We start from the raw sequence: 115343 nt of genomic DNA, 5'->3' as shown, positions 1-115343 counted from the left end.
GGCCGTCTAGGCGGCCCGGACCTGGCTGTTCCCGCCCACCGCCCGGTACCTGTTCCCGCCCACCGCCGGTGGCCGTCCCGGTGGGCTGCCGCGCGGGCACGCCACCCGGAACAATCGCACAGCATTGTCGGAGCACCGACACCGACCCCGCGCCGGCGGGCATGTCCGCCCAAAGACAGCCGGGCGGGGTGCGCTTTCACCACCGCCCCCGCATACAGTGATGCCGACTGCACAGGATTCTCTTCCGATTCGCGGGAATGGCGCTCGGACCCAATTCTGTGGTAGTGATCTACCGATAGTGAACAGACTCCGGTACACGGCGGCGATCCTCACATGAGGCACTCGACCCGCCACGGCAGGTGAGGGTGGGCTCGATGTCATCGGATGCCGGTGTGACGGCGAGGACCGTTCCGCTCGGCGCGGACGATCCCCGTGAACTCGGTTCGTACCAGTTGCTGAGCAAGCTCGGCCAGGGCGGCATGGGCACGGTGTACCTGGGCAAGTCGCAGCAGGGCCGCTATGTCGCGATCAAGGTGATCCGCGCCGACGTGGCCGACGACTCCGAGTTCCGCGCCCGGTTCCGACTCGAGGCCGAGACGGCTCGCCGGGTCGCCCGGGTCTGCACCGCGGAGGTCCTCGACGCCGACCCGGACGCGCCCCAGCCCTACCTGGTCACCGAGTTCATCGAGGGCGAGACCCTCTCGCGTTTCGTCGCCCGCAACGGCCCGCTCGCCGACGCCAATCTCGAGCAGCTCGCCGTCGGGGTGGCGGCGGCGCTGACCGCGATCCACCGGGCCGGCATCGTGCACCGCGACCTCAAGCCGTCGAACGTCGTGCTCTCACCGTTCGGGCCCCGCGTCATCGACTTCGGCATCGCCCGCGCGCTGGACGCCGCCACGAACCTCACCGGTGACCTCCAGCAGCTCGGCACCCCCGCCTTCATGTCCCCCGAGCAGATCGAGGGCGGAACCGTCACCCCGGCCGTCGACATCTGGGCGTGGGGCGGTGTGGTGACCTACGCCGCCACCGGGCGCTACCCGTTCGGGGACGGCAACGCGCAGGTGCTGCTCTACCGGGCGTTGCACGAGGAGCCGCGGCTCGACGGCGTCGACCCGGCGCTGCACCCCATCGTCTGGCACGCGATGCGCAAGAACCCGACCACCCGGCCGACCGCGCAGCAGCTCATGCTCCGCCTGCTCGGTGACTCCGGCGAGGACGCCGACGCCACGATCGACCCGCGTGAGGTCACCAACGTCCTGCAGGGCTGGAACCTGCCCGTGCCCGGCAGCGGCCCGGCGGAGGACGGCCCGACGATGGCCACCGCGGCCGGGACCCAGGGCCCCGCCGGCTACAGCAGCACCGAGGCCCCCACCAGGCTGCCGACCGGCGTCGGCAGCCGACCGGGCGCCCAGGGCGGCTTCCACCCCCAGGCAGGCGGCCCGACGCCCCCTGCGCAGGGCGGCGACACTCCGGGTACGGGCGGCACGGGCGGCGCGTCAGCTAAGAAGCGCCGCACGCCCGTAATCGTCGGCGCCGCGGCGGCGGTCGCGGCGGTGGTCGTCGCCGCGACCCTGATCGCGACCAGCGGCGGCGACGACAGCGACGACAGCTCCACCGCGTCCAGCGGGTCAGCCCCCGCCAGCGGCGGGGCCGCGTCCGGGATTCCGCAGGCGGCAACCCCGCTCGACCTCGACACGATGGTCTTCGCCAGCGACCAGAACGGCAACTACGACCTGTTCACAGGCCGCGTTCCCCCCGCGCAGGGGGAGCTCACGGACATCAAGCCGATCACCACCGCGGCCGAGAACGACATGCTGCCCTCGATCAGCAAGGATCGCCGGACGGTCGTCTTCTTCCGCAAGGGCTCGCCCAACGCCCTCTACGCGGTGGCGGCGGACGGATCGGGGTCCCCGGTGAAGCTGTTCACCAGCGGCCCCGCGGCGAAGCTGACGATCGCCGACGACGCCCGGCCATCGCTGTCTCCGGACGGCAAGTTCCTCGTCGTGCGGTCGACGACCGATGAGTCCGGATTCCCGAACCCGGGTCTGTATGTGGTCTCGCTCGACGGCGCCGGGTTGTTCCGCCTCGGCGCCAAGCCCCAGGCGACCGACCCGGCCTGGTCACCGAGCGGTGAGCTCATCGCCTACTGGTCGTCCGAGACGGAGAGCGACCGCGGCTTCATCGTGACGATCCCGGCGAGGCCCGACTCCCAGCCGACGCCGATCACCAACGGCCAGGGCAACCGGGACGCCGACCCGACCTTCTCCCCGGACGGCAAGCGGATCGCCTTCAGCCGCGAGGTCGACGGTGACCTCGAGATCTACCAGATGAACACCGACGGCTCCCAAGTGGAGCGTGTCACCGCCGAGCCGGGGCGGGACCAGGATCCGGCCTACTCACCCGACGGAAAGCTCCTGAGTTTCACCGGCGAGCGGGGCACGCCGCTCCGCCGGATCTACCTCACGGACCCGGCGGACACGACCGCGGCGGACCGTCTCCTCACCAGCACCGCAGGCTTCCACATCCGCTGGGCGAGCGGCTGACCAAACCTCACCCCTCCCCGCGGGGAGGACCGCCTCCATCCCGAACAGCGTGATCGCCTGACGCGCGATCACGCTGTTCGGGATGGTTCTGGTTTCAGCCCCTCGACAGCGGTACTTGCGGTCCCGATGGCGGACCGACACCGTTTACCCCGGTGTGCCGGGAAGTCTGCTCGGCGAAGCGAGCTGTGTTGCGCCCCGCCGTGTTAGTCGACCTTCCCTGGAGACCTCTGGTCATCCTTGAGCGCGTTGCCGTGTCCGAGCCCGAAGACCGGTCGTAGCCCACTCCGTCCCCTGCCCGGTTCGTCCCCTGCCCGGTTCCTTCCATGAGCTGCCGACGTCTCTGCCGTTGGCAGTGCTGCGGTGAATCGTTTTTCGATTCTCCGAGAAGGACGCCGCGCTCACCGACCTGATATCCGCCGACCTGACGCCACCAACGAAATGAGACATGGAGACGGTCGTGTTGGCCGTCGCGGCCGATCTGAGAGTGAGACGCGACATGGCAGGGTTCTGCTGGGCGGAGTGTTCGGGTTCGGCCAGGGCGGCATGGCCACGGTTCTTCCTGGTTCAGTGCTCATGACGACCGTGGCGCTGACCTGCTGGACGCTTTCCGGCGGGGAGCCCTGAGCGAACAGTGCCACCTGCCCGGGCTGGCCTGGTCAGGAACACCTCACCGGCCGGAGCTGGCGAGGCGGCGCCGGATTCGCGAAGCCAGATGGTTCGGATCGTGCAGGTCGCTCCAGGTGAGCCACAGGGTGCTCATGCCGAGGTCGGCCAGTTGCGCCTGTAGCCGGCTCCGGTGGGCGGTCTGCCGCTCCCGGGCCGGCGGGGCCGCGAGCTCGTAGGTCTGCACCGCCAGCCCGGCCGACGGCCAGGCGAGATGCACCCGCTCACCGGCCCGGCCGGTGGCCGGACCGGGCGGCGCCCACCGGACCGCCTCCGGTTCGAGGCCCGCCTCGGCCAGGGCCAGGCGCACCCGCGACTCCAGCGGGGTGCCCGCGCGCCCGTCCACCAGGTCCCATAACCGGGTGATGCCGGGTGGCCCCTCACCTGCATCGTTGCGACGCAGCACCGCCTCCTTCAGGTCCACGTAGTCGGGCGAGGGACGCACCGCGCCGAGAGCCGCCCCGGATGTACCGCGACCGTTCGGCCAGCCGAGGTGCAGGAGAGCGTCCAGCATCGGTACGGAGATCGCGCGGTCGAGGCGGAGGATGATGTCCTGCAGCGTGCGGTGGGCGGTTGTCGCCTCGATGCCGGCGAGGTCCGTCGTCTCGCCTGGCGTCAGCTCCATGCAGTGACGCCGGCAGCCACGCCGGCCGCGGAACGCGGCCCCGCCCGGGAAGGCGACGTCGACGGGCTCGGTCGTGCCCTGGGGTGGCAGACCGGGGAGCCCGTGCAGCCGGGCCGCGGTCAGTAGGCAGACCGTCCCGCCGGCGGCCGCGAGCGCGGCCCGAGCATGGGCACGCACCCGGTCACGCACCGGAGGGATGACGAGGGTGCCACGGATCGGGGTGTGCCAGCCGTGGGCCCGCCGGCGGGCGGCGATCGCCCCGTCGGACAGGCCGAGCCCGCGGGCCTGGCTACGGGTGATCATGTCGTCCTGCCTCCGGGCCAGGGCGACGACTCGGTCGTGAACGTCCGGCATGCGCCCGAGTCTGCGCCGCCACGCGGCACGCCGGCCGGCCCCGGCCGCCGGTGTGGACGACCAGATCCCGTACGAGCTTGTCCACCGGCCGGCCGGCCGGAACACCGAAGGGGCGGTGCCCACCCTGGTCGAGGGTGGGCACCGCCCCTTCGAGCGTGCCGTGTGTGCGCGACCGCGACCGCGCTGGCGGTGGGGTGGCGGTGGCGCCTAGCGGACGGGAGCGGCCGGGCGGCGCTTCGCCGTCTTCGGGTCCATCCGCCGCACCAGCAGCGAGGTGACGATCACGCAGATGGTGCCCACCGCGAGGGCACCACCGAGGTCGATCAGGAACTGGGTGCTCGTGAAGTCGTACAGCGGGTCGGCCGGGAAGTCCGGGTTGATCGGAGTGCCGAAGCCGGAGATCTTGTTCAGGTCGATCACCGAGGCGAGGGCGGCGAAGCCCCACCGGGCCGGTGCGATCCAGCTGGCCTGCTCGAGGCCGTCCGTCCCCTCCGCGGGAACCAGGCCGCCGGAGAAGACCAGCTGGGCCATGGTGATGAGCACCAGCAGCGGCATGGTCTTGTCCGCGTTGTCGACCAGCGCGGAGATGACCAGGCCGAGCATGGCCGAGGCGAGCGACAGCGCGATCACGGCGACCGCGGCCTCGAGGAAGGGGAAGCCGAACAGCCCTTCACCCATCTTGCGGCCGGCCAGGGCGATCGTCGTGAACACCAGGGCCTGCAGGGTCGTGACCAGGGTCAGAACCAGGACCTTCGAGCCGATATAAGCCGTCCGGGATAGGCCGATCGCCCGTTCTCGGCGATAGATCGGTCTCTCCTTGACGATTTCTCGTACCGAGTTCGACATGCCCATGAAACAGGCACACAGTGTTACGACCAGTAGGACCGTCGGGGCGTCTCTGTTGGGCCCGTCCGCTTGCACCACCAGATCCCCGGGGATTGCTCGTGGGATCGCCCCGAGAAGGAACGGGAAAGCGATGATCAGGCGTAGGTAGGACTTGTCGGAGGCGACGACGGCCATCGTCCGTCGACTCAGCGTGACGAGCTGAGAGATGACCGACTGCTGCCGGATGGACGGCAGGTCCTCGGGCGCCGGCCGCGCCGACGGCGCGGTGATCGACGCCGGGACGTAGTACCGCGACTGCCGGAACCGGGCCGCCGACTCGGCACCCGGAGTCGCCTCGAGGGTGAGGAAGACGTCCGGGTAGTCCTTCGCGCCGAAGAAGGGCAGGGCGTCGCCGGGCGGGCCGAAGTAGGCCACGTAGCCACCGGGCGCGAGGACCAGCACGTAGTCACAGAGGTCGAGCTGGGCGACGCTGTGCGTGACGACGACGACCGTACGGCCGTCGTCCGCCAGCTTGCGCAGCGACTCCATGACGTTCTTGTCCATGCCCGGGTCGAGACCGGACGTCGGCTCGTCCAAGTAGAGCAGGGTCGGCCTGGTCAGCAGCTCCAGGGCGACCGAGGTCCGCTTACGCTGACCACCGGACAGCCGCGACACCTGGGTGTTCGCGTGGGCGGTCAGGCCCAGCTCGGCGAGGACCTCGTCGACCCGCTGCCGACGCTCGGCCTTCGTCGTGTCCGGCGGGAACCGCAGCTCGGCGCCGAACTCGAGCGCCCTGCGGACGGTCAGCGACGTGTGCAGCAGGTCCTCCTGCGGCACGTAGCCGATCCGGCGGCGCAGTTCGTCGTACTCGGAGTACATGTCCCGCCCGGCGTAGCGGACGTTGCCCTTGTCCGCCGGGCGGAACCCGGTCAGCGCGTTGAGCAGGGTCGACTTGCCGGCACCGGACGGGCCGACCACGCCGAGCAGCGCACGCCCGGGAAGCTTGAAGGTCATGTCGTGCATGAGCTGCTTCTCGCCGGCCCAGACGTTCAGGGCATCGGCCTCGAAGCTGACGTCGCCGGAGTCGAGGTACTCGACGAGAAGCTCGCCCTCGAGCTGGAAGACGTGGTGGCCGATGGCGATCACGTCGCCCTGGCTCACGTTCGCCCGGCTGATGCGGCGCCCGTTGACGAAGACGCCGTTGGCCGAGTCGAGGTCGGCGATCTGCAGCCCGTTGCGGTTGATGTAGAGCTCGGCGTGCCGGCGGGAGGCCAACAGGTCGGTGATGACGATGTCGTTGTCGCGGGCCCGGCCCAGCGACATCGTGCCCTGCCGGAGCCGGTAGGTCGTCCGGCGCTCGTGCTCCTGATCCAGGCTCGTCGAGCCGGACGGCGTCCGTGCCGGGTCGTAGCCGCTGCCGCCACGGCCGCCGCCGGCGGCCGGCCCGGTCGGCGACGACGAGCCGCGCCCGCCGCCCTGGCCCCGGGTCGGGGCGGTGGGCCGCGGGGGCTGGTAGCCGCTGGAGCCGGGCAGCATCGTCTGCATGTCGTAGCCGGCCGGGTCGTACTCGGGCTCGTCGTCGAACCCGCCGCGCGCGGCGGGGAACTCGGGCATGACCACGACCTCGGGCCCGCTGGGAGTGCCGAGCCGGAACCGGACCTCGCCCTGTACGCTCACCGACTCGGGCATCCGCTGGCCGTCGACCCAGGTGCCGTTGGAGCTGATGTCGCGGACGGACCAGCCCGATCCGGTCTGCTCGACCAGCAGGTGCCGTCGGGAGACGCGACTGTCGGCGATGACGTAGTCCGCGGTCCGAGCACGTCCGATGATGAACTGCTCACCTGCCGGCACAGTGGCGGCACCGGCCTCGGTGACGACTCTCAGATACGTCGTCTGCACGACTCTCCCCCTTCACGACGGGACGCAGGCCGGGATGCCCCGCCGAAATCCTCTTCTGCACATCGTCCGGATCGGTCTCCGGACGGGACGGGCAACGGTGCCACCACCGGTGGATCCTCACTACCTTGACCGATCTTGCGGGATGCCGCAGATCGTAGCGTCGGGTGTCGACCTTGATCCAGCCCGGGTGACGCGAGCGCCGTCGAACGGGCCGCTTCAGCCGTTTCTGGAGCCGACACCTCTAACCCTCCTCGCGTCGTTCGTTCACTTCCCGGTGCCTTTCATATCTCGCCAGCAGCGGAGCTGTGACCGAGTGTGGCAAGTCCGGCACGAGCACCGGCGACGAGGACGGGATCGGTGCACCACCGACAATGCCCGTCCGGAAGACCCGGGAGCAGCTTCTGTCGCCGATCTGACCCGCTACCGTACGCGCCCGCGGCCCGCGCGGACACCCCTCCGCCGCGATCTCCATGGTGCCCGTGGACGCCACCGCGGGGGGCACTGTGGCCGCCCCCCGCCGCGGGAGCTCCGCGGCCCACCACCGCCCGGCGCCGCCGGGCGGCTCGGCGGCCACGACCCCGCGCCGGGGCCTCTGGCCAGCCCTCGACGCGGCGATACGCCCGAATTATCACGATCTTGCGGGTCACTGCCCGCCAGCCGACTGAGGGGCGGCCGGCAGGATGACGTCCTTGGCCGTCGCGGTGAGTGAGAGGCCCGAGGCGTCCGTCGACGCCGCGACGATGTTGAGGTCGAACGGCAGTCCGGCGATCGGGATGGGGATCGAGTCGAGCCGAAGACCCGCGGGGAGCGGGATGTTGGCGTTGATCGCGCCCTTCAGCGACAGCTCCGACGGCACGAGGGTGAGCGCGTTGTCCTGAACCTCGAAGGTGGTCACGCCACCGATCTCCTGCGATCCGAGAAACCCGGTGTCGATCCGGCTGGAGATCTCGACCCGGTCACCGCCGTCCACCGGGTTGACCTGAACCGGCGGATCCTGCTTCGCGAGGTAGGTGTTCAGGTCGTCATAGCTGATCCGAACCGTCGCCCGGACGTCGTCCACCGGCACCTCGCCGACGTTGTCGGAGAGTGCGTCGCCGAGCGGTACGTGAAGGCCTTTGAGATTCGCGTGGACCTGCGAGATACGCGGGCCGGGGGTTGGTATTCCCTCGATCGTGACGCCGATGTCCTTGAACTTTCCGAACAGCACCTGGGTGAGGAACGGGAAGCCGCCGATGGTGACGTTCTTCACCGTCGGCGGAGTCGCGCCGGGCTCCAGGCTCTCCGCGACGCTGACCTCGATCTGCTTGACCATCTGGTCCTTGGCGATCGCGACCGCCACCCGGTCGCCCACCACGAAGAGCACAAGGAGGACCACAACAACGATCGCGAGGATGCGCCCGCGGCGCCGCCGCCGAGCGGGCGCCGGGCCCGGCTCCGGGCCCGAGCCACCCGGCGGACCACCGGGGCCGCCCGGCAGACCCCCGCTGTCGGACGCGGCCGGGTAGGCCTCCCCGTAGTTACCGTTCCCGGGCACCGGGCGGACATGGCCGCCGCTGTCGGTGTAGGTGCCCGCGGCCTGACCAGGCTGGCCGTACTGGGGGCCGGTCGCACCGGGCCGCGGGGACTGACCGGAGGCCGGCCCCGTCCACAGGTCACCCGGCCCGACGGGCGCCGCCGCGCCAGGGGCCCCGGCACCGCGCCGGACCGCGTCGATGGCCCCGCCGAGCGTGGGCTCCGTCATCGGGGGCACGTGATCGTGCTCCGGCTGCTCGTCGGCAGGGCGCACCGGACGGCCGGGGCGGAACGCGTCCGCGGGTGGTGGAGGACCGGCCGGGCGGAACGCGTCCGCGGGTGGCGGCGGGGCCGCCGGGGCTCCTGGCCGGGAGCGGCGCCGCACGTCCTGGGTCGGCCTGGTGCCGCCCTCGCCCCCGCCGGATCCCCCGGGGGGCATGACATTGGTGGCGTCCGCGGGCTCCTGCCCGTCCCCGCCGCGCCCGTGGTTCACCGGAACATCTCCCGCTCCGCGCCACGTCGGGGCCTCCGGCGTGGCGCCGCCGTGTCACAGTCGGTCATGTCGAGTCGTCCACCGCCCCGATCAACGATCGGCGTGGCCCGGCCGGCGGCACGGCCCCGCACGCATCGCCCCACAGCCCCGGGGCCCCGTGCCTGGCCGGCACGGGCCCGATCGGGCGGCGGAAACGAGGTGACGGTCGGCGGCACGGTGACGGCCGAAGCACTCGACCACGAGCCTTCGACCGGCCGGGCCGCCGTCCGAACCGTCGGCCCATCAAAAGATGGTCGCACGTGGGGCGGCTGGACAGCGGTGTCGGGTCCGATCACCTGTGTTGTGTACGTGTCGGATTACCGACCCGGACATTCGTCGGTGACGCGCTGTTCCATGACTCGCGGCGAAGCGCCCCGTTCGATCCGTTTTCCGTGCGTTGTCCACCCGAGCCGGACGGTGCCGCCAGAACCGGCGATGTCCGGCCGAGCCGGGCGGGGCCGGGCGGGGCCTGCGGGCCGCCGGCGGCATCGTCAGGTCAGACCTCCAGCGGGAGCTGGGCGGCGCCGCGGCGCCGGCGCGGTGGGGCGGCGAGGCGGAACGCCGTCCCGCCCGGAGCCGCGAACGCGTGCCAGAAGTGATCGGCGACGGCTTCCGGCAGCAACGGCCCGGACAGCCCGACCCGGCCGTCGAGCACCACCGTGCGCAGGCGAACGCCCTGGGCGGCGAGCCCGGGAGCCATCGCCCCGCCCATCGCCGCCAGGCCGGCCTTGCCCACCGCGAGCGCGAAACGCCCCGCCGCCGGCTCGCTGCGGGTGCCCGCGACCGTCAGCAGGACGGTGGCGCCCGGCCGGTCCACCAGCAGGGGCACCGCCGCCTGGACAGCGGTCAGCGCCCCGGTCACGTTCACCGCGAGAGTCTGGTTCATGGAGTCCGCCCGCACCGAGAACGCGGTGCCGCGGATGCTCAGCTTGGCGTTGTAGACCAGCACGGTCAGCCCACCGATCGCGGCGGCGAGCCGCTGCGTCGCCGTCCCGAAGGCCGCCTGGTCGGTGACATCGGCGACCGCGCCCGTGACGTCGTGGCCGTCCGCGGCGAGCTCGGCGGTAATCCGGGCCACCGTGTCGGAGGAGCGCGAGAGCACGCCGAGCGCGAACCCCTCCTCTGCGAACCGGCGCAGCAGCGGGCCGCCGAAGGCGGCACCCGGCCCCACCACGATCAGCCCGCGGGTCGGCGGCGCCGGCTCCCGGCCGGTGGCCGTGCCGTTGTTCATGTGCCCATCCTGACGCGCGATGTCCTCCCCCGTGTCGCGATGCGACCGGTTCGGCCAGGTCGCGCCCGAATCATCACCCCCGACGGCCCGGGCCGGCCAGAACTGCCCTCAACGCGAGCTGGACGACGTCCGACTGCCGGCGCGGTCGGTGCGGTTGGCAGTGCCGGTGCGGCTGCCGGTCCCGGCGCGGTTGGCGGTGCTGGTGCGGCGGCGGCGGCGCGACAGCAGTGGACGGCGGGGCCGCTTCGGGCGGCCGCCACGGCGCTCGACCGGCCGGGCGCCGGTGGCTGCCCGGCCGACGCCGGATGCCGCACGGTTGGCAACCACGTCCCCGCCGGCCGGGCGGGCGGCGGGGATCGCGTTCGCGGCTCGGATGGGCGCCGCCCGGCGGTAAACGACCGCGAGCACGGCCGCGACGGCCAGGATGGGAAGCGAGATCAGCACCAGGGCGACGATGACGGCGGCGAGTGTCTGCATCCTGGATCGATACCCAATGTGTCCGCAACGTCACACGGAGCCCCGTTACCCGGCGAGATCCGGTATCGACGACCCCGGTGGGCCGTGGGCGGTATCCGGACGGCGGCGCTACTCGGACGGCGGCGGCACGAGGACACCCGGGTTGAGGATGCCCGCCGGGTCCAGCACGGCCTTCACCGCGCGCAGGACGGCGACGCCCACCTCGCCGACCTCCGCGGGCATCCAGGGACGGTGGTCCGTGCCGACCGCGTGGTGATGGGTGATCGTGCCACCGTTCGCCATGATCGTGTCTCCGGCGGCGCGCTTCGCCCGGTCCCAGCGGGAGATCGGGTCCGGGCCCTCGGCGCAGACGACCGTGAAGTAGAGCGACGCCCCCGCCGGGTAGACGTGCGAGACGTGGCAGAGAACGACGGCCGGCGACCCGTCGGACTCGATCGCGCCGGTCACCGCCGCGCGGACCGCCGCGTACAGCGTCGGGATCGTCGACCAGTACCCGGCCGTCTCCAGGGTCTCGGCGAAGATGCCCTCGTCCAGGAGCGCGTCGCGCAGGTATGGGGCGTGGAAGCGGCCGGCGGCCCAGTCCCGTCCCACGTCCTCGCCGAGCGGGCGGGCGCCGGCGTCCCTCAGGGCCGCGCGGACCTCCGCGGCGCGTCCGGTCACCTCGTCCTCGCTCCCCTCGTACCCGGTGACCAGGTAGCACCCGCCCGAGGCGGTGACATCGGCGGCGGCATCGGCGCCCGCGGGGCCGTCGGCCGCGTTGGCGGCATCGGCACCGGCGGTGACATCGGTGCCCGCACTGACGGCGTTGGCCAGGCCGGCGGCCGTCTCCAGTTCGTCGGAGAGGCGCAGGACGGTGGGCAGCAGGTCCCGCTGGGCCAGCTCGCGCAGCAGGTCCAGGCCGGTGGCCAGGTCCGTGACCCGCCAGCCCTCGTACCGCCGCCGCGCCGGGGCCGGGCGCACCCGCGCGGTGACCTCGGTGATCACCCCGAACGCGCCCTCGGAGCCCAGCGCGAGCTGGCGCAGGTCGGGACCGGCCGCCGACGCCGGCCCCCGCCCCGGCTGCCACGTCCCCACCGGGGTCGCCAGCCGCAGCCCGGTGACGAGCTGGTCGAACCGCCCGTAGCCGGCCGATGCCTGGCCGCTCGACCGGGTCGCCGCGAACCCGCCGATCGTGGCGTACTCCCACGACTGCGGGACGTGCCCGAGGGTCAGGCCGTGCTCGGCGAGCAGCGCCTCCGCGGCGGGCCCGCGCAGGCCGGCGCCCAGCACCGCCGTCCCGGAGAGCTGGTCGACGCGCAGGAGGCCGTCGAGCCGGTGCAGGTCGAGCGCGACGGCGCCGTGCCACCGGGGTGCGCCGTCGGGTGCCTGACCCGGCGGGAGCCGGGGGGTGAGGCCGCCGACGACCGAGGTGCCGCCACCGAACGGGACGACGATCACGCGGTGGCGGGAACAGATCCGCAGCACCGCGAGGACCTGGTCGTGATCGAACGGCGCGACGACGGCGTCGGGCGCGTCGGAGGCGTCCCCGGACCGCAGCCGCAGCAGGTCGACGGTGGAGCGGCCCCGGCAGTGGCGGATCCGCGCCTCGCGGTCATCCCGGACATGGCCGGCGCCGACCACGGCCCGCAGCTCGTCCAGCACCTCACCCGGCAGGCGGACCGGCGGGAGCGTGATGTCGGCGAGCGCGACCGGCGCGCTGGGGCGGGACGGAATGCCCAGCTGGCCGAGCAGGTCGCGGACGGCGCCCGGCAGCGGGTGGTGCGCGGCCGCGGCGCCCCACCCCCACCAGACCGGATCGGCGGGCGCGGTCGGGGTGGTGTCCCCCGGGCCCGGTGCCGGACGGACGCTCTGGTCCCCAGGACTCCCCGCGCCCGGCCTGGGGGAAGCGCCGGGGGGCGGGGTCGTCGCCTCAGTGGTCATCGCCGTCACCTCATCCGTTCGCATCCGTTCCGCCGGGGTCGAGGCGGTATCGTCGATACGCTGTGACAACTCGAGTAACAGTGTCACACGATCCCGTCCCGGGCACAGTCAGGGCTGAGCTGGCGGAGCGCCCCGACGGGTGGGAGCGGCGAGAGCCGCGGGAGGGAGACAGCCGGTGACCGGGCCGACATCACCCCACACCCTGCCGGCGCCCGGCCGCGGCTCCGCGCGGGCCGGCGCCTTACCCCTTGACCGCTCCGGGCCCGCTCCGGGAACCGCTCCCGGTGCGGGCCGGCGCGGCGAGAGCGCCGACGCGGCCGTCCTGGATGCCGCCGCCGCGTCGCTGCTCAGCGTCGGCGTGCGTCGGACGACCGCCACCGACGTGGCCCGGCGCGCCGGCGTCAGCCGGATGACGCTGTACCGGCGCTGGCCCGACCTGCGCTCCCTTGTCGGCGACGTGATGACGCGCGAGTGGGGCCGGATCGTCACGGCCGCGGCGCGGGCGGCCGAGCCGTCCCTGGCCGCCGGCACGCGGGCCGGCCTGGTGCGCTACCTGGTCACCGCGGCGCAGACCTTCCGCGCGAACCCGCTGTTCCGCAAGATCCTTGAGACGGACCCGGAGCTGCTGGTCCCCTACGTCCTGGAGCGTCTCGGCGCGACCCAGCGGCTCGTCCTGGAGCTGCTGTGCGAGCAGCTGCGCGAGGCGCAGGCGGGCGGCGCCGTCCGGGCGGGTGACCCGGCGACCCAGGCACGGATGGTGCTGCTCGTCGTGCAGTCGTACGTTCTCTCCGCGGACACGCTGGGCGACGAGATCACCGAGGAGGCACTGGCGCGTGAGCTCTACCTGACACTGGACGGCTACCTGGCCCCGCGCGCCGGCGAGACAGCCGAGGCCGCCTTCGACGCCACTGACGCAACTGACGCTGTCAGGGCCGTTGACGTCGTTGAGGCCGTCGAGGCTGCTGACGCAGTTGACGAGATCCGGCCGATCGAGCACCCGGGAGCGCCGTCATGAGCACACCGTTCGACCGCTCGTCGCTCACCGCCGACCGCCGTGCCCGCGAGCTCGGCGAGCTCGCGGGCGGCGAGGCCGTCGATCTCCTCGTCGTCGGCGGCGGCGTCACCGGCGCCGGGGTGGCGCTCGACGCGGCCTCGCGCGGGCTGTCCGTCGCGCTGGTCGAGGCGCACGACCTGGCCTTCGGCACCAGCCGGTGGAGCTCGAAGCTCGTCCACGGCGGGTTGCGCTACCTCGCCTCCGGTGACCTCGGGCTGGCCCGGGAGAGCGCGCTCGAACGCGAGATCCTGATGCGCCGTACCGCCCCGCATCTGGTGCACCCGCTGCCGATCGTGCTGCCGCTCACCGAGAACGTCCCCGCCGGCTCGGCGATGCTGGCCCGGGCCGGGATGGGCCTGGCGGACCTGCTGCGGCGGGGCGCCCGGACCCCCGGCACGGTGCTGCCGCCGCCGCGGCGGCTCTCGGCGGTCGAGACGCTCGGGATGGTCCCCGGGCTGCGCGAGGCCGGGCTGCGCGGCGGCCTGCTCCACTGGGACGGCCAGCTCGTCGACGACGCCCGCCTGGTCGTGACGATCGCCCGGACGGCGGCGGCGTTCGGCGCCCGGGTGCTGACCCGGGTCCGCGTGCTGTCGGTGGAGAGCCCGGGGTACGCGCGGCGCGGCGCGGCACGGCACGGCGGCCTGCCGCCGGAGCCGGTCGGCGTCGAGGTGGTCGACACCCTGACGGGCACCCGGTGCACACTGCGGGCCCGCACCGTGGTGAACGCGACCGGGGTCTGGACGCCCGCGCTCGCCCCGGAGGTCAGGCTCCGCCCCAGCCGCGGCACCCACCTGGTGCTGCCCGCGGCGGCGTTCGGCGGCACGCCGACGGCGCTGTCGGTGCCGATTCCCGGCGAGCGGAACCGGTACGCCCTCGTGCTGCCGCAGGGCGACGGGCGAGTGTACGTGGGACTGACCGACATCCCGACGGACGAGGTCGCGGACGTGCCGACGCCGGATCACCAGGAGATCACGCAGCTGCTGAACGTCGTGTCGAGCGTGCTGGCCACCCCGGTCGACCGCGCGGACCTGCTGGGGGCGTTCGCCGGGCTGCGCCCGCTGCTGGACGGCCCGAACGGGCGCACGGCGGACCTGTCCCGGCGGCACGCCGTGCACGTCGGGTCCGACGGCGTGATCACCGTGGTGGGCGGCAAGCTGACGACCTACCGCCGAATGGCGGCGGACGCGGTGGACGCCGCCGTCGCCCAGGCCGACCTGGACGCGGGGCCCTGTCGGACCGACCGGCTCCCCCTCGTCGGGGCGGCCTCGCGCCGCGTGCTCGCCGCGGTGCCGGCGCCGCGCCGGCTGGTGGCGCGCTACGGAACCCAGGCCCCGGCGGTGCTGGCCCTGGCCGAACGCGACCCGGAGCTGCTCGCGCCGATCGCCGAGGGAGTCGCGGTCACCCGCGCCGAGCTGGTGTTCGCCGTGCGCCACGAGGGAGCACTCGACGCCGACGACCTGCTCGACCGGCGGACCCGCGTCGGGCTCGTCCCCGCCGACCGCGCGGCGGCGCTCGGCACGGCACGCGAGGTGCTGGCGGCCTGCGCCGTCCCCGCCGGCTCGCCGGTCGACTGAGCCACCGGCCGACCAGGCCCGACCGACCCCGAGCCGAGCCGGCGATCGAGCGAGCCTGCGAAGCGCCGAGCTGTCAGATCAGGGAGTCGACGGTCAGCGCGGCGACCCGCTCGAGGTGGGCGGGAGGGTCGCCGAAGGCCCCGTACATCCGGCGGGCGCGCTTGTAGAACAGGTGGGCCTCGTGCTCCCAGGTGTACCCGATGCCGCCGTGGTACTGGATCATCGCCGCGGTGGCGTCCCGGGCCGCCTGGCTCGCCTTCGCCTTGGCGACGGCGACGGCGAGCTCCAGGTCGTCGAGGCCCGCGTCGAGCGCGTGCGCGGCGTACATCACGGCGTGCTCGGCCATCGTGACCGCGACGTGCAGGTCGGCGAGCTGGTGCTTGAGCGCCTGGAACGAGCCGACCGGGCGGCCGAACTGGATCCGCTCCCGGTCGTAGTGAACCGTCCTGGTCAGCGCCTCGCGAGCGACCCCGGCCTGGTCCGCCGCCGTGAGCAGCGCGCCGTGGCGGATGAGGTCGGCGAGCGCCGCCGCCGACGAGCCGGGCAGCCGCCTGGCCCGCGCCCCGGCCAGTTCCAGGGCGGCGAGCCGGGTGGTCCCGTCGGGACCGACCAGCGGGCGGACGGCGACGCCGGCCGCGCCGGGGTCGAGCAGGTACAGGCCCACCTCGCCCGCTCCGGGAGCAGCGCCGGCGGGGCCGGGCTCGATCGCCGCGACGACGACGAGGTTGGCGACCCCGAGATACTCGACGGGCGACGCCGTCCCGGACAGCTCACCGACGAGACCACCGGAGCCGCCGAACACACCGGAGCCCGAAGGCTCGTCGGAGCCCCCGGCCCCTTCGGAACCGAACCCGTTGGCCCCCGCGGCAATGCCGGTGACGGTGCCCGGCGCCGGGCGCGCGGTGACCGCCACGCCGGAGGCGTCCCAGGCCCCGCCGGCTCCCCGCAGGGCCACCGTCGCCACGAGGTCGCCGTCGGCGAGGCGGGGCAGCAGCTCGGCCCGCTGCGCGTCCGACCCGGCGAGCCGGACGGCCTCCCCAGCCAGCACCGTCGGCAGCCATGGCCCCGGGACGGCCCCCGCGCCGAGCTCACGGGCGACCACCTGGGCGTCCAGCAGCCCGAGGCCGAGCCCGTCGAACTCCTCCGGGACGCACACGGCCAGCCAGCCCTGCTCCCCCACCGACTTCCACAGCTCCAGCGGGTGCCCGTCACCGGCGGTGTCCTCGAACACCGCCCGCACCGCCGTGAGGTCGAAACGGCCGGAGAGGAAGGCCCGGACGGTCTCGCCCAGGGCACGCTGCTCGTCAGTCAGCGCAAAGAACACTTCGATGGTCCCTTCCGGACTCAGCGCGGCAGGCCGAGCACCCGCTCGGCGACGATGTTGCGCTGCACCTGCGACGAACCGCCCCAGATGGTGACCGACCTTGTCCAGAACCCCTCCGACTGCAGGGCGGAGATGTCGAGGCCCGCGACGGGGGTGCTGACCGCCGCGTCGGCGCCCAGCAGGTCGTCGAAGGTCTCGAACAGGTCCTGGTAGGTCTCGGACCACTGCAGCTTGGTCATCGACGACTCGGCGCCCAGGTCGGCGCCCCGCTCCACCTGGGTGAGCACGTGCATGGCGTGGTAGCGCAGGCACTCGAGCTCGACCATCCGGCGGCCCAGCTCCTGGCGCAGCACCGGGTCGGTGTCCCGCCCCAGCGCGCGGGCCGCCCGGACGATCTCGTCGTAGGACTTCCGGAAGGCGGTGTACTGCGAGATGCCCGACGCGCCGCGTTCGAAGGAGAGCAGCAGCATCGCGGTGGACCAGCCGTTACCCAGGCCGCCGAGGCACTCGCGGGCGGGGACCCGGGCGTCGGTGAAGAACACCTCGCCGAACTCGGTCGCCCCACTCATCTGCCGCAGCGGCCGCACCTCGACGCCGTCCTGGTGCATGTCGAGCAGCAGCATCGACAGGCCGCGGTGGCGCTGGCTGCCCGGCTCGGTGCGGACCATGGTGAAGATCCGGTCACCGTGGCCGGCGTTGGTCGTCCAGACCTTCTGGCCGTTGACGACGATGTCGTCGCCGTCGGCCACGCCGGACGTCCGCAGTGCGGCCAGGTCGGAGCCCGCGTCCGGCTCGGAGAAGCCCTGGCACCAGATCACGTCGCAGCGCAGCAGCGGACGGATGATCTCGCGCTTCTGCTCGTCCGTGCCGATCGCCATGATCGTCGGGGCGAGGAAGGCGAGCCCGAGCGGGTTGACGGTTCCCGGCGCTCGGGCGAGCGCCAGCTCCTCGTCGTAGATCGCCTTCATGCCGGGGGTGCCGCCGCGCCCGCCGTACTCGGTGGGCCAGTCGATGCCGGCGAAGCCCGCGTCGAACTTGCGGCGCTCCCACTCCCGGCGTAGCTCGAAGCCCTCGTCGTCGGGGACGCCCGCCCAGAAGCCCGGCTCCCGCCACGCCGCGGGGACGCTCCCGGCGAGCCAGCTCCGCAGGTCCGCGCGGAACGCCTCCTCCGCGGCGCTGAAGGTCAGGTCCATCTGATCACCACTCCGGGCCAGTTCGTGGATCGGGCGGCCCCCTGGTCGGGCACCCCCGCCCGACGGTGTGCGACGGCAGCAGATCGATTTGCCCGACCAGCATGCCCCATCCGGGCCTCGACGCGCGGCGCCGGGCGCGAACAGGGACACGGGATCCCCGGCCGCGACGACCGCCACTGTCCGGACCGGACCTGTCGGCGGGCCGGCTGGGCATCATGGAGCCCACCTGCGCCCCCGTGCGCCCGATCGACACCCGCCGTTCACCTCAGCGTGAGCGGTGCGCACCAACTGCCGGCACGATGGGATGGAGCCGTCCGCACCGCGGGACGGCAACGCTCGGGACCGCCCGGGACAGGACGCCCAGGACAGGACACGGTCGAAGGGGGATCCACACACCATGACCGGTACCGCCCGCCTCGACCCGGCCAGCCGGGCAGCCGCGCTGCGGCGCATGCGCGCCGAGCCGGTGGACGTCGTCGTGATCGGCGGCGGCGTGACCGGCGCCGGGGTGGCGCTCGACGCGGCCACGCGGGGCCTGTCAGTCGCCCTGCTCGAGGCCCGCGACCTCGCCGCCGGGACGTCCAGCCGGTCGAGCAAGCTGATCCACGGCGGCCTGCGCTATCTGGAGCAGCTCAACGGCGCCCTCGTCCGCGAGGCGCTGCGCGAGCGGTCGCTGCTGCTGGAGACGATCGCCCCGCACCTCGTCCGGGCGATCCCGTTCCTGCTCCCGCTGACCCATCACGGCTGGGAACGCGCCTACATCGGCAGCGGCGTGCTGCTCTACGACACTCTCGGGCAGGGCATCGGGCGCATCGCCCCCCGCACGGGCGGAGACGGCGGTGCCCCCCGCAGCGGGGGTGTCCCGCTGCACCGGCACCTGACCCGCAAGGCGGCGCTGCGCGAGTTCCCGTCGCTGCGCCCCGACGCGCTCGTCGGCGCCATCCAGTACTGGGACGGGCAGGTCGACGACGCCCGGCACACCATGTTCGTCGCCCGCACGGCCGCCCGCTACGGGGCCCTGGTCGCCACGAGCGCCCAGGTCACCGGGCTGGTGCGGGAGGGCGACCGGGTCGCCGGGGTGCGGGTGCGCGACCTGGAGAACGGGGTCGACCTGGAGGTCCGCGCCGCGCAGACGATCAACGCGGCCGGGGTGTGGACGGACGACATCCAGGCGATGGTCGGCGGGCGCGGGCGGCTCTCGGTGCGCGCGTCGAAGGGTGTCCACATCGTGGTCCCGCGCGACCGCATCCACGGCTCGACCGGGTTGATCCTGCGCACCGAGAAAAGTGTCCTGTTCGTGATCCCCTGGGGCAGCCACTGGATCGTCGGGACGACCGACACCGAGTGGAACCTCGACCTCGCGCACCCGGCCGCCAGCAGCGCGGACATCTCCTATCTGCTCGACACCGTCAACCGGGTGCTGCGCACACCGCTGACCACCGAGGACATCACCGGCGTCTACGCCGGCCTGCGGCCGCTGCTGGCCGGCGAGTCGGAGGACACCTCGCAGCTGTCCCGGGAGCACGCCGTGGTCAGCCCGGTCGCCGGGCTCACGATGGTCGCCGGCGGCAAGTACACGACGTACCGGGTGATGGCGGCGGACGCCGTCGACGCGGCGACGGCCGGGATGAGCCGCGCGGTGCCGCCGTCGTGCACTGATCGTGTCCCGCTACTCGGCGCGGACGGCTACCCGGCGCTGTGGAACGCCCGGGAGGGCCTGGCTCGCGCCTCCGGGCTGCACGTCGCCTGGGTGGAGCACCTGCTGCACCGATACGGCACCCTCGCAGAGGAGGTCCTGGCCCTCGTCGCGGACCGGGCCGAGCTGGGCCGTCCGCTGCGCGGCGCGCCGAAGTACCTGGCGGTCGAGGCCGTGTACGCCGCGTCGCACGAGGGCGCGCTGCACCTCGAGGACGTCCTGACCCGGCGGACCCGCATCTCGATCGAGACGGCCGACCGCGGGCTGGAGACCGCCCCCCAGGTCGCCGAGCTGATCGCCCCCGTCCTCGGGTGGAGCCCCGCCACCGTCGAGCGCGAGATCGATCACTACCGGGCCCGGGTCGCCGCCGAACTCGAGTCACAGCGGCAGGCCGACGACCACACCGCCGACGCGGCCAGGCTGGGCGCTCCCGACGTCCGCCCGGTCGTGCCGGAGGGCCGCGGCGCCGCCGCCCCGGCCTGATCCGAAAGTTCCGGGGAGGTTTTGTTGACCTCGGGCAAGGAACGAGACGACCATGGAATTCATTCTCTGGCTGATCGCCGTCATCCTGGTGATCGCGGGCATCGTCTCCCTGGTCCGGGGCGCCATCCTGTACGGGATCGCGCTCATCGTCATCGGCCTGCTCGTCGGCCCCGGCGGAGTCTCGATCTTCACCTGACGGCGGTGAGCCGGCCCGCCGCGGGACCCCCGCCCGCGGTGGGCACACCGCCCCCCCGACGTTCCAGGACGGACGTTCCGCCCCGCGTCGGCGTCGACACCCGGGCTGGTCAAAGACCGTAGGCCTCCAGCAGCCGCAGCCAGACCTCACTGACCGTGGGGAAGGACGGCACCGCGTGCCACAGATCCTCCAGCGGGACGGCCCCGACGATCGCGATGGCCGCGGCGTGCACCATCTCCTGCGTGTCGTGGCCGACGAACGTCGCCCCGACCAGCACCCGGCGGGCGGTGTCCACCACGATCTGGGACGTCCCGACGGCGTCGGTGCCGCGCACCGACGAACCGGCCACCGACGCCGTCGGGACGGTGACGGCGCGGACATCCAGGCCGGCCGCGCGGGCCGCCGCCTCCGTCCGGCCGACGGCGCTCACCTGCGGATCGGTGAACGTCACCCGCGGGACGGCCCCCGGGTCGGCGCGGTCGGCGGCGGGCCGGCCCGCCGGGTCGAGGCGGCCGGTGATGGCGTCCGCCGCCACCCGGGCCTGGTACTTGCCCATGTGGGTGAGCAGCGCACGGCCGTTGACGTCCCCGACGGCGTAGAGCCAGTCCCCGGCCACGCCGGTGGCCCGCATCCGGTCGTCGACCTCGACGAAGCCCCGCGCGGGCAGGCCGACCGCGGGCAGGCCGAGCTCGCCGGTGGCGGGGGTCCGCCCGACGGCGACCAGGATCTCGTCCGCGACGACGTGCTCGGGCCCGCCGTCGCCGTCCAGAGTGACCACCACGGGCCCACGCGGCGTGCCCGGCCCACCCAGCCCCCCCGGCGTGCCCGGTGCCTCCCTGCGGACGGCCACGGCCCGTCGGCCGGTGTGAACCGTGATGCCCTCGGCCTCGAACGCCGCGCGCACCTCGTCGCCGGCGAACGGCTCCTCGCGCGCGAGCAGGCGCGGACCGCTTTCGACGACGGTGACCTCCGCGCTGCCGAGGCGGCGGAACGCCTGCGCGAGCTCGGCGCCGACCGCGCCGCCGCCGAGCACGGCGAGGCGGGCGGGCACCGCGCGGGCACCGGTCGCGGACCGGTTGTCCCACGGATCGGCCTCGGCGAGACCGGGGACGGGCGGAATGGTGGCCCGCGTCCCCGTCGCCAGGACGACCGCGCGGGTCGCGGTGAGGACCTGCTCGCCGCCGTCCGGCGCGAGCACCGCGACCCGGCGCTCGCCGACCAGCCGGCCGGCCCCGCGCCGCACCGACACACCGCGCTCGCGCAGCCACGGGAGCTGGCCCTCGTCGGAGTACCCACCGACCATCTCGTCGCGCCGGGCGAACGCCGCCGCGGCGTCGACCCCGGCGCGGACCCCACCGACGGCCCCCGCCGCCCCGGGGACGGCCCTGGCGGCCGCCACGACCTCACCAGGGCGTAGCAGGGTCTTGCTGGGGATGCAGCCCCAGTAGGAGCACTCCCCGCCGACACGCTCGTGCTCGATCACCGTCACCGACAGCCCCGCCTCGGCGCACCGGCCGGCCACCACCTCGCCCGCCGGCCCCGCTCCGATCACGATCACGTCGACCTCGCTGGCGCCCGTGCCTCCGTCGGCGTCGTCGGACCTACTCATGGGCACACCTCTCCGCGTTGGGACCAGCGTCGCGAGGCACCATCTCACCTGCCGCGTCGCGCCCGAATGCCACCGCACCGGGTCGGCAGCCCACCGGCCGTGACCGAGGACGCGACGAGGTGTCCCGGTACCGACGGCAGGATGGAGCTCGAGGACCTCACCTTCGACCGGTCCGTGCAGGACCATCGGGAGTTCAGATGCAGCTCGGAATGATCGGACTCGGCCGGATGGGCGCGAACCTCGTCCGCCGGCTGATGCGCGACGGGCACGAATGTGTGGTCTACGACGTGAACCCCGAGACGGTGAAGTCACTGGCCGCCGAGGGCGCCGTCGGCGTCAACTCGCTGGCCGACTTCGCGGCCGCGCTGAGCACCCCGCGGGCAGCCTGGGTCATGGTGCCCGCCGGCCTGACCGGCCAGACCGTCTTCGAGCTCGCCGAGCACTTCGAGGCCGGCGACATCATCATCGACGGCGGCAACTCCTACTACCGCGACGACGTCGACCGGGCCGCGAAGCTCGCCGAGCGCGGCCTGCACTATCTGGACGTCGGCACCTCAGGCGGCGTGTTCGGGCTGGAGCGCGGCTACTGCCTGATGATCGGCGGCGAGCCGGAGGTGGCCGCCCGCCTCGAGCCGCTGTTCGAGACGATCGCCCCCGGCGTCGACACCGCGCCGCGCACCCCGGGGCGGACGGGCGAGATCGCCCAGGCCGAGAAGGGCTACCTGTACTGCGGCCCGAACGGGGCAGGCCACTTCGTCAAGATGATCCACAACGGGATCGAGTACGGCATGATGGCGGCCTTCGCCGAGGGCATGGGCATCCTGGAGAAGGCCGGTATCGGGCGCTCCGAGGCTGCCCTGCACGACGCCGAGACGGCGCCGCTGGCCCATCCGGAGTACTACCAGTACGACTTCGACATCGCCTCCGTCGCCGAGGTGTGGCGGCGCGGCAGCGTGGTCAGCTCCTGGCTGCTGGACCTGACCGCCACCGCGCTCGCCGAGGACCCGCGGCTCGCCGAGTTCGGCGGGCGTGTCTCCGACTCCGGCGAGGGCCGGTGGACGGTGCTGGCCGCCGTCGAGGAGGGCGTCCCGGCCCACGTGCTGACCGCGTCGCTCTACGAGCGGTTCAGCTCCCGCGGCGAGTCACTGTTCGCCGACAAGCTGCTGTCGGCGATGCGCAAGCAGTTCGGCGGCCACGCCGAGAAGAAGGCGGACGGCTAGAAAAGGCGGCAGGCTGGAAAAGGCGGCAGGCTGGAAGCGGGGGGCTGGCCAGCCTTCGGCGGGGCCACGGCCGCAGCCGTACGCGCCGGTGCCAGGCGCGCCGGTACCAGCCCCCCGGCCCCCGGCCAACTGATTCCCTCCCCCGTCCCCCCGCGTGATCCTCAAGCGCAGTCCCGGAGAAACCGTGGCGGCTGAGTGCGGTGCATGGACGCACTGACGCGCTCAGCCGCCGCGGTTGTGCTGGTGGGATCGTTGCCTCGAGCCCGGGCTTGCGCGCGCCCGACCCGACCCGGCGCGACCCGGCGCGACCCGGCACGGACCCGCCTGCGCGCCTGCTGGCCGATGTCCCGTCGCGGTCGCGGTCCGGGAACCGGCGGACCAACGTGTTCTCACTGCCCAGTTGTGGAGCCGCCGCCTCGGCCCTCACCGCGGGGCGCGGCATCGCCGGCGCTCCGGCCGGCGGCGAGCCTCGACCTGGCGGTGGAGCCCCGGTGCGTCTCTGGTGCTCGGCTACTCGCCGTTTGGTTTCTTTCTCGCCGTTTCAGTGGGCATTCTCTGCGAAATTCGCCCTGAAAGGGCGAGAAGGACGCCAAACGGCAAGTAGGCCACCTCGGCGTGCGGGGGGGTGTCCGATAGATGGCGGTCTGGTCGTGCCGTGGTGGTGCGTGCGGGCTGTGGCTTCGCTGCTCGTGAGGGCGGGACTGCGTCGGCACCCGGCCTCCTCGCGTTCGACCCGTGATCTCCTACCCCCCGGCGCACAGGACCTCCAAGAGCCGGGCCCCGAAAGCCAAACCAGGCCGCTGCCGGGGCGGGCGGCCTGGCGCCGTGGCCAACAGGCCGTGGCCGACGGGCCGTGGCCGGGGTCACTGCTGACCGGCGGACGCCTCCAGGCTTGCCCGGTCACCCATGATGATCATGGGATGGCTGCTCGGGGCCAGCCAGTGCAGGACGGTCTCCATCGAGGCCTGCGGGAGGCTGACGCAGCCGCGGGTGGGCGTGTTGTGGTCCACGTGCAGCCAGATGTCGCCGCCGGCCGCGGCGCCCAGCGGCCGGGTCGGGTCGGACGGCGGATGCCCCGGCAACCGGTTGTAGTCGATCGCGACCACGTAGTTGAAGGCCTCCCCCATCGGGTCGCCCTCGTAGCCGCCGGCCCGATAGAAGGACGGGCGGTACTCGTAGGGAAGCGCGGTGCCCGGGTCGGCGTAGCGGCCCCCGGCGGCGGTGAGGCTGAACACGCCCACGGGGCTACGCAGATCGCCCTCGACGTGGTCGTGGGTCCAGCCGTTGGCTCCGTTACGGCCGGGGATCTCCGCGCCGACGGCCGTCCAGGGGGCGTCGGCGTCCGCGCGCTGCCAGAGCACGACGCGGTTCACGGTTGAGGACTGGTCTGCGCCGGTCACGACGACGACCTGCCGGGTCGACGACGGGATCCGCGACATCATGAGGTCGCCGATGCCGGGGATCGCGCCGCGGGACTGCTCCGCGCCCGGGGCCGCGGCCGCGCGGCCGTCGGCCGCCGCGGGATCGGGGTTGCCGGTGGAGTCGGTGATGCGGTGCGGCGTGGCCACGTCGGGCCGCGCCGAAGTGGTGGGAACGGCCCCGTCGCCTGCCTGCGCCGTCGTCGACATGTCCGGATCCTCCGCCGAGCCGGTCACGTGCAGTGCTCCGGCGGCGCCGACCACCAGTGTCGCGCCGACCGCGGCCATCCCGATCGCGACGGTCTGCGCGGTGGCGCGGTCGCCGCGTGCGCCCCTGAGTCGGCGGCCCTCGGACCGCCCGGACCTACGGTGTGTCGCCATTCCTCCGACTTCCAGGCCGAAGCCGCGCCTCTCCAGCCACCTCCGCGCCTCCCGCGTCGCTTACCACCATCACATGCGCAAGGGCAGTGCTGTGCGGCAACACACCCGCAACATCGCGGACGTGCCGGTCGCACACGATACGGGCTCGCCGCGTGGAGGCCGCGAACCACTCCGCCCGCCGCGTGGCCCTCGACCGACGCAGGCCCGGCCACCGAGCACGCCGGTGCCCACCGGCGAGCAGCGTCGGCGCCGGCCCGCGAACCACACAGGCGCCGGTCGACATGCACGTTATCCACAACCCCGCCATCCCTCATGGACACAATGGATAAACAACAAGCATGGTCTGTCCATGGCCCCTAGCCCAGGCCGATTCTCCTGGCGGGAGATCGCCGACCTGCAGTCCGGTGTCATCAGCGAGCACGACGCGATGGCCGCCGGCCTCACCCGCGCCGACATCCGCGCGCGGGTCGCCGACGGCACCTGGCGGCAGCCCGCGCGTGGCGTCCTCGTCACCGCCACCGCCACGCCGCCGCTGGCGCAGCAGGCCTGGGCGGCGCTGCTCGCCGGCGGGCCGAACGCGGTGCTCGGCGGGTCCACGGCCGCCGCCCTCGACGGCCTCGTCGGCCACGGTGACGAGGTCGTGACGGTGCTGGTCCCGCCCGGGCGCCGCGGCACGCCCGTGGCAGGCGTCGTCTTCCGCCGCACCGCACGCCTGGCTCCGGCGGACGTCCACCGTGCCCGGCTGCCACCGCGGACGGCGCCGGCCCGCTCGGTGGTCGACATGGCCGAGTGGTGCAGCGGGCGCGACGGCGCCCGTGCCGTGATCAGCGACGCTCTCCTGCAGGGCTTCGTCACCATCGAGGCGATGCGCCGGGCGCTGGCGCGCCGCGGCCCGATCAGCCGCCGCACTCTGATCGCCGACACCCTCGACGAGCTGAACCGCCGGACTCCCCGGATGCTGAGCCTCCGGTACAAGCAGCTCGAGGCGGCGTTCGGGCTGCCTCCCTGTCGAGCGCTGGCCACCCCCTCCCCCGACGTTCCGACCGGCCGACTGGACGTCTGGTACGGGCCGTGGCGGCTGCTCGTGCGGGTCGGGCAGCCCGGTCCACGGCGGCCGCGGCCCGCCGGCCGGCGGATCCTCACCGTCAGGGTGGAGCAACTCTGGCAGGCGCCGGCGGAGACGGCCGCGCTGGTCGCCGCGGCTCTGCGGGAGCAGGTTCCGACAGAGGCCGCCGACCGGCCGGCCGTGCCGCCCGGGCCGGACGAACCGGCGACGGAATGGCACGAAACGGTACGTGACGAACATGGCGAAGCTGACCAAGGGGGTGGCGGAGGCCAGTCACCTGCCGTAGCGTCGTCCCAGATGCGGGAGCTTCCACCCTGGGAGGCTGAGAGGGCGGCCGGGCAACTGCCGGTGCCGCCGACCGCCTGAACCTGTCCGGGTAATTCCGGCGTAGGGAGTGATCAAGGTGGTGCGTCAGATCCGCCCGACGGATTCCGACAACACGGCGGCCGCGGCCTCCGGCACGGACGACGGCGCGGAGGGCATCCTGGCCCGACCGTTCCCCGGGAGCAGGAAGACCTACCTGGTCGGGTCCCGGCCCGACCTGCGGGTGCCGATGCGCGAGGTCGCGCTGAGCACGGGCGACAGCCTGGTCCTCTACGACACCTCCGGGCCGTACACCGACCCGGGCGCCGGCGTCGACGTGCGGCGCGGCCTGCCCGCGCTGCGGGCCGGCTGGATCGCCGCCCGCGGCGACACCGAGGAGATCGAGGGGCGTGCCGTCCAGCCCGCCGACGACGGACGGCACGGGCCTGACGGGCAGGCCGGTGACACCTTTCTCGGCTCGGGGCAGGCTCCGCGGCGGGCTACCGCCGGCCGCGCGGTGACCCAGCTCGCCTACGCCCGGCGGGGCGAGATCACCGCCGAGATGGAGTTCGTCGCGCTGCGCGAGGGCCTCTCTCCCGAGCTGGTGCGCGACGAGATCGCCACGGGCCGGGCGGTGCTGCCGGCGAACGTGAACCACCCCGAGAGCGAGCCGATGGCCATCGGCCGCAACCTGCTGGTGAAGATCAACGCGAACATCGGCAACTCCGCCGTCGCCTCCTCCATCGAGGAGGAGGTCGAGAAGATGGTGTGGTCGACCCGCTGGGGCGCCGACACCGTCATGGACCTCTCGACCGGGCGGAACATCCACACCACCCGCGAGTGGATCATCCGGAACTCCCCCGTCCCGATCGGGACGGTGCCGATCTACCAGGCGCTGGAGAAGGTCGGCGGCAAGGCCGAGGAGCTGACCTGGGAGGTCTACCGGGACACGGTGATCGAGCAGGCCGAGCAGGGTGTGGACTACATGACCGTCCACGCCGGGGTGCTGCTGCGCTACGTGCCGATGACCGCGCGGCGCAAGACCGGCATCGTCTCGCGCGGCGGCTCGATCCTGGCGGCATGGTGCCTCGCCCATCATGAGGAGAACTTCCTCTACACGAACTTCGCCGAGCTCTGCGAGATCCTGCGGGCCTATGACGTCACCTTCTCCCTCGGCGACGGCCTGCGCCCCGGCTCCATCGCCGACGCGAACGACGCCGCGCAGCTCGCCGAGCTCGCGACACTGGGCGAGCTGACCTCGGTGGCCTGGGAGCACGACGTCCAGGTGATGATCGAGGGGCCGGGCCACGTGCCCATGCACAAGATCAAGGAGAACGTGGACCTGCAGCGCGAGCTGTGCCACGACGCGCCGTTCTACACCCTCGGCCCGCTCACCACCGACATCGCGCCCGGCTACGACCACATCACCTCGGCCATCGGCGCCGCGATGATCGGCTGGTACGGGACGGCGATGCTCTGCTACGTCACGCCCAAGGAGCACCTGGGCCTGCCGGACCGCGAGGACGTCAAGGCCGGGGTCATCGCCTACAAGATCGCGGCGCACGCCGCCGACCTGGCGAAGGGGCACCCGGGCGCCCAGGCCTGGGACGACGCCCTCTCCGACGCGCGGTTCGACTTCCGCTGGGACGACCAGTTCAACCTCTCGCTCGACCCGGAGACCGCCCGGGAGTACCACGACGAGACACTGCCCGCGGCGCCCGCCAAGTCCGCGCACTTCTGCTCGATGTGCGGTCCGCACTTCTGCTCGATGCGGATCACGCAGGACGTCCGCAAGTACGCGGCCGACCACGGCCTCGACACCGACGAGGCCGTCCAGGCCGGATTGGCGGAGAAGTCCCGGGAGTTCGCCGAGCAGGGTGCCCGGATCTACCTGCCGCTCGCCGACCGGCAGACCCCCTGACCCGGCGGCCGCGGGCCTCCCCGACCGCCATGGCCGGGAGAGTCCCGCGGCCGGCTTCAGCTCTCCTTGCGGGCCAGCACGCGGTAGGTGTTGGAACGTTCCCCCTTGGCCTGCCAGGACCTGCTGGCCCGGTCCAGTAGGGCGGCCAGCAGGAACGGGCCGATCGAGGCCAGCAGCAACGGCACGCGCAGCAGCCGCGGGCCCGGCCCGCTCCGGGCCGGGTCCAGCCACGGCCGGCGCCGCGGCGCCACCCGCTGGATGAGCAGGCCCAGCGCCCGGGTGAGGTCACCGGGGCGCAGCGCCGGCCCGAACTGGACGGCGATGGGGCGCAGCCCGCGGTCCTCCAGCGCGGCGAGCAGGTTGTCTGCCGGAATGAAGTGCAGCCGGCGCGGCACGTCCCAGCCGGCCCAGTACGCCCGCAGCCGCCGCGCCGCCGGGCAGTCCGCGTTCGGCAGCTCGATCATCAGGTATCCGCCGGGGGCGAGCGCCTTGACTGCGCCGTCCAGCTCCTCCGACGGGTAGCGGGTCCGCTCGAGATAGCCGAACATGCTGATCACGTCGTAGCGGCCCGCGAGGTCGTCCGCGATCTGACTCAGCTCGCCCCGGTGGGCGGTGTCCACCCAGCGCCGCCGGTGGGCGTCGTCGACCGCGTCGGAGAGGTCGAGGCCGCCGAACACCGTGGCCGGCCAGTGGGCCCGGGCGACGTTGCAGAAGTGCCCGTGGCCGGTTCCGACGTCCAGCCAGGCCCGCGGGGTGGTGTACGGACGCAGCAGCTCGGCCCGGGCCTGGTCGGCCGCGGCCTCACGGGCCCGGGCGTGTTCCGCGGTCTCGGCGGCGAAGCCGTCCCGCCAGTCGCGCTCGTAGTAGTCCTGCCCGTCCGGGGTGATCATCGGGTTGAGGAAGACGTGGCCGCAGGCCTCGCAGCCGTCGAGGCGGAAGCGCCCCGGCTTGCCCATCTCCAGGTCCCGCGAGCGCACCCGGACGCTGAGCTCGGCCGACCCGCACCAGGGGCACTCGGCGCTGGTGGCCTCGCGCAGCCGCGCGACGTGGCGGGCGCGGGCGGCGTACCAGGCGGCTGTCTCCTGCCGGCGGCGGCGCGCCTCCGCCTTCGCCGGGTCCGCGGGCAGCCCGGCGGCCTTCGCCCGGCGCCCGGCCCGCGCGGAGTGCACAACGAAGATCACAAGGCCGAGGATGCGGACGATCGGGCTGCGGATCAGGTCGCGGGGGGCGAGCGGGACCCGTCCCGCGCAGACGAAGAACGGCTGGAACCAGAACAGCGCCGTCGCGACGAGCGCGACCGGCTGGCTGATCTGGGCGCCGATGAAGGTTCCGATGTGCGGCGCGTACGGCATGTACAGGCTCGCCGGGGTGCACGCGTAGGCCCGCTGCTGGACGCGCACCCGCATCGCGGCGTCGTCACGCGCGGCCTGCAACCCGGGAACGACGGCCAGGTCGGTGGCGGTCGGGGCGTGCCGCTTCAGGCGGGTCGTGATGTCGACCAGCTCGACCGGGCTGAACCCCTCCCGTTGGGTGATTCCGACCCGTTCCAGCAGGTCGGCGTGCACCAGCAGGGCCTGGAACGCGCCCCGGCCGGGCGCCGAGCGGTCGGCCCGGTAGGTCCGGGTGTCGACCATCCGGGCCACGTCGAGCGCGCGTTCCACGGTGAGGTCGGCGGGGACGAGGTCGAGCACCAGCAGCCGCTCGCGGCGGGCGTGGTTGCTCGCCGCGCGCCGGGCCGCGTCGGAGAGCCGCACCCCCTCGGCCACGAGGAAGACGTGGGCGGGGTCGACCGGCCGGCCCGACGCGGCGACGGTGTCCAGCCGGCGCAGCCGGCCGCGCAGGCGGATTCCGTTCAGGATGAGCCCGACGCTCACCAGGATGGGTACCAGCAGCAGCACGACTCTCACGCCCCCGCCGGTCGAACAGCCCCAGCCCCAGGCCCGGCCCCGCCAGCGCGCCCGCGGACGGGCGGGCCGCCGGGGCCGGGCCTACGGCAGCAGCTTCTCAATGTGGTCGGCGGCGGCCACGACACCGCCCGCCGCGCTGAACTCGCCCTGCAGCCGCCGCGCCGCGACCCGGTGGGACGGCTCGTCGAGCACGGTGCCGATCGCGGTGGCCAGCGTCGCCGGGGTCGAGCGCCCGAAGCGCACCCGCACACCGGCACCGGCCCGCACCACCTGCTCGCCGATGATCGGCTGGTCGTCACGAACCGGCGCGACCACCAGCGGCACTCCCCGTGACAAAGCCTCGCACACCGTGTTGTTGCCCGCGTGGCACACTATCGCGTCCAGTCCGGCCATCAGGTCCACCTGCGGCACGAACGGGCGGACCAGCAGGTCGTCGGGAACCTGGCCGGCGAGGTCGTCCAGCGGGCCGGGGGGCGCGACGATCACGGCCTGCACCCGGTCGGACATCCCCGCCAGCGCCTCCGCGGCCGCGCGCAGGAAACGCCCGCCAGCCTCCCGGGTCACCGTCCCGAGCGAGACGAGCACGGTGCGGCGGTCCCGGTCGAGCCACTCCCAGGGGAACTCCGGGGCCGACCGGCGCAGCCCGGCGGCGCAGCCGACGAACACGTGATGGGACGGATGACTGGCAGTACGCAGCAACGAGGGCACCGAGCAGACCACGGTGAGGTCCTCAGAGAAGCGCAGGTCACCGCGCGCCGCCTCCTCCGCCGGGACGCCGTTCGCGACCTGGAAGTCCCGCAGCCGCTCCGACACCCAGTTCCCGACCCCGGCGAGCACGGCGTAGGGGTCGTCGAGCTCCGCCGACGTGGTGGCGAGCGTGGCCCACCGGATGCCGCGCCGGCGGGCGACCATGGCGGCCCCGACCGCCTGCTGGTCGGCGACGATCACATCCGGGCGCCACCGTTCGACGACGGCACCGACGTCCCGCGCCATCGAGGCGCCCAGCGGCAGCAGGAACTCGTCCCACAGGAACTTCAGCGACGCGGGCCCGCGCAGCGGCCGGGACCGTGCCTCCAGCTCGGCCCGCTGGTCGGCCGAGATCTCCCCCGGCAGCGCGATGAGCGGGACGGACGGTGGGACGAGCGGCCCGACGACGCTCGCGTGGCCGACCAGGGCCACCTCCTGCCCGCGGGCCGCCAGCTCGCCGGCGATGCCCACCGCCGGGTTCACGTGCCCGGTCAGCGGCGGCACGGCGAAGAGAACACGGCCCATCAAAGCCCCCGAAATTCCATTCGTCTCCCTTCCGGCGGTGAGTCAGCCCCACCCTTCGCGAGCCGCACCGGTGACGGTCAGGCCTCGGCCGACGAGCCGGCCCGCGCCGCGGACAGCGACGTCGTGGGCTCGTCCCCACTGTTGAGGTTCGGCGGCGGGATCATCTGCCGCACCCAGTCGGGAGTGTCGAACCCGGCGCCGCGCACCTGGTGCGAGGGCATCGGCTCGGACCGCCGGAACAGCCACCAGCGCAGCAGGTCGCGCAGGTAGTCGGCCGCCTCGCGCAGCACCATGTGGGTGTGCTGCTCCAGGACGACCAGGGTGCAGTCCGGGACGAGCTCGGCGAGCCCCTCGGCCTGGTCGATGATGTCCGAGTTCGCCCCGTAGACGGCGAGCACCGGCATCGGCAGGCTGGCCAGCGCCTCCGGCGAGAACGGCGGGGTCGCCAGCATGTCCTCGGCGATCGTGGTCTCCTTCAGCAGCGCCTGCGAGGCGCGCGTGATCCGGGAGACCGCGCGGCCGGCGGAGTTCGCCAGCCACTCCTCCACCTCCTCGTCGGTGACGGCCGCGAGCACCTGGGTCAGTGAGCGCGCCATCTCCTCGCCGAGGCCCTCGATGAGGAACGGCGGCTCGATGAGGGTCAGGCTCGCCACCCGCTCCGGGCGGGCCAGGCCGAGTGCGAGGGTCAGCGTCGCGCCGTAGCTGTTGCCCACGACGTGCACCGGCCGGCGCACGTCGAGCGCGTCGAGCAGGCCCTCGAGGTCGGCCATCGAGTCGGCCATCGTGTAGCCGGTCGGGGTCCGCTCACTGCGGCCATGGCCGCGCAGGTCGTAGCAGATGACGTCGCATCCCGCCCCGGCCAGGCAGTTGCCCAGCGCGAAGTAGAAGCTGGCGATGTTGTCCATCACCATTCCGTGCACCATCACCACGACCGGCGACTCGGGACCGGCCCCACCCTTGGGCCCCAGCCTCTGCACATGCAGACGGACGCCGTTCGCGACGATCTCAGCCACGCACTCTCTCCCTAGCTTCGTTCACGAAGGTTGTGCGCGCGGCGCGCCCCGCGCCGCGCGCATACGAGGTCCCCGTAGCCCCCCGCCGACCGTGACCGCCGCTAACGGGCGGCGGCCGGCGTGTCGGTCTCGAGGCTGTCGACGATGAACTGGACGACCTCCCCGACCTTCATGTTGATCACCTGGTCGACGTCCATCTCCGAGAGGAAGCCGACGAAGTCGACGTGGTCCCCGTAGGTCTCCCGGAGCCGGTCGGCGAAGGTCACGAACTCGATGCTCTCGAGCTCGAGGTCCGCGTTGAAGGAGGTGTCCATGTCGATCGACATGTCGACGATGTACTCCTCGCCGATCACGTCGCGCAGGATCTCCGTCACGTCCGCGAGCACCTGGTCGGCGCGGGTCGCCGGGTCCGCGGTCATGGTCGACTGGTCGGTGGTCATCGCTGGGTCTGCTCCTTCTGCTGATCGGGCTGCGTACCGGTCCGTGCGCCCGGCCGGTCACCGGCCGGGCTGGTGGGTTGACCGCCGGGCCGCCGCGTGGGCGGGCTCCCGGCCGCGCCGCCCGGAGGCCTCGCGGATCGCTCGATCCGTGGCGAGGTCCAGGCCACGATGTAGCCGCCGGCGGGTACGCCGCCGGGTGCGGCGACGCGATCGCCGGTTCCGGCGGTGTGACCGCCGGGTGCGGCGGTGCCGGATGCGGCAGTGTGATCATTCGGTTCGGTGTCGGGACGGGGCCGGCCGGTGGTGTCCATGGTGCGCAGTGCCACCCACCACGTCTCGCTAGCCCCCGCTCCCACTTCCGCCGGGGCGGCGTGCCCGGCCGCGGCCGGTGCCGCCCCCGGCCCGCCGTCCGGGGCGGAGACGGTGACTGGAACCAGCGTCGGGGCCGGCAGGCCGGTCGCCTCGGTCGGCGCGCCGACCAGATGGGCGACCACCCCGCCCGGCCCGCGCGGCACCGCCGCCAGGACGGCGGATCCGCCCGGTCGCGGCCGGCCGACGACGAACCGCCGTTGATCGCCGACCGGCCCGGTCCCGTACGTCTTCGCGGCGGCCTGCTTCGCCGCGGCGAACCGCGCGAGCCAGACCGCGCGGACATCCGGATCCGCGCCGGCCAGTTCGTCGAGCAGGCTCAGCTCGGATTCGGCGAGCACGGCCGCCTCCGCGTCGGGCCCGCGCCGTTCGATGCGCTCCAGAGCGATCCCCACGCCGCCGACGTCCCGCGGGTCGTCCACCGCGAGGGCGACGGCGATCTCCGGACGATGGGCGATGCTCACCTCGGGGCGGGTGAGCTCGGGCAGGCCCGGTCGGGTGGGCACCGTGCCGACGACCAGCCGCCCGGACACCAGATCCGTCACGCCGACCTCGATCGGCCACACCGCGCCGGCCCCGCGCTCCCACCAGCGGCGCCGCACGGCGTCCTTGGCCGCGATCCGCCCCAGCAACCAGGACCGGGCAGCCAGCGGATTGTGGCGGGCCAGCCGCGTCCGCTCGTCCGCGTCGAGGTAGTGGCGCAACGACAGCTCCCGGGACGCCGGGTCACGCCAGTGCTCGGTGACCACCACCCAGCCGTCCGGCGTCAGGTGGCTCTGCGTGTTCGCCTCCGGCGCCAGTGCCATCGACCACAGGACGTCGTCCTCGGTGAACCGTCGGTCGGTCCAGCCCTGGATGTGCCCCCACAGCCGTCCGCCGGCGTCCCGGATCTCCATGTCCGCGGTGGCGGTGCGGTCGGTCACGTCCCGGATCCGGCCCAGGTAGGACATCCGCGCGCCGACCGGCGGCGGTGGGCCGAAGAACCGCATCGAGGTGACCGAGGCCGGGAAGAGCAGCCAGTCCGACGGCAGGTACTGCATGCCCCAGTAGCCGAAGAACTGGCCGGCGTTGTCGAGCAGCGCGCCGCTGGCGGGCGTCACCCGCAGCCAGCCACGCAGCCCTGTCGGGGCCATCCCGTCGACGGACTCGACGCCCTGGTAGCCGGGCCCGTGGAAGAGCAGCCGGTCGTCGTAGATCGCGCGGCCGGTGTGCGGGGACGGCGACTCGCCGGGGATCACGACCTCCCCCGCCGCGCCCGGCGCCGGGACGAACCCGGTGGCCGTGTCGGTCACCGGCGGCGGCGCCGGGTAGGCGTCGGCGAAGACGACCGTCGCCCGCGTGTAGCCGACGACGTCCACCCGGACCTCGTCCGGGCCCAGCGGCGCGCAGGTGATCGTGACCTGCACCGGCGGCTCGATCGCCAGCCAGCGGGTGGCCCGCACGTCCCGGACGGCCACCACCGCGCGGCCGGGCATCAGCGCGCTCGCCTCAGCCATGATCATTTCAAGCACGCCGGTCAGTGGCACGACCGGGAACAGGTCGGACGGGTCGGACCACCCCGGGGGCTGCCGGTAGAAGCAGTGGTCGGCGACCTCGGGCATCGTCGCCAGCGAGAGCTCCCGCCGCACGGTCCGCCCACCACCCGGCCCACTCGCCGCCGGCCCGGCCGGCGCAACAGGCACGGAGGTCGCCGCCGGCGCCGTCGAGGGGGGACCGGACGCCCGCGTCGCGGCCCAGCGGTCGGTGACGGTGGACATCACCGCTCTCGCGTCCGTGACCGCCGCGCCCAGCTCGGCGAGGACGGCATGCCGCGCGGGCCCGCCGAGCCCGTCGGCCACCTGGGCCGGCGTCTCGCCGACGGGACGTCCCGCGGCCTCGCCGCTGATCCGGGACGGGAGCGACGCCGCGAGGTCCGGCGCGTCCGCCCCGAGCCGGACGAGCGGCGTGCCCAGGCGCAGCCGCACCGCGCGCCCGGGCCGAGCCGGCGCGGCCGTCTGAGGCACCCGGGGCGCCCGCGGCTCCCTGGCCGGGACGGTGGCGGGCTCTGGTCTGGTGTGGCAGGGCAGGACGTCCAGGCGCGGCGCGGCGCCCTCGGCCCACAGCGCGACCGCGACCCGCCGGAGCTGGTCGAGGCCGGACCGCTTGACGGTGTTCGTGACCAGCGACGCGTGCTCGTCCCCCGGCCCGTTGAGGGTGTCGTCGACGAATCCGGCGACGCTGCCCATCCCGACCTGCACGAACACCCGGACGCCCGCGGAGTGCAGGCGCCGCGTCAGCTCCCGGAAACGCACCGGCTCGAGCAGGTGCCGGACGGCCAGCTCCCGGATGTCGTCGTGTCCGGATGGATACGGAGCCACCGTGGTGGCGGACCACACAGGCACCCGCGCCGCGTGCAAGGGGGTGTTGTAAAGGCCGTCCTGCAGGCGCTTGAGGTGCGGCCGCAGGAACGGGGAGTGGAAGCCCGAGCGGAACGGCAGCGTCTGCCCCAGCACCCCGCGGGCGCGCAGGCGGGCGAGCGCGGTCTCGACGCTGTCCACCCGCCCGCAGATGATCGACTGGTGCGGGCAGTTGTCGTGCGAGACCACGATCTCGGGCAGTCCGGCGATCACCTCGGCGGCGACCTCCGCGCCGCAGCCCAGCGCACCGAACACGACACCGGGCACCTCGAGCGAGGCCGGGTCGAAGACCTCGATGAACTCGTCGGCGTAGTCGTCGCTCATCAGCCCGGCCGAGAGCATCGCGTTCCACTCGCCCACGCTGTGCCCGGCGACCAGGTCGGGGACCACCCCGAGGCGACGCAGCGCCGTGTCGAGGACCCGTCCCACCTGGACGCTGGCGACGCCGTGGCTGCCGAGCTCGGCGGTGTCGCCCACCTCCGGACGCGGCAGGCCGAAGTGGTCGCACACGTCGTCGATCCGCGGGGCGAACTTGTCCTCCAGACCGCAGAACAGGAACGCCAGCCGCGGTCCGCCCGCGGCGTCGGACGCCGGGCGGTCGCCGAGCAGGGGCTCGGGGACGAACCAGAGATCGTTCCGCCCGCGCCAGGCGGTGCCGCGGGCCGCCACCGTGCGGGCCAGCGCGAGCCGGCGCGGGGTGGGCGCCACCAACGCCAGCCGGAACGGCCCACCCGCCGGCGGGGACGCGGCGTCGTCGCGCCCCAGCAGGTCGGCGTCCGGGACGTCGAGCTGGGCGACGATCTCGGCCGCCGACGAGCCCGCGAACAGCAGGACCCGCTCGGCCTCCGGGTCGGGCCCGAGCACGGCACCCGTCCCGGCGGCGGCGACGGCGGTGGCGGTGGCGGCGGAACCGACGGAACCGCCGAAGCTCACCGGGTTGACGGCGCCGGCGTGGTCGTCGAGGCACTCCTCCAGGACGACGTGCGCGTTCACGCCGCCGAACCCGAAGGCGTTCACCCCCGCCCGCCGCGGCGCGGAACCGGACGGCTCCCACTCGGCCGCCGTCCGGACCGGGGCGAAACGGCTCCCGTCGAACAGCGGGTGCGGCTCGTCGCAGTGCAGCGTCGGCGGCAGGGTGCGGTGGTGCAGCGCCAGCGCGGCCTTGATCAGCCCGGCCATGCCGGCGGCGGGCATCGCGTGCCCGATCATCGACTTCACCGACCCGAGGCCGACGGGGCTCGCCCCGACCTCGCCGCCGAAGACCTTCGCCAGCGTCGAGAGCTCGGTCCCGTCGCCGGCCGGAGTCGCGGTTCCGTGCGCCTCGATCAGCCCGACCGCGCCGGGCGCCGCCGGGTCGAGGCCGGCGTCCGCCCAGGCCCGCTCGATCGCCAGGATCTGCCCGGAGGACGCGGGTGCCATCAGGCTCGCGGTGCGCCCGTCGCTGGACGTCCCGGCGCCGCGCAGCACGGCGTAGACCCGGTCGCCGTCGCGGCGGGCGTCGGCCAGCCGCTTCAGGACGATCATCCCGACGCCCTCGCCCATGAGCAGGCCGTCGGCACGGCGGTCGAACGGCCGGATCCGCTGGGTGGGCGAGAGCGCCCGCAGCAGCGTGAACAGGCTCCAGAACGAGACCTCGTGCACGATGTGCACGCCGCCGACGATCATCGCGCCGGCCCGGCCGCCGGCCAGCTCCCGCACCGCGATGTCCACCGCGACCAGGGACGACGCGCAGGCCGCGTCGATCGTGTACGCCGGGCCGTGCAGGTCGAGACGGTTCGCGATCCGCGAGGCCGCCAGGTTCGGCACCAGGCCGATGGACGCCTCCGGCCGCTGCGGCCCCAGCCGGGCCAGGAACGCGTCGACGACCTGGTCGACGGCCGCGTCCGGGACGTCCGGCAGCACCTCGCGCAGCGTGGTCGCCAGTTGGTGCGAGGTGCGGACCCGCTGCTCGAGCCGGGCGACACCCGGCCCGACGTAGCCGCCGCGGCCCACCACGACGCCGACGCGGCCGCGGTCACCGAGCGTCTCGGCCCCGCCGGCGTCGTCCATGGCCTCGGCGGCGAGCCGCAGCGCGAGCAGCTGGTCGGGCTCCGCCCAGTCGACCGAGACCGGGACGATGCCGAACCGGGCCGGGTCGAACGTCGCCAGGTCGTCGACGAACCCGCCGCGCCGGCAGTAGAAGCCCGCGCCGTCCGGCCGCCGGCCGCCGTCGCGCCGGTCGCCGCCGGGCTGCCGGTCGCCGTCCGTGGCCGGCCCGGCGTAGTACTCGTCGAGGTCCCAGCGGCCCGGTGGGACGTCGCTGATCGCGTCCACGCCACCGACGATGTTGTGCCAGTAGGTGTCCAGGTCGCCCGCGCCGGGGAACAGCGCGGACATCCCGACGATCGCGATCTCCTGCCCGCCCGCGCCGCGGGGGCCGCCGCCGCTGTGGCGGGATGTGTCACCCATCGAACGACCCGACTCCCGCGCACATGTAGACGACCTGGGTCGGCGCGTCCGCGACCGGCTCACCGAGCTCTCGCAGCAACGCGGCGACCCCTTCGCCGGGGTCGATCAGGCCGATGCCCCGGCGGGCGTACTCCCGGGACAGCTCGGCGGACACCATCCCACGGCCGGCGGCCGTGTCGGTGCCCCAGGGACCCCAGTCGACGCTGACCACCCGGCCGGCGAAGCGCGCCGAGGCGGTGTGCGCGAGGGCGTCCAGGGCGTCGTTGGCGGCGGCGTAGTCGACCTGCCCGCGATTGCCGAACACCCCGGCCACGCTGCCGAAGAGCACAACGAAGCCCACATCGGGCCGCAGCGCGTCCAGTAGGGCGCGCGCCCCGTCGACCTTCGTGCGGAACACCCGGTCGAAGGACTCCGGCGACTTGTCCCGCAGCAGCCGGTCCTCCAGGACGCCGGCGCCGTGCACGACACCGTCCAACCGGCCGTGGCGGGCGTAGACGTCGGCGACGACACCGGCGACGGCGGTGACGTCCCGCACGTCGATCGGGTGGTAGCGCACCGACGCGGCGACCTCCCGCAGCGCGGCGAGCGTGGCACGGATCTCCCGCTCGGCCAGGATCCGCCCGATGCGCGCCTCGATCTCGGCCGGGCGGCGCACCCCCGTCGCGATCAGGGCCCGGCGCAGCGCCGGGGCGTCGAGCGCACCCGCCGTGGCCTCGTCCTCGGGCGCGTCCGGGACGGGCGTGCGCCCGACCAGTTCGACCGCGCAGCCGGTGGCACCCGCAAGCGCCAGCGCGGTACGGGCCGTGATCCCACGCGCACCACCGGTCAGCAGGACGACGCCGGACCTGTCCAGCCCCGGCGGAGCGGCGGCGGCCCGAGGCGATCCGGCGGCCGCGGACCCCGGCCCGGCGGTGACCGCGACCAGGTCGGACATCCGCAGCTCGGGCGCGATCCGGACGCCGTCGCGGTAGCCGACGACGACCGGCGCGGCCGGGTCGAGCATCTCCGCGAGCAGGCTCTCCGCGATCCGCCGCGGCTGCGCCTTGGGATGGACGTCCACCAGCCTGATCAGGAGGTCGGGCAGCTCACGGGCCAGGGTCCGGACCAGCCCGGCCATGCCGGCGCCCGGGCCCGGGTCGCCGATCTCGCCGTTGCGGCCGAGATCACCACCGAGGCCGGTGACCGCGACGAGCCGCCGGATTCCGGCCAGCGCGGCGGCGCGCAGCGCCGGGAACGCCGCCGGCAGACCGCCCACCGGCCCCGCCGAGCCCTCGGCCGAGGCGGCCCAGAACAGCCCGTCGGCGGCGATGCCGGAGGCGACCAGCTCGCCCAGGGCGGCGTCGTTCGCCGAGATGATGCGGACCTGCGCCCCGGCCTGCTCCAGCAGGGTCGACAGCGCGAGGCCGATCCCGAGCCCGCCGTCGACGACGGCGAACCGGGCGCCGTCCAGCACCGCCGCCCGACCAGCGGCGACGACGTCATCCCAGGACGGCAGCGGAGCCAGTTCGGTGGACTCCACCACGAACCGACGCAGCGGCACCCGCTCGGCGAACACCGGGTCCGTCGAGCCCCGCGGGGCCGAACGCACCCCCCAGCTCTCCGGTGCCGACGCGGGCCGTGGCGGGGCACCGGCCGGCGCTCCGAGCGGCGCGGACATCACCGGAACACCCGCCGGCACCGGAACGGCCGTGGCCGGCGCCGCGGCGGCCGACGGCACGCCAGCCCTGTTCCGCGTACCCGGCGCGGGCGGCCTCGCCGCGGCCGTTGCCGCAGCGGTTGCCGGGACGGCGGACGCCGGGACCGCCGCCGACCCGGCCCACGGCCCGCCGGACTGCCCCCGGCCGCCGGCGCCGTCGGCGGACCGACGCTCGGCGCGGCTCTGCTCGGGCACCTCGACCTGTCCGGGCCCGGCCCATCCCGCGCCCGCGCCCGCGCCGGCGCCGGGCCCCGCACCGTGGCCGGTTCCGTCCCCGGCGGTGATCGCCGGGGTGGCGGCCTGGTCGGTGGACTGGTGCTCCACGATCCAGGAAACGATCCCCCGGACCGTCTTCACCGCCGCCAACTCCTCCACCACCGACTCATCCACATCGCCCGCACCCACACCAGCCAGACCCACCCGGCCCGCAAGCTCCCCCAGAATCTCCGTCCGCTTGATCGAATCGATCGACAGATCAGCCTCAAGATCCAGATCCGGCTCCAACATCTCCGCCGGATAACCCGTCAGATCCGCGATCACCCCCACCACCGCATCCGCCACAGCCTCCGCCGACAACCCGGCGGCAGCCGATACGCCCGCCTCCACCGCGGCCGGCACGGCGGCGACCAGCGCACCGGCCTCCACCGCGGCCGGCATGGCGACAACCGGCGCCGGCATGGCCGGGGCCGACGCGGCCGGGGCCGGCGCGGCCACGGCGGGCCCGGCAGGCGCGGCGGTCACAGCGGCCGGCATGACGGCCGCCGGGGCCGCCGGGGCCGGCAGGGTGGTTGCCGGCGTCCACCGCCCGGCACCGTGCTCGACCGGCGCGGCCGCGGCGCCACCCAGATACGTCAGCAGGACGTCACGCTGCGCCGCAACAAGATCACGACCCGTCCGCAGGAACTCGAGGACGGCCGCGTCGGCGGGGCTGGCGACCGGGGCCGGGGCAGCCGGACGGCCGTCGACCACCTGCTCGCCGGAAGTCCCGGCGGCGGCGAGCGCGGGCCCGGACCCGTTCGGCCCCGGGTACCAGCCGTCGCGGTGCCCGTTCGCGTGCCCGTTCATCATCTGAGGGCCGTCCACTGGAGTGCCTCCTGCCGATCCGCCGGCCACCACTGGGCCGCCCACAACTGGGTCGGCCACCGCTGGGTCGGCCACCGCTGGGCCGGGCGCGAGCACGCGCCAGGCCCCGGGGCCGTCCTGCCTGCCTGTGTCACCGGACCCACCCGTCCCAGCCGTGGCCGGCTCGGTCCCCACCGCCGGCGCGACCGGCGGAACCCGCCGGGCGGGCCGCAGACCACCGGGCAGGTAACCGCCCTGGCCGGTCCGCACATACGCGCCGTCGATCAGCCAGCCCGGGCGCCGCGGCATCCCGTCGGCCGGGACCGTGCGGGTGTCGCGGCCCGCGAACAGGGCCGACGGGTCCATCTCCACTCCGGCCGCCGCGAGCTCGGCCACCGCGAGCAGCAGCCGGCGCAGGCCGTGCTCCCCCGGTGCGTCGGTCGCCACGACCCGGTGCGGACGTCCGGCGAGAATCTTCGCCGTGAGCTGGGAGAGCACCCGGCCCGGCCCGGTCTCGACGAAGACCCGCACGCCGGCCGCGTACATCGCCTCGATCTGCTCGACGAAGCGAACGGGGGCCGCGACCTGGCCGGCCAGCGTCGCGCGCGTGCCGTCCGGGGTCCGCGGGTAGGGCGCGGCGGTCGTGTTGGACCACACCGGCAGCGTGAGATCGCCGACGGCCGTGGCGGCGAGCTCACCGGCCAGCGCCTGGGCCGCGCCGGCGATCACCGGGCTGTGAAAGGCGCAGGCCACCGGGATGCGCCGGGCCGAGAGTCCGGCGTCCTTGAGCCGGCCGACCGCGGCGTCGACGTCGGCGGTCGGCCCGGAGATCACGGTCTGGCGGGGCGCGTTCTGGTTGGCGAGCGCCACTCCCGCCACGGTGCCGTCGGCGGCGGGCACACCGAGCACGTCCCGGATCTGGTCGGCCGTCGCCGACACCGCGGCCATGGTGCCCGGGTCGCCGCCGGCCGCCGCGAGGATCGCGTCGGCGCGGGCCCGGCTGAGGCGGACGAGGTCGGCCCGGTCGTACGCCCCAGCCGCGCACAGCGCGACCAGCTCGCCGTAGGAGTGACCGGCGACGTGGTCGGGACGGATCTTCAGCCCGGCCAGGATGTCGTGGACGGCCAGCCCGGCCATTCCCAGCGCGGGCTGCGCCGCCCGGGTGTCGGTCAGCGCCGCGGCCTGGGCCGCCCGCTCGGTGTCGCTGAAGGCGGCCGGGGGGAACATCGTGGCGGCGACATCCGGGGCGAGCTCCAGCAGGGAGCGCAGGCGCGGGAAGGCCACGAAGAGATCCGCGAGCATCCCGGGCCGCTGGCTGCCCTGGCCGGGGAAGAGGAACGCCACCGAACCGGAGCCAGAGCCCGCGACGGACGTCCCAGCACCGGCGGAGGTGGCACCGGAGGCGCCGGCCGTTCCGCCCGCGGCGCCGGCCTCGTCCTCGGCGTGGACGAACACGCCGAGGCGGGAGTCGGACCGCGGCTCCCGCGCCCGGTCGAGGGCGGCGGCGAGCTCGTCCAGCTCGTCGACGACGAAGGCGATCCGCACCGGGCCGCCTCGCTCCTCGGCCGCGGTGCGGGCGAGATCGCGCAGGTGGTAGGGCCGGCCTGCCTCCTCGTTGGCGCGGGCCAGCTCGGCGAGGCGGTCCAGCCGGCGCAGCGCGGCGGCCCGGTCCCGGCCGCGGATCACGAACAGCTCCGCCGGCCACCGGTCCAGGCCGTGCGCGGGCTCCGGTGCCTTGTCGTAGGCCGACACGACGACGTGGAAGTTCGTCCCGCCGAACCCGAAGGCGGACAGGCCGGCGTGGCGGCGCCCGGCGGGCGCGATCCACGGACGGGCCTGGTCGTCGAAGTAGAACGGGCTGCTCTCCCGCTCCCAGTACGGGTTGGGGCGGTCCACGTGCAGCGTCGGCGGCCGCACACCGGTCTCCACCGCGCGTGCCACCTTGACCAGCCCGGCCAGGCCCGCGGCGCACTTCGTGTGGCCGATCTGCGACTTCACCGAACCGACCGCGCACTGGCCGACGGCGGCGCCGTGCTCGGTGAACACCTCGGTGAGCGTGGCGAGCTCGGTGCGGTCCCCCACGACTGTTCCGGTGGCGTGCGCCTCCAGCATGCCGACCTCGGACGGCGAGATTCCCGCCGTCGCGTAGGCCCGCTCGAGGGAGATGACCTGCCCGGCCTTGCGCGGCGCGGTCAGGCCGAGCGCCCGGCCGTCGGAGGAGCCTGCGACCGACCGGATGACGGCGCGGATCCGGTCACCGTCGCGCTGCGCGTCCGCGAGGCGCTTGAGAACGACGACGGCGACACCCTCACCGAGGCTGGTGCCGTCCGCGCTGGAGTCGAAGCTGCGGCAACGGCCCCCGGGAGACAGCGCGTGCACCGAGGCGAACAGCAGGAAGTCATGGACGCTGGAATGTGTGTCCACACCCCCGCACAGCACCATGTCGGACGAGCCCGCCGACAGTTCCTTACACGCTGCGTCCAGGGCGGCCAGTGAGGAGGCGCACGCCGCGTCGACGGTGAAGTTCAGGCCACCCAGGTCGAGCCGATTCGCCACCCGTCCTGCTATGACGTTCGCGAGCAGGCCGGGAAAGGAATCCTCGTCGAGCTCGGGCAGGAGCTCCTCGAGCTCGGCGGGAAGCTCACCGACCCAGGCCCGGTGCGCGGAGCGGAATCCATACGTCGTGGAAAGGTCGGACCCTGATTCAGCGCCGAAGACGACGGAGGTGCGTCGGCGGTCGAACGGCCGGTTCTCGTACCCGGCGTCGCGAATCGCCCGGGCGGCGACCTCCAGCGCGAGGAGCTGACCCGGATCAATGCTACGCAGAGAACGCGGCGGTATTCCGTAGGCGAGCGCGTCGAACGGGATTCTCGGCAGGAATCCGCCCCATTTGGACGGCGTCCGCCGGCCGGCGTCCTTCACGACCGATTCCGGGTCGTAGTAGAGATCCGCGTCCCACCGCTCGGGTGACACCTCTGTTATCGCGTCGACGCCGCCGACCACGTTGGCCCAGTAGTCCTTCTCGTCGGAAGCCCGCGGAAACACCGCTGACATACCGACGATCGCGATGTCGAGCGACCGCGCCGCCTCGCGCACGGCGGCCACGGACCGCGCGGCGCGCTCGGCCTGGTCGCCGTCGGCCGCGTCGGTGCTCCCGGCGGTGCGCTGGGCCGGCAGCGCGGCGACCTGCCCGGTCGGCCCGCCGGCCCGCTCGGCTGCCCGCTCGGCCGCCCGCTCGGCGACGAGCGCCGTGGCCTGCTCGGTCACCTCGGCGTGCAGCCGGCCGATCGTCGTGCGGTCCGATCGCAGGGCCGCCACCTGGCCGATCATGAACATGCCGTCCGTGGCCTGCTCGCGGGGCCCGACCGCGACCAGCTGGCCCCCCTCGCGGCGGACGCCCCGGCTGGCGATCCGCAGCCGGCCCAGGTTGAGCGACTCCAGCTCGGCCCACATCTGCTTGCGCGCCACGCCCGCGGCCGTCAGCTCCTCGCGCCGGCGCAGGAAGGTGTGCACGAACTCGGACTCCACACACCGGGTGGCGTGCCCGGGCGAGGTCTCCAGCAGCACGGTGCGGGTGGCGCCGATCGCCGCCTCCTGGAAACCGGGCATGATCGCGCCGTCGGCGACCGCCTCCTCGGTGAACAGGTAGGCCGTCCCCATGAGCACACCGACCCGCGCGCCGCGGTCGGCCAGCGGCGCCGCCGCCGCCGCGACCATGGCCGCCGAGGTCGCGTCATGGATGCCGCCCGCGAACAGCACGTGGACGTCCTGGAGTGACCCCGGCTCGTCGCCGGCGGCCCGGGCGAAGGCGAGCAGGCGCGTGATCTGCGCCTCCCACAGCGAGAAGCTGGCCCGCGGCCCGACGTGGCCGCCGCACTCGCGGCCCTCGAAGACGAACTTGCGCGCCCCGTCGGTGAGGAAGCGGTCAAGCAGCCCCGGCGAGGGCACGTGCAGGAAGGTGTCGATGCCGGCGGCCTCCAGCGGCGCCGACTGGGCCGGCCGGCCGCCGGCGATCAGCGCGCAGGGCGGGCGCACCTCGTGCACCGCCTCAAGCTGGGCCGCGCGCACCTCGGGCGGCGCGAACCCGAGGATCCCCACGCCCCAGGGCGAGTCGCCGAGCAGCTCGGCGGTCTCCGTCAGCAGCGTCCGGGTCGCGGCGCCGTCCAGCAGCGCGAGCGCGAGGAAGGGCAGCCCGCCCCCGTCGGCCACCGAGCGGGCGAACCGCGCCCGGTCACTGACCCTGGTCATCGGCCCCTGCGCGACCGGGTAGCGCAGCCCGCGGGCGGCCGCGAACGGCGATCCCGGCGCGAGCGGCCGGTGGCGCGCCGCCGAGTCTAGGGCGGTCCGCACGGACTCCCGCACGGCCCGCACCACGGCGCTCGCCGACACATACCGGTCGGCCAGGTCGGCCGCCAGCGCACCGTCCTGCCCGACCGGGAGAAGCTGTTCCCGCAGGTCGCGCCCACCCAGCCGCAGTGCCACCGGGCCCCGCTCGCCGCCGACGGTGGATGCCGTGGCCGCCGGCGCTGTTGCCGCCGGCGCGGCGGACGTCAGCGCGCCGTCGGAGGCGAGCTCGCCGCCGGTGTCCCGGAAATCCGTGGCCGGCTCGTCGCCGTCCTTGGGAGCACCCGTGCCGGCAGGCCAGCCGACCAGCCGGGCGACCGGCAGATCCGGGCGCACGTAGACGCGGTGGCCCTCGATCAGCGCGGTCTCGCTGCCGTCCATGGCGCGAACGGCGGCCGCGATCTCGGTGGGCAGCTCCATCTCGCGAACGAGCGCGAGCTGCGAGTCCAGGACCACACCGGCCGCCCCGCCGGCGATCGCCGCGGCGGCCGTGGCCGGACCAATGCCACCAGCGGCCCACACGGGGGCAACGGTCCCGTCCCGCCGTGTCGCCTTCGCGGCGATCAGGTGCTGTAGCAGAGTGAACGTCGTGAGGTCACCGACCCGTCCGCCGGCCTCACTGCCGCGAGCGACGAGGCCGGCCGCTCCCGATTCGAGCGCGCCCATCGCGTCCGCCACGGACAGCACCTCGACGAGGACACGCCGACCGCGGCCGGCCGCCTCGGCCACCGTCCACGGGGCGTTCACCCCGAGCAGCACCGTGTCGACGCCGGCAGGCAGGTCACCGCTGCCGATCGGGCAGCCCTCGGGGACCCGGACCCCGAACGGCGCGGTCGACCAGGCGGCCGCGGCGGCCATCGACTCCCGGCCGCGGGCCGGGTCGAGGCCGAGATCGAGGATTCCCAGGCCGCCGGCGTGGCCGACCGCCGCCACCAGGTGCGGCGCGGGCTCACCGAACGGGCTGACGACGACGACCAGATCCCGGTCTCCGGGCTCGACCGCCGCGGGCCTCGGTTGGGCGCTGAACGAGCTGCTCATCGGATGCTCCTCCTGGCCAGGCACCACCGTGATGGGCGACGACCGGGAACGGATGCCGTCGGCGCCGGCCGGCGGGCCGGGGTCGGATTCGGGCGGGCTCGGCCGGCGGGCGCCGGTGAACCACGGGAGAGATCGCCGACAGACCGCCGCTGATCCGCGCGCCTCGCGGTAGTCCGGTGTCGGCGTCGTGGGGCGATCGGCATATCAGGCAGGTGCAACTCCATATGAGGGACAGAACCGGCGACCGGCCCGGACTCCCCGCCGCCGGCGACGATTCGGTCGTAGTGACTGCGGCCCGGTCCGATCGGCTCACCCGAGGCAGCGAACGTGCGCGAAATACTAGCCCGTCCGGACGGGGTCTCCACAACCAGGGCGCGCCACGAAACGATCAGGTGCCCCCGCTCATCACCCACGCACGCCGGCGAACACATGGAACGCGGCGCGGCACGCTCCACGGCGATCTCGGGGCCGACCGCACCCGACGTGTTGTCCCGCTCCACGGGCAGCACGCGTTTCGCCGTACACCCGATGTTCGCCGCGACGATGCCGCACACACGCCTGGAACGGTTGCGATTCTGCACCTCGCCCGGATTCTTTCCGGCGCGCGCACAGAGTGACATGTCATGCCGTCCGGGTGCGGAGCGTCGGCGACCGAAACCACCGGGAATCAGTGCCGGCTTTCCCCGGACCGGCACCGCGGCCCCGACGGCGGACCGCACCCGCACCCCATGACATGACATTCATCCAGCCGTTCCTCCGGTGACGATCTGGAACAGCCACCGACGCCAGCCTGGGCCGGACGGGCGTGCTGTCGGCAGACTCGTCTCTTCTGACCCCCACATACGCAGTGACATGGCCCGTTCAACCTAGTCACCATAACCGAGTGGCCGCAAGCATAAGCGCCGCCCATTTCTCTCGCCCATCTTGGATCCGCCCCCTCGATCGCGCTCGATCGCGACAAATACCCAGTTCACAAGGGCTTTTCCAACGCGATCAGGGCACCGCACGGATGTCGCCCGGGCTCCGGGCAAGCCACACGAGACCACGGGGAGCATTCCGCGACGATGCCGAGCAGGCGGCAAGACCACCCGAAGTGACTAGAGCCAGGTCACGGCCTGGGAGTCCTTGCGTCAGAGTGCTCGGACGACTCTCCCGAGTCATTCGTGGATGCCCGGCCAGGGCTCAGGGGCCGCATCGGGTCAGGAGCGCATCGGGTCACCGACGCGTCACCTCAGGGTCTGTCGGGTCAGGGTGTGCCGGGTCAGGGCGCGGCCGGACGGCGGCGGCGACACGACGGCGACTCGGCGACGGCGACCACAGCGACGACCGGCGACGACGACAGCGGCGGCCCGGCGGTCGGCGGGCGAGGCGCAGGCGCCGACCAGCAGCGATCGGCGGCGCGCCGAGAAGGACGGTTCCGACCGGAGTACTCCGAACACCGGTCCACTCGCGGCCAGGGGGTCAGGGGGTCACGACCTGCCGCGACGGCCTGTCACGCGCACCGCTGAGGCGGGGCGCTCATACGGCGGGGGCGGGGCCGCGATCGCGGGGCTCGGCGCCTGGCCGGACTTCGCGAGGAAGGACGACCGAACTGTCACAACGGACGGCCAATCCATCCGGTTCCATGCGGGCCGCTCCATACCGGCGACCTGCTCCATACCGGCGACCGCCGTGGCGGGCCGGCCGATCGCCGGCCGGCCCGCCACGCCGAACATGTGACCGCGAGTTGCTTCGACGTCAGCCCGCGGCGGGTGACCGGGATGGGCGGTCCCGGTCCCGCCGGTCTCCCGTCGGGGGTGCGGACGGCCTCGGTCCGCGTGCGCCGTGGCGCGTGGCCGAGCCCTCGGACGCGCCGCGCGCCGGGCGAGCGCGGGCGCGATCCGGTGTACGTTCCGCCTGGGCGCCGATCTCTCGACGTCCGGGCTATGTCGGGCCGTGGGCTGGTCCGACGACCCTGCCGGGCATGCCGGCCGGGCGTTGCTATCCGGGCGCAGGTGCCCCCGGAGGGTGCGGGTCGGGCGAACCCGCACGGACGATCATGAACAGGTTGTGCTGAGGAGAGCGATCGGCACCGGGTGGGCACCCCGCACCGCCCGCTCGTGCGCCGCCGGTCCGCGGACCCGCGAGCGCCCCGACCACGGCTGGCCGGGATACGACGGCACCGGCTACGGGCGGGGCAGCCCCGGCGCCGGCATCGAGCCCATCTCACGCTGCCAGGCGAGCGCGAGCTGGGTGCGGTTGGAGCAACCGGTCGCCACGAGCGCGTGCGTCAGGTGGTGCTTGACCGTGTCGATGCTGATGCAGAGGGCCTCCGCCACCTGCCGGTTCGACTGGCCCTCCGCCACCAGGCGGACGACGTCGCGCTCACGGGCGGAAAGCTTCGCCGTCACGGCCGGGCCCGGGTTCACCCGGATGTAGAAGCGCAGCAGGTTGCCGAGGTGGCGGGCGAGCACGGCGCCCACGGCGCGGTCACGCGGCCCGAAGGCACCGGGCCGCGGGTCCAGCAGGGAGACGACCGCACCGACACCGCTTCCCCCGGCGAGCCTGATCAGCAGCTTCGCGTGGATCCCGTGGGCGCGCAGGAAGCGCTCCAACCGCAGCCGGACTTCGGGCCGGTCGGGCACCCCGATCTCGTCGAGCGTTACCAGGCCACGCTCCCACATCAGTCGCAGGCTCTCCGGGTCGTTGAAGACCTCGAGGCTGCGGTACCGCTCCAGGAAGGGCCCGGCCATGCGCAGCGCGAGACCGCGACCAGTCGGGCGGGCGTCCTGGAAGGTCGCCTGCGGGGACGAGCCGAGGAAGAACGCCGAGTGGCGGTAGCCGAGATGGCGGGCCATCCCGTCGAGCGCCGCCTCGCGGAACGCCGGCAGCGACGCCGCTCGTTCGCAGTCCTCGACGACGCGGAGCACGCCGCGCAGCTCCGCCGCGCCGAGCGCCAGATCCCGCGGCACCTGCGGCCCGCGGGCCGCGACCGGGGCGCGGCCGGGCAGTCCCGCCGCCACCGCGCCGGGACGGGTACGGGCGCCCGGGTGGCCCACCGCGGACGTCGCCGAGATCGGCGCGTGCCGCATCGTGGGTGCCCGGTGCGGGGCCGCCACGCCGGGCGGCCGAGAAACCCCCGCCGATGTGTCCATCGTCACGGCGAGCCGGCCGGTGGCCGGATGGCCGCTGGGGCTACCATCGGGATTGCTGAGCATTCGGTCAGTCACACATGCCTCCGGGGGCAGACCGACACCAGGTCACTGGCCGGTAGTCGCGAATCAGCCGGCGTATTTCCGGCCAAGCTGGACATGTTCGGCAAGCCTAGGGCCGCGACTACCCAGATGCCAGTCCGCGAAGCCTACTTTCTGACGCCTGATAAGCCTGGCCCGCTTATGTGAATAATGAACCTCAGTTCATGCGTCATTTCCCCGCAGGACACCGTTGATCGTCACGACTGTGACACGCACAGTCACATCAACGCAGCGCCTCCACCACCCAAAGGTGCCAGCAACCGCCCTCAAATTGGCCCGGTCCGACCACCACCTCCACCTTCGGCTGCACGCGTGTAATCGCCTGCCACAGAGGGTAGTTTTCTCACCGAGCGTATATTTGACGATCACATTCGATCACCATTGCGGTCGGCCCACGAGGCCCGCCGAAATGAGGTGAAGCGAGTGACGACCGGATTCGCGATCTTCCTCATCGCCGCGGGCGCAACGCTCCGCTATGCGTTGTCCTATCGGTTGACCGGCATCGACCTGCGGGTCCTCGGTTCGATCATCATGCTGGCCGGTGGAGCCACCCTGCTCGTCTGTCTCGGGCGCGGTCTACGCCCGCCGCGCCGCCGCCGACCGGCAGCCATTGCCGCGACGCTTCCACTTCCTCCGTTTCCCCCGCGTTCCCCCTCGGCGGATGGCACGACCGAGCGGTTCTGGCCGCAGGCCGGCACTGAACGGTTCGGGACAGAGGAGCCAACCGGATTTCGTTTCCCGGCCGCCGGACCACCCCCGGGCCAACATCCCCACGCGGGCATCCCCGCCATGTGGGAGGACCTCGGCCCCAGCGGTTTCCCCAGCCCCGCCGGGCAGGTCTACAACCCCGGGTACCCCCACGAAGGTGGTCCCGAGTGGTGGGGCGCCGGAGAGAGTCCGCCCCGCTCAGACGTCGCACCGGGGTGCTGCGACACCGGCCCGGACCTGGGCCCGCCGCAAGGCGGCGAGCCCGCCGCGGGCACCCCCGAGGAGCCCGGCGAGCACGCCCGTCACCTGCCACCGAGGGCCGTGTGGCACCTCGACGACGCGGGATGGCCCGACGAGACACACCGCCCGGCGGGCTGACGACGTGTGCCGATCCCAACAGATGCCGATCGCCACAGGTGGCCGATCACAACAGGTGAAGGGCACGCGCACGGTGGACGGCGTCCCGGCGCCTGGCGACGTCCAGCTTGCGGTAGATGCTCTTGAGGTGCGTCTTGACGGTGTTCACCGACACGTACATCTCGGCCGCGATCTCCGCGGTGGTGAGCATCGTGGGCAGGTAGCTGAGCACCGCGAGCTCGCGCTCGCTGAGCCGTTCGGCCGGCTCCGGCCGGTGCTCCCCACTCCCCGGGCGCGGCCCACCACCCACGCTCCCACCACCGGGGCCGCCTCGGCGCCGGGCGTCACCGGGGCCGCCCGCGGGCGCGCCATCGGGGCGCCACGGCCCCCGGGACGACCCGAGCCCACCCACGCCCCCGCCGCCACCACCACCACCGAAGCCGTCGCCACCGACGCGGTTGCCGTCGACGCGGTTGCCGTCGCCATCGACGCCATTGCCATCCCGGCTGAGGCCGCCGTCGTTGATACCGATGCCGTGGTCGACGCCGTTGCGGACGTCCCGACCGGATCCGGCCTGGCCCGGCGCGCCGGGCCGGGCCGGATCCGGGCCGGCGAACGACCCGGCCGGCCGCCCCGGCCCGGCGGCCGGCACCGTGGTCCGGGACCGCTGCGACATCGGCGAAGCCGGTTGCGGCACGACGACATCGGGCCCGACCACCAGGTCCGTCGGCTCCCCCGTGCGGGCCGCCGGCCCAGCACCTGACGCGGCGGGCGCCCGGGCGCCCGCCCGAGGCGGCGCGCTCCCCTCCCCCGACGCGCCGGGCCCCGCGTGCGCCGCCGCTGACCTCGACGCCGCTGACCTCGACGCCGCAGGCCGAGGCGACGCGGACCCCTGCGCCGCGGACCGCGACGGCACGGGCACCGGCCGCGGCCCGGACCTCCCCGACCGGGTGAGGACGGCGACGAAGGCCGGATAGGCGTCGGTCAGCCCGGGATGGGCGAGCACCATTGCCAGCGCCTCCGTCCCCGCCTCGAAGAACGGCGCGACCATGCCCTCGTCCGCGGCGAGCGCCACCGCCCGGGCGAGCAGGCCACCGGCGCGGGCGTGGTCGTCACGCCGGGCGGCCGCGACCGCGCCGAGCACGCACGCCGCGACGAGTCCCGCGCCGCCGTCGTCGGCCCGCAGCAGCGGGGCGAGCGCCTCCTCCGCCGCGGGAACGTCGGCGCAGGCCAGGGCGCAGCGCGCCAGCGCGAGCTGGGTCTGCGGGTCCGGGGCCGCGCGGTCGGCGTCCCGCAGCAGCAGCCGGCGGGCCGCCTCCGGATTACCGGCGGCGACGAGCAGGTCCGCCTCGGCCGCCCGCCTGGCCGCCACGCACAGCGGCGGCATCGGGCCGGTCCTGGCGACGAGCAGCATCCGCCGGGCCGCGCGCACCTCGTCGGGTGATCCGTCGAGCAGGCGCAGCCGCGCGGCGCAGATCGCGGCGATCCCGCCGAGGAACGCGGGGTGGGCGGCAGTGATCGTCATCCGCGCCGCGCCCAGCCACCGGTCGGCCTCGACCGGCTCCGCACGCTGCAGGTGAACCAGCACGGCGGCCAGATACGCCTCGGGCAGTCCGGGGATGCCCCACCGCTCGCCGGGTCGTGCCCCGCCGGGGACGCTGGTCGCCGCATCGGGCAGGCCGGCCAGCGCACCAGAGCGACCGGCCAGTGCTCCGGACGGGTCGGCCGCCGTGCCGACCACCGCGTACAGGTGGCTCTCGGCCTGGCGCAGCCGGCCGCGCAGCGCGTACTGGAGGGCGAGTGCCCCCAGGCAGGACACCTCGACGCCGCCGAGCCCGGCCCGCCGGGCCACCTCGGCGCCCTCGCACAGCAGGCCGGCGGCGACGGCCAGCCGGCCGAGCCACAGCTCGCCCCGGCCCCGCGCGCACAACGCGAGCGCGCGGGCCCGCTCGTCCGGCACCCGACCGGGCCTCGACGGAGCCCGCTCGGCCCCAGCCCGGTCGATCACAGCCCGGTCGATCACAGCCCGGTCGGCCGCGGCGTCCGGATCGCCCCCGGATGCCCGTGCCGGCCCGGCGGCGGCGCCCGCACGCGGTGCCGTCCCGGCGGGCGCGCCACCCGGCGGCCCGGAACGCTGCAGCCGCCGGGCCGCGGCGATCATCGCCGCCGGTTCCCCGGCAAGCTCGGCACGGTACGCCTCCACGATGTCGATCCGGTCGACGAGCGTCCGGCGGCGGGCGGCCGCCGGGCCCGACCCCGCCGCAGGCAGCTGCGCCCGCGCGGAGGACAGGCTGGCCGAACCGGCCTCCAGCCGGCCGGAGCGCAGCTGTGCGACGGCCAGGACGAGATCGCACTCGGCCGACAGCCCCGCCGCCGCGGCGGGCAGCCCGGCGACCAGCGCATCGAGCTCGGGTGAGCGTCCGAACAGGACGTCCACCAGCGCCGGGCCGTCGACGAGCAGACAGGCGAGATACCACCAGTCACCAGCGCGCGACGCGTGACGGGCGGCGTCGGGTGTGCGGTCGTTCGCGGCGAACCAGAGGGCGGCGCGGAGGTTGAGCTCGCGGGGGTCCTCCTCCGGATCACGCACGAGCACACCGCGCAGCATCGACGCGAACATCCGATGGAACCGGTACCACTCCTGCGTGGTCTCAGCCGTGGCCTCCTGGGTGAGGCGATACTCCGGGCGGCCGTCCGGCAACGTGGCGACGGCCGCCGGGAGCGGACCGCCCACCCCGTCGTCCGGGTGGTCGCCGGCACCCGGGTGAGCTGTCGCAGCCGGCCCGTCCAACAGCCGGACGAGGAAGCCGCCCGGGCGCGCGAGCTCACCGAGCAGGTGCGCGGATGTCTGGGCGGACGCGGGCGCCACCGCGGAGACCGCGTGGGCGAGCGGGGCGCTGATCCGCTCCAGCACGCTCGTCCGGAGCAGGAACCGTCGGACGGGCTCCGGGTACTCCTCCAGCACCTCCGCGTGCAGGAACTCGGCGATCGCCGCCCGCGCAGCGCGGGACGGGTCGAGCTCGGCCGGCAGAGCGCCGCTCCCCGCGCGGGACGGGTCGAGCTCGGCCGGCGGGACGCCGCTGCCCGCGCGCTCGGCGTCGCGGCCCGGGACCACGTCGGCCGGGACGGGGACCGGCGGGGCCGGCGCCCACTGCTCGTCCCGGCCGGCGGGCGCGCCGGGGGCCGGCCTCCGGGCTCCGCTCGACACCGCGCACGCCGCGGCCAGCCGCAGGCCGACCGCCCAGCCCTCCGTCGCGCGCCGCAGCTGGGCCGCCGCGCCGGGCGGGACGCGCAGGCCGTGGGCGGCGAGCAGTTCGACGGTCTCCGCCGTGGTGAAGGCCAGCTCCGCCGGGCCGATCTCGGTGACCCTGCCCTCGGCGCGCAGCCGGTGCACGCGCAGAATCGGCGCCCGCCCCGACAGGACGATGCGCAGGTGGCCCTCGCCCTCGCTCGCGAGCAGCTCCAGCCCGGCGAGATCATCGGGATCCCGGACGAGGTGCGCGTCGTCGAGGACCAGCACCGCCGGGGCCGGCAGCTCGGCGAGCTGGTTGACCAGCTCCCGCCGGAAGCGCTCAGGGCAGATCCAGGCGTCCGCGGCGACCAGGTGCGCGAGACGGTCCCCGGGAGGCAGGCCGGCGTCCCGGGTGAGCCCGCGCAGGATCTGCGACCACAGGGACACGGGCGGACCGGGCCACCGCGTCGTGCTCCGCGCCAACGGCAACAACGACAGCGCGGACGAAGGCGACCCCGGCTGCGACCCCGACGGCGACCGCGGCCCGCTGGCCACCGGATCGCCACCTGGGTGCTCGGCGCGCGCGGTACGCCGTCCGAGCATCGGGTCGACGCGCAGCCAGACCACCGGGTGCGCGGGCCGACCCGATCGCGCCCAGTCGGCGAGCGCCATCGTCTTGCCAGCGCCGGCCGGTGCGCACACCACGGTCAGCGGCCGGTCGACCGCCTCGTCGAGCAGCGCCAGCAGCCGCGGCCGGGTCACATGCGGGACGACCGGACGCGGGGGGACCAGCCTCGTACCCACCACCGGCAGGTCGCCGGCCGGCGGCGGCTGGATGCGCGGCCACGCGGCGGCCCCGTCTCCCCCACCGGCCCGGGGCATGGCAGACCCGGGCGTTCCGAAACGATCGTCCGGTTCGTCCGCGCCGGCCACGCACTCACCCCCACTTCCCAAACTCAGGGTAGTGGTACAGCTACTTCGAGCCACCGGCAACCGGGCGCGAGAGCGGTGTCGGAAAGAAGTACGCGCCGCCCTCAGGACGCGCGCGCCGCCCGGCGAGCCGAACTCGACGCGCGCAGCGCCGAGGCCGCGGTCGCCACGAAAAGGACGTCGAACCCCATCTGGACGGTGACGACGACCCGGGCGGCCTGACCCGTGGCGTGGATGTCCCCGAAGCCGACCGTGGTCAGCACGGTGACGGCGAAATAGAGCGCGTCGGTCTTGGTCCGGATGCCGGAGATCTGGGCGGACGCACCGACCGCCAGCGCGTAGTAGGCGGCGGCGAACAGGACGACGGTGACGCAGATCCCGGCGAACAGCCACTGCGCGCGGACCCACGCGGCAGAGACGTGCCGGGCGAAGACCACCTGCCTGGCGAGCAGGCATCCGGTCAGGATCAGGCCGAGGGCGAACAGCCCCACCCGCAGCGGGAACCACCGCCCGCCGCCGTGGCCGTAGACGGGCAGGGCGTAGTAGGCCGTCAGGCACCCGGCCAGGATCGCGGCCGCCCCCGCACCCATCCGGCGTGCGGACGGCTCCGGGGGCGGGCCTGGCAAGGGCCTCGCTCCCGGAACCGCCCGTCCGGCGTCATGCGATGGACGTCCATCGCTCATGCCTGCCTGCCCGGGGCCGCGCGCGTGTCAGGCCGCGCAGTCCGCGCACACCGCCCGGCGTGGGTCGGCGAGCTGGCTGCGGTGCTGCACCAGGAAGCAGCTCGTGCAGGTGAACTCGTCCGCCTGCCGGGGCAGCACCCGCAGCGCGAGCTCCTCGTCCCTGACCTCGGCGTCGGGCAGGTCCAGCTCCGCCTCGAGCGCATCCATATCGTCGCCGAGGTCGGCCGCCGCTCCGGCGCGCTGCGCCTTCAGTGTCTCCAGGCTCTGCTCCTGGAGCTCGTCCTCCTCGACATCCGTGCTTCGCCGAGCGTCGAAGTCACGAGCCATGCGTCTCCTTACCTTTCCTCGTCCTCACAGACCGCGGCCTGTCGACACCGGCGCCGACCCTGACCACCGGATCGACCATGTGCGGTACCCGAACGACATCGGCTGATCACAATACGCAGTGGCTCTGGCCAGAGAAGTGGGCGACAAGCAGATGTCCGCGTTCCCCGCACCTGGAGCCGGTACCCACGGCCACCAGTTCGGAACGCGGATCTCCAGAGCCGAGCGAAGGATACGGGCCGAGGAGTGTCCGCACCAAGCAGGGGCAGCCCGGCGCGGTGTCACTCCCGCCACATTCGGACGCTCCGGACCACCAGGATGGCCCCGCGATGACCGGCACCGTCGGCACGATCGGTCTGTCATGGGGCGAACCGGGCCGCGACGGCGACCGGCCACACACCGCCCGTCGGTGGTGGGTCGGCCGACGCGAGAACGCCGGCGCGGCTCGGAGGTACCCCGGCGCGCTCGGACGGATCAGCGGCAGCGGTTCAGAGGTAGAGGCCGGTCAGCCCGTCGTCGAGCCGCTCGGCGGCCACGGCGTGCACGTCACGCTCGCGCATCAGGATGTAGGTGGTCGAGTGCAGCTCGACCTCGGCGCGGTCCTCAGGGTCGTAGAGCACCCGGTCGGCCACCTGGATCGTGCGCACCGCCGTGCCGACGGCCACCACGTCGGCCCACGCCAGCCGCTTACCCATCTGCGCGGTGGCCGGGATCACGATGCCCGCCTTCGAGCGCCGGTCCGCGGAATCCTCCCGCGGCCGCACCAACACCCGATCATGAAGAAGCCGGATGGGCAGCGAACCACCGGACACGTCGATGCCGGCCGCGCCCCCGACACCGTTGACATCGCCGGAAACTACGCTCACACGCTCGGACCCTACTCGTCCACGGCGGCGGGACCGGCCCGATGCTTCCGATTTCCCGGTAGAGCAGGCCGTGCGGTGCCGCCGGGGCCGTCCCGCCGGGAAATCAAACTGCCCGCCAGCCGGCGGCGACACAGCGGATCCCAGCCCTCACGCTCGTCGCCGGGCGAGCGAGCGGATCATCCGCCGCGATCTCGCTCGCGCCCAGGTACACCGCCCCGACACACAGATGAATCCCACGCCTTACCCCCACCCGCGAACACAGGCATATCAACCAGCCCGGATGGGGAATGCCACCTCAACGCGGTATAAGCTGCCGCCCATCGCAGCCCGGCCCTACACGGCCGGCCGCGCAGAGGCGCCGGGGGGGAGCCCGGCCTCCAGGAGAAGCGTCCGCGTCGGAAGCCAGGTAACCGTCGACACGCACGAGCCGAGGGATGGGGCAAACCAATGGCGCTGAGAATCAGTGTGGACCTTGAGGGGCTGCGCTGGGCGGACCTCTTCCGGTTCGTCGATCTCGCTCGAAACGGCGGCATCGGGCCAGAGGACCAGGTCGACGTCATCACGTACGGCAGTGACCCGATGTCGGTCAGCCTCTCGGCGCGGATCTACCCGGCCTCCGACGGATTCCTGTCGACCGAGCAGCCGGAGATCGGTTCGGGCGAGGGCATGCGCGGATCGACGCCGCTGTCGATCGGTTCCGGAAGCACCGGGACGGGAGCGGGCTTCGGTTACGACGGCACGCCCGAGCGCGCCGCTTCGTCCAATGGCAGCCACTATCCGGCGTTCGACAACGGATCGGAGCGCCCGCCGTCCGCGTCCGGCAACCTGCCGTCGTACGGGCCCGGCGGTTATGACGGCCAGCAGGAACGGGGCACCCCGCCGCCTCCGCCGCCGCCGAGCGGCAGCCACTACCCGGCCTTCGACGGCCAGAACGAGCGGATGCCCGGCCAGAACGGCCAGTTCGCCGGCTTCGAGCCGGTCTTCGACCGCTCACAGGGCGGTAAGGACACCGGCGGCGCCGCAGGCGTGGAAAGTCCCTATATCGAGGAGTTCGCACGGCTCCAGGAGGGGCTGATGCGGCAGGTCCGCCGCGACGGCGAGGTCCGGCCCGACCGCACCTGACGCCAGCCGGCCCGGCGCTGGCCCATCTGGGCCGGACCGATCCGACCGAGCGCGGGCGCTGTGTGACGGGAGCTCCGACGGAGCGCACCGCTATCGCCACTCTGTCGCGGCAGGTGCACACAGCACTCGCTATCCGTGGAAACGGCGGACGCACATAGTGAGGACAAGGTCACCAGTTACCCGCAGTGGTGGTGCCCCCCGCACGTTTCCGCCCGCAATGGTGCATGCTGCCTTCGATGGAGGATCCGCGCGTAGTCGACGTCGAGCGGTACCACGGTCAGTTGCGCTCGGAACTCGAGATGATCGCGAACGGACCGGTACTGGCCGGCCCACGGATCGTCGAGCACATCAATTCCCTGATCACACTGATTGACCTGCACCAACCGAACGAGTTCGACCTCTGCCTCAGCTGTGACCGGCTCTGGCCCTGCGCGACCGTCGTCGCCATCACCGGTGAGCTAGCGGCCACCGAGGACGAGGTGACGCCCCGGCCGCTGCCCGAAGCCCCGGCCACGCGGTCCGGCGACGGCCGCCAGGCGGACGGGCGCCCGGCCGACCCCCGCCACGCGGCGGCGGGAGGCCCCGCCGACCAGCGCCGGCCGGACGTTCACGCGGTCGCGCCACCACCGTTCGACACGGGCTCCTACTCGACGACGACGCAGACCAGCACCGGCCAGTCGACGATGCCGCACGAACTGCCACGGGGCACGGACCCGGTCCGGCAGCGCGGCGCCCCCGGCCCGGCGGACGAGCCGATGGCCGCGCCCCGGCCGACCGGGCCGCACCGTGCGCCGCCGCCACCCTCCATGCCACCACCCTCCATGCCACCGCCGTCGCATCCGCCGGGCATGCGCCCGCCGGCCGCCGTTCCGCCGGCCGCGGCCGCGGCCACCGGCGGGATGCCCACCGGCGGCTCGCGAACGGGTGGGACGCCCCTGGGCGGCGCGGGCAACGGCGCGTCCGCCCGCACCCCCGTATTCGGCGACCCGTTGGCCGGGATCCGCCGTCCGGGCGCCGGCATGCCGCCGCGGGTCGGCGGGGGCCCGCCCGGCGAGCAGGCCCCACCCGGCCGGCCGGGGCCGCCCCCCGCCGACACCGGTCGCCGCTCCGCACCGCCCGGCCTCCAACCGCCCGGACTTCAACCACCCGGCCTCCAGCCGCCGGGGCTCCAACCACCCGGCTTCCAGCCACCTGGACTTCAACCACCTGGGCTCCAAGCAGCCGGGCCGCCGCCGGGCACCGCCGGGCAGCCGGGACGTCCGATGTCGGCCCCCGGCTTCGAGCGAGCCCGCGAACAGCAGCTTCCCGGTGGCCCGGGCAGCCCTCCCGCGCCCGGGTTCAACCGCCCGGGCGGGCCGCCCGTGCACCGCCCCGCCGCCGGCCCGGCCGGCGGCCCGGCCGGCGGCCCGCCGACCGGGCCGATGGAGCGCCCCGGCTACAACGGCCAGCCCGGCTACAACGGGCAACCGGCGTACAACGGGCAGCCTGGCCACAGCAACGGGCAGCCTGGCTACGCCGGGCAGCCCGGCCAGGGCCGGCAGCCAGGCCATCCCGGTTATCAGGGCCAGGTGGAGCAGTCCGGCCCGATCGCGCGGCCCGGCCTGTTCGGCCAGCCCGCGGCAACGGGCCCGGGCCGGTCCACGGGCCCGGTCTCCACCGGGCTCGGTGACCGCATGCCCGGACGAGCCCAGCACCCGGGCGATCCGTCCCGCCCCCTGCCCCACCCCGCGCAGTCCCAACCGGCGCAGCACCAGCCCGCGGCCGGCGTGTCCCGGTCCGAGCCGTCCCGGGCTCCGGCCCGTCCTGACGGTGTCGAGGCCCCGGCGGCCCAGGCCGACGGTTTCTCGGTGCCGACGTCCCGGCAGGCGCCGCCGATCTCCGGCCCGGTGGAGATGCTGCCCGCCAGCATCGCCGCCGCCCGGGCCGCGGAGCTGGCGCGCGGGCAGGCGGCCGCCGCGGCCGGACCACCGCCGCCGCGGCATCCCGACATCGTCCGCGGCCCCGAACGTGGAACCCGGCCGCCCGTCGGACGGCTCACCTCCGACCCGGCGCGCACGCGCGGCCGGCACGCGGGCCCGGACCAGCCGCGCCCTCAGGGCTCCCCGTGGAGCAGCCAGGCCGCCGAGCAGCGCCGTCCCATCTCCGTCGACGACTCCTGGGCCGGTGTCGGACGCGGCCCGCGTGGCCAGAACGGTGACGGCGGCCAGGGCGGTCAAGGCGGCCAGCCCGGGCACGGTGGCCCGAACGGCCAGAACGGGCACGGCGGTCAGAACGGGTATGGCGGTCAGAACGGGTATGGCGGCGGCCAGAACGGCCAGCATCAGCCGAACGGCCAGCGGGGGTCCGGCGGCCCGGGACGTCCCGACGTCGGCGCGGTCGGCGCGGACCGTTCCCGCGGCCCGGCCGGCCCGGGCCCGGCGGACCGTGGCCCCGGCCGTGACCAGGCCTCGGACCCGTCGCTGAGCCCTGAGGTGGAGGCCGTCACAAGGGCCTGGCTCGCGCGCAAGGATTCGGTGCTCGACGGCATCGACGTCATCTGACCGCCGACCGCCATCAGGGCGGTCATCGGGGGTTGCGGCGAGTCGCGACCACCCCGCACCGGACCCGGGCCAGGCTGTGTCTCGCGCCTCCGGTCTGGCAGGACCACGCCAATCAGGTTTGAGGTCCACGCGGAGGTGGGAGGAACGCGACGCCGGCCCGGCCGTGGCAACGCGGGCAGACCGGAAACGGACAACCGCCCGGAAGGTGATGCGTGGCCGAAGCTCTGACCGCTGGCTTCGACCTGCCCGCCGCTCCCCGGGCGGCCGGGCAAGCCCGCGGGCTGGTCGCCGATCTGCTCGTGTCGTGGGGCTGTGGCAACGCCGCCGAAGTCGCGAGACTGCTGGTCAGCGAGGTCGTCACGAACGCCGTTCGCTACGTGGGAGCCCGTGAGGTGCTGCGCGTGTCGATCGAGTGCCGCGGCGAGCAGGTCCGGGTCGCCGTGAGCGATGGGAGCCCGTTGCGCCCGGTACTCAAGGCCGCCCAGGACGACGACGAGTCCGGCCGCGGGATGCAGCTCGTCGCCGCGCTCGCCAGCCGGTGGGGTGTCGTCGACGATCCGCCCTCGACCGGCCCGGGCAAGCAGGTCTGGTTCGAGCTGCCGGCCGTCCGGGAGGCGGCGACGATCGGCTGCGTCCTGAGATGAGGGCGGCGGGCTCGCCCGCGGCCGCTCAGCGCCGCCGCTGGCTCCCCCGGCCGGAGTCCCCGCGACCCTCGTGATCCGTCTCGTCGTCCGGACGGCCGGCGATCAGGTCGAAGAGCCTGTCCCGGCGCGGCCGCCAGCGGGCGGCGAACCGGGCCGCGCGCCGGGCGGCCCGCTCGGCCTTGCGGGACCCTTCGGGGTAACGCCGGTGCGCCCAGGCCGAGCCGGGCCGGGCCAGGCGGACCGCCCCGACCACCGCGACCAGCGGAATGAGCAGGCCGACGACGCCGAAGCCGACGCGGCCCTTGAGGAAGCTGCAGCTCACCGCCACGATGTTGATGCCGAGCACGATGATGAGGTCCCACAGCGCGAGGTGGTCTCCGGTGTCGAGGCCGTCCACGCCCAGTGGTGTCGCGCCGACGATCAGCAGTGCCGTGAACGCCGCGCCCAGGATGACCGCGTCCACCGACATCCGGCCCTGTTCGGACCAGTAGACGTCCTTCAGCCGCAGTACCAGCGCGAACTCGTCGAGGATGAGCGCCGCGCCCACGCCGAACAGAATCGCCAGCAGATCCCACCAGGGCGACCGCCCCCCCGCGGGCGAGAACGCGCCCACCCCGGCGAGCAGCACGAAGGCGATGCCGAAGATGGCGTGGTGGACGTGCACCCCGCCGACCGCGACGTTGCCCGGCCACCAGCGCACGCCCGCACGGATCATGCGCACACTCAGCCGGATGAACAGGAACGTGAGGATGAACGCGACGAGGAGCGCCAGCAACGGCTGCTTCCCAGGCTCGACGATCACCCGTTCGTAGCCGCGCGACAAAGCCGCCCACATTACGTCCCTCCTTCCGCGCCCACGGACCACACACCGGCCCGCCCACATCAACCCGGCAGCGCGCCGCCCCGGCCGCCGCGCGCCAGAGCAGCCGTGCCAGCCCAGCCCAGCGCCGCACAGCGCACCGCGACACGGCCCCACCGGCAAGCAGGCGGGCCGTCACGGCGCGTCACGGTCGGTGCCGGTCCAGTGTGCGGCCGCTCCCCCACGGCCCGGCGACGCCCGCCTTCGGCCACGCCCGGCGGCCGTCCGGCGACCCGGATCCGCGACACCGTGCCACCATTCGGCCATAGTGCGGCGAAATCTTCGGGGGGAGGTGGATGATGGCGGCGTATCAGCAGCCAGGTGACGACGGGGCGTCACGATTGGGGGCGGCATGCCGATGTCGACACAGGTCTCTCTGGAAATAGCGCTACTCATCGAGGTCGACGGCGGTCTACTGGTCCGCGCCGACGACACCGCGGGCCCGCGGTTCCCGGGCGGCTCCGCCCGGCTGGGCGAGTCGTCCCTGGACGCCGCCGAGCGGCTCCTGCGGGCCGCCCTGTCCGCGGCGGGGCGGCCCGTCTTCGCGGGCTGCGTCGAGCACAGCGAGGCGTGGCGACCCGCCCCGGCACCCAGCCCGCGCAGCTCACCCACGGGCGCGACCCCGGACAGGACCCGTGCGGACGGGACACCCGGCGACACGACGCCCGCGGACAGGACACCCGGCGACACGCCCGCGGACAGGACACCCGCGGAGACGGCGGCCACGACGGACGGGACGACGTCCGCGCACACCCTGACCGTGCTCTACGCCGTAACCCTCGAGCCGGCGGGACTCGCCGGCGGGCACGCGCTTCCCCCGGGGCTGACGTTGGTCCGCCCCTACGAGAGCGATTCCGGGCCCGCGCTCACGATCCAGCCGCCCGCGGTCGGCCACGCGGCGATGTCGTGGTGGGCTGATCGGTGGCCGTCCTGGCGCGGGCTCGCGGTCGCGGACGCCGAGCCCTGGTGGACCGGCCTGCGCCAGTCGGTGCGGACCCTGCGGGCCCAGCTCACCGCCCGCCGCGAGGACGTGCGGGGCGAGGTGTTCCGGGACGCCGCGGTGGCGATGTGCGCACTGGTCGCGGCCGCCGACGGGCATGTCGACCCCGCCGAGCGTGACGCGATGGCCGCGTCCATCCAGGCCGAGGACGTGCTGGCGGACTACCCGCGGGCCGACCTGGAGCTGCTGTTCGACCTGCACGTCGCCCGGCTGCGCTCGGATCTCGCCGCCGGCCGCCGCGCGGCGATGCGCGAGATCGGCAAGGTCCGCGGTGACCCGGTTCGTTCGTGGGCGGTGCTGCGCATCGGGGCGGTGATCGGCCGGGCCGACGGGTACTTCGATCCGGCCGAGCGGCGGGTCGTCCAGGACGCCGCCGACACGCTGGGGCTTCGCTCGGGCGCGCTCGCCGTCCAGGCGGTCGGGCGATGAGCCCCGCCGACGCCGCCCGGCGGCCGCACGCGCCGGCGCCCGGGGCGCGGGCGGTGCCCGCGGGGCCGCGGCCGGGCCGGTCGCTGCACGCCCGGGTCTTCCTGACCTTCGGCGATCTCGTGGTCGTCGCCAACCATCGCGGCCAGCCCTGGTTCTTCCTGCTCGGCGGGCACGTCCCACCGGGCGAGGGGGTGGAGGAGGTGCTGCACCGCGTACTGCGCCGGACGGCCGGCTTCGAGGTGCGCTCCCTCGACTTCGTCGGCGGCGTCGAGCATCTCGACCCCGCCGGCGGGACGTCCCAGCGCATCGATGTGGTCTTCGCGGGGGCCGTGCCGCGCTATGCGGAGTTCGGCAGCCGGATCGACGACATCGACATCGTCACCCTCCGGCCGTCCCGGCTACGGTCCGTCGAGTTCCGCCCGGCGCGCGCCGGGCGGGCGATCACCGACTGGCTGACCGACCGCCAGCCCCGCTGGTACACCGACGGGGGGTCGGCACACCCCCCGAACGGGTCTACCCACTGAGCCCTCGGGGCGGCCGGGGCCTCCCCCGGCCGCCGCCCGCAGCGGCGGCACCCCACGGGCCCGTTACGGCCATCCAACTGTCACCTCCCGGGCCCTTCACAGGGAGCATACGGCCACGTCACAGTGTGTCCGGTAGGCATCGGACAGCGTTGCGGGGGGATGACTACGCCATGCTGTGGCCCGTGCGCTCCGCTGTCTCGTCCGTCCTGCTTCCCCGGTCGGCGACCTTGCTCGGCCAGCCGCACAATGAAGCACATTCAGGTGTCGTTCAGGCGTGCGCCGTAGCGTGAGCGGCGAGGCTTCCGGACACTGGGGGTAGACATCGAGATCCCGGTCGCGCTGAACGTCCCGGTCGCGCTGAACGCCGACAACGCCGCGGCTGCACCGCTTGTTCCCGGGCCGACACTGCCCCGTCACCGACGGGTCGGCGAGCGCAGGGCTCCCGCCCATGGCGAGCGTCCGACGTCCGGCCGCGGCGGGCCCCGACCCGCCAGGTCCACCGTCAAGGAGGCGCTGCTCCCGCCGGAGCGGACCGCCCCCGCCGACGCGCGCGCCGGGCGCACCGGCGGCACGCCGGCCGACGTGCCCGCGGTGCTCGGCGGGGTGGACGCCACCGGCGCCGCCGCCGTCGCCGTGGAGCTCACCCGGGCCCCCCGCGGGTTCGGCCTGCGCCGGACGCGCCTGCGTGTCCTGGCCGCCGTCGTGGTCGTCGGCGCCGTCGGCGCACTCGTCGGCACCCGGTTCCGTTCGGACGTTCTCGGCACCCTCTCCGACGTCCCCGCGCCGCGCTGGCACTGGCTCGTGGTCTGCCTGCTCGCCTCGGTGCTCTTCTACGTGGCGCACGGCGTGAGCGTGCGGGCGGCGAGCGGGCTGCGGATGAGCCTGGGCACGGCCACCGCCTCCCAGCTCGCCGCGGCCGCGGCGAACCGAGTCGTCCCGGCGGGCCTGGGCGCCATCGCCGTGCACCTGCGCTTCCTGGAACGCCGCGGGATGACCCGTCCCGCCGCGGTGGCCGCCGTGGCGTCGATCAAGGGCGCCGCGTTCCTCGTCCACCTGGCCGGGATCGCGCTCGTCGCCGGCACCCTGCGCGGCTCCGGCGTCGGCGAAGCGGTGACGGCGCCCGTCCGGATGACGGTGAACGGGATCGGAGCCGGCCCCGTCGCGGCCGGGCTCACCGTGGTCGGTGTGGGGATCGGCACCGCCGCCGCGCACCCGCGGGTGCGCACGAGGCTGCGGCCCGCGCTGCGGGGCTTCCGCGCGCACCTGGCGGTGCTCGCCCGCTCGCCCGGCCGGACGGTCGTGCTCGTGACCAGCACCGCAGCCACGAAAGCCGCACAGGTCATGGGCCTCGCCTGCGCGGTGTGGTCGTTCGAGAGCGGGCTGAGCATCGCCTCGATCACCGCCGTGTACCTGGTCGGCTCGGTTGTCGCGGGCGCGGCGCCGACAGCCGGCAGCGTCGGGGCCATCGAACCGGCGCTCGTCATCGGGCTCACCGCGTCGGGTGGCACGGCGGCGACCATGTTCGCTGCCGTCCTGGTCTTCCGCCTGATCAGCTACTGGCTGCCGATCCTGCCCGGGGTGACCGCGCTCGCGATGATGCGCCGCCGCGGCGACCTCTGAGACCCCCGCCGCTGGAACCCCCGCCGCTGAGACGATCGCACCTGAGACCACCGCCTCGAGGACCATCACTCCTCGACGGCCGCTGCCCGGTCTTCTGACCGGCAGCGGAGCGGGCCCGAGACCACCTGGTCCCGGGCCCGCTCCCTCTCAACCAAGCCTCGTCTTCCACCGACCGCACGCCGCGGACGACCCGGATCGGCGGGCTCGCACGTGGACGATCGGCGGTTACGGTCAGTAGCGAGTCGGTGGGGCGGGACGGGCGTTGAGCTGCCGCAGCACCCGGTTCTCGTGCTCGAACCCGAGCTCCGAGACTCCCGCCGGCTCGATCACGAAGTGGGCCCCGGCCGTCGGGGGCAGGCCCAGCCACCGCGCCACCAGCACCCGGAGCATGTGGCCGTGCCCGAGCAACGCCACGTCCCCGTGCGCGAGCAGCGGCACCACCCGGCCGAGGACGAGGTCTGCGCGCCGTCCCACCTCGTCGGCGGTCTCCCCGCCCGGCACGTCGCCGGTGAAGACCGTCCAGCCGGGATGATCCTCACGGATCCGCGCGGTGGTGACTCCCTCGTAGTCCCCGTAGTCCCACTCGGCGAGCTCCGGCCAGACGACGCAGTCCTCAGCTCCCGGCGCGGCGGCCTGCGCCCCGGCGGTGTCCGACAGCGCGGCCGGCGTCCCAGCGGCCTGTGTCCTGATGGTTCCCGGCTTGATGGTTCCCGGCTCGCCGGCTGGCGGGCACAGGCCCGCGATCTCGGCGGTGTGCGCCGCCCGGCGCCGCGGGCTCGTCGCGACCAGGACGAACCGCCGGCCCACCAGCGCCGCCCGCAGCGCGGCGGCCTGGCGCTCACCCTCGGCGGTGAGGGGAACGTCGGTGTGCCCGGTGTGCCGACCGGTGCGGCTCCACTCGGTCTCGCCGTGCCGGATCAGCGTGACCCGACCGGCGGGAACCACCACCGGACCTGCCGGTTCCGAGGTCACCTGCTCACGACCCACCGGCCCCTGGCCCACCGGCTCCGAGGTCACCGCTTCCGAGGTCACCGCCTCCGGCGCCGGCGGCGGCGCGCCCCCACGAGCAGCACGACCACCGCCGTCACCAGCGCGACCCTGTCCCATCGAACCGTCCGCACCACCTGGGTCGGGCCGCCCTCGCCCGCCGCGCCGTCCGCACCCGGTGCCGAGCCGACCGTGCCCGGCAGGCCGCCGCCGAGTGTGCCGGCCCCGATCGCGCGGTGCCCGGCGGACGCCGCACCGAGCGCGGACGGCGCGGCGCTACCCGGGGCGAACCGCCCGCGCAGCTCAGCCACCTTGGCCCGGACCTGCTCGTTCGCTCGTTCGGCCACCCGCTTCGGACTGACGATCTCCGCGATCGCGTCGACGGTCTCGGCCAGCTCTGCGCGGGTCTGTTCGATCTGACGCTGGATGACGGCCGGATCCTGCGGCACCGATGTCGCCCTCTCGGTTCTCTTACTGGGTGGACGGGGTCGGGCTGACGACCCGACTCGATCGTGCCAGACCAGCCCCTCCCCAGCGCGACGAAACGGCGGACCATGTCCGCGGACCTGCGGGTTCCAGGTGACCGGCGCCGCTCCGGTGGCACTTGCGAACCTGGTCAGCACCCCGGTCGGGGCGCCCCTACCGCTCGGTGTGAGTTGTCCCCGCCGACCCCTTATCGGTCGACCCCCCTCGTGGGCGGACGTCCAGCTGCCCGGGGCGGACACCGACAAGCACGCGCCACGCCCGACGACCACCAGAGCGGCTCCGGAAGCGCGTCGGCCCGATCCGGACGGGCCGGGAGCGGCACTACGCTGAAGACGTGCACGTCGGCCGGTGCGGGGCGCGGTTCACCGGCCTGGCCCACCGCCTCGCGTCCGCGGTGCTCCCAGGTCTGGCCTTCGCCGTGCCCACGGTCGCGCTCGCCCTGCTGGCCCACCTGCCGACCGCGCACACCGAAGCACCCGCGCCCGCCGGCGTGGCGCTGTCCGTCGCCGCCATCGTCGCGCTGTGCGCCGGTAGTGATCTCGCCCGCTCAGCCCACTCGGCCGGGTCACGCGGCGGCCGGCCCGGTGCCACGGCCACGGCCATAGCCACAGCCGGACGGCGCCAGGTCGGTGGTCCCCGCTCGTTCCCCGCACTGCTCGGCGTCCAGGCCGGGGTGCATGTCCTGCTGCTCGCCGGGGCCGGGCGGCCCGGGCCACCCGGCGGCACCTCACTCAAAGGCCTGCTCTGCGCGCCCGGCAGCGGCCCCGGTGGGGCGCTCGCCTCCCCCGGGCAGCTCGCGGCGGCGCTCGCCGGCCGACCGCTCGGCGCCCCGCCGACCACCGACAGCGGCGGCTTGGCCGCGGCCGCGGCGCGGCTGTCCCAGTACGGCGTCCACAGCCACGGGCTGTACGGCCAGGGCCTCCAGGGGCACGGCCTGCAGGGGCACGGCATCGCGGTGCTGCTCGCCCACGCCCTGGCGGCTGCCGCGGCCTCCTGGTGGACCAGCCGCGGCTGCCAGGTGCTGCGCGCCGCCTGCCTGACGCTCGGGTCGTGCCTGTCCGCGCTGCGGGCTCCCGTCGCACTGGTCCCGGTGCCGCGCCGGATCGTCCGCGCACCGCGCCTACACGCGCTCCACGCACTCGACCGCCCGTGGGCGGCGACGCCGTCCCGAGGCCCGCCGGCCATCGCGAGCTGCTGAAACGGCGTAGCGACGCGACCGGCGCCAGGCGCCGCGATCCGTCCGCGCGCCCCTTCCCCACCCACCGGGCCCAACCCGACGCCCGGCCGCTGACGCCTGGCCGCTGGCCGTCAGACCGCTGACGCCCGATCTCTGGCGTCAGATTTCTGAGGTCAGGCCGAATGTCCGTGGTCTGACCGTCGCCGGCAGGCGTTGCCCAGGCGTGGCCCAGGCGTGGCCCCGTCGCGGGCTCAGCTCTGGGCGGTGCGCGCTGCCCGGCACGCGGTGCCCCGCGCGCTGACCACGCCAGCCCGGCGACGCGGTGTGTGTCGGTATCGCCCAGATCTCCGCAGGAATCAGGTGTCCGTGACCAGGAATCCATCCACCATCAGCTACCTTTCCACTACCCGTCGCAGGCGGACGTCGTCCGCGCTGCTGATCGGGATCACCGTCGCGGTCAGCGCGACACTCGGCGCCTGCTCCAACGGCGGCGACGGAACCGGGGTGACGATCGTCGACGCCGGTGGAACCGACGGGGGACTACACGGCGTTGTCCCAACCGAACGCTTCGCGAAGCCGGCGCTCAACCTGACCGATACCGACGGGCGCCCCTTCGATCTTCGCGCCCGAACGCAAGGGAAGATCACTCTGCTTTTCTTCGGCTACACGATGTGCCCGGACGTCTGCCCGACCACCATGGCCGACATCGCCGCGGCCCTGGACGAGGTCGACCGGTCGGTGCGGGACCAGGTCTCGGTGGTGTTCGTCAGCACCGACCCGGACCGTGACACCGCTCCCGTCCTCGACCGCTGGCTCAGCCAGTTCGACTCGACCTTCATCGGCGTACGCGGGTCGTTCAAGGACGTGCAGGCCCAGGCCGAGGCGATCGGCGTCCCGCTGGAGGCACCGAAGGTCCAGGCGGACGGATCCGTCCTGGTCACCCATGGCAGCCAGGTCATCGCCTTCGGCCGGGACGCCCGCGCCCGCGTGCTCTACCTGGCCGGCACCCCGGTGGCCGACTACATCGCGGACCTTCCCGTCCTCACGGCCGAGACCCTCGGAACCGACCCGCGCGACGGGACCGCGACCGCGACGCCCAGGGCGACCAGCGCACCCAGGGTCACCGCGACGCCGAGGGTGACCGCGACACCAGGGTCGTCCGGGACAGCCGGGACGACGAACACCGTCCAGACCACCGGCGACAGCCGGCCGGCCCTGGTCGCCGCCGGATGACCGGGACCACGGCGGCGTCCGTTGCTTCCGGAGACGCAGGGGACGCCGGGACGCCGGGCACGCGTCGGTTCGCCCGCGTGGCCAGCACCGTCCTGCGGGTCGGCCTCGGCATCCTCTGGCTCGCCGCGGGCGCGCTGAAGATCAACGACCCGGACGGCATGGTGCGGTCCGTCCGCGCGTTCCGGATCCTGCCCGAAGCGCTGGTGGACCCGGTCGCCTACGCCGTGCCGTTCGTGGAGATCGCGCTCGGCGTGCTGCTGATCGTCGGCCTCACCGTCCGGCTGGCCGCCGCCATCTCGGCGGTGCTGTTCGCCGTCTACATCGCGGCGATCGCGTCGGCGGCCGCCCGCGGCCTGCGCATCGACTGCGGCTGCTTCTCCGCGGGCGGCGATCTGACGTCCGAGGCACCCACGCACTACACCCAGGAGATCGTTCGCGACAGCGCGCTGCTGCTGGCCAGCCTGCTGCTGGCGCGGTGGCCCGCGGGCTACCTGTCGGTCGACCGGCTCCTGAACGGACCAGCACGACAGCCCCTCGACGACGAGGACGACCTTCTCGGGAGTACCCATGGCATCGCGGACGAGGAAGACATCGCGGACGTCGGCGCCGCCCGGCCGTAGCTCCGGCGGCAGCACGCCCGGCGCCCCTCAAAAGGATCGGGGCCACGCGTGACGGCCGCGGAGCGGCGGGAGAAGGTCGCGGCGGCCCGGGCGGCGGCGGCCGCCCGGGAACGACGGCGCAGGCAGCTCATCATCGGCTCGGTCGTCGCCGCCGTGCTCGTCCTGATCGGGGTGATCGGCTTCGCCGTGCAGAACTCGCGGGAGGAGTCCAAGCCGGTCGTTCTCCCGGCGAGCGCGACGGGGCCCGACAACGCGATCGTCGTCGGGAAAGCTGACGCGCCCGTCACCCTCGACTTCTACGAGGACTTCCAGTGCCCCGCCTGCGGGTCCCTGGAGAGAACCACCGGCTCGACGATCAGCGACCTCATCGACTCGGGCGACATTAAGATCAACTATCACGTCATGTCGTTCCTCGGCGACGAGTCGAAGCGGGCGGCGAACGCCAGTGCCGCCGCGGCCAACGAGGGCAAGTTCAAGGAGTTCCACGACGCCCTGTTCGTCGACCAGCCGGAGGAGCACACCGGCGGCTACCAGACCGACACCCTCATCCAGAAGGGCGCCTCGGTCGGCCTGACCTCGGACGCCTTCGTCAGCGCGGTGCGGGACGGCAAGTACGACGGCTACGTCGCGAAGGTCGACGAGGACGCCTCCCGCAGCGGCGTCACCTCGACCCCGACCGTGCTCGTCGACGGCAAGCAGCTCTCCGCCGACCAGCTGACCCCCGACGGCCTGCGCGCCGCCGTCTCCGCGGCGGCCAAGGACTGACCGGGACGTCCGAACTCCTCGGCCGGCCAGCCAATCGGTTGGCCGGCCGGTGGTCTGCCGGGTGGTCCGCCGGCCGGCCGGTCTGTGGCTGTGGGGCCGCTTCGCTCGCGATGCCACTGCCACGTTTGCCGGCCCGCCGGGGCCAGGACTAGCTTCTCCGTCATGACCGAGACCGAGACCGCCACCGCTGCCCGGCTCTCCCCCGGCGACCCCGCCCCGGACTTCACCCTGCCCGACGCCGACGGCAAGGACGTCTCGCTGGCGTCGTTCCGCGGGCGCAAGGTCGTCGTCTACTTCTACCCGGCCGCGTCCACGCCCGGGTGCACCAAGCAGGCCTGCGACTTCCGCGACAACCTCGCGCTGCTCAACGACGCGGGTATCGACGTCCTCGGGATCTCACCGGACAAGCCGGCCAAGCTGGTCAAGTTCCGGGACAACGAGGGCCTCACCTTCCCGCTGCTCTCCGACCCGGAGCGGACCGTGCTCTCGGCCTACGGAGCCTTCGGCGAGAAGACGATGTACGGCAAGAAGACCATGGGCGTCATCCGCTCGACGTTCGTCATCGACGCCGAGGGCAGGATCGAGAAGGCGCAGTACAACGTTCGCGCCACCGGCCACGTCGCGAAGCTGCTGAAGGAGATCGGCCTCGCCGGCTGAAGTCGGCCGGCTGAAGTCGGCCTCGCCGGCTCTCGCGGCTGACCGCCGGTTCTCCCCCGTCACTCAGCTCGCGACCCGCAGGTCCCATCGCAGCAGCACGTTGTCCGGGCGGGCGGGATCGACCAGGACGGGCACCCGGCGGCGTAGCTGGCTCGGAATACCGCCCCGGGCGTCACCCACCGGGCTCGCGCCCGCCTCGTCCGCGGGAACGACCGCCCGGCGCGTGACCGGGTAGGGCTCCTGGCCTGGGCGCTCCACCAGCAGGTGCACCTCGGCGACGGTGCGCCCGTCGACGCGCACCCCGGTGTCGCTGACGGTGTCGATGACCGCCATGGTGGCCCGGCCGTTGTCGATCAGCCGGCGGGCCCGGTCCCGTTCCTCCCGCACCGCGGCGGGAGACTGGTCCGGCCGGTCCGGCGAGGCGTCCGCGATGATCGTCATGAAGATCTTCCCCCAGAGGCATCCAGGCGCCCACCGGCGCAGGTACACCCTGCACCCGGACGGGGCTGCCTGTCGGTCGCGTCGGCGACACCCGCCCCCTGGGGGCACTGTTGGGTCGACGACACCTGCTTCAGCTCGTGCTCCGTGGCTTCGCTGTGCGCCGTCCTCATGAGCCAAGCGGTCATCGGCGCTGGTCACAGTCCTGTCCAGCCCACGCCATCCCAAACCCGACGAAGCCCCCAGATGCGGCACGGCAAAAGTCGACCCCGATGAGTGTGATCAACGACACCGCCGCGGACCCCCGCGGGAGTCAGCCGGAACCGATCGTCTCCCCACCCGCACCACCCCCATAGCAGCCGAGCCGCGGGCAGGATCTGGGCAGGATTCGGACGGCGCGCGCCCATCCCGGCCCCGAAGGCCGTCCCGCGGCTCGCTAATCTGGAGGGACGCGGGAGTGGCGGAATGGTAGACGCAGCAGACTTAGGATCTGCCGCCCTAGGGCGTGGGGGTTCAAATCCCCCCTCCCGCACTGCCTGACCAGGAGCGTTCCCGCAGGTCATCAGACGCTCGCCCACCGCTCCCCTTCCCGATCGTCCGGGCCGATTGGTCACGGATTGGTCACAGAGCCGCGGAAGCTGCGGTCGGGGCCGACGGGCGCGGACGCCGCGGACCGGTGGCCGGGCCGGGCCGGGCCGGCCGGAGACTTCCCCGTCCTCTGTGTCGCCGGAATCGCCGGTGTGCGGCCGATGCTGGTGCGGCTGCGCGCCCCCGAGTCCCTCGACCTCGACCGCGGCGGCACCCGCCCCCTCCGCCACTAGGCCGTTGCGCCGAGCAGTGCCTGGGCGAGCAGCGTGGCCGTGGTGCTCCGCCAGAGTTCCGGCGACCAGCCGAGGGTGCCCGTGGCGACGATGTAGTTCTCGGCGCTGGTGATCAGGAAGGCGAGATCGGCGGCGTCCTCGACGGTGAGCCCCGGGCGGAGCGCCGCGCGGTCGGCGAGCAGGCCGGCGAGAGCGCGGAACGCGGCGCGGCGTTGGCCCTCGTTCACGTCCCACTGCGCCGCGAGGTCGGGATCGGTGCCGACGGTGCCGCGGACGACGGCGAGCAGCGGCGCCACCCGCCCCATGATCTCGCGGCCGCCGTTCATCCAGAGTTCGATCACCCGGACCGGGTCGGGCTCGGCGCTCAGCTCCTCGAGCCACGACCGGTCGAGTAGCGCGACCGGCTCGTCGTCACCGACCGCGGCCACGTCGAGCGCTTCCTTGAGCAGCGTCGCCTTGTTCCCGAAGTGGAAGTAGACGGTCTGCACGGCGACGCCCGCGCGCGCCGCGACCTGGTCGAGCGTCGTCGCGCCGTAGCCCTGGTCGAGGAACAGCTCCGCCGCCGCGGCGACGATCCGCCGCCTGGTCAGCCTGGTCTTCTCGGCCCGACTCGGCTTGTCCTTGACCCGACTCGGCCCGTCCTTGACGGAATCACTCACTCGCTAGAGACTACTACAATGAGTCGCTAGAGTGAACTCTAGTCAAAGGAGGGGCCATGCCCGATCTCGCACCGATCCACCACGTGAAGATCCCGGTCAGCGACGTCCGCGCCAGCAGCGAGTGGTACCTGCGCGTGCTCGGACTGGAGGTGGCGATCGAGTTCACCGAGGACGGCGAGCTCCGTGGCGTCGCCCTCAAGACCCCGGACGGCACCACCCAAATCGCACTCCGGCACGACCCCGAGCGCGCCGCCGCCCTCTCCGGCTTCGACCTCGTCGCGCTCGGCGTCCCAACCCGGGACGGCATCCACGCCTGGGCCGACCACCTGGCCGCCCTCGACCAGAAGCACTGCGGCCTCGTCACCGGCCACCACGGCGGCACCGTCCTCGTCGGCCTCCACGACCCCGACGGCATCGAAATCCGCCTCTACGCCGACTGACCCGAGCCACAGACCGAGAACAGCCCAAGAACAACAGACCCAGAACAGGAGAATCTCCATGCGACACACCGACTCCAGCGGCGACGGCGAGCCGCTCGTCCTGATCCACGCAGCAGTCTTCGCCGACTGGTTCGTCCCGTTCGAGCGCGAGCCGGCCGTCGCCGGCCTGCGCCGGATCCGCGTCACCCGCACCGGGTACTCGGACCCCGCACCCGCCGAGCCGCTGTCGGTGGCCGACCACGCCGCCGAGTGCGCGGACCTGTTGCGCCACCTCGGGATCGAGCGGGCCCGGGTGCTCGCGCACTCCTCCGGCACCGTGGTCGCGCTGCAGCTGGCCCTCGACCACCCGGAGCTGGTCGGCGAACTCGTCCTGGTCGAGCCGCCGCTGATCGACCCGCTCCTGCCGCCGCAGGACCGGGCGGCGGTCGCCGCCGCGATCGGCCCTGCTCTGGGCGCGGCGATGGGCGCCGCCGCCCAGGGCGACCTGCGCACCGCCTTCGACACCTTCCTGGCGGCGGTGTGCGGACCGGAGTACCGGTCCGTGATCGAGTCCGCCCTCGGCCGAGCCGGCCTGGAACGCGCCGAACGCGACTGCGGCTACTGCTTCACCGGCGAGATCCCCGCGCTCACCACGTGGCACTTCGACGAGGAGCTGGCGCGCCGGATCGAGCAGCCGGTCCATCTCGTCGCCGGCGGCGAGAGCCCACCTTTCACCCACCGCCTCGTCGACCACCTCGCCACGATGCTCCCCGACACCCGCACCACCGTCGTCCCCGGCGAGAACCACCTGCTCCCCCTCCGCGCTCCCACCGCCCTCGCCACCCTCCTCCCCACCCCGACCCCCACCCCCTGACCGGTCCGACCGTGCGGCGCGCGTTCCCCCGACTCGAACCAGGTGACCGTGCCCGCGCCGCTCTCGCTGCTCACCCCGTTGGCCGTCCCGGCCGGCGTGCAGCCGATCATGATGCGGCTGCGCGCTGTACGGACATCGGCGGACGGCTACGGGCGCCAGTGGACAGACCGAGCCGTGACGGGAGTCGTGTCACTTGGCGTAATCCATGCCTTACAAGCGAGTGGTCGCAGGTCCGGCCCCTGCCGCGCCCACGTGGCCTGTGGGTGAACGGGGGCGTTGACGTCCGGACGGGAGTGTCCGACGTTCATCGGACACTCCCGTCCGCGTCCGGGCCGGCCGCCGTGCCCGGCGGCCGGCCCGTTGCACCCCTTGTCCTGCCGGGTTATCGGGTCGGGATCGCCACGATCACGCTGGTGCCGGTGTGCTGCGCCGTCGGCTGTACCTGCGGTCCGGGCGCGGGCTGGCGCAGGCCGATGAAGTATGTGACCACGCCCTCGAAGTCACCACCCGACCGCACCTGGACAACATTGGTGGTCGCGCGGACCGGGAACAGGTTGCGCGGAGCCGTAGCCTTGCCCTCCTCGTCATGGGCCGCCGCATTGTGGAAGACCACCTTGACGAAGGACCGGCCCCGCACGGCGACGGGAAGGCCGGAACCGTCCTGTATCAGTTCCGAGGCCGGCACGTACTGGACGGTGACCTCGGCGGGGGCGGCCAGCTGGAAGTGGAACCGGATGAGGTCCGCGTGGGCACTGGCCGCGTGTGCCGCGCTGATGCCCGTCAGGACCGGCATGACCGGCATGACCGGCATGACCGGTGCGACCGGAGACACCGGTGTAGCCGGAGTTACCGTTGGCCCTCCGGCCCGCGCCGGAACCGCCACGAACAGCAGACCCAGGACCAGTGCGACTGTCGCACCAAAAATCGCGCGCGCCATCCTCATGATGCACCACCCATTCCTTTTTCCTGGAGCAGATAAAACTGCTCCGGCGTACGGACGGGCTGATCGGGTTGTCGGGCCGTCCGGCTGATCCTGATCGCCGCAAGAAATCCGCTGAGGACAAGGCCGGTCGGATCGGAGGAAGTCGGTTTCAGCTCGCTGGCCGGAAGTCGGATGGATGGTGAGTGGTGATGGATGTCGACATGGGCCCACCCCCATTCGTTGTCGACCAAGCATGCGCGAGCGCCGGGCGGCCCGCCACCGCTGCCAGCCTTCGGCGGCCACCCCACCGGCTTCCCGCCGGCCAGATCACCCGCACCGGGGCTTTACGTACGCGGAGTCGGCGCACGCAGTCGGCGGCTGCTTCAGTCGAACTCGTTGTCCACGTCCGGGGGGACCAGAACCATTGCCCCACCTGTACTCTGCACTATATATCGTGAACCCCGTATGGCAGCGCCTCACCCGGGTCCCGGAAACCGCAGCGTTCCAGGAGGGTCGGCCGCCCACCATTCCCATCCCACGAGAACCCGCTGGACGGCGAGTTGGTCCCGGCGGAGCACGGCGACGTCGATGTCGGAGTGCTCCCGGAACTGGTTACCCACAGCGAGTTCGATCGCGTATCCGCCGGCGATCCACCATGGAGCGGGAAACGCGGCAAAAATCGAGGCCACCTCGGCCAGGCTAGCGGGTTCCCAGTGCCCGGTCATGCGCGTAGGAGGCCCGTCGCAACGTCCAGAAGATCCAATTACTGGATGCGGTTGACGAGGCGACGTCCCAGCCCTGCCCACCAAGTTTGCCGAGCTCCGCTACCACCTCGTTGTAGGAACCGGCCACCGTCATCTCCCGACCCCCGGGCAGGTTGATTCGGATGGAACCTTGATCCCAGATCCATTCCATCGTCGCGAACTCGTTGCCGTGCATGATCCCCCCGATTCTTCTGGACGCGGCAGCAGAATAGCGCGATCCGCATCCCATCTGGATCAATGGCCGCACCACGGCCATCGTCACGTACATCTGTCCTGGTCAGCGGGTCACCGGCTCCACCGCTCTTCCTCGACCACTTCCACGGTTCAGGCCGGGTCGTCGAGGACGACCACGGCCTGGCAGGCTTCCTCGTCGCCTTCCCCTCCCCGTCCCAGCCACGTGTCGCCTACATCCACTTCGCCGGACTACAACGGCCCAGGACGACCCATGGTGATTTTCCGGCGCTTTCTGACGGACGATTCGTAGCCCAGCACTTGACGTCCACTCACATGCGGGCACCGAACTGGAGCTTTTCGCGGACACGGGAGCATCCTGAAGCAGGTAGTCGGGCGAATCAGCGCGTTCGACGCGCGCCCGGCCAGGTTGACGCAGGCGGGCGACGACGACTCAGCCCACTACCTGGACGTCGACCGCGTGGCCTTCCGGGTCCTGGAGCACATGACGGCCCGGCGTGAGTTGCGTATCACCCAGGTCCGCTCGCCGTACCGTGAGTCCGATCCGGACCCGTCCCGTCGGCCCCCGGGCTCCTGCCGGGTAGAGCTCGAGAACAGCTCCGTCGGCGAAGGTGGCGGCGTAGTGGTCGGGGCCGGTCCCATGACGCTCCCGCCTGAACTCCAGACCGAGATCTTGGTAGAACTCGTGACAGGCGGAGAGGTCGGAGCAGTACAGGACGATCAGATCTATCTTTGCGTCCGGGGAGAGCCGCCGCTGCCAGGGGTGGGTGGCGGCGAGTGCGTCGCTGAGCCATCGTCGCCGATCTGTTGCCAGCAGCGGAAGCACGGCAGCGAAGTCAATCTCGTCTTTCGGGCGTGACGCCTGGGACTTGTAAAGGAGCTGCACCTCCGGCGCGATATAGGGGATGCCCGTGGGGCCGGCGTGTCCGAGCGAGGAGACCGGACGCCGGATCCGGGGATCACGCCGCGACACCCAGTCCGTCCCGGCGGCTTCCTCCAGCATGACCTGGATCCGCCACGGCCCATCGGGAGTTCGCCTGCACCAGATGTCGTGGATGCCGAACGGCAGCGTCTCGCCCGGCTCCCAGCGCCGTAGTGCGCCGGGAGGATCGGCGGCCCACCATTCCCACCCGGCCAGGACCCGCTGGACGGCCAGCTGGTCCCGGCGGAGCACGGCGACGTCGATGTCGGAGTGCCCGCGGAACTGGTGACCTACCGCGAGTTCGATCGCGTGTCCGCCGGCGATCCACCACGGGGCAGGAAAGGCGGCGAAGATCGAAGCCGTTTCGGTCAGGCTTGCGGGTTCCCAGTGGTCCAAGGGGCTGTCGGCCCGTGTCACAGGTCGTTGCCTTCTTCCCGGTCTTCCCGTGTCCGGGCGTCTCTGCGCTGACAGGGCGTAGTCTGCCCCGATGAAGTTCGGACTGCACCTCGGCGGGGTCAATCCCCGGTTATGGAACGAGGTCACGGAGGAGGCCGATCGGCTCGGGTACGAGTCGATCTGGGTACCTGAGCATCTCGTCGTGCCGATCGCCTCGGCGGGCAGCCCGCACCAGAGCTCGGATCATCCGCCGATCCCGTCCAACGTCCCGATCTTCGACGCGCTGGCGCTTCTCAGCCACCTGGCGGCGCGGACGACGCGGATCCTGCTCGGCACGAACGTCTACAACATCGGCCTGCGGCATCCGTTCGTGACGGCGCGGGCGGCGACGACCGTGGACATTCTCTCCGGCGGGCGGCTCGCGCTCGGGATCGGCGCGAGCTGGCTGCGCTCGGAGTGGGAGGCGGTCGGCCTTGACTTCGACCGTCGCGGCCCGCGGGTGGACGAGGCCATCGAGGTGTGCCGTCGGCTGTGGAGCGAGGACGTCGTCGAGCACCACGGCGAGTTCTTCGACTTCGGGGCGGTCGCGTTCGAGCCGAAGCCGGTCCAGCGGCCGGGCCCGGCGCTGCACATCGGTGGGGACGGGCCGGCGGCGCTGCGCCGCGCCGCGACCGTCGGTACCGGCTGGATGCCGATGAACCACAAGTTCGCCGACCTGCCCGGCTCGCTGGCCCGACTCGCTGAGCTGGCCGAGCGCGCGGGGCGCACCACCCCCGTCGAGGTCACGTTCAACGGCGAGGTGAGCCGTCCGTCCGACGTCGCGCCCTACGCCGAGGCCGGCGTCACCCGCCTGATCGTCCGGCCGTGGACCCGTTCCCGCGAGGCGATCGACGGGATGCGACGATTCGCCGACGAGATCCTCGGCCCGCTCCAGGACACCGACTGACCCGGCGACGGATGGGCGGGGCTGGCCGCCGCGCGGCGAAGTGACGCGGCGAAGTGAGTTGTCGCAGCCTCTCCATATACCGCCGGGACAACTTGCTTCGGACGAGATACCCGAACGGGACCCCCGGGCGAGGCGGCGCCTGCGCGAGGCACGTGCGGCCGGTCGTCTGACGGGTTCGCCACGGGCTGACGGCGCTCTCATTGTCATCAGCCGCCACCGGAAAGGTTCCCGGGAACGGGGCTGGACGGCTGGCCGGGACGTGGAGGCGTGAGGGACGGGTGAGGCGGATGTCCGAGGGAGCTTCCGGCGGCATGACGGCGGACGAGCGGGAGTGGCTGCGGGTCCGGGGCGAGCTGAAACGGCGGCGGCACCCGCTCGCCGTCCTGGCGGCACGGGAGTACCCGCCGGACGCGCGGGTCGCCGGCACGCCGCTGCTGGCGGCACCGGGGTGGATCCCGCCGGAGCCGGTGCCGATCGACTCGGTGGTGATCGATCTCGACCCGGGTCGGGAGCAGCCCGGCGGGCTGACCGGGCGGGAGCCGGTGAGTGAGGGCGTCCGGCCGCTGCGCGCGGATGGCAGCCGTTACGGCGGCTACGCGGCGGCGGTGGCCCACCTGGACCGGCCGGCGCTGTTCGTCGATCTCCCCACCTACCGGCTGTGCGACGCCGACCTGTCACTGCCGGGGGCGCGCGGCACCCTGTCGTTCGGGCTCGGCAGCTATTTCGACGGGCTCGACGTCGGCGAGGCCTGCGCGCACGAGTACGCGGCCGCCACGCAGGGCGCGGAGGCTCTTCCTGTGCGGCGGGCGGTGGGCATGCCCTGGGAGCTTCACCGGCGGCCGGCGAGCATGGCCATCAGCACCCTGACGATCCGCCGGGACCGCCGGACGGGGACGGGGACCGTGCTCCTCCACCGCCGGGACCCGGCGAAGGTGGGTCACGCCGGTGGTCTGCTGCAGGTGGTGCCGGTCGGGGTGTTCCAGCCCTCCGGGCCGGCGGAGTGGAACATCCGCAACGACTTCGACCTGTGGCGGTCGATCACCCGCGAGTACTCCGAGGAGCTGCTGGGCACGGCCGAGGAGTACGGCAGCGACACGCGGCCCATCGACTACGGGCGCTGGCCGTTCGCGGCGGATCTGGCCGCGGCCCGGCAGTCGGGCGCGGTGCGGGTGTCCGTGCTCGGACTCGGTGTGGACCCGCTGACCTTCGCCACCGACCTTCTCACCGTCGCGGTCTTCGACGCGCCGGCCTTCGACGAGCTGTTCGCCGGCCTCGTCGGCACGAACGCGGAGGGCGAGAACCTCGCGCGGTTGGACGCCTCCAGGCCAGCCGTCCCTGAGCCCGACCGCGCCGGCACCGCCACCGGCCCGCGACCAGAACGCCGGACCCCGGGGATCCCCTTCACCGAGCGGACCGTTGATCGGCTGGTCCACCACGAACCGATGCAGGCCGCCGGCGCCGCCCTCATCGCTCTCGCCTGGCGCCACCGGCGCCACCTGCTGGGCTGACTCCGCCGCTGGGCCGGCGCGCCGAGGCCGGCCCGGGCACTCGGATCGCCGGGTGGGCGCGGAGCTGACCGTCCACCGGGCCGGGCCCGCCTCACCAGCTGGACCCGCCTCACCAGCTGGACTGGCAGCTCACCAACTGGACACGCCGAAGCCGTACGAGGCGCCGCCGGTCGACGTGGAGCCGTCATGCCCGCGCACACGCCGGCGTCCCTGCCCGCTGCCGGGACGTCCGACGGACCAGTCCTCGTCGGCGCCGTCACCGTCGCCGTCACCCGCGTCGGGGCCGTCCCCGCCGGCGTAGTCCCAGCTCGACGACCACGCCTCCGGCTGCCACTCCGAGGACGACGACCACTCCGCGTCGCGGTCGCGGTCGAACGAGCCCCGGCCGGCCGGAAGCGGACGGATGGACGCGACGACGGATCCGATGACCCGCGGGACCACAAGCCAGGCAGTGATGTTGACCCCCAGGACGACGACGAAGATCATTGCGACCAACCACACCCATGCCGACGGCATCGGGACGGCATGCATCAACATCCCCCCGAGGGCGATGCCGAAAACACCGACCGCCGCCACCCTCAACCGCGCCACGATGCCTTCCTACGCCTCGGACGGGGCCGGTGGGGTGGATCGACGCCAAGCCGACAGTGCCACCGAGAGACGGCGCCGCAGGTCAGCGGCACTACGGACCAAAATCGCCAGACCCACGGACAGTGGGCCGACCGGCCGCCTCGCGCCGGGCCGACCGGCCACCCCGCCGCGGGCCGGCCGTGCCCGACCCGCAGCTCAGCGACCACACGGGCCCAGGCCGCCGCATTGGCCGCCGCAGCGGCCGACCACCACTCTCGGGGGTACCGGGGCATGATCGAGGATGCGACTGGGGTGCCACGGGCCGGGGACGGATTGGAACGACCCGGACACCTCAGTCGCGTCCTCAACCTACCTGCTCGATAGCTTTTAGTCACTGATCGATTACAGGCAGTTCTAGACTACACCCTGTTTGCTGCCCCTGTCCCCGTATGGAGTACCCACCCGAACGCGCCGGGCGACCATCAGGAGAGGTTTGGAGACGGGCGGCTGCCGTCCCGGAGAGATCGGTCACGATGACACGTCGAACGGTTCGTCCTTACGCTGTCCGGCGAGGCACTGCCGGGCCGACGCGGCCTGGCGGAATGCCGGGGATGCGAAGGCCGTCCCGCGGCGGCGGGCATGTCCGCGACGAGACGTCTGTCCGGGATCGGACATTGGTTTCGTGATGACAGCCACAGGGTGAGCAGCAGGTTTCCGGCTTAGTCTCATCGCTCATGAGCGGCGCGCCCATCGGGGTGTTCGACAGTGGAGTCGGCGGTCTCACCGTTGCGCGCGCGATCCTGGACCAGCTGCCAGGAGAGTCGCTGCTCTACATCGGCGACACCGCGCACGCCCCCTACGGGCCGCGGCCGATCGCCGAGGTGCGCCGGTACGCCCTCGCCGCACTGGACGAACTCGTCTCCGCTGGTGTGAAACTTCTCGTCATCGCATGCAATTCCGCGAGCGCGGCATGCCTGCGCGATGCCCGGGAACGCTACGACGTACCGGTGGTCGAGGTCATCGTGCCCGCGACCCGCCGTGCCGTCGCGGCAACACGGAGTGGTCGAGTGGGAGTCATCGGAACGGTCGCCACGATCACCAGCCGGGCCTACGAGGACGCCTTCGCGGCGGCTGCGGGCACCGAGCTGGTCAGCGTGGCGTGCCCGGCCTTCGTCGACTTCGTCGAGCGCGGCATCACGTCCGGCCGGCAGTTGCTGGGACTCACCGAGGCGTATCTGGCACCGTTGCAGGAAGCCGACGTGGACACAGTGATTCTCGGATGCACCCACTATCCACTGTTGACCGGCGTCATCGGTCTCGTCATGGGAGAGGGCGTCACACTGGTGAGCAGCGCCGAGGAGACGGCCAAGGACACCTACCGGGTGCTCGCCCGCGACGGCCTCTTCCGCGACCCCGACCTGCCGCCCCCGGCGCATCGCTTCCTGACCACCGGTGATCCCGCCGCGTTCGCGCGGGTGGGCCGCCGTTTCCTGGGCCCCGAGATCACGGCGGTGAGCATCGCCCCGGCGGCGGCCCCCCGGCAGGCACAGGCGGTGGGACGATGAAACTGACGATCCTGGGCTGTTCCGGCACCTACCCGGGCCCCGCTTCGGCCTGCTCCTCCTACCTGATCGAGGACGAGGGCTTCCGGCTCGTCCTGGACGCCGGCAACGGCTCCATGGGTGAGCTGCAACGGCACTGCGACATCCGGGACGTCGACGCGGTGCTGCTGAGCCACCTGCACGGCGACCACTGCCTCGACCTGGTCGCGACGTCCTACGCCCGGCGCTACCACCCGGAGGGGATGCCGCCCAAGCTCCCGGTGTACGGGCCGATCAACACCCAGGAGCGGCTGTGCGGCGCGTTCGAGCGCTGGCCGGACGACTCCCTGGCCGACATCTACGACTTCCGCACGATCGGTCCCGGCCGCCTGCACGTCGGGCCGTTCGCCATCGACCTGGCCCGGGTCGCGCACCCGATCGAGGCCTACGGGGTGCGGGTGACGGCCGGCGGGAAGACGCTCACCTACTCCGGCGACACCGGGGTGTGCGACCGGCTCGTCCGGCTGGCCCACGACAGCGACCTGTTCCTGTGCGAGGCGTCGTTCCTCGACGGCGAGGACAACCCGCCCGACCTGCACCTGACCGGCAAGGACGCCGGTGAGCACGCGACCCGCGCCGGTGTCGGGCGGCTGGTGCTGACCCACCTCGTGCCCTGGGGCAACGTGGAACGCACCCACGGCGAGGCCGCGGACGCGTTCGACGGCGATCTGACGCTCGCGAGCACCGGCACCTCCTACGAGATCTGACCACGTCTGAACACGTCTGAGCACGCTCGCGGGCCGTCCGGCGCAACCCCGGCCGGCCTGCGCCGATAGGGTCTCCTCCCGTGATCAGAGTCGATGGCAGAACCACGGACCAGCTCCGCGACGTGACGATCGAGCGGGGCTGGCAGGAGCACGCGGAGGGGTCGGCGCTGATCTCCGCCGGCCGGACCAGGGTGCTGTGCGCGGCCTCCGTCACCGAGGGGGTGCCCCGGTGGCGCAAGGGCAGCGGCCTGGGCTGGGTGACGGCCGAGTACTCGATGCTGCCGCGAGCCACGCACACCCGCAACGACCGGGAGTCCGTCCGCGGGCGGATCGGCGGGCGGACCCACGAGATCTCCCGGCTGATCGGGCGCAGCCTGCGGGCCGCGATCGACCTGAAGGCCCTCGGCGAGAACACCATCGCCATCGACTGCGACGTGCTGCTCGCCGACGGCGGCACCCGCACCGCCGCGATCACCGGCGCCTACGTGGCGCTCGCCGACGCCTGCCGGTGGCTGGGACGTCCCGCGGCGATCGTCACCAGTGTCTGCGCGGTCAGCGTCGGCGTGGTCGGCGGCGTGCCCATGCTCGACCTCGCCTACACCGAGGACTCGACCGCCGACACGGACATGAACGTCGTCCGCACCGGCGCGGGTGGCTTCGTCGAGGTCCAGGGGACGGCCGAGGGCACCCCGTTCGAACGGTCGACGCTCGACGAGCTGCTCGACCTCGCCGTGGCCGGCTGCACCCGCCTGACCGAGATCCAGAACGCCGCGCTGGCCGCCCCGCCGGCCGCCGGCCCGCCCGCCCCGGAACGCGCCACTGCCGGCAGTGGTGGGAAGGGCACGGGGTCACGGTGAGCTCGGTGAGCGCGGTGCCGCGCCAGGTCGTGCTCGCCAGCCGCAACGAGGCGAAACTGGCCGAGCTGGGCCGCATCCTCGCCGCGACCGGGCTGGACGTCGACGTCGTCGCGCTGCCCGACGGCCCCGAGGTGCCCGAGACAGGTTCGACCTTCGCCGAGAACGCCCTCATCAAGGCACGCGCCGCCGTGGCCGCTACGGGTCTCGCGGCGATCGCCGACGACTCCGGGCTCACCGTGGACGAGCTCGCCGGGATGCCCGGGGTGCGCTCGGCGCGCTGGTCCGGGATCCGTGACGGAAGCCGGGCCGACCGGGACGCCGCCAACAACGCCCTGCTGCTGGCCCAGCTCGACGACGTCGACGAGGAGCGGCGCGGCGCGGCGTTCGTGTGCGCCGCGGCGCTGGTCACCCCGGACGGCGTCGAGCACGTCGTCTACGGCACCCTGCGGGGGCGGCTGCTCACCCGGGCACGGGGCACGGGGGGCTTCGGCTACGACCCGTTGTTCGTCGCCGAAGGCTCGACCCGGACCAACGCCGAGCTCACAGCGGACGAGAAGGACCTGATCAGCCACCGGGGCCGGGCGCTACGCAGCCTCGCCGCGTTCATCGGCACGCTGGCGCCGCCTCCACGCTGAAACGGCGTGCGACCGTGGCCCCGGGCGGCCCGGCGCCGCGGTCGCACGCCGGCACCGCCCCGCGCCGATGGGCCAGAACGGGGCGGGGCGGGGTTCGCGGCTACGCGCTCAGGCCCAGAGCTGCCCCTCGAGCGCGGCCTCGGCCTCGGCGAGCGTGCCGGCGTACGCACCGGTCGACAGGTACTTCCAACCACCGTCGCAGACGATGAAGGCGATGTCGGCCCGCCGTCCCTCCCGCACCGCGCGGTCGGCCTGCGCGAGGGCGGCGTGCAGGATCGCCCCCGTCGAGATCCCGGCGAAGATCCCCTCCTGCTGGACGAGCTCGCGCGTGCGGCGCAGCGCGTCCCGGGGGCCGACCGAGTACCGCGAGGTCAGCACCGAGGCATCGTAGAGTTCCGGGACGAAGCCCTCGTCGATGTTGCGCAGCCCGTAGACGAGCTCGCCGTACCGCGGCTCGGCCGCGACGATCACGACGTCGGGCTTGTGCTCCCGCAGGTAGCGACCGGTACCCATCAGCGTCCCGGTGGTGCCGAGCCCCGCCACGAAATGGGTGATACCCGGCAGGTCCTCCATGATCTCCGGGCCGGTCGTCTCGTAGTGCGCCTGCGCGTTCGCCGGGTTGCCGTACTGGTAGAGCATCACCCAGTCGGGGTTCTCCGCCGCGAGCCGCTTGGCCACCGCGACCGCCTCGTTCGAGCCGCCGGCCGCCGGGGACGAGACGATCTCGGCCCCCCACATCTGGAGCAGCTGGCGGCGCTCCACGGAGGTGTTCTCCGGCATCACGCAGACCAGCCGGTACCCCTTCTGGCTGCAGACCATCGCCAACGAGATCCCGGTGTTGCCGGACGTGGGCTCGAGGACGGTCGCGCCCGGGGTGAGCAGTCCTCGCTTCTCCCCGTCCGCGATCATCCACAGTGCCGCCCGGTCCTTGATCGAACCGGTGGGGTTGTCCTGTTCCAGCTTCGCCCAGAGTCGGACCTCCGCAGAGGGAGACAACCGAGGCAGTCCGACCAGCGGGGTTCGGCCTACCGAGTCCACCAGGGAGTCGTAACGCATGAGTAGGGACCTGCCGCCCTGATCAGAAGAGCCGGGTAGCCATGCCGGACGAGATCGGCACCCGAGCGCAGCCGCCGGCTAGGTCGTCGGCAGCGGAGTCAACGGTGACGGAGCCACCGGCGACGGCGGGGAGAATAGTCACCTCGCCCAAAGTCGCCGGTACGGTGGCGGAGCCACCGGCGACGGCGGGGAGAATAGTCACATTGTCGCCGTCGCTGAGCTTGGCGTCGAGGCTGCCCAGGAAGCGGACGTCCTCGTCGTTGACGTAGATGTTGACGAAGCGGTGGAGCTCGCCGTCACCCTCGCCGGAGATCAGCCGCCCGCGCAGCCCGGGGTGCCGGGAGTCGAGGTCGTGGAAGAGCGCCGCGAGCGTGTCGCCCGTGCCCTCGACCAGCTTGGCGCCTCCCGTGTAGCTGCGCAGGATCGTCGGCACACGGACCTGGACTGCCATGGTGCTCCTTCCTCTGGTGCCGCCGGCGGGTCCGCCGCGGCGCGCCGCCCGGCGTGGGCGGTGGTACTGCATCGGTACTGCGTCATCGGTGCTGCAGGCCATCGATACTGCAGGCCATCGGTGCTGCGGGGCGTCGGTCCGCAGGCGTCGGTTCCGCGGGGCCGTCGGTACCGCCCGGCAGGTCACGGGCTCGCGCGACCGGATGCCCTTCGCTCACAGGCATCCCACCACGCGCGTCCGTCGCCGCCGCTCTATGAGAACGTCACATGGGCGTCAGAGGATTTCCACGGGTTCCTCGGTGACCTCACCGTCCGCGATCCGGAAGGAACGGAACTCGATCGTCTCCGGATCCCGCGTCGAGGCGAGGACGTAGTGCGCCTCGGGGTACCCCGCGATGGAGATGTCGGTGCGCGACGGGTACGCCTCCGTGGCGGTGTGGGAGTGGTAGATCACGACCGGATCCTCGTCGCGGTCGAACATCTCGTTCCACACCTTGATCTGCTCGGCCGGGTCGAACTCGTAGAAGGTGGGTGAGCGTGCGGCGTTGACCATCGGGATGTGACGCTCCGGCCGATCCGAACCCTCGGGCCCGGCGATGACGCCGCACGCCTCGTCGGGATGGTCGCGGCGGGCATGGGCGACGATCGCCTCGTAGTGGGTTCGGTCGATGCGCAGCACGCGACAACCGTACGACGCGAACGGGCCGGATCGGGCGTCCATGTGAACACAGACCTGACCACGACCGGCTCGCACCAGGTTACGGCGCCGGGGAACCGCCCCACTTCGGGACCGGATGCACCGATCCGCCCCGGGCCCGGTTCGGGTCAGGGCCCGGGACCGGCCTCGGGCCCTGACCCGGACCGGCCTGGCTCGGCCTAGAGCAGCGCCCGGGTGAGCTCGTCGAGCAGCTCGGTCAGGAACGCGTAGACCGCGGCGATCGGCCGGCGCGGATCCTCGGGCGTGAGATTCTCCAGCTCGGCGGTCGACTCGTCGTCGGTGAGACCGAGCCGCGTGCCGAGCACCAGCCGCAGGTCGTTGAGGACGGTCAGCCAGTCCTGCGCCGCGTCCTCGTCGAGCACCAGGACGGCACCGGGCGCCGGCACGGCCGCCAGCACGCGCCGGGCCGCGTCACGCTTACGGGCCAGGGCCTCGTCGGTACGCCGGCGCCGGAAGTCCCCGGAGGCCAGCGGGTCGTCCGGGTAGGGGTCGGGCAGCAGCCGCGCGACCGCGGGATCCTCCGGGGGCGGCGGGGCGGTGTCGCGCAGCCCGACAAGCGCCTCCAGCGGATCGTCGACCGGCGGCGCCTCCAGCAACGCGTCGACCTGACCCAACAGCTCGGTGAGCAGGGACGACTCGAGCCGGGGCAGCCGCAGCTCGATCCCGGCCCTGGTGCGCCGGAACCCGTTCACACGCCTCCGCTCCCGATCATCCGCTCCCGATCACGTTCAGCCCGCGACGTTCAGTCCTGGGCGATGGTGGCCCACAGGCCGTAGGTGTGCAGCCGCTCCGCCGCGGCCTCCATCTCCTCCCGGGTGCCGGACGCCACCGTCGCCCGCCCCTTGTGATGGACGTCGAGCATGAGCTTGGTCGCCTTCCGCTCGCTGTACCCGAAGAGCTTGCGGAAGACGTACGTCACGTAGGACATGAGGTTGATCGGGTCGTTCCAGACGATGGTCACCCAGAGGCGATCGTCTTCGGGGGAGTCCTCGACGTCCTCGACGTCAATCGGAGACACGGCAGTGACGGACACGACGTCTATTGTTACGCCTCCCGATCGGGACTTCACGGGGACCGGCCCTGCGTCGCGCACGGTCACAACGGACACCGCTGTGATCTCCGGAACGACGGACACCGTGGTCCCGGCCGCACCAGGCCCGCGCCGCAGGCCCGACCCCGCCCGACACCCGTGATCACCGCCACGCAGCACCGCCAGCCCAGCCCGCCCCGATACCGACAGTCGCCGCGCACCCACCCCACCCCCAGCGCGGCGCGGCCGGTCCCCGTGGCCCGGGCGCCCAGCGCGGCATCGCCCGGCAGGCGCCGCTCTGAGGGAACAGTTCGGAGGGCTGGAGTCCGGGCACGGCGGGTCGCGATCCCCGTCGCGAAGCAAACAGCGCGGACGGTTCGCGGACCGTGCGGAGCGACCACCTCAGTCGGAGCATGAACCACTCGGAGCGACGGACTCACCCTGAGACCGGAACAAACGCGCGGAGACGGAGAGCAAACAGGGCGGAGCACCCGGCCCGCGAACACCCCGGCGATGCGAGACCCCGGCGATGAGCCCGGGTCGCGAACCTCCTGATGCCAGGTCCCGGGGAAACACCCGGCCCGCAAGCCCGGCCCCTCATGCACGCCAGGACAGGGAGCTCCGGCGACCCCGAAGGCGCCGGAACCGACTGGATCGGCTGTTGGTGGGCGTCTAGACCGAGCGGCGGAGTAGCGGGGGGTGTAGGGCGGTCGCGGAGCCGAGGCGGTAGAGCTCGGCTGGGCGGCCGCCGCCGCGTGGGGAGGCCCGCTGGCCGACCGCGACGACGAAGCCCGGGGTGGAGAGCACCTTGCGCCGGAAGTTGGGCGGGTCCAGGACCACGCCCCAGGCAGCCTCGTACACCCGGCGCAGGTCGGCCAGGGTGAACGGCTCCTCGCAGAAGGCGGCCGCCAGCGACGTGTACTCGAGTTTGCCGCGCGCCCGCTCGACTCCGTCCGAGACGATCTGCGGATGGTCGAAGGCCAGGGTAGGACCGTCCGGGGAGCCCAGGTCCTCGACCGGCCACCAGCGGGCCTGCGGTCCGTCCCCGCTCGCGGTGGGCTGCGGGAGGTTCGGCAGCAGGGCCAGGTAGGCGACGCTGACGACCCGGGTCCGCGGGTCCCGGGTCGGGCAGCCGTAGGTGCGCAGCTGCTCGAGGTGGCCGGCGGTGGTCACCCCGGTCTCCTCGGCGAGCTGGCGCAGCGCGGAGGAGTCGAGGTCCTCGTCCGGGCCGACGAAGCCGCCGGGCAGCGCCCAGCAACCGCGGAACGGCTCACTGTCGCGCTGGATGACAAGGACGCACAGCCGTCCGGCGCGCAGGGTCAGCAGGACGACGTCGACGCTGACGGCGACGGCCGGTATCCGGGCCTGGTCGCCGCCAGTCGCGCCGGACGTCACGTTCGCCGACGAGACGGAGGCCACCGGTCAAGTCTGGCCGTCCGCCCCGGCACCCGCGCCGGCACCCCTCTCCCCGACAGGCGTGCCGGCGCGCCCCTGTCCGCGGTGCCCGCGGCTTCACCGGTCAGAAGGAGGTCCGCGGCTCCGCCGCTGCGACCACGACCGGCAGGCACGGACGTCCGAAGGAGACCTCGCGCGCGCCGGCCGGTAGGGACTCCAGGGCGAGCCGGTGGTGCTCCCGGGCCCGGGCGACTCCGGCCGCGCCGACGAGCGTGTCCGCGACGAGCTGGCCGCCACGCATCAGGGGGACGAGGAGATGACGGTCCCGGCGACCCACAGCCCCGTCCAGCGCCTCTCCGCCAGGTACGCGGGCAGCGGACGCACCGGCGGCGGAGCGGTCGAGGGGTGCTCTGGGGATGACCAGGTCGGCGACGGCCAGTCCGTCCGGGCCCAGGCGGCGCAGGACGTCCTTGCGCCCGCCGCGGCTGCGCTTGCCCACAGAAGTCTTGACGACCGGCTCACCGTCGACCTCGACGAGTTTGTAGACGAAGCCGGCGGTGGGTGCGCCCGACCCGGTCACCAGGCTGGTGCCCACGCCGTAGCCGTCGACGGGGGCCGAGGCCAGGCGGGCGATCGAGTGCTCGTCGAGGTCGCCGGTGACGATGATCCGGGTGGACTCGGCGCCGAGCTGGTCGAGCTGGGTGCGGGCCGCCCGGGCGCCGCCGGCGAGGTCCCCGCTGTCGATGCGGATCGCCCCGAGCTCGCTGCCCGCCGCGGCCACGGCGTTGGCGATCCCGGTCGGGATGTCGTAGGTGTCCACCAGCAGGGTCGTGCCGGCGCCGAGTGCCGCGACCTGGGCCGCGAACGCCGCCGCCTCGTCGTGGTGCGCGAGGGTGAAAGCGTGCGCGCTCGTGCCTGCGCTGGGCACGCCGTAGCGGCGCGCCGCCTCCAGGTTGGACGTCGCGGTGAAGCCGACGAGGCAGGCGGCCCGCGCGGCGGCGACCGCGGCCTGCTCGTGGGTGCGCCGGCCACCCATCTCTATGCACGGCCGGTCGCCGGCGGCGGCGACCATGCGGCTGCCGGCGGCGGCGATGGCGCTGTCGTGGTTGAGCACCGACAGGACGAGGGTCTCCAGCAGGACGCACTCGGCGAACGTGCCCTCCACCACGAGGACGGGGGTGTCGGGCAGGAAGGGCTCGCCCTCGGCGAACCCGTCGACGTCGCCACGGAACTGGTAGGAGGCCAGCCAGTCGGCCGTGTCGGGATCCACGACGCCGGTCGCGGACAGGTGGTCGATCTCGGCCGGGCCGAACCGGAAGTCGGCGAGCGCGGCGAGCAGGCGCCCGGTGCCGGCCATGACTCCGAAGCGACGGCCGGCGGGCAGGGACCGGGTGAAGACCTCGAAGACCGCTCTGCGTTCGGCCGCGCCGGAGCGCAGAGCCGCCCGCAGCATGGTCAACTCGTAGTGATCGGTCAGAAGCGCCGTGGACATCCGGAACAGGGTAGGGACGACAGGCTTCCGGTGCACCACATCGGACGAACCCGCGGGCCGCGGCGGGTGGCCGGCCACGGCCCGGGTGGCGGCGGTCGCGGGGGCGGGTGGCGGCACGTGACGGGCAGGAACGTGCGCGGGGCCTAGGGACGAGGGTGGGGTAGCCCTCTGGGTGGCCGCGGGGTAGTCCATCAGGCCCGGCGGGGTGGTCCGCCGACAGGGGGTCGGGTAGTCCTCGGGTGCGTGGCCGGGCCGATGGCGGTGCGGCCGGCCGGGCGAGCACCCCTACGCCGTCGAGCGGCTGACCCGGGCTGCCGAGTGCGGGGTCTTGTGTACCCCGGTGGGCAGGTGGGTATGCCTGAGAGCGGCCCCGAACACCTAAGAGGCTATGTGATTCACATCACGCCTCCTACTTACTCAGCGTAATCAAGAACGCCCGAGCAGGGGCTCCGTGATCGACGCCAGGACACGGAATCCGCCCGTTACGCGCGACATCGCGAGTACCCACCCCGTTACTGTCCCGAGAACCCCTCGACCATGAGATCGTCCTGGGCGTGGATCGTAGCTATGCCGGGGTTTTCCTCGTTGTCGTCGGCGGCGCGCTGCTTGCGCTTCTGGTGATCGGCGGGCGCGCGGGGCGCGGCCTGCTCCGCGACGTGTGGGGGCGAATGGGCCTGCTGCGCTGGGTCTTTGCGTTGATCGTCGTGGTCGTCTTCCTTGATCTGGCGGACGGGATCCCGAACCGGTGATCGCTGACGAGCGCTTCGGGGGCGGCAAGAAGTGCCCCCGGTGGCCAAGATGTGCTCCCCCGAGATTTCCCGGCGGACGCCCGCCGAGACGGCGGAACGTCGCGCTACGAGTTCGCCATGTCCCCGAGCCATTGACAGCAAGTACATACGGCGTCGCGGTCAGCTATAAAACTCGGCTAATAGACACAGTTCGATTTATGTGTGTGCGCTCCTAGATGCCCGACTCGTTATGCTCACTTCGCGTTACTCCGACGCCGGACGAGAGGACAGCGGGTGACTGGACAAACCTGGCTGTGGACCCCCCCGCGACCAACTCCAACAAGCGTTGGAATTGGATCGCTGCTACGGGCGTACCGGCAGGCCCATGGCCTGACCCAGCAGCAACTCGCCGATCTCCTCGGCTTCGACCAGTCCTATGTGTCGAAGGTCGAGAGCGGGCGGCGGGCGATCCACGACATCTCCACGCTGCGCCACATCGCACGCAACCTCGGTCTGTCACCCGAGGACGTCGGACTCGCCCCGGGCGGTCTGGCCGACCGGCGTCGTGAGCCACCGCGCGGCTCCGCGGTCGAGAAGGTCGCCGGCAGCCAGCGCGCCTGGCGGCTGACCCGGGACCACCTGAACCACCACCGGATCAGCCTGGCCCGCGCCGCGGCCCGGCTCTACCCGGAGGCCTACCGTCTCGGCAACGGGCTGCTGGCCCGTCCCGGCTGGGTGTGGGACACCCCGGTGGACATCAACGACATCGGCCTGCGCTGGGAGCAGTCGGCGGGCGAGCCGGCGATCACCGGCGCCGAGCCGGAGGCCGACGCCACCCGCCCGCTGGTCGGCGACGGCGGCGCGCAGTCGCGTTACCAGCGCTACACCCGGGCGATGCGCGACCTCGACCGGCCGACCCTGTTCGAGAACCGGCTCAGCTTCCGGCTGCTGGACGTCGCCGAGGCCGAGGGTGCCCCCCCTACCCTCACCTTCGGCCACACCACCTACTTCGACGCCGTCGACGTCTGCGAGACCGTGGCGCACGAGACCGCGGCGGCGATGATGGGCGGCGAGCTCGCCTGGCCCGCGCTGCCGTTCCGGCGCCGCATCGGCGATCCGTTCGACCTCGCCGGGCGGGTCGCGCTGCCCTCCATCAACACCCTGACGATCCGGCTCGACCGGGGCAGCGCCAGCTTCGTCCTGCACCGGCGCAGCGCCGGCTCGGTGGCGACGGCGGGCGGGGTGTACCACGTGCTGCCCGCGGGGGTGTTCCAGCCGTCCGGGATCACCCCGTTCCACCACGAGGCCGACTTCGACCTGTGGCGCAACGTCATGCGCGAGCTCAGCGAGGAACTGCTGGGTAACGCCGAGCACGACGGCAGCTCGTCCCGGCCGATCGACTACGACACCGACGAGCCGTTCCGCTCCTTCGAGCAGGCGCGCCGCGCGGGCACGCTGCGGGTCTTCTGCTTCGGCATGGGCCTCGACGCGCTCACCCTGTTCGGCGAGATCCTCACCGTCCTGGTCGTGGAGGCCGACACGTTCGACACGCTGTTCGCCGACATGGTCCGGACGAACGCCGAGGGGTCGGTCGTCTCGACGGGGCCGGGCCGGCAGGCGCACGAGGGGATCCCGTTCACCCAGGCCTCCCTGCGCCGGCTCGTCGACACCGAGCCGCTCGCTCCCTCCGCCGCCGCCTGCCTGGAGCTCGCCTGGCGCCACCGGGAGACCCTCCTGCCCGGGTTGCGCATGCGGGCATCGGTCTGATCAGGCCGCTGTGCGCATCCTCGTCACCGGCGCGTCCGGGTTCGTCGGCGGCGTCACCGCCGACCTGCTCGCGGCCGCCGGCCACCAGGTGACCGCGCTCGTCCGGGACGCGACGGCCCGGACAAGGCTGTCGAGGGTGATCGAGGTGGTCCAGGCCGACCTGCTCGAACCACGCCAGCTCGCCGCGGCGGGCGTCAGCCGCGGGTTCGACGGGGTGTGCCACCTCGCCGCTCTGACCAGGGTGCGGGAGTCCCGCGAGACGCCGCTGCGGTACTTCGCGGCGAACGTCACGGGCACGACCAACCTGCTGGCGGCCCTCGACGCGGGCACCCGGGCCACCGGGGTGGCCCCGCGGTTCGTCTTCGGCTCGAGCTGCGCCGTCTACGGGGACACGGGTACCTCACCGATCCCGGAGACACGCGCACCCGCGCCGACGAATCCCTACGGCGCCTCGAAACTCGCCGCGGAGCAGGCGGTGGCCTACCAGGCCGCCACCGGGCGGCTGGGCGCCGTCGTGCTGCGCTCGTTCAACGTCGCGGGGGCGGTCGGCTCGCACGCCGACCGGGACAGCAGCCGGATCATCCCGGCCGCGCTCGGCGTCGCAACGGGCCGGCGCGACGCCTTCCGGGTGAACGGTGACGGCGCGTCGATCCGCGAGTACGTCCACGTCGTCGACATGGCGCGGGCGTACCTGACCGCGCTGCGGGCGACCGTGCCGGGCCGCTGCACCGTCTACAACGTCGGCAGCGGCCTCGGCGTGAGCGTCACCGACGTGCTGCGGACGGTGGAGAGCGTGACGGGCCGGGACGTGCCGCGGGTGACCCTGCCCCCGGTGCCCGAACCCAGAGCGCTCATCGCCGACAGCCGCCGGATCCGGGCCGACCTGGGCTGGACCTCTCCGTCCTCGACCATCGAGAAGATCGTCGCGGATGCCTGGCGCTCGACGGCGGTGCCCGAGCCGGTCGCGGCGCGGCGCGGCGACGTCCCGATCGTCTCGTGACGGCGGTGTCCGTCGGACCGTCAGCGATTTCGGCGGGGCTTTCGCCGGTATGCCCGATCGGCTCCGGGCCGGCGTGACACGATGACTGCGGCCGAAGCCCGGCCGATGCCGGTCCAGGCACCGGCCGCAGCGCAGGGAGTTACGTGACCGCGAGCGGGAGAGGACGGTCCGGGCTACGGGCCGTCCCCGGCCGGAGAGGGGAGCAGGTGAGCCGTCCCTTCCATGTCTACGACTACGAGGGTGAGCACCTCGGGTCGTTCGCGACCTGGGACCTGGCGCACGAATGGGCGCACCTGCAGGCGATGCTGAACGGCGTGCCCACGCCGCTTCAGGTCGAGGACAGGTCGACCACCGGCCGGCGCCGGGTGTGGGCGGACCGCTGCGAGCCGCTCGACGGCCCGATAGGCGGTGGCGCCCTCGGCGGCGGCCTGCTCGACGACGACCTGACCGGTGGCGACGTGCTCGCCGGGGGGCCGTGCTCGGCGGCGGCCACCCCGGTGTTCGCGCCGCCGCTCCCGCGCCAGCCCAGCGAGCCCGCCGACAGCGGTCTCGCCGAGGCCGGTCTCGCCGAGGGCTGAGGCTCACCGGGCTCACACCGGCCCGGTCCCTGGCCGGCACTTTCGGGCCATCTCCACCAACGGTCACGCATGGGTCGCCGTCCGCCCGGAAAAAAACACCGGACGGACGGTGACCGGTTGCCGACAGATGTCTGGTGGGTAGGCCTCGATAAGGCGGATTGAAGCGGGACATATCCTCCCAGGGTGGTATCCGCGTGGATGCCGCGTGCCCGCCAACACCTGGCCGGGAACTGCCCTCGCCCAACCTGACACTCCACCTGGTGAGCTCCGCGCACTAATCTGGCGGCTGTCGTCGGGGATTCACAGCGAGGCACGCTGGACGTGCCCCGCGGCGCGTCATGGCGACGGGCACAGCCGACACGCTCCTTGGGGGAGACGAAGTGGACGAGCAGACCGCAGCCGCCGCCGGAGCGCGACCTACGTCGCGCCTCGTCGTCGATGTCGTGCGAGCGCTGCGGGGGTGGGTGGTCGCGGCGGCGGGCGGAGTCCTGCTACTGGGGTGCTACCTGGGGGTCTCCAAGGAGACCGACGTGGCCTACCAGCTGCCGTACGTCGTGTCCGGCGGTTTCGGCGGGCTTGCGCTCGTCCTTGTGGGCAGCGCCCTGCTGATCGCCGACCGGGTCGACGCGACGCAGGCCGCGCAGAACCGGCTCGCCGGCCAGGTCGACGACCTGCACACGCTGATCATCGCGGCCGCCGCCAGCGGCGCGGCGAACGGGGAGCACACCGGCGCAGGCGGCCACCCCGGTCAGCCCGCCATGTCGAACCACACCGGCGCCACCGAGATCAGCACCGCCGCGCCCGGCCAGCGGTACTGAGCGGGCCCGGGGCGACACCATGGGCACTGAAACCATGGGCACCGTCGACACCCTTCCCGGGGTGACCGGATGACCAGTATCGATCTTGCTCTCGCCGGCATCTCCATCGGGGCCATCGCAGCCCTCTCCGGCATCGGGCTGCTGGTCACCTACCGCACCAACGGCGTTCTCAACCTCGCGCAGGGCGGAATCGCGACCCTGGTCGCGTACGTGTTCCGCGAGATGGTCGTCGAGTGGGACCTGCCGATCTGGCTGGCCGCGGTGATCGCCCTCGGCATCCTCTCCCCCGGCATCGGGCTTCTACTCGAACGGCTCGTGTTCCGCCCGCTCGCCCGTCGACGCGCCTCCGCCGCCGAGTCGCTGGTCGCAAGCCTCGGCGTCCTGGTCCTCACGCTCGGCATGACGGCCGGCATCTGGGGCCTGGGCTCCCGCAGCGACGCGCCGAGCATCTTCCCGAACGAGTCGGTCACGATCTTCGGTGACACCCGCATCGGCGTCGACGCCCTGGCCGAGCTGGCCATGGTCGTCGCGTTCTGCATCGTGCTCGGGCTCATCGCGGCGAAGACGAAGTTCGGCCGCCAGATCCGGGCCGTCGTCGACGACCGCCAGCTCGCCGAGCTCTCCGGCGTGCCCGCCGACCGGGTCGCCGCGGCCGGGTGGGCGCTGGGCACCACGATGGCCGGCCTCACCGGCATCCTGCTGGCGCCCCGGTTCCAGCTCAACCCGTACGGGCTGACCCTGCTCGTCCTGGAGACGTTCGCCGTCGTCGTGGCCGCCCGGCTGTCGAGCATGCCGGTGGCGGTGCTGACCGCGCTGGGCATCGCCGTCCTGCAGAGCGAGCTCAAGCAGTTCACCCTCGAGGGTGACGCCGGCCAGATCCTCATCGTTCTGCAGTCCAACCTGTTCATCTTCGCGCTGCTGGTGCTGCTGCTCGTGGTACCCAAGCTGCGCGAGCTGGGCAACGGCGACTCCGGCTCGACCGGGAGCTTCTCCAGCCGGGGCGCTCCCCCCGCCGGCCCGGTCAGCCGGCACGAGGCCCGGCGCGACATCCTCGGCAAGCTCGGCGGTGCCGCGCTGCTACTGGCCCCGCTGACCTTCGCCCCGGCCGACCTGCGCTCGGCGTTCATGGTGCCCGCCCTGGCCCTGATCTTCCTCTCGCTGGTGATCCTCACCGGCTACAGCGGCCAGCTCTCCCTCGGCGTCGCCGGCTACGCGGGCCTGGGCGCCCTGCTCACCCTCAAGCTCGCCAACGGCGATCTGTTCGGCATCCCGGCGATCCCCGGCATGTGGGCGATGTTCCTGGGCGCGCTGCTGGTCGCGCCGATCGGGCTGATCACCGGATGGCCGGCGATCCGTCGGCGCGGGCTGACCCTCGCGCTGACGACCTTCGCGGTCGGCGCGGTCGTGAGCCGCTTCGTCTTCGAGCAGCCGACCTTCGCGACCGGACTGTACGTCGACCCGCTGACGTTCTTCGGCTCCGAACTGACCGACGAGGCCTTCTACATCTTCGAGCTGGTCTGCCTGGCCGTCGGCCTGCTGGTTGTGCGCAACCTGCACCACGGCCGGCTCGGCCGGGCCCTGCTCGCCGTCCGCGACCACACCGAGGGCGCCGCGGCGGTCGGGGTGGACGTCCGCAACCTCAAACTGCTCGCGTTCACCGTCTCCTCGGTCGTGGCCGGCCTCGGCGGCGGGCTGTTGACCTTCAGCTCCTCCTCGTTCGCGGCGGACGACTTCGCGCCGCTGCAGAGCCTGCTGTGGTTCACCGCCGTGATCGTCTTCGGTGCCGACAGCGCCGCCGGGGCGATCATCGCGGCGGCGTTCATCGTCACCATCGACGTGCTGGCCCCGGCCGGCTCGTCGATCCTCGCGGTCGGCATCCTCGCCCTGGCGCTGGGCTGGATGCCCGGCGGCCTCGCGTCCGCGGTCCGGGCCGGCTTCGCGCTGGTCGCCCGCACGCTGGCCGACGAGTTCGTCCCCGCGCCGCAGCCCACCCGCCATGCCAGCGCCCGTCTCGCCGCGGGCGGCGCCGCGGGCCACGTGCCCGGTGTCCCGGGCGCCGGCGGCGGAGCGGCTCTCGGCGAGCTGCGGATCGTGCTGCCGCCGGGAGCACCGGCACCGACCGCCTTCGGCGCGGCGCTGCTGAGCGCGGTCGCCGCACACGCCGCCCGCACCGGGCTGAGCCTGGACGCGCTGCCGAGCGCCCGCACGGCGGCGGACGACTCCACAGACGGCCGGGAGCTGGTCGGGCACCGACCGCACCTGCCCGGATACCCGGTCGAGAGAGGCGCGTCATGAGCCGCGACGATCTGCGGGCCCGTGGCCTGGTCCGCCGCTACGGCGGGCTGACGGCCGTCGAGCATGTCGACATGGACGTGCCCAGCGGCCAGGTCACCGGCCTCATCGGCCCGAACGGCGCCGGCAAGTCCACCCTGTTCAGCCTGCTCACCGGCGTCGAGCAGCCCGACGAGGGCCGCGTGCACCTCGGCCGGCGCGACATCACCAAGATGCGCCCGGACGCCCGCTCCCGGCGCGGCCTGGTGCAGACCTTCCAGGTGCCCTCGCTGTTCCCGAGCCTCACCGTCGCCGACAACCTGCTCGTCGCCGCGGAGAACCGGCGCCGCGACTACGCGGGCGGCCTGCTCGGGATGGGCTCACGCGGCCGGGGGAACGCGCTCGGGGTCGTCGAGGAGGTCCTGGGCTCACTCGGGCTCGAGGACATCCGCGGGACCGTCGCCGGAACGCTGCCCACTGGCGCGCTGCGGCTCGTCGAGTTCGCCCGCGCGCTGTGCGCCCGTCCCGACGTGCTGCTGCTGGACGAGCCGGCGAGCGGGCTCGACGCCGCCGAGACCGAGAAGCTGTCGGTGCTGGTCCGCCGGATCGCCGACGACGGCGTGGCGATCCTGCTCGTCGACCACGACGTGGACCTGGTGTTCCGCGTCGTCGACCGGGTCTACGCGATGGTCGGCGGCCGCGTGGTCGCCGAGGGCGCACCGGAGACGGTCCGCGACGACCCGACCGTCCGCTCGGTGTACCTGGCGCAGGGGCCGCTGACCTCGCAGGCGACGACCTCCCTCGGGCCGGGCGTCGCCGCGGCCGGTTCGCCGGCGGCCGGCTCCCAGGCCATGTCTTCGGCCGGGCGATGATCCGCCCGCCGCACCACTACCGCGCCCTCCTGGAGAACCGGTGACCTCCCACAGCGACCCCGACCGGTACGGGCAACACGGGCAGCTCGGCGGCGTCGGCCGGTTCGAGCCCGCCGGCCCGCCCTCGCAGCGCGGCCCGCAGTCCGGCCCGTCCGCCGGCATCGGACAGCAGGCCGACGCGGGTGAGCTGCCGGCTGACGGTGAGCTGCCGGCCGTCGAGCTGAGGCTGGAGAACGCACGGGCCGGGTACCGGACCATCGAGGTGCTGCACGGCATCACCATGGCGATTCCCTCTGGCGCGGTGACGGCGCTGCTCGGCGCGAACGGCGCGGGCAAGAGCACGACCCTGCGGGTCATCGCCGGGCTCATCCCCCTGCGCAGCGGCGCGCTCTCCTGGCGCGACGAGCAGATCACGAAGATGACCACGGTGAACCGGGCGCGGCGCGGGCTGATGCTGGTCCCGGACGAGCGCGCCGTGTTCGCGACGCTGTCCGTCCGCGACAACCTGCAGATCATCGCCGAGGCGAGCGGGAACCCGGACATCTCGCCCGCTCTGGATGCCTTCCCCCGGCTCCGGGAGCGGCTGGGCCAGCGGGCCGGATCGATGTCGGGCGGTGAGCGCCGGATGCTGGCGCTGGCCCGCGCCCTGCTGGCGCGCCCGTCCGTGCTCATGGTGGACGAGCTGTCGCTCGGCCTGTCCCCGAAGGTCGCCAGCGAGCTGTTCGCCTGGCTGGGCACGGTCGCCGACGCCGGCACGACCGTGATCCTGGCCGACCAGTACACCGAGGAGGCGCTCGCCCTCGCCGACATGGTGTACGTGCTGCACCGTGGTGAGGTCACCTTCGCCGGCACACCGGCGGAACTCGGCGCGAGCGAACTGCTCGCCGCCGGCGCCTGATCCTCTTCTGACCCTGCCGACCCTGCCGACCCTGCCGGCTCTCCGGGTGCGGGTCCGGGGCCGTCCGGAGTGCTTCCGGACGGCCCCGGCCGGCGTCAGGCCGCCGGGTACGGCAGGTTGCGCACCGTGAAGCAGGTGCTGTTCAAGGCACCGCTCTGGGTGACCCAACCGCCCTTGCCGCCGTTCGCCGAATCCTGCCAGCGGGCGACGTTCACGCAGTTCTTCGACTCCGCCGGCGCCTGGGCCAGCTTGCTGAAGCCGCGCGGGATGAGCAGCCCGTCACCGTCGTAGGGCTCGGAGCGGTTCATGAACTTCTCGACGCACGCACGGGTCAGATCCGCCCCGCAGGACTCCATCGCGTCGCCCAGCCACTGCGCCGAGGCGTAGCCCTCGAGCATCCACTGGTTCATCTTCGCGACGCGGTCCGCCGGCACGTGCGCCGCCACCGCGTCCCGGAACGCCTTGACCGCGGGGATCGACTCGTCGGAGAAGGTCGCCGACGTGCTGGTCGCGAAGATGGTGTTCCGGCACTGCGGCGAGTTCGCGTAGATCTGCGCGATGTTGCCCGCCATGCCCTGCGCGGTGGTCACCTTCGCCTGCACGGTCAGGTCCTGGCGCTGCATCGCCTGGCAGAGCTGGCTGTTGCCACCGTCGTCCATCGCGTCGAAGACGACCTGGGCGCCGCGCCGCTTCATGTCCTGCACGGCGGCGTCCCAGTTCGGCGCGCCGAGGTTGATCTGCTCCTCGATGACCTCGTAACCCTCGGCGCGCAGGCCGTCGGCGATCGAGGTCGCGTAGCGCTGTGACGGGGCGACGTTGTAGTAGACGACACCGGCCACCCGGGCGCCGAGCTTCTCCTTGAACCAGCGGTAGTTCTCGGTGCCCGCGTACAGCGTCCCGTCGAAGCCCGGCCGGCGGCCGTCCCGCGGGTAGTAGCTGCCGTAGATCGAGTACAGGTGCGGGTACTGGTCGTACGCCGCGGACACCGGCTGGCCGCCGATGTCCGGCACACCCTTCGAGTTCACGTACTGGGCGCCGGCGTAGTCGAAGGCCGTCACCCCGGCGAGCGCGAACACCTCGTCGTCGTCGATCAGCTGGCGCACGCAGGCGACGTTGCCGTCGCCGGAGCCCTTGTCGTCGCAGTCGACCACGTCGATCTTGCGACCGTTGATCCCGCCGCGCGCGTTGAGCGCCTCGAAGTAGGCGGTCGCGCCGTAGAGCGAGGCGGAGAACGTGTCAGGGCCGAGGCCGCTACTCAGCCCCGCGATGACACCCACCTTGATCTCGGTCGGCGACACCCCGGTGTCGGATGCGGTGTTGGTCGACGTGCCACCGGTCGGCGCGTTGTCGGACGAACCGGAATCACTCGCGCGGCTACCGCAGGCAACAAGAGCCAACGACGACAGCACGACGGCAGCGACGAGCGATCTCGCTCGCATGAACATGCACTCCTCATGATTGGTGGATGACGCTCGCGCACAACGAGCTCCGCACGGACCCCGCGCGTCAGGCTACCGACAGCGAACATGTCGCCACCGGCAGCAAACTGCTTGTCATCCGGTGCCGCGCACGAACAGCCGGCGCCACCACGTTCGCCGAACCGCGGGCGCGGTCGGGCCGGCCTGTGCCACCGGATCCGCTCCGGACGACGGGTTCTCCCCCTCCGCGGGATCGGCCGCGGCGGGTTCCTGGACGGCATGCGCGGACCGGTCGTCCACGGGCGCGTCCCCGGCGGCAAGGCCAGGACCCGCCGCCATGTCAGGCCGCGAACGATCAGTCCGCGGCGATGAAGCCTGCGCGTCTCCGGTGGACGGGGTGGCGAAAGCGAGGATCTCGGGCTCCGTCTGGGCCACGCGTGGCGACGGCACCGCGGCTGCCGCCACGCTGGTGATCGCCGCGACCGCCTCGTCCAGCGCCGCCATCGCCTTACCCAGCGCCGCGACGGGATCCTCGTCCCGTGCCACGGCGCCCGCCGCGATCACGTCGGTGGCACCGTTCAGGCCTGTGACGGGCGCGTCGTTCGCGACGGGCGCGCCGTCGGCCGCGGTGAGACCGGTCGCGTGCGCTCCGAGTTCGACGGGACGGGCAACCACCGGCTCGGTGACCTCGACAACCGGCGCGACCTCGTCGATCATCACCGGTATGGTCACCACCGCCGCGACCACTTCAGCCGGACCTGTGACCTCCACCTCGGCGGCAGCATCGACCGCGACCTCGGCGACCTCGACCTCGGCGGCGGCGGCGGCGTGAGCCTCGACAGCACCGACTTCTTCAGCGGCTGCCTCGACCTCAACAGCCTCAACCTGCGCAGCGTGGACCTCGACAGCGTCGGCTTCATCCGAGGCCGCCTCGTTCAAGGCCGCCCCGTTCAAGGCCGCCCCGTCCGCGTCGACCGCTGAGGCTTCGGCCGGCGCCGGCTCCGCGGGGACCACTGGCTCCGCCAATTCCGCGGATGCCGTCGGCACCACGGCTTCGGTCACCGGCGGCACGGCCAGCGGCGACACGGCCAGCGGAGCTTCGGCCACAGGCGGCTCCGTCGACGGCACCTCGACGTCGGGCTCCGCCACGGCCGCCACCGGGCCTGGCATCTCGGTCACGGCTGCCGGTGCCGCGACGTCCATGACCGGTTCGGGCTCGGCGACCGGCTCGGGCTCGGCAGGCGGATCGGCGGCGGCGACCGCGGCCGGCGCGGGGTTCGGCGGATCGAGGGGCGGGGCGGGCTCCGGCGCGGGTGTGGGCGGGCCGGTTCGCTCGTGTGTCGCGGCATTCTCGGGGACGTCCACGAGACGATTGACGATCAGCCCGCCAGGACCCGGCGATCGGTCCAACCGGCCCTGCGCAGCGAGCCGGCGGCACACCTGGTTCACCGTTGCGCGATTGGCGCTGATCGCCGCGGCCAGACTGCCGTCGTCCAGACCGTCGGGAATGCGCGCGAGCTGCCCGAGAATCCGCTCAGCAACAGTAGCCACATTTGGGGACGCTATACGGTATTGCCGCGGCTTCCGTCAGCGGGGGTGGGCGACCGGCCGGGCTACTCGTCGGATGACCCGGTTAGCCCACTCGCTCCCGGGAAGGGCCATGGTCAGAGACTGCGCGGGTGGCGACCGGCCACCCACGCTCCGCCGTTCATGGAGCAGCCGTTCACGGAACAACTCGGCCGTTCACGCCGGAACAGGAGGCAGCGATGACATGGCCCGCCTCGGACCCCGAACAGCCCGACCGGGACGTCCGCGATCCCATGGACGGCAACAGCCCGCTGGAACGAGCCGAGATCACCGACAGCGACGACCTCGGATCCACAGACGCCGGACTCGATCCCCTCGACGACAGCTGGGATCCACCGGACCGGCCGAGTAGGCTGATCAGCAATCCGATCACCCCGCGGGAAGAACGCGCCTCGTCCTTCGACCGGCAGCTCGCCGCCGAGATCCCGGACCCGGATCCCTACGCCGAGGCCGAAAGGAACGGCTCCGGCTCGGCAGACGGTCCCGATATCTACCCCGATGGACCATCCGGCGATTCCGAGTTCGACGACTCGGGGCTCGATCAGGTCGTGGAGAGCACCGACGGCGCCCATCGCGCGCACACGCCGACCGACCACGAGGCGTGGCGACGCACCGCGGAAGAGGACGCGCTCCACCTCGATCCCCGTTCCTGAGCCCGGGCGTTACCGCATCGACGTTCCGGACGTCCGTTCACACGCCGATACCGCCCGGATGTTCCCAAGCTCGTTACCCGGAGGACGTTCCCGCGCCGCGCCACCCCCGATCAATCACCTGCCGCCCAACAGCACTCCATCCGCAGGCGCTCGACATCCCGTGGATTACGGGGCGGCCGGTCGCATCCCGCGCCGGGGTGAGACTGTCGTTCCCGCCCGGTACGCACCACGGCGGGCCGGGAGATCTGGGGGTGAGCATGGCGGACAGTGGTCGTCGGGGCGGACAGATCGAAATGGTCGGGCTGAGCCGACGGTTCGGGGACGTGGCTGCCGTTGACGGCGTCGATCTGACGGTCCGGGCGGGCGAGTACTTCTGCCTTCTCGGTCCGTCCGGATGCGGCAAGACCACGGCCCTCCGGCTGATCTCGGGACTCGACGAACCGTCGTCCGGGCATGTTCGTCTTGACGGCGAGGACCTCGCCGACATGCCGGCCCACCGCCGCCCCGTCAACGCGGTCTTCGGCGGCTACGCCCTGTTCCCCTTCCTGGACGTCGCCGCGAACGTCGCCTTCGGCCTGCGGCACGCGCGGGGCGTCACCATGCCGGGCCGGGCCGGGACCTCGGCGCGGGTCCGCTCCGCCCTCGCCGTCGTCCAGATGTCGGAGTACGCCCGCCGCCGCCCGCCCCAGCTCTCCGCCGAGCAGCAGCAACGGGTCGTGCTGGCCCGGGCGCTGGTGCTGCGCCCCAGGGTGCTGCTGCTGGACGACCCCCTCGGCTCCCAGGACGAACGGCTGCGCCGCGCCCTGCGCGACGAGCTCAAGGCGTTGCAACGACAGGTCGGGGTGACCGTGCTGCACGCCACCGTCGACCGGGAGGAGGCCCTGGCGCTGTCCGACCGCCTGGCCGTGATGCGCGGCGGACGGATCCTCCAGGTAGGCACGGCCGGTGAACTCCACCAGGAACCGACAGCCGCCTGAGTTCAAGACCCAGCTTTCATCTCCGGGAGCCCCGCGGGAAGGTCCGCCGTCCCACCGGCCGCGCTACGGCGGCGATGCGCCAACGCCGCGAAAATCTCCATCGCGACCCGGTGCGCGCTGTTCACCGTCGTCTCCGCGTGGTCGTACGGAGGCGAGACCTCGACGATGTCCGCGGCGACGATCGGCGTGTCCAGCGCGATCTGCCGCACGGCCCGCAGCAGGTCGGCCGGGTTCATGCCGCCCGGCTCGGGGGTGCCCGTCCCAGGCGCGAACCCCGGGTCGAGGACGTCGATGTCGACCGACAGGTAGAGCGCGCGGCAGCCGTCCACCGCCTGCGCGATCGCCTCGGCGACCACCTCGCGGCTCCCCCGCTCCCAGATCTCGTGCATCAGGTGCCAGCGCATACCCTGCTCGCGCATCCACGCGAACACGTCCGGCGAAGGCCAGTACCCGCGCAGCCCCACCTGGACGAAGTTGCGCCCGCGCACCGCCCCCGACTCGATGAGCCGCCGCATGGGCGTCCCGTGCGAGGCCAGGTTCCCGTCGATGATGTCGGCCGTGTCGGCGTGGGCGTCGAAGTGCAGCAGGCCGACCTCACCCCAGCCCACCGCCTCGGCGACCCCGCTCGCCGCCGGCCAGGTGATCGAGTGGTCCCCCCCGATGATCACTGGGATGACGCCGAGCCGCGCGACGTCGCCGACCTTCGCCCGGATGTTGCGATGTGAGACCTCGGTCAGCCCGTGCGGGCAGTGCGCGTCCCCCGCGTCAACGACGTCCAGCCAGTCGAAGATCTCTATACCAAGATCAAGATGATATGTGCCAGGGTTGTACGCCTGAGCGCGCAGCGCCCGCGGGCCGAAACGCGCGCCCGGCCGGTGCGTGGTCGCGATGTCGAACGGAGCCCCGACCACAGCGACATCGGGCCGGCGCGCCCGAAGATCGTCGATTCCCGGCATCCAGGGCAGACCGGCGAAGGTCGCCAGGCCGGAGTATCCCGGGGCGTCCGCGCCGGGATCGTCCGCTCCCTCGGCCCGCGCCGCGTACGGCGGCACCGGACCGGCGCTCCCCCGCCCGCGTGCCACGTCCCGATCGCCGGCCTGTGCCATGCACATCACTCCGCTCCGCCGCCGCACCCGGCTGCCGCTGCCACTCCCGACCACTCCCGACGCCGCCTGCCTCCAGCATCCTCCGCGGACGTCAACGGGGCCGCCGCAACGGCCGGCGGACGGTGCGCCGGAGAAGTGTGCCCTCGTCTACGCTCGGCTGGTGGGAACCCGTGCGCCACGCTCCATCAGAGCGAGGCGCTCCGCGTCAGCGCCCTCCACACCGGCGCCCTCCACACCGGCGCCGTCCGCACCAAGGCCCGCCGCGCAGGCCCCATCCAACCCGGCTCGATCCGAACCGGCTCGATCCGAACCGGCTCGATCCGAACCGGCCCTCACGGTCGGCCGTCGGTACCGATCCGGAAGGCCGTTAGCGCCGCACCTGAACCGGTCACCTCGGGCGCGGCTGGCGGGGTTCAGCGCCGTGGGCGCGTTGGCGGTCGGCGTGTGCGTCCGCGTCTACCTGGTCGACCCGGCCGAGCCGGGGCACTATCCGAGCTGCCCCTTCCGGGCCCTCACAACCTGGGACTGCCCAGGCTGCGGGACTCTACGCGGACTGCACCAGCTCCTGCACGGCCATCCGACCGCCGCCGCCGACCACAACCTGTTCTTCGTCCTCGCCGCGCCCGGTCTCGCCCTCGGCTGGCTGATCGCGATGGCACGATGCGCGGGATGGCGCCGTCGGGTTCCCAGCCTCCCGCCCCGCCTGTTGCCGCTGTTGCCTGCGTTGATCGCCGTCTTCTGGGCCGTCAGGAATCTTCCCGGGCCGGTGGGAAGCTGGCTGGCGTCGTCGGCCTGAGCGGTCGTCACGGGCGGACGCCCAACACATAACAGGCGATTGCCGCCGTCGCCGCCACGTTCAGCGAATCCACGCCGTGGGCCATCGGAATCCGAACCCGCCGGGTCGCCGTGGCCAGGACCTCGCTGGTCAGGCCCTGGCCTTCCGTCCCCAGTAACAGAGCGACGCGATCACCGGGACCGGCCGTTGCGACCGCCAGTTCGTCAGCGTCGGACGCGGGCGTCAGCGCGAGCACCTCGAACCCAGCCTCACCGAGCAGGGACAACGCTCCCGGCCACGGATCAAGCCGGGCGTAGGGAACCGCGAAGACCTCGCCCATCGACACCCGCACGGAGCGCCGGTAGAGCGGATCCGCGCACCGCGGGCTCAGCATGACCGCGTCCATGCCGAGCCCGGCCGCCGACCGGAAGATCGCGCCGAGATTGGTGTGGCTGACCAGGTCCTCACAGACCAGCACGCGCCTCGCGACGCGGAGCAGTTCCACGGGGTTGAGCAGCGGACGACGGCACATCGACGCCAGCGCACCCCGGTGCACCTCAAAGCCGGTGATCTGCGCAAGCACGGCTGGCCCCGCAACATAGACCGGCGCCTCATGGTGGTCCGGCCGCTCGCGACCGTTGTGCTCGTCATCCCCGGCAGATTCGCGATGCCCGCCGTGCCCGCCGTGCGTCGGCGTGGACCAGAAACGCTCCGGAACTCCCCCCAGCCGCGCCGGCGAGACCAGAACCGAGCGCGGCCGGTATCCCGCCCGTAGCGCGCGGTCGATCACCCTCTCGCCCTCCGCGATGAACAACCCCTCCGCGGGTTCACGCCGCCGGCGCAGCGCCACGTCGGTCAGCGCCACATAGTCCTCAACCCGGGGATCGGCAGGGTCGTCGATCGCCACGATCCGCCGCTCGCGCTCCTCAAGCACGCCGGACCCGTCCAACACGCCACCCGCCCCACATGTCATCCGTGTGTAACGCCGGAACAGCAGAATCAGCGCCTATGACCGCATCCGGCTCCGTGACCAGCAGCCCAGGCGGCCCAGCCAGGCCAAGCGGCACGGCCGCGGCTGGCGACGCAACGGCGGGGCAACGCCCGGATCATCTTCCTGTCGATCTCCTGGTGATCGGCGCGGAGCTTGTCGCCACGGTCGATGCCGACCGCCGAGAGATCCCAGGCGGCTGGGTAGCAATCACCGACGGCCTCGTCAGCTCCCTCGGCGGCCCGGCGGAGACACCCCCGACCGCGACCCGGACCCTGCGTGCCGACGGCTGTCTCATAACGCCGGGCCTGGTGAACACACATCATCACATCTACCAGAACCTCACCCGTTCCTTCGCTCCGGCACTCGGCGGCACCCTTTTCACCTGGCTGACCACGCTCTATCCACTCTGGTCACGGCTGGACGAAGAGGCCGTCCACACCTCGGCCTACGTGGGCCTGACCGAACTGGCACTCGGCGGCTGCACGACATCAACAGACCACCTCTACGTGCACCCGCGCGGTGGCGGCGATCTCATCTCCGCCGAGATCGCGGCAGCCCGGACCCTCGGCATGCGGTTCCACCCGACCCGCGGCTCGATGTCGCTTTCGGTCAAGGACGGCGGGCTCCCTCCTGACTCTGTCGTCCAGGACGCGGATGAGATCCTCGCCGACTCCGCCCGGCTTGTGGCCCAGCATCACGACCCGTCCCACGGCGCGATGGTGCGGATCGCCCTGGCCCCCTGTTCGCCGTTCTCCGTCAGTCCGGAACTCATGCGGGCCACCGCGGAACTGGCCGAGTCCTTGGACGTCCGGCTACACACGCATCTCGCCGAGGACCCTGAGGAGGACGACTACTGCCTGGCGGTGTTCGGACGGCGTCCGATCGACCAGTTCGCGGAGGTTGGCTGGGGCGGCGACCGGGCGTGGGTCGCGCACTGCATCTGCCCCAATGACGAGGAGGTCGAGCAGCTCGGCAGGTGGGGCACAGGGGTGGCCCACTGCCCGAGCAGCAACATGATTCTCGGCGGCGGCCTCGCGCCCGTGGCCGAGCTCCGCTCGGCCGGCGCCCCGGTCGGCCTGGGCTGCGACGGGTCGTCATCCGCCGACTCCGCCTCGCTGTGGTTGGAGGCTCGTACCGCCATGCTGTTGGGCCGGCTGCGACACGGCGCCGCGGCGATGTCCGCCCGGGACGCACTGGAGATCGCCACCCGGGGCGGCGCAGGCTGTCTCGGCAGGACCGGTGAGATCGGTGAGCTCTCCGTCGGGTCTGTCGGCGACCTCGTCGTCTGGCCGTTGGACGGGGTCGCGTACGCGGGAGCACTCTCCGATCCGATCGACGCCTGGCTGCGTTGTGGGCCCACAGCGGCCCGGCACACGATCGTGGCCGGCAGGCTGGTGGTGGAGAACGGAGTGCCGGTTCATCCTGATCTCGACGAGATGCTCGTCCGGCACCGCCGGATCGCCGGCGGCATCCAAGCGGCGTTCGACGATGCGGGCATCGATCCGACCGTTCCCATCAATACCGGCGGCGACAGCGTCGGGGCGGCAAAATCACATTGAGCATTCTGGCCCATAGAAGGCAGTTCGACGCCCCAACACCGAAATCTCCGCCCGTTGAGATCAACCCGGGTGCTCCGCACCTGACCGTGGAACCTCATAGTCCGGTTCCGGTTCCGGAACTGGGTGTGGCGGGGGTCAGAATGGTGGCTGTGTGGCGTGGGGTATTTTCCACCCCGAGACGGTCATGCCTGACGGTTCATCGCCACCCTCTCCCGTTGTACCGGAGTTGTGTTGCGGTTCGATGTATGAATGTGGGTGAGTGACGAGTGTCGCCCCAAACGGACCCGTCCAGACAAACGTTCCCTTCTCCGGCTGTGTCAACCGCCAACGGCCGGAGTGCTTCATACGGTGATGCTTGCGGCACGTCGGCCCGAGATTCCGGGTGAGCGTCGGCCCGCCGGTCGCATGCGCCACCGTGTGGTCGATGTCCGCGCGTTGCGACGTACGTGCGCAACCCGGAAAGACACAGTTGCGGTTCCGCGCGCGGACGTGCCGGGCCTGGGCCGCGGTGGGGAAGCGCCGGTCGGCGATCTCGACGAGCGTGCCCTGAGGGTCGGTGAGGATTCGCCGCCATGTCGATCCAGGCCGTGCGGCCATCTCCCAGGCCACCGCCGCGGGGATCGGCCCGTAGCCGGGGATCTCCCCGGGATCCTCCGCCAGGCCCAGCAGGACCGTCACCGGGACCACGACCTGCACCTCGCACGGCAGTGGCACCGCGTGTTCGGTCCGCCCGCACAGGAGGTCGACGAGGACGTCCGCGCGGATCTGGTCACGGCTGCGGGTGTCCTCGGCCGTCCGGTGCGCGGCGATCCCCTGGGTGATCTGATCGACCCGCTGGTAGCAGGCGGTCGCCTCGTCGGCGGGCAGCACCGCGGACAGGCAACTCGTCCCGTCCTCGCCCGGTGACACCCACACCCGCCGTTCCTTTTTCCGCGCCCGCGCGCGTTCGGCCGCGCCGGCCGGGTCCAGCCGGTGTACGGCACGGCGGCACGCGTCGGTGAACGCTCCGCGGGTGGGTCGGGCGCCGCCGGCCAGCACGCGTGCTTCGACCTGCGCGACGAGCGGGTCGTTGAGCGGGCGGACCGCGTTCTCCAACGAGCGCAGCCGCTGCAGATCCAGCACCCCGGCCTTCAACGCCTCCACCGCGTGGGGTAGCCGGCGCGCCACCGTGCACGCGAACAGCATCTGGCTCGCCGCGGCCTGCGGGGACAGCCCCAGCACCGCCGCGACATCCTCCGGAGCGAACTCGTCAAACAGAACCTCCCGACCGGCCGCCGGGGGCCGTAGGTCCGCGAACTGCGCCAACAGCGCCAGCAGGTCCGCGTGGCTCGCCGCTATCGACCGGACCGCCGCACCGATCTGACCCAGCAGCACACGCACCCGCCCCTCGAACACCCCCTCCTGCTCCGAGGAGTCGACCGGGCCGGAACCGCTGTCGTCAACCTTCACACTCCGCGCGGTATTCATGGCGCAGACACCCATCCCACAATCGAATCGAACACACGTTCGATCATAAAGGTGTGTGCGCCACCCCGACAAGCGCGAACCAGACGAGACCACACTAAGTTCACATTCACCCAGGCACTCACACTCCTCGACACATCAAGCACGAGAAGAGGTAAAGTGACCGCGACACGGAACAGCCGACTCACCTCTTCCACGATCGGTCCCATCGATACACACAAGAGATTGCAGCCGCACGAGCATCGGCAGCCGAGCGTCGACGCACGACCACGACACCGTTAACCACTTATCAACGAGTGCACCAAATAGACATAAACCGTTAGCGAATCAGTCTCACACCGTCAAGGTTGGGACGCGAATGACTCAACAAAAGATGGCACTGATATCGATATTGAGCTAAGCCCACTGTCACCACGTGCACCAGAGGCTCATGAGAGAGAACCAGGAATCATGATGCACGTAGCCGCGTTGATCGGCAGCCGAGTCGTAGGCCCTGCTAGCAGCCAGAACGGTCCCGCCAATGTGATCTGCGTCTACGACCGGATCGCGGTGGCGGGTCCCGGGGGCAGTCGGGCCCACACCCATTCGACTCGTGATCGTGAGCGTGCCCCCGAGCACGAACGCCGCGAGGGCCTCAGGAGGCACAGGTGGGGGCCCGGCCGCGCCGACCACGCCATCCACAGGGGCGCCCCAGTGATCAACTGCTCGAGGCTCCTCGTGGTGGCCGGACCGTGATCGTCGGATTCAAGGCGCGGGCCACGGTGACCGACGATCCCGAGGTCTCCCCGTTCCGCGACGGCACGGAGTCCATTGCGGGCAACCGGACCATGACTCATTCAGCATGGTCTCCGTGTACGGCGAGCCTGACGAACCTGGACGCCCTCGGCGCGCTTCGTCCGGGCGGCCTGGAGGGCGTCGTCGCCCACGCGTTCCGCGGTCGCTCCGGCGCGCTGACAGACGGCGATCGGGCCGGCGAGGTGAGGGGGCTGCGCGTCGAGAGCGCCCCACCGACGTTCTCGGACGGATTCGACACGATCGTCGGGGAGCGTCGACTCGCACCAGTCGACTGTGTCCGGGCCGGTTGGTGGTACCTGGCCCCTCCGCAGTACGCTCCTGAACGGAAAGCTGCAGCTCAGACGCATGATGACCGCTTGCACGGCGGTCCGTCGGCCGGCCGGGATCCATCGGCCGTTCACGGAGCCGCCACACAGACAGCCGCCGTCGGTGCAGTGCGCCGAATCCCCCGATCGGTGCCAAACGCGCCGGCGGCGGCGCTGGCGGCGGGAGCCACTGGGCACGACGCAGTTGCAAGCCAGAGCAGGTGGGCCGGGCCGCCTGCAATCGGCGGACGACTCGGCTCGGCATCTCTGACACGCGTGATGGGGACGACACCCCGTCGCTGGCCTGACACTGAAGTCGTGCCGACGCTGTCCGACGACGCCATTGCCGCGCTCACCGCGGACCTCGCCCCGCTCGACGCCGATCTGACCGCCCGCTTCCCCGGCGATCCGGGCACCCGCCAGCCCGTCCACACCTGTTATCTGCCCGCCGACCGGCTGCACCCGGACGTCGTTCTCGAGTGGGGCGAAGCCGCCCGGGAGGCGCTGCGCCACCATGCTCCGGATCCGGATGCCCTGGCCGCGGCGACCGCGGGTGACTCCGACCCGGCGATCGCCGCCGCCGTGTACGCGCACGTCGTGCAGGCGCTGACCGTCGAGCCGATCCAGGATCTGCGGGTCGATCTCGAGGACGGGTACGGGACCCGCCCGGACGAGGTCGAGGACGCCGACGCCGTGCAGGCGGCGCAGGCCCTGCGCACCGCGGCGGCGGCCGGCGCGCTGCCAGCCTCCTACGGGCTGCGCCCGAAGTCGCTGGACGCCGCCGTGCGGGCCCGGGGGCTGCGCAGCCTCGATCTGTTCCTCACCACCCTCGCCGGTGATGGTGGTGAGGACGGCCCGCCACCCGGCCTCGTCGTGACCCTGCCGAAGGTGAGCGCGCCCGAACAGGTGATCGTGTTCAGCGAGGTCCTCGCCGAGCTGGAACGGCAGCTCGGCATCCCGCCGGTCGCGCTGGAGATCCAGGTCGAGACGCCCGCCGCGGTCCTGAGCCTGCCGGCGCTGGTCGGTGCCGCGCCGGGACGTCTGACCGGGCTACACGTGGGCACCTACGACTATTCCGCGGCACTCGGGATCGCCGCCGAGTACCAGGCCAGCGATCATCCGGGGGTCGAGCTCGCCACGGCGCTGATGCAGTTGGCCGCCGCGGGCACCGGGATCCGCGTGGCCGACGGCTCGTCCAACGTGCTGCCGGTGGGCCGGGCCTCCGACGTGCGCTCCGCGTGGCGCCGGCATGCCGGGCTGGTCCGCCGGGCTTGGTCGAGAGGTCTTTACCAGGGGTGGGATCTGCATCCCGGCCAGCTCGTCAGCCGGCACGCGGCGGTGGCGGGCTGCCTGCTCACCGGACTGCCCGACGCCCTGCGGCGGCTGGCGGACTACGCAGCCGCCCGCACGTCGGGATCGGTCGCCGACGAGCCGGCGACCGCGCGTGCCCTCGCCGGGCACGTCCTGCGCGCGGTGGACGCCCGCCTGGTCGACGACGCGCGGCTGCGGGCCGCCGGTCTGGACGAGGAGACGGTCGCCCGCCTCGGAGGCCCACCTCCGCAGGTCCCGGCCTGACCTGCCGGACCGGGCGGGTCAGGCCGGGCGGGTCAGCTGCCGCGGTAGGTGGAGTAGCCGTACGGCGCGAGTAGAAGGGGCACGTGATGGTGGTCGGCCGGCTCCCGGATGACGAAGACGATCGCCACCTCGGGGTAGAAGGCCGAATGCCCCGTGGTGTCGAACACGAGGCGCCAGGCGCCGGTGCGGTCCGCGGGCAGGTCGCCGACGCGCCCGTCGTCATCGGTCACCGCCTGGGCGACTGGGCGCCAGCCCTTGGTCGCGCCGTCGAGGGTGACCGCGGCCCGTTCAAGGCGCACCGGCACGCCGGCGGCTGGCTTCCCAGAGGCGGTGTCCAGCACATGGGTCGACAAGCTCACTCGCGTCGCCCTCCCCGGCTCGCCGCCGGGGTGCCCGCCGGCGACCCACTCGTCGCTTCGCCACGACCCGGGAACCAGGTGTCAGGCGCCGGTGATCAGATGGCGCAGCCGCAGCGCGGTGATCTCCGCCTGCTGGCCGGCCGCCACCCGCAGCTCGGTCCTGGGGTCGTTCGCCATCCTCTCCCGGAGCAGCTCCAGCATCTCCTGCGCGCCACGCCCCGCCGCGCGAACGAGAAAGATGAACCCGAAGCGGTCCTCGTACTCGGCGTTCCCCTCTGCGAAGGCCGCGCGGACATCCTCGCTCGCCTGGTCCAGGGCGGCCTGCTCCCGTCGGGGGGCATCGAGGGAGACGACGGTGGCCCGCGAGGACGTCGGCGGCGTCGGCGCGGGTGCCGGGCGCTCCCCGATCCGGGGATGCGCGGTGAACGCCTCCAGCCAGGCGGTTTCGGGCAGGTTCCACCACTCCTGCTCGGCGGCGGGCAGCAGCGTGGCGAGCGTGCCGAAGGGCCGGAGGGCCGCGACGGCGTCCGCCCAGTCCTCGGAACCGCAGCAGGCCAGCAGCTCCTCACGGGCCGCGGCGGGCGTCAGGGAGTCGAACCAGCGCATGGCCAGCGACTCGCGTCCCGCCTCGGTCGGCGCGCCGACCAGCCGCAGCCGGGCGAGACCGCCGTCCGGGATCGCGTCCACCCGCACGTGCGTGGCCTCGACTGGCACCTCCAGGTCGAACAGGTGCCGGGTGTTCGGCTGGACCCGGGTGCGCGGCAGCAGCGGCCGCCAGTCGGTGATCGCCGACAGGGCGTCCGTGGCCAGGTCGTCGTCGCCGGTCGTGGGTGCGTTCGCCGCCCACAGCGCGACGGCGCGCGGCGCGTTGCCGCGGAAGTGGCGGGTGTCGACCTCGGCCCGCACCACGGTCCCCTCGGTGGCCAGCCGCACCACCGCCCAGTCGTGCCCCGGCCCGCGGCGGCGGCGGGTCTCCCAGCCCTCCCCCATCGCCCGGGCGTCGCCGGAGGCGTTCAGGTTGTGCCGGTCGCCGTAGTGCATGTCGCTGGCGGCGACAACGACACCGCCCAGGTAGGCGGCGGCCAGGTCGGAGGTGACCCGGTCGAGCAGCCGCGGGTCGGGCACGACGACGCCGTGCACCCGCAGCCGGGCGACTCCCCCGTCCGGGTGGATGGTCAGCCGCAGGTGACTGATCCGGAGCCGGCCCTCCGCCGACACGGGCAGGACGTTGACGGCGTCCGCGGCGACTGGCGTGCGGGCGACGAGGGGCATCCAGGTGACCGAGTCCTCGGCGACCTCCTCGGCGGACGGGTAGCCGGCAAGGGTGGCGCCGTGCAGCTCGACCGACTCCGGGGCGTTGCCGGTGAAATGGGTCGTGTCCACGGTCACCGCGTGCACGATGCCGGGGGCGCCGAGGCGGACGATCGCCCAGTCCGCCGCGGGCAGGTCGCGGCGGCGGCGGGTCTCCCAGCCGTCGGTCCACTGGCCGCGCTCGGTGAACACCCCCGGACGGACTATCGGTGCCTCCGCCAGGAGCATGCGCTCGGCGAGCGCGAAGAACTCGTCATTGACGGCGACGACGGACCCGCCGAACCGGGCGGCGGCGAGGTCGACGAGGTTCGTCAGGTCGGGCGCGTCGGTCATCGGGATCTCGCCGTGGATACCCCGGCCTTCAGGCCGGGGAGGAAACGGCGCCCCTTGCTGGACCGCATGAGCGAATCCTTTCGGTAGAATGAGAGTATGTCCCGCTACCGGCTCGACCCGGCACTCGAACAGGTCGCCGGAATCGAGGAGCACTGCGGGCACGCGCGTTTTGTCTGGAATCTCGCGGTCGAACAGCAGTCGTGGTGGACGCCTTCCCGGGGAAAGGCGCCGAACCATGCGGAGCGTTGCCGGCAGTTGACCGACGCACGGGCGGAGTTCGAGTGGCTGCGGGTCGGTTCGCAGACCGTTCAGCAGCAGGCGCTTCGAGACTTCGACCAGGCTATGCGGAACTTCTTCAACGGCTCGCACCGCCGCCCGACCTTCCGGAAACGTGGCCGGTCCGAGGGTTTCCAGATCGTGGGGAAAAACGCTAGGGTCGAGAAACTGAACCGGAAGTGGTCCCGATGCTGGATCCCGAAAGTCGGCTGGGTGAGGTTCCGCGTGTCGCGGCGCATCCCGGACTTCAGGTCGTACCGGGTGACACAGGATCGGGCGGGCCGCTGGCATGTGGCGTTCGCCGTAGCACCCGACCCGATCCCCGCGCCGGGAACCGGCGAGGTCGGCGAGGTCGTCGGTGTGGACCGGGGTGTCGCCGTGTCCGCGGCGCTGTCCACCGGGGAGCTGCTGTCCTGCCCGACGCTGAGACCGAAGGAAACCCAACGGCTCCGCCGGCTCCAGCACCGGTTCGCGAAAGCCACACGCGGGTCGAACCGGCGCGGCCGACTGAAGACCCGGATCGCCCGGATGAAGGCCCGGGAGGCCGACCGGCGG

At 73.3% G+C, this 115343-nt stretch carries 88 protein-coding genes, 1 tRNA gene, 1 pseudogene and 1 riboswitch (1 of these 91 cut by a window edge); of the genes and pseudogenes, 43 read left to right on the top strand and 47 right to left on the bottom strand.

Translation table 11 applies throughout. The annotated features are described in order from the left end of the window. The first annotated feature begins 374 nt into the window (after positions 1–374). The gene (locus tag E0504_RS34425) at positions 375–2543 is read left to right on the top strand and encodes a protein kinase (RefSeq protein ID WP_112105995.1); all 2169 of its coding nucleotides are present in this window, start codon (positions 375–377) and stop codon (positions 2541–2543) included. A 667-nt stretch (positions 2544–3210) separates the two neighbouring features. Here the strand turns inward: E0504_RS34425 and E0504_RS34415 are convergent. From E0504_RS34415 to E0504_RS34390, 6 genes are all read right to left on the bottom strand, one after another. Beyond that, positions 3211–4134, bottom strand: a complete 924-nt coding sequence (locus E0504_RS34415; protein ID WP_235013897.1) for a hypothetical protein — start codon at positions 4132–4134, stop codon at positions 3211–3213. Positions 4135–4392: 258 nt separating this feature from the next. Then, positions 4393–6909, bottom strand: a complete 2517-nt coding sequence (locus tag E0504_RS34410; RefSeq protein ID WP_112105981.1) for an FHA domain-containing protein — start codon at positions 6907–6909, stop codon at positions 4393–4395. A 643-nt stretch (positions 6910–7552) separates the two neighbouring features. Next, positions 7553–8914: a DUF2993 domain-containing protein gene (locus tag E0504_RS34405; protein ID WP_165938692.1), complete on the bottom strand. Its 1362-nt coding sequence runs from the start codon at positions 8912–8914 to the stop codon at positions 7553–7555. A gap of 535 nt (positions 8915–9449) precedes the next feature. Further along, positions 9450–10184 (bottom strand): SDR family oxidoreductase, encoded by a 735-nt coding sequence (locus E0504_RS34400; protein WP_071066602.1) that lies wholly within the window; start codon positions 10182–10184, stop codon positions 9450–9452. Positions 10185–10292: 108 nt separating this feature from the next. Further along, positions 10293–10661 carry a hypothetical protein gene (locus E0504_RS34395; protein WP_131626617.1) on the bottom strand — a complete coding sequence of 123 codons (369 nt, stop codon included), beginning with the start codon at positions 10659–10661 and terminating at the stop codon, positions 10293–10295. A gap of 108 nt (positions 10662–10769) precedes the next feature. Then, the gene (locus E0504_RS34390) at positions 10770–12581 is read right to left on the bottom strand and encodes an FAD-binding oxidoreductase (RefSeq protein ID WP_235013898.1); all 1812 of its coding nucleotides are present in this window, start codon (positions 12579–12581) and stop codon (positions 10770–10772) included. Positions 12582–12756: 175 nt separating this feature from the next. Here E0504_RS34390 and E0504_RS34385 point away from each other — a divergent pair, with 175 nt between their 5' ends. Then, positions 12757–13596 carry a TetR/AcrR family transcriptional regulator gene (locus tag E0504_RS34385; protein ID WP_112105983.1) on the top strand — a complete coding sequence of 280 codons (840 nt, stop codon included), beginning with the start codon at positions 12757–12759 and terminating at the stop codon, positions 13594–13596. Beyond that, positions 13593–15209 carry a glycerol-3-phosphate dehydrogenase/oxidase gene (locus E0504_RS34380; RefSeq protein ID WP_112105984.1) on the top strand — a complete coding sequence of 539 codons (1617 nt, stop codon included), beginning with the start codon at positions 13593–13595 and terminating at the stop codon, positions 15207–15209. Before E0504_RS34385 ends, E0504_RS34380 begins: the two co-directional genes overlap by 4 nt. A gap of 73 nt (positions 15210–15282) precedes the next feature. Here E0504_RS34380 and E0504_RS34375 read toward each other — a convergent pair whose 3' ends face one another. Together E0504_RS34375 and E0504_RS34370 are read right to left on the bottom strand one after the other, a co-directional pair. Then, entirely contained in the window at positions 15283–16533 is a 1251-nt protein-coding gene (locus E0504_RS34375) for an acyl-CoA dehydrogenase family protein (RefSeq protein WP_112105985.1), read from the bottom strand. 20 nt (positions 16534–16553) lie between these two features. Then, positions 16554–17726 (bottom strand): acyl-CoA dehydrogenase family protein, encoded by a 1173-nt coding sequence (locus E0504_RS34370; protein ID WP_112105986.1) that lies wholly within the window; start codon positions 17724–17726, stop codon positions 16554–16556. A gap of 397 nt (positions 17727–18123) precedes the next feature. Between E0504_RS34370 and E0504_RS34365 the strand changes: the two genes are divergently transcribed. Next, on the top strand, positions 18124–19905 hold the full coding sequence (locus E0504_RS34365) for a glycerol-3-phosphate dehydrogenase/oxidase (RefSeq protein WP_112105987.1): 1782 nt from the start codon (positions 18124–18126) through the stop codon (positions 19903–19905). A gap of 52 nt (positions 19906–19957) precedes the next feature. After that, entirely contained in the window at positions 19958–20101 is a 144-nt protein-coding gene (locus E0504_RS50675) for a GPGG-motif small membrane protein (RefSeq protein ID WP_018501614.1), read from the top strand. Positions 20102–20210: 109 nt separating this feature from the next. Here the strand turns inward: E0504_RS50675 and E0504_RS34360 are convergent, their stop codons facing one another. Continuing rightward, a complete protein-coding gene (locus E0504_RS34360; RefSeq protein WP_131626616.1) occupies positions 20211–21710 on the bottom strand; it encodes an NAD(P)/FAD-dependent oxidoreductase in 1500 nt (499 codons plus the stop codon). 197 nt (positions 21711–21907) lie between these two features. On the opposite strand from E0504_RS34360, the gene gnd reads away from it, so the two are divergent. Continuing rightward, positions 21908–22930: a phosphogluconate dehydrogenase (NAD(+)-dependent, decarboxylating) gene (gene gnd, locus E0504_RS34355; protein WP_071066797.1), complete on the top strand. Its 1023-nt coding sequence runs from the start codon at positions 21908–21910 to the stop codon at positions 22928–22930. A gap of 863 nt (positions 22931–23793) precedes the next feature. Here the strand turns inward: gnd and E0504_RS34350 are convergent. After that, positions 23794–24729, bottom strand: coding sequence for a hypothetical protein (locus E0504_RS34350; protein WP_112105417.1), 936 nt, complete (start codon positions 24727–24729; stop codon positions 23794–23796). Between the two features lie 310 nt (positions 24730–25039). Next, the gene (locus tag E0504_RS34345; protein ID WP_131626615.1) at positions 25040–25462 is read right to left on the bottom strand and encodes a hypothetical protein; all 423 of its coding nucleotides are present in this window, start codon (positions 25460–25462) and stop codon (positions 25040–25042) included. Positions 25463–26084: 622 nt separating this feature from the next. After that, a riboswitch (TPP riboswitch) is annotated at positions 26085–26204 on the top strand. On the opposite strand from E0504_RS34345, the gene thiC reads away from it, so the two are divergent. Beyond that, positions 26202–28019 (top strand): phosphomethylpyrimidine synthase ThiC, encoded by a 1818-nt coding sequence (gene thiC, locus E0504_RS34340; protein ID WP_373693970.1) that lies wholly within the window; start codon positions 26202–26204, stop codon positions 28017–28019. Its footprint overlaps the riboswitch before it by 3 nt. Before the next feature lie 56 nt (positions 28020–28075). On the opposite strand, the gene E0504_RS34335 is transcribed toward thiC, so the two are convergent. From E0504_RS34335 to E0504_RS34305, 7 genes are all read right to left on the bottom strand, one after another. Further along, the gene (locus tag E0504_RS34335; RefSeq protein ID WP_071066800.1) at positions 28076–29917 is read right to left on the bottom strand and encodes a class I SAM-dependent methyltransferase; all 1842 of its coding nucleotides are present in this window, start codon (positions 29915–29917) and stop codon (positions 28076–28078) included. A 90-nt stretch (positions 29918–30007) separates the two neighbouring features. Further along, positions 30008–31198 carry a glycosyltransferase gene (locus tag E0504_RS34330; RefSeq protein WP_071066801.1) on the bottom strand — a complete coding sequence of 397 codons (1191 nt, stop codon included), beginning with the start codon at positions 31196–31198 and terminating at the stop codon, positions 30008–30010. Positions 31199–31275: 77 nt separating this feature from the next. Beyond that, positions 31276–32211 (bottom strand): alpha/beta fold hydrolase, encoded by a 936-nt coding sequence (locus E0504_RS34325; protein ID WP_071066802.1) that lies wholly within the window; start codon positions 32209–32211, stop codon positions 31276–31278. Between the two features lie 101 nt (positions 32212–32312). Beyond that, the gene (locus tag E0504_RS34320; RefSeq protein WP_071066803.1) at positions 32313–32651 is read right to left on the bottom strand and encodes an acyl carrier protein; all 339 of its coding nucleotides are present in this window, start codon (positions 32649–32651) and stop codon (positions 32313–32315) included. Next, positions 32648–37864: a type I polyketide synthase gene (locus E0504_RS34315; RefSeq protein ID WP_131626614.1), complete on the bottom strand. Its 5217-nt coding sequence runs from the start codon at positions 37862–37864 to the stop codon at positions 32648–32650. The genes E0504_RS34320 and E0504_RS34315 overlap by 4 nt, the downstream gene beginning before the upstream one ends. Then, complete coding sequence (locus E0504_RS34310; protein WP_131626613.1) at positions 37857–46004, bottom strand: type I polyketide synthase; 8148 nt, start codon at positions 46002–46004, stop codon at positions 37857–37859. Before E0504_RS34310 ends, E0504_RS34315 begins: the two co-directional genes overlap by 8 nt. Positions 46005–48169: 2165 nt before the next feature. Continuing rightward, entirely contained in the window at positions 48170–49213 is a 1044-nt protein-coding gene (locus tag E0504_RS34305) for a LuxR C-terminal-related transcriptional regulator (protein ID WP_020463071.1), read from the bottom strand. A gap of 447 nt (positions 49214–49660) precedes the next feature. On the opposite strand from E0504_RS34305, the gene E0504_RS34300 reads away from it, so the two are divergent. Beyond that, a complete protein-coding gene (locus tag E0504_RS34300; protein ID WP_112105413.1) occupies positions 49661–50323 on the top strand; it encodes a hypothetical protein in 663 nt (220 codons plus the stop codon). A 46-nt stretch (positions 50324–50369) separates the two neighbouring features. Here the strand turns inward: E0504_RS34300 and E0504_RS34295 are convergent, their stop codons facing one another. The 4 genes from E0504_RS34295 to E0504_RS34280 all read right to left on the bottom strand — a co-directional run bounded on the left by E0504_RS34295 (position 50370) and on the right by E0504_RS34280 (position 56337). Further along, positions 50370–54467: a LuxR C-terminal-related transcriptional regulator gene (locus tag E0504_RS34295; RefSeq protein WP_131626612.1), complete on the bottom strand. Its 4098-nt coding sequence runs from the start codon at positions 54465–54467 to the stop codon at positions 50370–50372. 101 nt (positions 54468–54568) lie between these two features. Further along, on the bottom strand, positions 54569–55090 hold the full coding sequence (locus E0504_RS34290) for a potassium channel family protein (protein ID WP_243657749.1): 522 nt from the start codon (positions 55088–55090) through the stop codon (positions 54569–54571). 84 nt (positions 55091–55174) lie between these two features. After that, a complete protein-coding gene (locus tag E0504_RS34285; protein ID WP_020463075.1) occupies positions 55175–55474 on the bottom strand; it encodes a DUF4193 family protein in 300 nt (99 codons plus the stop codon). Positions 55475–55959: 485 nt separating this feature from the next. Next, positions 55960–56337 carry a co-chaperone GroES gene (locus E0504_RS34280; RefSeq protein ID WP_020463076.1) on the bottom strand — a complete coding sequence of 126 codons (378 nt, stop codon included), beginning with the start codon at positions 56335–56337 and terminating at the stop codon, positions 55960–55962. Positions 56338–56784: 447 nt separating this feature from the next. Here E0504_RS34280 and E0504_RS34275 point away from each other — a divergent pair, with 447 nt between their 5' ends. From E0504_RS34275 to E0504_RS34255, 3 genes are all read left to right on the top strand, one after another. Further along, positions 56785–57459 carry a hypothetical protein gene (locus E0504_RS34275; RefSeq protein WP_131626611.1) on the top strand — a complete coding sequence of 225 codons (675 nt, stop codon included), beginning with the start codon at positions 56785–56787 and terminating at the stop codon, positions 57457–57459. A 236-nt stretch (positions 57460–57695) separates the two neighbouring features. Beyond that, positions 57696–59999 carry a hypothetical protein gene (locus E0504_RS50670; protein WP_165938691.1) on the top strand — a complete coding sequence of 768 codons (2304 nt, stop codon included), beginning with the start codon at positions 57696–57698 and terminating at the stop codon, positions 59997–59999. Between the two features lie 212 nt (positions 60000–60211). Beyond that, on the top strand, positions 60212–60643 hold the full coding sequence (locus E0504_RS34255; RefSeq protein ID WP_112105573.1) for an ATP-binding protein: 432 nt from the start codon (positions 60212–60214) through the stop codon (positions 60641–60643). A gap of 25 nt (positions 60644–60668) precedes the next feature. Here the strand turns inward: E0504_RS34255 and E0504_RS34250 are convergent, their stop codons facing one another. Beyond that, positions 60669–61478: a hypothetical protein gene (locus tag E0504_RS34250; RefSeq protein WP_112105574.1), complete on the bottom strand. Its 810-nt coding sequence runs from the start codon at positions 61476–61478 to the stop codon at positions 60669–60671. 376 nt (positions 61479–61854) lie between these two features. On the opposite strand from E0504_RS34250, the gene E0504_RS34245 reads away from it, so the two are divergent. The 3 genes from E0504_RS34245 to E0504_RS34235 all read left to right on the top strand — a co-directional run bounded on the left by E0504_RS34245 (position 61855) and on the right by E0504_RS34235 (position 65075). Continuing rightward, the gene (locus tag E0504_RS34245) at positions 61855–62931 is read left to right on the top strand and encodes a TerB family tellurite resistance protein (RefSeq protein ID WP_112105575.1); all 1077 of its coding nucleotides are present in this window, start codon (positions 61855–61857) and stop codon (positions 62929–62931) included. Then, a complete protein-coding gene (locus E0504_RS34240; RefSeq protein WP_304598620.1) occupies positions 62928–63455 on the top strand; it encodes an NUDIX domain-containing protein in 528 nt (175 codons plus the stop codon). Before E0504_RS34245 ends, E0504_RS34240 begins: the two co-directional genes overlap by 4 nt. Before the next feature lie 582 nt (positions 63456–64037). Beyond that, positions 64038–65075: a YbhN family protein gene (locus E0504_RS34235; RefSeq protein ID WP_112105576.1), complete on the top strand. Its 1038-nt coding sequence runs from the start codon at positions 64038–64040 to the stop codon at positions 65073–65075. Between the two features lie 231 nt (positions 65076–65306). Here E0504_RS34235 and E0504_RS34230 read toward each other — a convergent pair whose 3' ends face one another. Both E0504_RS34230 and E0504_RS34225 read right to left on the bottom strand, forming a co-directional pair. Further along, on the bottom strand, positions 65307–66023 hold the full coding sequence (locus tag E0504_RS34230; protein WP_112105587.1) for a histidine phosphatase family protein: 717 nt from the start codon (positions 66021–66023) through the stop codon (positions 65307–65309). Positions 66024–66103: 80 nt separating this feature from the next. After that, entirely contained in the window at positions 66104–66511 is a 408-nt protein-coding gene (locus E0504_RS34225; RefSeq protein WP_112105577.1) for a DUF3618 domain-containing protein, read from the bottom strand. Between the two features lie 371 nt (positions 66512–66882). On the opposite strand from E0504_RS34225, the gene E0504_RS34220 reads away from it, so the two are divergent. From E0504_RS34220 to bcp, 5 genes are all read left to right on the top strand, one after another. Then, on the top strand, positions 66883–67746 hold the full coding sequence (locus E0504_RS34220) for a hypothetical protein (RefSeq protein ID WP_112105578.1): 864 nt from the start codon (positions 66883–66885) through the stop codon (positions 67744–67746). Positions 67747–68091: 345 nt separating this feature from the next. Further along, positions 68092–68958: an SCO family protein gene (locus E0504_RS34215; RefSeq protein WP_243657748.1), complete on the top strand. Its 867-nt coding sequence runs from the start codon at positions 68092–68094 to the stop codon at positions 68956–68958. A 77-nt stretch (positions 68959–69035) separates the two neighbouring features. Continuing rightward, positions 69036–69578 (top strand): MauE/DoxX family redox-associated membrane protein, encoded by a 543-nt coding sequence (locus E0504_RS34210; protein ID WP_373693967.1) that lies wholly within the window; start codon positions 69036–69038, stop codon positions 69576–69578. Between the two features lie 48 nt (positions 69579–69626). Continuing rightward, on the top strand, positions 69627–70343 hold the full coding sequence (locus tag E0504_RS34205; protein WP_112105581.1) for a thioredoxin domain-containing protein: 717 nt from the start codon (positions 69627–69629) through the stop codon (positions 70341–70343). Positions 70344–70505: 162 nt separating this feature from the next. Further along, positions 70506–71000: a thioredoxin-dependent thiol peroxidase gene (gene bcp / locus E0504_RS34200; RefSeq protein ID WP_112105582.1), complete on the top strand. Its 495-nt coding sequence runs from the start codon at positions 70506–70508 to the stop codon at positions 70998–71000. Between the two features lie 63 nt (positions 71001–71063). On the opposite strand, the gene E0504_RS34195 is transcribed toward bcp, so the two are convergent. Further along, positions 71064–71441, bottom strand: coding sequence for a hypothetical protein (locus E0504_RS34195; protein ID WP_112105588.1), 378 nt, complete (start codon positions 71439–71441; stop codon positions 71064–71066). Positions 71442–71889: 448 nt separating this feature from the next. On the opposite strand from E0504_RS34195, the gene E0504_RS34190 reads away from it, so the two are divergent. Both E0504_RS34190 and E0504_RS34185 read left to right on the top strand, forming a co-directional pair. Next, positions 71890–71970 (top strand) — tRNA-Leu (locus E0504_RS34190). Between the two features lie 85 nt (positions 71971–72055). Then, positions 72056–72259 carry a hypothetical protein gene (locus tag E0504_RS34185; protein ID WP_112105583.1) on the top strand — a complete coding sequence of 68 codons (204 nt, stop codon included), beginning with the start codon at positions 72056–72058 and terminating at the stop codon, positions 72257–72259. Here E0504_RS34185 and E0504_RS34180 read toward each other — a convergent pair. Continuing rightward, positions 72256–72918, bottom strand: coding sequence for a TetR/AcrR family transcriptional regulator (locus E0504_RS34180; protein ID WP_131626607.1), 663 nt, complete (start codon positions 72916–72918; stop codon positions 72256–72258). The genes E0504_RS34185 and E0504_RS34180 overlap by 4 nt on opposite strands. 56 nt (positions 72919–72974) lie before the next feature. Between E0504_RS34180 and E0504_RS34175 the strand changes: the two genes are divergently transcribed. Both E0504_RS34175 and E0504_RS34170 read left to right on the top strand, forming a co-directional pair. Continuing rightward, complete coding sequence (locus E0504_RS34175; RefSeq protein WP_112105585.1) at positions 72975–73358, top strand: VOC family protein; 384 nt, start codon at positions 72975–72977, stop codon at positions 73356–73358. A 58-nt stretch (positions 73359–73416) separates the two neighbouring features. Further along, the gene (locus E0504_RS34170; protein ID WP_131626606.1) at positions 73417–74211 is read left to right on the top strand and encodes an alpha/beta fold hydrolase; all 795 of its coding nucleotides are present in this window, start codon (positions 73417–73419) and stop codon (positions 74209–74211) included. A 382-nt stretch (positions 74212–74593) separates the two neighbouring features. Here E0504_RS34170 and E0504_RS34165 read toward each other — a convergent pair whose 3' ends face one another. From E0504_RS34165 to E0504_RS34140, 5 genes and pseudogenes are all read right to left on the bottom strand, one after another. Further along, positions 74594–75022 (bottom strand): hypothetical protein, encoded by a 429-nt coding sequence (locus E0504_RS34165; protein WP_243657747.1) that lies wholly within the window; start codon positions 75020–75022, stop codon positions 74594–74596. A gap of 128 nt (positions 75023–75150) precedes the next feature. After that, positions 75151–75384, bottom strand: coding sequence for a hypothetical protein (locus E0504_RS34160; protein WP_131626604.1), 234 nt, complete (start codon positions 75382–75384; stop codon positions 75151–75153). Between the two features lie 197 nt (positions 75385–75581). Further along, positions 75582–75858, bottom strand: a pseudogene (locus tag E0504_RS34155) (nucleotidyltransferase domain-containing protein); the annotation flags it as partial. Beyond that, complete coding sequence (locus E0504_RS34150) at positions 75833–76165, bottom strand: hypothetical protein (RefSeq protein ID WP_243657746.1); 333 nt, start codon at positions 76163–76165, stop codon at positions 75833–75835. The gene E0504_RS34150 and the pseudogene E0504_RS34155, both read right to left, overlap by 26 nt. 357 nt (positions 76166–76522) lie before the next feature. After that, positions 76523–77428 (bottom strand): VOC family protein, encoded by a 906-nt coding sequence (locus E0504_RS34140; protein WP_112104779.1) that lies wholly within the window; start codon positions 77426–77428, stop codon positions 76523–76525. A 70-nt stretch (positions 77429–77498) separates the two neighbouring features. Here E0504_RS34140 and E0504_RS34135 point away from each other — a divergent pair, with 70 nt between their 5' ends. Next, entirely contained in the window at positions 77499–78353 is an 855-nt protein-coding gene (locus tag E0504_RS34135) for a TIGR03619 family F420-dependent LLM class oxidoreductase (RefSeq protein ID WP_112104780.1), read from the top strand. A gap of 287 nt (positions 78354–78640) precedes the next feature. Then, entirely contained in the window at positions 78641–79861 is a 1221-nt protein-coding gene (locus tag E0504_RS34130) for a transcriptional regulator (RefSeq protein ID WP_112104781.1), read from the top strand. A 129-nt stretch (positions 79862–79990) separates the two neighbouring features. Here E0504_RS34130 and E0504_RS34125 read toward each other — a convergent pair whose 3' ends face one another. After that, the gene (locus tag E0504_RS34125) at positions 79991–80452 is read right to left on the bottom strand and encodes a hypothetical protein (RefSeq protein ID WP_112104782.1); all 462 of its coding nucleotides are present in this window, start codon (positions 80450–80452) and stop codon (positions 79991–79993) included. A gap of 713 nt (positions 80453–81165) precedes the next feature. Between E0504_RS34125 and murI the strand changes: the two genes are divergently transcribed. The 4 genes from murI (at position 81166) to rdgB (ending at position 84231) form a co-directional block, all read left to right on the top strand. Further along, the gene (gene murI, locus E0504_RS34120) at positions 81166–81996 is read left to right on the top strand and encodes a glutamate racemase (RefSeq protein WP_020463103.1); all 831 of its coding nucleotides are present in this window, start codon (positions 81166–81168) and stop codon (positions 81994–81996) included. Further along, complete coding sequence (locus tag E0504_RS34115) at positions 81993–82739, top strand: MBL fold metallo-hydrolase (RefSeq protein ID WP_071060429.1); 747 nt, start codon at positions 81993–81995, stop codon at positions 82737–82739. The genes murI and E0504_RS34115 overlap by 4 nt, the downstream gene beginning before the upstream one ends. Positions 82740–82819: 80 nt before the next feature. Further along, positions 82820–83596 (top strand): ribonuclease PH, encoded by a 777-nt coding sequence (gene rph, locus E0504_RS34110; protein ID WP_112104783.1) that lies wholly within the window; start codon positions 82820–82822, stop codon positions 83594–83596. 5 nt (positions 83597–83601) lie between these two features. Next, entirely contained in the window at positions 83602–84231 is a 630-nt protein-coding gene (gene rdgB, locus E0504_RS34105) for an RdgB/HAM1 family non-canonical purine NTP pyrophosphatase (protein ID WP_020463106.1), read from the top strand. 108 nt (positions 84232–84339) lie between these two features. Here the strand turns inward: rdgB and E0504_RS34100 are convergent, their stop codons facing one another. From E0504_RS34100 to E0504_RS34070, 7 genes are all read right to left on the bottom strand, one after another. Beyond that, positions 84340–85287 (bottom strand): PLP-dependent cysteine synthase family protein, encoded by a 948-nt coding sequence (locus E0504_RS34100; RefSeq protein WP_112104784.1) that lies wholly within the window; start codon positions 85285–85287, stop codon positions 84340–84342. 22 nt (positions 85288–85309) lie between these two features. Continuing rightward, the gene (locus E0504_RS34095; RefSeq protein WP_112104785.1) at positions 85310–85738 is read right to left on the bottom strand and encodes a MoaD/ThiS family protein; all 429 of its coding nucleotides are present in this window, start codon (positions 85736–85738) and stop codon (positions 85310–85312) included. Between the two features lie 273 nt (positions 85739–86011). Next, complete coding sequence (locus E0504_RS34090) at positions 86012–86416, bottom strand: Mov34/MPN/PAD-1 family protein (protein ID WP_041256606.1); 405 nt, start codon at positions 86414–86416, stop codon at positions 86012–86014. A gap of 197 nt (positions 86417–86613) precedes the next feature. After that, positions 86614–87147, bottom strand: coding sequence for a DUF2017 domain-containing protein (locus tag E0504_RS34085; RefSeq protein WP_071060419.1), 534 nt, complete (start codon positions 87145–87147; stop codon positions 86614–86616). Positions 87148–87197: 50 nt separating this feature from the next. Further along, a complete protein-coding gene (clpS, locus tag E0504_RS34080) occupies positions 87198–87488 on the bottom strand; it encodes an ATP-dependent Clp protease adapter ClpS (RefSeq protein ID WP_071060418.1) in 291 nt (96 codons plus the stop codon). Positions 87489–88157: 669 nt separating this feature from the next. After that, positions 88158–88904 (bottom strand): NUDIX domain-containing protein, encoded by a 747-nt coding sequence (locus E0504_RS34075; RefSeq protein WP_083390784.1) that lies wholly within the window; start codon positions 88902–88904, stop codon positions 88158–88160. 100 nt (positions 88905–89004) lie between these two features. Further along, positions 89005–90372, bottom strand: coding sequence for a nicotinate phosphoribosyltransferase (locus E0504_RS34070; RefSeq protein ID WP_235014689.1), 1368 nt, complete (start codon positions 90370–90372; stop codon positions 89005–89007). A 554-nt stretch (positions 90373–90926) separates the two neighbouring features. Between E0504_RS34070 and E0504_RS34065 the strand changes: the two genes are divergently transcribed. The 8 genes from E0504_RS34065 to E0504_RS34030 all read left to right on the top strand — a co-directional run bounded on the left by E0504_RS34065 (position 90927) and on the right by E0504_RS34030 (position 99304). Beyond that, positions 90927–91121 carry a hypothetical protein gene (locus E0504_RS34065; protein ID WP_018504245.1) on the top strand — a complete coding sequence of 65 codons (195 nt, stop codon included), beginning with the start codon at positions 90927–90929 and terminating at the stop codon, positions 91119–91121. A 273-nt stretch (positions 91122–91394) separates the two neighbouring features. Next, a complete protein-coding gene (locus tag E0504_RS34060; protein ID WP_020463114.1) occupies positions 91395–92867 on the top strand; it encodes a helix-turn-helix domain-containing protein in 1473 nt (490 codons plus the stop codon). Positions 92868–92877: 10 nt separating this feature from the next. Beyond that, the gene (locus E0504_RS34055; RefSeq protein WP_131626603.1) at positions 92878–93867 is read left to right on the top strand and encodes an NAD-dependent epimerase/dehydratase family protein; all 990 of its coding nucleotides are present in this window, start codon (positions 92878–92880) and stop codon (positions 93865–93867) included. A gap of 206 nt (positions 93868–94073) precedes the next feature. Continuing rightward, the gene (locus E0504_RS34050; protein ID WP_041254866.1) at positions 94074–94445 is read left to right on the top strand and encodes a hypothetical protein; all 372 of its coding nucleotides are present in this window, start codon (positions 94074–94076) and stop codon (positions 94443–94445) included. A gap of 380 nt (positions 94446–94825) precedes the next feature. After that, entirely contained in the window at positions 94826–95263 is a 438-nt protein-coding gene (locus tag E0504_RS34045; RefSeq protein ID WP_020463117.1) for a hypothetical protein, read from the top strand. A 69-nt stretch (positions 95264–95332) separates the two neighbouring features. Beyond that, positions 95333–97558: an ABC transporter permease gene (locus E0504_RS34040; RefSeq protein ID WP_112108462.1), complete on the top strand. Its 2226-nt coding sequence runs from the start codon at positions 95333–95335 to the stop codon at positions 97556–97558. Then, entirely contained in the window at positions 97555–98406 is an 852-nt protein-coding gene (locus E0504_RS34035) for an ABC transporter ATP-binding protein (protein WP_071060414.1), read from the top strand. The genes E0504_RS34040 and E0504_RS34035 overlap by 4 nt, the downstream gene beginning before the upstream one ends. A gap of 40 nt (positions 98407–98446) precedes the next feature. Further along, on the top strand, positions 98447–99304 hold the full coding sequence (locus E0504_RS34030) for an ABC transporter ATP-binding protein (RefSeq protein ID WP_112108461.1): 858 nt from the start codon (positions 98447–98449) through the stop codon (positions 99302–99304). Between the two features lie 95 nt (positions 99305–99399). Here the strand turns inward: E0504_RS34030 and E0504_RS34025 are convergent, their stop codons facing one another. Both E0504_RS34025 and E0504_RS34020 read right to left on the bottom strand, forming a co-directional pair. Beyond that, a complete protein-coding gene (locus tag E0504_RS34025) occupies positions 99400–100743 on the bottom strand; it encodes an ABC transporter substrate-binding protein (protein ID WP_112108467.1) in 1344 nt (447 codons plus the stop codon). Between the two features lie 114 nt (positions 100744–100857). Further along, positions 100858–102273, bottom strand: a complete 1416-nt coding sequence (locus E0504_RS34020) for a hypothetical protein (protein ID WP_131626602.1) — start codon at positions 102271–102273, stop codon at positions 100858–100860. A 215-nt stretch (positions 102274–102488) separates the two neighbouring features. Here E0504_RS34020 and E0504_RS34015 point away from each other — a divergent pair, with 215 nt between their 5' ends. Then, positions 102489–102962 (top strand): hypothetical protein, encoded by a 474-nt coding sequence (locus E0504_RS34015; protein WP_020463123.1) that lies wholly within the window; start codon positions 102489–102491, stop codon positions 102960–102962. A 323-nt stretch (positions 102963–103285) separates the two neighbouring features. Continuing rightward, positions 103286–103939 (top strand): ABC transporter ATP-binding protein, encoded by a 654-nt coding sequence (locus E0504_RS34010; protein ID WP_235014686.1) that lies wholly within the window; start codon positions 103286–103288, stop codon positions 103937–103939. A gap of 2 nt (positions 103940–103941) precedes the next feature. On the opposite strand, the gene speB is transcribed toward E0504_RS34010, so the two are convergent. Then, entirely contained in the window at positions 103942–105045 is a 1104-nt protein-coding gene (speB, locus tag E0504_RS34005) for an agmatinase (protein ID WP_373693966.1), read from the bottom strand. A gap of 421 nt (positions 105046–105466) precedes the next feature. Between speB and E0504_RS34000 the strand changes: the two genes are divergently transcribed. After that, positions 105467–105841 (top strand): DUF2752 domain-containing protein, encoded by a 375-nt coding sequence (locus tag E0504_RS34000; RefSeq protein ID WP_112108458.1) that lies wholly within the window; start codon positions 105467–105469, stop codon positions 105839–105841. 7 nt (positions 105842–105848) lie between these two features. On the opposite strand, the gene E0504_RS33995 is transcribed toward E0504_RS34000, so the two are convergent. After that, on the bottom strand, positions 105849–106793 hold the full coding sequence (locus tag E0504_RS33995) for an RNA methyltransferase (protein ID WP_131626600.1): 945 nt from the start codon (positions 106791–106793) through the stop codon (positions 105849–105851). Between the two features lie 35 nt (positions 106794–106828). Here E0504_RS33995 and E0504_RS33990 point away from each other — a divergent pair, with 35 nt between their 5' ends. Then, a complete protein-coding gene (locus tag E0504_RS33990) occupies positions 106829–108370 on the top strand; it encodes an 8-oxoguanine deaminase (RefSeq protein WP_373693965.1) in 1542 nt (513 codons plus the stop codon). 135 nt (positions 108371–108505) lie between these two features. Here the strand turns inward: E0504_RS33990 and E0504_RS33985 are convergent, their stop codons facing one another. Further along, on the bottom strand, positions 108506–109837 hold the full coding sequence (locus tag E0504_RS33985) for an HNH endonuclease signature motif containing protein (RefSeq protein WP_131626599.1): 1332 nt from the start codon (positions 109835–109837) through the stop codon (positions 108506–108508). A gap of 1415 nt (positions 109838–111252) precedes the next feature. Between E0504_RS33985 and E0504_RS33980 the strand changes: the two genes are divergently transcribed. Then, positions 111253–112509: an aldolase/citrate lyase family protein gene (locus E0504_RS33980; protein ID WP_243657744.1), complete on the top strand. Its 1257-nt coding sequence runs from the start codon at positions 111253–111255 to the stop codon at positions 112507–112509. A gap of 32 nt (positions 112510–112541) precedes the next feature. Here the strand turns inward: E0504_RS33980 and uraH are convergent, their stop codons facing one another. Continuing rightward, positions 112542–112868: a hydroxyisourate hydrolase gene (gene uraH, locus E0504_RS33975; protein WP_112108455.1), complete on the bottom strand. Its 327-nt coding sequence runs from the start codon at positions 112866–112868 to the stop codon at positions 112542–112544. 81 nt (positions 112869–112949) lie between these two features. Continuing rightward, positions 112950–114512, bottom strand: coding sequence for an allantoicase (locus tag E0504_RS33970; RefSeq protein ID WP_112108454.1), 1563 nt, complete (start codon positions 114510–114512; stop codon positions 112950–112952). Between the two features lie 96 nt (positions 114513–114608). Here E0504_RS33970 and E0504_RS33965 point away from each other — a divergent pair, with 96 nt between their 5' ends. Further along, positions 114609–115343: the 5' portion of an RNA-guided endonuclease TnpB family protein gene (locus E0504_RS33965; RefSeq protein ID WP_131626597.1), read on the top strand. It continues 462 nt past the right edge of the window; the window shows 735 of its 1197 coding nt (coding positions 1–735); it begins with the start codon at positions 114609–114611; its stop codon lies beyond the right edge, outside the window.

The sequence above is a fragment of the Parafrankia sp. BMG5.11 genome (assembly GCF_004337455.1).
Note: the sequence above shows the minus strand (reverse complement) of the source record. Positions and strands in the feature narration are given on the sequence as shown.

Bases quoted from the DNA above. Each gene is read 5' to 3' on its own strand.
- E0504_RS34425 (WP_112105995.1), top strand. From the start codon at position 375: ATGTCATCGGATGCCGGTGTGACGGCGAGGACCGTTCCGCTCGGCGCG.
- E0504_RS34415 (WP_235013897.1), bottom strand. From the start codon at position 4,134: ATGATCACCCGTAGCCAGGCCCGCGGGCTCGGCCTGTCCGACGGGGCG.
- E0504_RS34400 (WP_071066602.1), bottom strand. From the start codon at position 10,184: ATGAACAACGGCACGGCCACCGGCCGGGAGCCGGCGCCGCCGACCCGC.
- E0504_RS34395 (WP_131626617.1), bottom strand. From the start codon at position 10,661: ATGCAGACACTCGCCGCCGTCATCGTCGCCCTGGTGCTGATCTCGCTT.
- E0504_RS34390 (WP_235013898.1), bottom strand. From the start codon at position 12,581: ATGACCACTGAGGCGACGACCCCGCCCCCCGGCGCTTCCCCCAGGCCG.
- E0504_RS34380 (WP_112105984.1), top strand. From the start codon at position 13,593: ATGAGCACACCGTTCGACCGCTCGTCGCTCACCGCCGACCGCCGTGCC.
- E0504_RS34370 (WP_112105986.1), bottom strand. From the start codon at position 17,726: ATGGACCTGACCTTCAGCGCCGCGGAGGAGGCGTTCCGCGCGGACCTG.
- E0504_RS34365 (WP_112105987.1), top strand. From the start codon at position 18,124: ATGACCGGTACCGCCCGCCTCGACCCGGCCAGCCGGGCAGCCGCGCTG.
- E0504_RS50675 (WP_018501614.1), top strand. From the start codon at position 19,958: ATGGAATTCATTCTCTGGCTGATCGCCGTCATCCTGGTGATCGCGGGC.
- E0504_RS34360 (WP_131626616.1), bottom strand. From the start codon at position 21,710: ATGAGTAGGTCCGACGACGCCGACGGAGGCACGGGCGCCAGCGAGGTC.
- gnd (WP_071066797.1), top strand. From the start codon at position 21,908: ATGCAGCTCGGAATGATCGGACTCGGCCGGATGGGCGCGAACCTCGTC.
- E0504_RS34350 (WP_112105417.1), bottom strand. From the start codon at position 24,729: ATGGCGACACACCGTAGGTCCGGGCGGTCCGAGGGCCGCCGACTCAGG.
- E0504_RS34330 (WP_071066801.1), bottom strand. From the start codon at position 31,198: ATGGGCCGTGTTCTCTTCGCCGTGCCGCCGCTGACCGGGCACGTGAAC.
- E0504_RS34320 (WP_071066803.1), bottom strand. From the start codon at position 32,651: ATGACCACCGACCAGTCGACCATGACCGCGGACCCGGCGACCCGCGCC.
- E0504_RS34315 (WP_131626614.1), bottom strand. From the start codon at position 37,864: ATGGGTGACACATCCCGCCACAGCGGCGGCGGCCCCCGCGGCGCGGGC.
- E0504_RS34310 (WP_131626613.1), bottom strand. From the start codon at position 46,004: ATGAGCAGCTCGTTCAGCGCCCAACCGAGGCCCGCGGCGGTCGAGCCC.
- E0504_RS34285 (WP_020463075.1), bottom strand. From the start codon at position 55,474: ATGGCTCGTGACTTCGACGCTCGGCGAAGCACGGATGTCGAGGAGGAC.
- E0504_RS34275 (WP_131626611.1), top strand. From the start codon at position 56,785: ATGGCGCTGAGAATCAGTGTGGACCTTGAGGGGCTGCGCTGGGCGGAC.
- E0504_RS50670 (WP_165938691.1), top strand. From the start codon at position 57,696: ATGGAGGATCCGCGCGTAGTCGACGTCGAGCGGTACCACGGTCAGTTG.
- E0504_RS34250 (WP_112105574.1), bottom strand. From the start codon at position 61,478: ATGTGGGCGGCTTTGTCGCGCGGCTACGAACGGGTGATCGTCGAGCCT.
- E0504_RS34245 (WP_112105575.1), top strand. From the start codon at position 61,855: ATGCCGATGTCGACACAGGTCTCTCTGGAAATAGCGCTACTCATCGAG.
- E0504_RS34240 (WP_304598620.1), top strand. From the start codon at position 62,928: ATGAGCCCCGCCGACGCCGCCCGGCGGCCGCACGCGCCGGCGCCCGGG.
- bcp (WP_112105582.1), top strand. From the start codon at position 70,506: ATGACCGAGACCGAGACCGCCACCGCTGCCCGGCTCTCCCCCGGCGAC.
- E0504_RS34195 (WP_112105588.1), bottom strand. From the start codon at position 71,441: ATGACGATCATCGCGGACGCCTCGCCGGACCGGCCGGACCAGTCTCCC.
- E0504_RS34175 (WP_112105585.1), top strand. From the start codon at position 72,975: ATGCCCGATCTCGCACCGATCCACCACGTGAAGATCCCGGTCAGCGAC.
- E0504_RS34170 (WP_131626606.1), top strand. From the start codon at position 73,417: ATGCGACACACCGACTCCAGCGGCGACGGCGAGCCGCTCGTCCTGATC.
- E0504_RS34165 (WP_243657747.1), bottom strand. From the start codon at position 75,022: ATGCCGGTCATGCCGGTCATGCCGGTCCTGACGGGCATCAGCGCGGCA.
- E0504_RS34150 (WP_243657746.1), bottom strand. From the start codon at position 76,165: ATGTACGTGACGATGGCCGTGGTGCGGCCATTGATCCAGATGGGATGC.
- E0504_RS34135 (WP_112104780.1), top strand. From the start codon at position 77,499: ATGAAGTTCGGACTGCACCTCGGCGGGGTCAATCCCCGGTTATGGAAC.
- E0504_RS34130 (WP_112104781.1), top strand. From the start codon at position 78,641: ATGTCCGAGGGAGCTTCCGGCGGCATGACGGCGGACGAGCGGGAGTGG.
- murI (WP_020463103.1), top strand. From the start codon at position 81,166: ATGAGCGGCGCGCCCATCGGGGTGTTCGACAGTGGAGTCGGCGGTCTC.
- E0504_RS34115 (WP_071060429.1), top strand. From the start codon at position 81,993: ATGAAACTGACGATCCTGGGCTGTTCCGGCACCTACCCGGGCCCCGCT.
- E0504_RS34100 (WP_112104784.1), bottom strand. From the start codon at position 85,287: ATGCGTTACGACTCCCTGGTGGACTCGGTAGGCCGAACCCCGCTGGTC.
- E0504_RS34095 (WP_112104785.1), bottom strand. From the start codon at position 85,738: ATGGCAGTCCAGGTCCGTGTGCCGACGATCCTGCGCAGCTACACGGGA.
- E0504_RS34070 (WP_235014689.1), bottom strand. From the start codon at position 90,372: ATGTCCACGGCGCTTCTGACCGATCACTACGAGTTGACCATGCTGCGG.
- E0504_RS34040 (WP_112108462.1), top strand. From the start codon at position 95,333: ATGACCAGTATCGATCTTGCTCTCGCCGGCATCTCCATCGGGGCCATC.
- E0504_RS34035 (WP_071060414.1), top strand. From the start codon at position 97,555: ATGAGCCGCGACGATCTGCGGGCCCGTGGCCTGGTCCGCCGCTACGGC.
- E0504_RS34025 (WP_112108467.1), bottom strand. From the start codon at position 100,743: ATGCGAGCGAGATCGCTCGTCGCTGCCGTCGTGCTGTCGTCGTTGGCT.
- E0504_RS34015 (WP_020463123.1), top strand. From the start codon at position 102,489: ATGACATGGCCCGCCTCGGACCCCGAACAGCCCGACCGGGACGTCCGC.
- speB (WP_373693966.1), bottom strand. From the start codon at position 105,045: ATGGCACAGGCCGGCGATCGGGACGTGGCACGCGGGCGGGGGAGCGCC.
- E0504_RS33995 (WP_131626600.1), bottom strand. From the start codon at position 106,793: ATGACATGTGGGGCGGGTGGCGTGTTGGACGGGTCCGGCGTGCTTGAG.
- E0504_RS33990 (WP_373693965.1), top strand. From the start codon at position 106,829: ATGACCGCATCCGGCTCCGTGACCAGCAGCCCAGGCGGCCCAGCCAGG.
- E0504_RS33985 (WP_131626599.1), bottom strand. From the start codon at position 109,837: ATGAATACCGCGCGGAGTGTGAAGGTTGACGACAGCGGTTCCGGCCCG.
- E0504_RS33970 (WP_112108454.1), bottom strand. From the start codon at position 114,512: ATGACCGACGCGCCCGACCTGACGAACCTCGTCGACCTCGCCGCCGCC.